The organism is Rhodococcus sp. NPDC056743 (assembly GCF_042790355.1).
GTDB lineage: Bacteria > Actinomycetota > Actinomycetes > Mycobacteriales > Mycobacteriaceae > Rhodococcus_F.
The window spans coordinates 859,480-963,894 of the sequence record NZ_JBHTZI010000001.1 but is presented as its reverse complement, the minus strand read 5'-3'; the positions used below and the strand labels follow the sequence as shown (position 1 = coordinate 963,894).

At 62.4% G+C, this 104,415-nt stretch carries 93 protein-coding genes (1 of these 93 only partly in view); 28 read left to right on the top strand and 65 right to left on the bottom strand.

Going from position 1 to position 104,415, the window contains the following annotated elements:
* Positions 1–121: 121 nt before the first annotated feature.
* From ACFRFQ_RS04370 to ACFRFQ_RS04345, 6 genes are all read right to left on the bottom strand, one after another.
* Positions 122–1,234: an NDMA-dependent alcohol dehydrogenase gene (locus ACFRFQ_RS04370; RefSeq protein WP_097387619.1), complete on the bottom strand. Its 1,113-nt coding sequence runs from the start codon at positions 1,232–1,234 to the stop codon at positions 122–124.
* A gap of 47 nt (positions 1,235–1,281) precedes the next feature.
* The gene (locus tag ACFRFQ_RS04365) at positions 1,282–2,781 is read right to left on the bottom strand and encodes an aldehyde dehydrogenase family protein (protein WP_378653432.1); all 1,500 of its coding nucleotides are present in this window, start codon (positions 2,779–2,781) and stop codon (positions 1,282–1,284) included.
* Between the two features lie 108 nt (positions 2,782–2,889).
* Positions 2,890–4,557: a sigma-54-dependent Fis family transcriptional regulator gene (locus tag ACFRFQ_RS04360; protein ID WP_378653430.1), complete on the bottom strand. Its 1,668-nt coding sequence runs from the start codon at positions 4,555–4,557 to the stop codon at positions 2,890–2,892.
* Between the two features lie 3 nt (positions 4,558–4,560).
* A complete protein-coding gene (locus ACFRFQ_RS04355) occupies positions 4,561–6,198 on the bottom strand; it encodes an AMP-binding protein (protein ID WP_378653428.1) in 1,638 nt (545 codons plus the stop codon).
* A 159-nt stretch (positions 6,199–6,357) separates the two neighbouring features.
* Positions 6,358–7,707, bottom strand: a complete 1,350-nt coding sequence (locus ACFRFQ_RS04350; protein WP_378653426.1) for an MFS transporter — start codon at positions 7,705–7,707, stop codon at positions 6,358–6,360.
* Between the two features lie 219 nt (positions 7,708–7,926).
* The gene (locus tag ACFRFQ_RS04345; protein WP_378653424.1) at positions 7,927–8,472 is read right to left on the bottom strand and encodes a hypothetical protein; all 546 of its coding nucleotides are present in this window, start codon (positions 8,470–8,472) and stop codon (positions 7,927–7,929) included.
* A 187-nt stretch (positions 8,473–8,659) separates the two neighbouring features.
* Between ACFRFQ_RS04345 and ACFRFQ_RS04340 the strand changes: the two genes are divergently transcribed.
* Positions 8,660–9,535 (top strand): glycosyltransferase, encoded by an 876-nt coding sequence (locus ACFRFQ_RS04340; protein WP_378653421.1) that lies wholly within the window; start codon positions 8,660–8,662, stop codon positions 9,533–9,535.
* Positions 9,536–9,538: 3 nt separating this feature from the next.
* On the opposite strand, the gene eutC is transcribed toward ACFRFQ_RS04340, so the two are convergent.
* The 9 genes from eutC to mftE all read right to left on the bottom strand — a co-directional run bounded on the left by eutC (position 9,539) and on the right by mftE (position 20,639).
* On the bottom strand, positions 9,539–10,312 hold the full coding sequence (gene eutC / locus ACFRFQ_RS04335) for an ethanolamine ammonia-lyase subunit EutC (protein ID WP_378653419.1): 774 nt from the start codon (positions 10,310–10,312) through the stop codon (positions 9,539–9,541).
* Positions 10,309–11,721 carry an ethanolamine ammonia-lyase subunit EutB gene (locus tag ACFRFQ_RS04330; RefSeq protein WP_378653417.1) on the bottom strand — a complete coding sequence of 471 codons (1,413 nt, stop codon included), beginning with the start codon at positions 11,719–11,721 and terminating at the stop codon, positions 10,309–10,311. The genes eutC and ACFRFQ_RS04330 overlap by 4 nt, the downstream gene beginning before the upstream one ends.
* Positions 11,718–13,181, bottom strand: coding sequence for an ethanolamine permease (eat, locus tag ACFRFQ_RS04325; protein WP_378653416.1), 1,464 nt, complete (start codon positions 13,179–13,181; stop codon positions 11,718–11,720). The genes ACFRFQ_RS04330 and eat overlap by 4 nt, the downstream gene beginning before the upstream one ends.
* A 112-nt stretch (positions 13,182–13,293) precedes the next feature.
* A complete protein-coding gene (locus tag ACFRFQ_RS04320) occupies positions 13,294–13,866 on the bottom strand; it encodes a DUF779 domain-containing protein (RefSeq protein ID WP_378653415.1) in 573 nt (190 codons plus the stop codon).
* A gap of 58 nt (positions 13,867–13,924) precedes the next feature.
* Positions 13,925–15,448, bottom strand: a complete 1,524-nt coding sequence (adh, locus tag ACFRFQ_RS04315; protein ID WP_033236961.1) for an aldehyde dehydrogenase — start codon at positions 15,446–15,448, stop codon at positions 13,925–13,927.
* Positions 15,449–15,613: 165 nt separating this feature from the next.
* Positions 15,614–16,918, bottom strand: coding sequence for a transcriptional regulator (locus ACFRFQ_RS04310; RefSeq protein ID WP_378653413.1), 1,305 nt, complete (start codon positions 16,916–16,918; stop codon positions 15,614–15,616).
* 73 nt (positions 16,919–16,991) lie between these two features.
* Complete coding sequence (gene mftG, locus ACFRFQ_RS04305) at positions 16,992–18,482, bottom strand: mycofactocin system GMC family oxidoreductase MftG (RefSeq protein ID WP_378653412.1); 1,491 nt, start codon at positions 18,480–18,482, stop codon at positions 16,992–16,994.
* The gene (gene mftF, locus ACFRFQ_RS04300; RefSeq protein WP_378653410.1) at positions 18,479–19,876 is read right to left on the bottom strand and encodes a mycofactocin biosynthesis glycosyltransferase MftF; all 1,398 of its coding nucleotides are present in this window, start codon (positions 19,874–19,876) and stop codon (positions 18,479–18,481) included. The genes mftG and mftF overlap by 4 nt, the downstream gene beginning before the upstream one ends.
* A gap of 70 nt (positions 19,877–19,946) precedes the next feature.
* Positions 19,947–20,639 carry a mycofactocin biosynthesis peptidyl-dipeptidase MftE gene (mftE, locus tag ACFRFQ_RS04295; protein WP_378653405.1) on the bottom strand — a complete coding sequence of 231 codons (693 nt, stop codon included), beginning with the start codon at positions 20,637–20,639 and terminating at the stop codon, positions 19,947–19,949.
* 165 nt (positions 20,640–20,804) lie between these two features.
* Between mftE and ACFRFQ_RS04290 the strand changes: the two genes are divergently transcribed.
* Positions 20,805–22,043, top strand: a complete 1,239-nt coding sequence (locus ACFRFQ_RS04290; protein ID WP_378653403.1) for a DUF222 domain-containing protein — start codon at positions 20,805–20,807, stop codon at positions 22,041–22,043.
* A gap of 74 nt (positions 22,044–22,117) precedes the next feature.
* Here the strand turns inward: ACFRFQ_RS04290 and ACFRFQ_RS04285 are convergent, their stop codons facing one another.
* The 7 genes from ACFRFQ_RS04285 to mftA all read right to left on the bottom strand — a co-directional run bounded on the left by ACFRFQ_RS04285 (position 22,118) and on the right by mftA (position 29,717).
* Positions 22,118–24,067: a mycofactocin system FadH/OYE family oxidoreductase 2 gene (locus ACFRFQ_RS04285; RefSeq protein WP_378653400.1), complete on the bottom strand. Its 1,950-nt coding sequence runs from the start codon at positions 24,065–24,067 to the stop codon at positions 22,118–22,120.
* Complete coding sequence (locus ACFRFQ_RS04280; protein WP_045070887.1) at positions 24,067–24,888, bottom strand: mycofactocin-coupled SDR family oxidoreductase; 822 nt, start codon at positions 24,886–24,888, stop codon at positions 24,067–24,069. The genes ACFRFQ_RS04285 and ACFRFQ_RS04280 overlap by 1 nt, the downstream gene beginning before the upstream one ends.
* A complete protein-coding gene (locus ACFRFQ_RS04275) occupies positions 24,885–26,813 on the bottom strand; it encodes a mycofactocin system FadH/OYE family oxidoreductase 1 (protein WP_378653397.1) in 1,929 nt (642 codons plus the stop codon). The genes ACFRFQ_RS04280 and ACFRFQ_RS04275 overlap by 4 nt, the downstream gene beginning before the upstream one ends.
* Positions 26,814–26,839: 26 nt before the next feature.
* Positions 26,840–28,018, bottom strand: coding sequence for a pre-mycofactocin synthase MftD (gene mftD, locus ACFRFQ_RS04270; protein ID WP_378447238.1), 1,179 nt, complete (start codon positions 28,016–28,018; stop codon positions 26,840–26,842).
* A gap of 40 nt (positions 28,019–28,058) precedes the next feature.
* A complete protein-coding gene (mftC, locus tag ACFRFQ_RS04265) occupies positions 28,059–29,273 on the bottom strand; it encodes a mycofactocin radical SAM maturase (protein ID WP_138869577.1) in 1,215 nt (404 codons plus the stop codon).
* Between the two features lie 76 nt (positions 29,274–29,349).
* Positions 29,350–29,637 (bottom strand): mycofactocin biosynthesis chaperone MftB, encoded by a 288-nt coding sequence (gene mftB / locus ACFRFQ_RS04260; RefSeq protein ID WP_033236400.1) that lies wholly within the window; start codon positions 29,635–29,637, stop codon positions 29,350–29,352.
* Positions 29,622–29,717, bottom strand: a complete 96-nt coding sequence (gene mftA / locus ACFRFQ_RS04255; RefSeq protein ID WP_072782308.1) for a mycofactocin precursor MftA — start codon at positions 29,715–29,717, stop codon at positions 29,622–29,624. The genes mftB and mftA overlap by 16 nt, the downstream gene beginning before the upstream one ends.
* Positions 29,718–29,820: 103 nt before the next feature.
* On the opposite strand from mftA, the gene mftR reads away from it, so the two are divergent.
* On the top strand, positions 29,821–30,420 hold the full coding sequence (mftR, locus tag ACFRFQ_RS04250) for a mycofactocin system transcriptional regulator (RefSeq protein ID WP_378653393.1): 600 nt from the start codon (positions 29,821–29,823) through the stop codon (positions 30,418–30,420).
* A 12-nt stretch (positions 30,421–30,432) separates the two neighbouring features.
* A complete protein-coding gene (mftM, locus tag ACFRFQ_RS04245) occupies positions 30,433–31,257 on the top strand; it encodes a mycofactocin oligosaccharide methyltransferase MftM (RefSeq protein ID WP_378653390.1) in 825 nt (274 codons plus the stop codon).
* A gap of 7 nt (positions 31,258–31,264) precedes the next feature.
* Here mftM and ACFRFQ_RS04240 read toward each other — a convergent pair whose 3' ends face one another.
* Together ACFRFQ_RS04240 and ACFRFQ_RS04235 are read right to left on the bottom strand one after the other, a co-directional pair.
* The gene (locus ACFRFQ_RS04240) at positions 31,265–31,474 is read right to left on the bottom strand and encodes a DUF4287 domain-containing protein (RefSeq protein ID WP_378653388.1); all 210 of its coding nucleotides are present in this window, start codon (positions 31,472–31,474) and stop codon (positions 31,265–31,267) included.
* A 41-nt stretch (positions 31,475–31,515) separates the two neighbouring features.
* The gene (locus ACFRFQ_RS04235; protein WP_378653385.1) at positions 31,516–31,965 is read right to left on the bottom strand and encodes a DUF6314 family protein; all 450 of its coding nucleotides are present in this window, start codon (positions 31,963–31,965) and stop codon (positions 31,516–31,518) included.
* Positions 31,966–32,037: 72 nt separating this feature from the next.
* Between ACFRFQ_RS04235 and ACFRFQ_RS04230 the strand changes: the two genes are divergently transcribed.
* Positions 32,038–32,505, top strand: a complete 468-nt coding sequence (locus tag ACFRFQ_RS04230) for a MaoC/PaaZ C-terminal domain-containing protein (protein WP_378653383.1) — start codon at positions 32,038–32,040, stop codon at positions 32,503–32,505.
* Positions 32,506–32,516: 11 nt separating this feature from the next.
* On the opposite strand, the gene ACFRFQ_RS04225 is transcribed toward ACFRFQ_RS04230, so the two are convergent.
* Both ACFRFQ_RS04225 and ACFRFQ_RS04220 read right to left on the bottom strand, forming a co-directional pair.
* Positions 32,517–34,181 carry an ABC transporter permease gene (locus ACFRFQ_RS04225; protein ID WP_378653381.1) on the bottom strand — a complete coding sequence of 555 codons (1,665 nt, stop codon included), beginning with the start codon at positions 34,179–34,181 and terminating at the stop codon, positions 32,517–32,519.
* Complete coding sequence (locus tag ACFRFQ_RS04220; RefSeq protein WP_378653378.1) at positions 34,178–35,113, bottom strand: ATP-binding cassette domain-containing protein; 936 nt, start codon at positions 35,111–35,113, stop codon at positions 34,178–34,180. Before ACFRFQ_RS04220 ends, ACFRFQ_RS04225 begins: the two co-directional genes overlap by 4 nt.
* Before the next feature lie 77 nt (positions 35,114–35,190).
* Between ACFRFQ_RS04220 and ACFRFQ_RS04215 the strand changes: the two genes are divergently transcribed.
* Positions 35,191–35,673, top strand: a complete 483-nt coding sequence (locus tag ACFRFQ_RS04215) for a GbsR/MarR family transcriptional regulator (RefSeq protein ID WP_378653376.1) — start codon at positions 35,191–35,193, stop codon at positions 35,671–35,673.
* On the opposite strand, the gene ACFRFQ_RS04210 is transcribed toward ACFRFQ_RS04215, so the two are convergent.
* From ACFRFQ_RS04210 to mdo, 6 genes are all read right to left on the bottom strand, one after another.
* Positions 35,670–36,374: a response regulator gene (locus ACFRFQ_RS04210; protein ID WP_378653373.1), complete on the bottom strand. Its 705-nt coding sequence runs from the start codon at positions 36,372–36,374 to the stop codon at positions 35,670–35,672. The two genes, ACFRFQ_RS04215 and ACFRFQ_RS04210, sit on opposite strands and share 4 nt — an antisense overlap.
* The gene (locus ACFRFQ_RS04205) at positions 36,371–37,774 is read right to left on the bottom strand and encodes a histidine kinase (RefSeq protein WP_378653371.1); all 1,404 of its coding nucleotides are present in this window, start codon (positions 37,772–37,774) and stop codon (positions 36,371–36,373) included. Before ACFRFQ_RS04205 ends, ACFRFQ_RS04210 begins: the two co-directional genes overlap by 4 nt.
* Before the next feature lie 13 nt (positions 37,775–37,787).
* Positions 37,788–38,930, bottom strand: a complete 1,143-nt coding sequence (locus tag ACFRFQ_RS04200; RefSeq protein WP_378653541.1) for an iron-containing alcohol dehydrogenase — start codon at positions 38,928–38,930, stop codon at positions 37,788–37,790.
* Positions 38,931–39,326: 396 nt separating this feature from the next.
* Positions 39,327–40,844: a VWA domain-containing protein gene (locus tag ACFRFQ_RS04195; RefSeq protein ID WP_378653368.1), complete on the bottom strand. Its 1,518-nt coding sequence runs from the start codon at positions 40,842–40,844 to the stop codon at positions 39,327–39,329.
* Positions 40,841–41,920, bottom strand: a complete 1,080-nt coding sequence (locus ACFRFQ_RS04190) for an AAA family ATPase (RefSeq protein ID WP_378653365.1) — start codon at positions 41,918–41,920, stop codon at positions 40,841–40,843. The genes ACFRFQ_RS04195 and ACFRFQ_RS04190 overlap by 4 nt, the downstream gene beginning before the upstream one ends.
* Before the next feature lie 79 nt (positions 41,921–41,999).
* On the bottom strand, positions 42,000–43,274 hold the full coding sequence (mdo, locus tag ACFRFQ_RS04185; RefSeq protein WP_138869591.1) for an NDMA-dependent methanol dehydrogenase: 1,275 nt from the start codon (positions 43,272–43,274) through the stop codon (positions 42,000–42,002).
* Positions 43,275–43,635: 361 nt separating this feature from the next.
* On the opposite strand from mdo, the gene ACFRFQ_RS04180 reads away from it, so the two are divergent.
* Entirely contained in the window at positions 43,636–44,691 is a 1,056-nt protein-coding gene (locus ACFRFQ_RS04180; protein ID WP_378653362.1) for a 2Fe-2S iron-sulfur cluster-binding protein, read from the top strand.
* On the opposite strand, the gene ACFRFQ_RS04175 is transcribed toward ACFRFQ_RS04180, so the two are convergent.
* Positions 44,675–45,949, bottom strand: a complete 1,275-nt coding sequence (locus ACFRFQ_RS04175) for a glycosyltransferase family 87 protein (RefSeq protein WP_378653360.1) — start codon at positions 45,947–45,949, stop codon at positions 44,675–44,677. The two genes, ACFRFQ_RS04180 and ACFRFQ_RS04175, sit on opposite strands and share 17 nt — an antisense overlap.
* A gap of 35 nt (positions 45,950–45,984) precedes the next feature.
* Entirely contained in the window at positions 45,985–46,731 is a 747-nt protein-coding gene (locus tag ACFRFQ_RS04170) for a DNA alkylation repair protein (protein WP_378653357.1), read from the bottom strand.
* A 335-nt stretch (positions 46,732–47,066) separates the two neighbouring features.
* Here ACFRFQ_RS04170 and ACFRFQ_RS04165 point away from each other — a divergent pair, with 335 nt between their 5' ends.
* A complete protein-coding gene (locus ACFRFQ_RS04165; protein ID WP_378653354.1) occupies positions 47,067–47,432 on the top strand; it encodes an SPW repeat protein in 366 nt (121 codons plus the stop codon).
* Between the two features lie 79 nt (positions 47,433–47,511).
* Here the strand turns inward: ACFRFQ_RS04165 and ACFRFQ_RS04160 are convergent, their stop codons facing one another.
* On the bottom strand, positions 47,512–48,279 hold the full coding sequence (locus tag ACFRFQ_RS04160; protein ID WP_378653352.1) for a glutamate racemase: 768 nt from the start codon (positions 48,277–48,279) through the stop codon (positions 47,512–47,514).
* Positions 48,280–48,342: 63 nt separating this feature from the next.
* Positions 48,343–49,521: an NAD(P)/FAD-dependent oxidoreductase gene (locus ACFRFQ_RS04155; protein WP_378653350.1), complete on the bottom strand. Its 1,179-nt coding sequence runs from the start codon at positions 49,519–49,521 to the stop codon at positions 48,343–48,345.
* A 188-nt stretch (positions 49,522–49,709) separates the two neighbouring features.
* Here ACFRFQ_RS04155 and ACFRFQ_RS04150 point away from each other — a divergent pair, with 188 nt between their 5' ends.
* Genes ACFRFQ_RS04150 through ACFRFQ_RS04130 form a run of 5 tightly spaced genes read left to right on the top strand, consistent with a single transcriptional unit; the run spans position 49,710 to position 52,241 of the window.
* On the top strand, positions 49,710–50,174 hold the full coding sequence (locus ACFRFQ_RS04150) for an Asp23/Gls24 family envelope stress response protein (RefSeq protein ID WP_378653348.1): 465 nt from the start codon (positions 49,710–49,712) through the stop codon (positions 50,172–50,174).
* On the top strand, positions 50,171–50,500 hold the full coding sequence (locus ACFRFQ_RS04145) for a hypothetical protein (RefSeq protein WP_378653346.1): 330 nt from the start codon (positions 50,171–50,173) through the stop codon (positions 50,498–50,500). The genes ACFRFQ_RS04150 and ACFRFQ_RS04145 overlap by 4 nt, the downstream gene beginning before the upstream one ends.
* Position 50,501: 1 nt before the next feature.
* Positions 50,502–50,681 carry a hypothetical protein gene (locus ACFRFQ_RS04140; RefSeq protein ID WP_033236416.1) on the top strand — a complete coding sequence of 60 codons (180 nt, stop codon included), beginning with the start codon at positions 50,502–50,504 and terminating at the stop codon, positions 50,679–50,681.
* A complete protein-coding gene (locus tag ACFRFQ_RS04135) occupies positions 50,668–51,681 on the top strand; it encodes a DUF6286 domain-containing protein (RefSeq protein WP_378653344.1) in 1,014 nt (337 codons plus the stop codon). The genes ACFRFQ_RS04140 and ACFRFQ_RS04135 overlap by 14 nt, the downstream gene beginning before the upstream one ends.
* Positions 51,678–52,241, top strand: coding sequence for a hypothetical protein (locus tag ACFRFQ_RS04130; protein WP_378653342.1), 564 nt, complete (start codon positions 51,678–51,680; stop codon positions 52,239–52,241). Before ACFRFQ_RS04135 ends, ACFRFQ_RS04130 begins: the two co-directional genes overlap by 4 nt.
* 283 nt (positions 52,242–52,524) lie before the next feature.
* On the opposite strand, the gene tuf is transcribed toward ACFRFQ_RS04130, so the two are convergent.
* The 14 genes from tuf to ACFRFQ_RS04060 all read right to left on the bottom strand — a co-directional run bounded on the left by tuf (position 52,525) and on the right by ACFRFQ_RS04060 (position 68,385).
* Positions 52,525–53,715, bottom strand: coding sequence for an elongation factor Tu (tuf, locus tag ACFRFQ_RS04125; RefSeq protein WP_378653340.1), 1,191 nt, complete (start codon positions 53,713–53,715; stop codon positions 52,525–52,527).
* A 151-nt stretch (positions 53,716–53,866) separates the two neighbouring features.
* Positions 53,867–55,969, bottom strand: a complete 2,103-nt coding sequence (fusA, locus tag ACFRFQ_RS04120) for an elongation factor G (protein ID WP_378653338.1) — start codon at positions 55,967–55,969, stop codon at positions 53,867–53,869.
* A 203-nt stretch (positions 55,970–56,172) separates the two neighbouring features.
* Positions 56,173–56,643, bottom strand: coding sequence for a 30S ribosomal protein S7 (gene rpsG / locus ACFRFQ_RS04115; protein WP_003941856.1), 471 nt, complete (start codon positions 56,641–56,643; stop codon positions 56,173–56,175).
* The gene (gene rpsL / locus ACFRFQ_RS04110) at positions 56,643–57,017 is read right to left on the bottom strand and encodes a 30S ribosomal protein S12 (RefSeq protein WP_003941908.1); all 375 of its coding nucleotides are present in this window, start codon (positions 57,015–57,017) and stop codon (positions 56,643–56,645) included. Before rpsL ends, rpsG begins: the two co-directional genes overlap by 1 nt.
* A 363-nt stretch (positions 57,018–57,380) precedes the next feature.
* Entirely contained in the window at positions 57,381–57,905 is a 525-nt protein-coding gene (locus ACFRFQ_RS04105) for a DUF3558 domain-containing protein (RefSeq protein ID WP_378653335.1), read from the bottom strand.
* Positions 57,902–58,459, bottom strand: a complete 558-nt coding sequence (locus ACFRFQ_RS04100; RefSeq protein WP_378653333.1) for a DUF3558 domain-containing protein — start codon at positions 58,457–58,459, stop codon at positions 57,902–57,904. The genes ACFRFQ_RS04105 and ACFRFQ_RS04100 overlap by 4 nt, the downstream gene beginning before the upstream one ends.
* A gap of 22 nt (positions 58,460–58,481) precedes the next feature.
* Positions 58,482–59,108 (bottom strand): TetR/AcrR family transcriptional regulator, encoded by a 627-nt coding sequence (locus tag ACFRFQ_RS04095; protein ID WP_378653331.1) that lies wholly within the window; start codon positions 59,106–59,108, stop codon positions 58,482–58,484.
* A 44-nt stretch (positions 59,109–59,152) separates the two neighbouring features.
* Complete coding sequence (locus ACFRFQ_RS04090; protein WP_378653329.1) at positions 59,153–59,938, bottom strand: enoyl-CoA hydratase family protein; 786 nt, start codon at positions 59,936–59,938, stop codon at positions 59,153–59,155.
* Positions 59,939–59,951: 13 nt separating this feature from the next.
* Positions 59,952–61,112 carry an acyl-CoA dehydrogenase family protein gene (locus ACFRFQ_RS04085; RefSeq protein ID WP_378653326.1) on the bottom strand — a complete coding sequence of 387 codons (1,161 nt, stop codon included), beginning with the start codon at positions 61,110–61,112 and terminating at the stop codon, positions 59,952–59,954.
* Positions 61,112–63,097: an acetyl/propionyl/methylcrotonyl-CoA carboxylase subunit alpha gene (locus ACFRFQ_RS04080; RefSeq protein ID WP_378653324.1), complete on the bottom strand. Its 1,986-nt coding sequence runs from the start codon at positions 63,095–63,097 to the stop codon at positions 61,112–61,114. The genes ACFRFQ_RS04085 and ACFRFQ_RS04080 overlap by 1 nt, the downstream gene beginning before the upstream one ends.
* Positions 63,098–63,105: 8 nt before the next feature.
* Positions 63,106–64,704 carry an acyl-CoA carboxylase subunit beta gene (locus tag ACFRFQ_RS04075; RefSeq protein ID WP_378653322.1) on the bottom strand — a complete coding sequence of 533 codons (1,599 nt, stop codon included), beginning with the start codon at positions 64,702–64,704 and terminating at the stop codon, positions 63,106–63,108.
* Positions 64,701–65,849, bottom strand: a complete 1,149-nt coding sequence (locus ACFRFQ_RS04070; protein ID WP_378653320.1) for an acyl-CoA dehydrogenase family protein — start codon at positions 65,847–65,849, stop codon at positions 64,701–64,703. The genes ACFRFQ_RS04075 and ACFRFQ_RS04070 overlap by 4 nt, the downstream gene beginning before the upstream one ends.
* Positions 65,846–67,567 carry an acyclic terpene utilization AtuA family protein gene (locus ACFRFQ_RS04065; protein ID WP_378653317.1) on the bottom strand — a complete coding sequence of 574 codons (1,722 nt, stop codon included), beginning with the start codon at positions 67,565–67,567 and terminating at the stop codon, positions 65,846–65,848. Before ACFRFQ_RS04065 ends, ACFRFQ_RS04070 begins: the two co-directional genes overlap by 4 nt.
* Positions 67,564–68,385: a TIGR03084 family metal-binding protein gene (locus ACFRFQ_RS04060; protein ID WP_378653315.1), complete on the bottom strand. Its 822-nt coding sequence runs from the start codon at positions 68,383–68,385 to the stop codon at positions 67,564–67,566. The genes ACFRFQ_RS04065 and ACFRFQ_RS04060 overlap by 4 nt, the downstream gene beginning before the upstream one ends.
* Positions 68,386–68,494: 109 nt before the next feature.
* On the opposite strand from ACFRFQ_RS04060, the gene ACFRFQ_RS04055 reads away from it, so the two are divergent.
* Genes ACFRFQ_RS04055 through ACFRFQ_RS04045 form a run of 3 tightly spaced genes read left to right on the top strand, consistent with a single transcriptional unit; the run spans position 68,495 to position 70,716 of the window.
* The gene (locus ACFRFQ_RS04055) at positions 68,495–69,295 is read left to right on the top strand and encodes a crotonase/enoyl-CoA hydratase family protein (protein ID WP_378653312.1); all 801 of its coding nucleotides are present in this window, start codon (positions 68,495–68,497) and stop codon (positions 69,293–69,295) included.
* A complete protein-coding gene (locus ACFRFQ_RS04050; RefSeq protein WP_378653310.1) occupies positions 69,292–70,152 on the top strand; it encodes a DMT family transporter in 861 nt (286 codons plus the stop codon). The genes ACFRFQ_RS04055 and ACFRFQ_RS04050 overlap by 4 nt, the downstream gene beginning before the upstream one ends.
* Positions 70,153–70,197: 45 nt before the next feature.
* Positions 70,198–70,716 (top strand): gamma carbonic anhydrase family protein, encoded by a 519-nt coding sequence (locus ACFRFQ_RS04045; RefSeq protein WP_378653308.1) that lies wholly within the window; start codon positions 70,198–70,200, stop codon positions 70,714–70,716.
* Between the two features lie 49 nt (positions 70,717–70,765).
* Here ACFRFQ_RS04045 and ACFRFQ_RS04040 read toward each other — a convergent pair whose 3' ends face one another.
* The 5 genes from ACFRFQ_RS04040 to ACFRFQ_RS04020 all read right to left on the bottom strand — a co-directional run bounded on the left by ACFRFQ_RS04040 (position 70,766) and on the right by ACFRFQ_RS04020 (position 76,083).
* Positions 70,766–71,752, bottom strand: coding sequence for a pirin family protein (locus ACFRFQ_RS04040; protein ID WP_378653305.1), 987 nt, complete (start codon positions 71,750–71,752; stop codon positions 70,766–70,768).
* A 40-nt stretch (positions 71,753–71,792) separates the two neighbouring features.
* A complete protein-coding gene (locus ACFRFQ_RS04035; protein WP_378653303.1) occupies positions 71,793–72,887 on the bottom strand; it encodes an LLM class flavin-dependent oxidoreductase in 1,095 nt (364 codons plus the stop codon).
* 148 nt (positions 72,888–73,035) lie between these two features.
* Complete coding sequence (locus tag ACFRFQ_RS04030) at positions 73,036–74,562, bottom strand: DHA2 family efflux MFS transporter permease subunit (protein WP_378653301.1); 1,527 nt, start codon at positions 74,560–74,562, stop codon at positions 73,036–73,038.
* The gene (locus tag ACFRFQ_RS04025; protein ID WP_378653299.1) at positions 74,559–75,029 is read right to left on the bottom strand and encodes a MarR family winged helix-turn-helix transcriptional regulator; all 471 of its coding nucleotides are present in this window, start codon (positions 75,027–75,029) and stop codon (positions 74,559–74,561) included. Before ACFRFQ_RS04025 ends, ACFRFQ_RS04030 begins: the two co-directional genes overlap by 4 nt.
* 88 nt (positions 75,030–75,117) lie before the next feature.
* The gene (locus tag ACFRFQ_RS04020; protein ID WP_378653296.1) at positions 75,118–76,083 is read right to left on the bottom strand and encodes an NADPH:quinone oxidoreductase family protein; all 966 of its coding nucleotides are present in this window, start codon (positions 76,081–76,083) and stop codon (positions 75,118–75,120) included.
* Positions 76,084–76,404: 321 nt separating this feature from the next.
* On the opposite strand from ACFRFQ_RS04020, the gene ACFRFQ_RS04015 reads away from it, so the two are divergent.
* The 8 genes from ACFRFQ_RS04015 (at position 76,405) to ACFRFQ_RS03980 (ending at position 85,819) form a co-directional block, all read left to right on the top strand.
* Positions 76,405–77,148, top strand: coding sequence for an ANTAR domain-containing response regulator (locus ACFRFQ_RS04015; RefSeq protein ID WP_378653294.1), 744 nt, complete (start codon positions 76,405–76,407; stop codon positions 77,146–77,148).
* Between the two features lie 3 nt (positions 77,149–77,151).
* Positions 77,152–78,279 carry a glycosyltransferase family 4 protein gene (locus ACFRFQ_RS04010; protein ID WP_378653291.1) on the top strand — a complete coding sequence of 376 codons (1,128 nt, stop codon included), beginning with the start codon at positions 77,152–77,154 and terminating at the stop codon, positions 78,277–78,279.
* Between the two features lie 106 nt (positions 78,280–78,385).
* Positions 78,386–79,246: a glycosyltransferase family 2 protein gene (locus ACFRFQ_RS04005; RefSeq protein WP_378653289.1), complete on the top strand. Its 861-nt coding sequence runs from the start codon at positions 78,386–78,388 to the stop codon at positions 79,244–79,246.
* 5 nt (positions 79,247–79,251) lie between these two features.
* The gene (locus tag ACFRFQ_RS04000; protein ID WP_378653287.1) at positions 79,252–80,412 is read left to right on the top strand and encodes a glycosyltransferase; all 1,161 of its coding nucleotides are present in this window, start codon (positions 79,252–79,254) and stop codon (positions 80,410–80,412) included.
* A complete protein-coding gene (locus ACFRFQ_RS03995; RefSeq protein WP_378653285.1) occupies positions 80,409–82,304 on the top strand; it encodes a hypothetical protein in 1,896 nt (631 codons plus the stop codon). Before ACFRFQ_RS04000 ends, ACFRFQ_RS03995 begins: the two co-directional genes overlap by 4 nt.
* Positions 82,301–83,257 (top strand): hypothetical protein, encoded by a 957-nt coding sequence (locus tag ACFRFQ_RS03990; RefSeq protein ID WP_378653282.1) that lies wholly within the window; start codon positions 82,301–82,303, stop codon positions 83,255–83,257. The genes ACFRFQ_RS03995 and ACFRFQ_RS03990 overlap by 4 nt, the downstream gene beginning before the upstream one ends.
* A gap of 77 nt (positions 83,258–83,334) precedes the next feature.
* Positions 83,335–84,564 carry a lipopolysaccharide biosynthesis protein gene (locus ACFRFQ_RS03985; protein ID WP_378653281.1) on the top strand — a complete coding sequence of 410 codons (1,230 nt, stop codon included), beginning with the start codon at positions 83,335–83,337 and terminating at the stop codon, positions 84,562–84,564.
* A 13-nt stretch (positions 84,565–84,577) separates the two neighbouring features.
* The gene (locus ACFRFQ_RS03980) at positions 84,578–85,819 is read left to right on the top strand and encodes a glycosyltransferase family 4 protein (RefSeq protein WP_378653278.1); all 1,242 of its coding nucleotides are present in this window, start codon (positions 84,578–84,580) and stop codon (positions 85,817–85,819) included.
* Here the strand turns inward: ACFRFQ_RS03980 and ACFRFQ_RS03975 are convergent.
* From ACFRFQ_RS03975 to ACFRFQ_RS03960, 4 genes are read right to left on the bottom strand one after another with little or no spacing between them, the layout of a single operon-like run.
* Positions 85,786–86,805, bottom strand: coding sequence for a glycoside hydrolase family 6 protein (locus ACFRFQ_RS03975; protein WP_378653276.1), 1,020 nt, complete (start codon positions 86,803–86,805; stop codon positions 85,786–85,788). The two genes, ACFRFQ_RS03980 and ACFRFQ_RS03975, sit on opposite strands and share 34 nt — an antisense overlap.
* Complete coding sequence (locus tag ACFRFQ_RS03970; RefSeq protein WP_378653273.1) at positions 86,802–90,902, bottom strand: amino acid adenylation domain-containing protein; 4,101 nt, start codon at positions 90,900–90,902, stop codon at positions 86,802–86,804. The genes ACFRFQ_RS03975 and ACFRFQ_RS03970 overlap by 4 nt, the downstream gene beginning before the upstream one ends.
* Entirely contained in the window at positions 90,899–92,122 is a 1,224-nt protein-coding gene (locus tag ACFRFQ_RS03965) for a cytochrome P450 (RefSeq protein ID WP_378653271.1), read from the bottom strand. The genes ACFRFQ_RS03970 and ACFRFQ_RS03965 overlap by 4 nt, the downstream gene beginning before the upstream one ends.
* Entirely contained in the window at positions 92,122–93,966 is a 1,845-nt protein-coding gene (locus tag ACFRFQ_RS03960; protein WP_378653268.1) for an amino acid adenylation domain-containing protein, read from the bottom strand. The genes ACFRFQ_RS03965 and ACFRFQ_RS03960 overlap by 1 nt, the downstream gene beginning before the upstream one ends.
* A gap of 310 nt (positions 93,967–94,276) precedes the next feature.
* Here ACFRFQ_RS03960 and ACFRFQ_RS03955 point away from each other — a divergent pair, with 310 nt between their 5' ends.
* Positions 94,277–94,972, top strand: coding sequence for a GAF domain-containing protein (locus ACFRFQ_RS03955; protein ID WP_378653266.1), 696 nt, complete (start codon positions 94,277–94,279; stop codon positions 94,970–94,972).
* Positions 94,973–94,979: 7 nt separating this feature from the next.
* On the opposite strand, the gene ACFRFQ_RS03950 is transcribed toward ACFRFQ_RS03955, so the two are convergent.
* The 3 genes from ACFRFQ_RS03950 to ACFRFQ_RS03940 are packed head-to-tail and all read right to left on the bottom strand — an operon-like array spanning position 94,980 to position 99,750.
* Positions 94,980–96,815 (bottom strand): putative bifunctional diguanylate cyclase/phosphodiesterase, encoded by a 1,836-nt coding sequence (locus ACFRFQ_RS03950; RefSeq protein WP_378653263.1) that lies wholly within the window; start codon positions 96,813–96,815, stop codon positions 94,980–94,982.
* A 27-nt stretch (positions 96,816–96,842) separates the two neighbouring features.
* The gene (locus ACFRFQ_RS03945; RefSeq protein WP_378653261.1) at positions 96,843–99,002 is read right to left on the bottom strand and encodes an Rv1355c family protein; all 2,160 of its coding nucleotides are present in this window, start codon (positions 99,000–99,002) and stop codon (positions 96,843–96,845) included.
* Positions 98,971–99,750, bottom strand: coding sequence for a hypothetical protein (locus ACFRFQ_RS03940; RefSeq protein WP_378653258.1), 780 nt, complete (start codon positions 99,748–99,750; stop codon positions 98,971–98,973). Before ACFRFQ_RS03940 ends, ACFRFQ_RS03945 begins: the two co-directional genes overlap by 32 nt.
* A gap of 148 nt (positions 99,751–99,898) precedes the next feature.
* Here ACFRFQ_RS03940 and ACFRFQ_RS03935 point away from each other — a divergent pair, with 148 nt between their 5' ends.
* Positions 99,899–100,657 carry an acyl-[acyl-carrier-protein] thioesterase gene (locus tag ACFRFQ_RS03935; RefSeq protein ID WP_378653256.1) on the top strand — a complete coding sequence of 253 codons (759 nt, stop codon included), beginning with the start codon at positions 99,899–99,901 and terminating at the stop codon, positions 100,655–100,657.
* On the opposite strand, the gene ACFRFQ_RS03930 is transcribed toward ACFRFQ_RS03935, so the two are convergent.
* Positions 100,654–100,854, bottom strand: coding sequence for a hypothetical protein (locus ACFRFQ_RS03930; RefSeq protein ID WP_378653253.1), 201 nt, complete (start codon positions 100,852–100,854; stop codon positions 100,654–100,656). The two genes, ACFRFQ_RS03935 and ACFRFQ_RS03930, sit on opposite strands and share 4 nt — an antisense overlap.
* 73 nt (positions 100,855–100,927) lie before the next feature.
* Between ACFRFQ_RS03930 and ACFRFQ_RS03925 the strand changes: the two genes are divergently transcribed.
* Positions 100,928–101,425: a SixA phosphatase family protein gene (locus ACFRFQ_RS03925; protein WP_378653251.1), complete on the top strand. Its 498-nt coding sequence runs from the start codon at positions 100,928–100,930 to the stop codon at positions 101,423–101,425.
* Here the strand turns inward: ACFRFQ_RS03925 and ACFRFQ_RS03920 are convergent.
* The gene (locus ACFRFQ_RS03920) at positions 101,422–102,429 is read right to left on the bottom strand and encodes an MsnO8 family LLM class oxidoreductase (RefSeq protein ID WP_378653248.1); all 1,008 of its coding nucleotides are present in this window, start codon (positions 102,427–102,429) and stop codon (positions 101,422–101,424) included. The two genes, ACFRFQ_RS03925 and ACFRFQ_RS03920, sit on opposite strands and share 4 nt — an antisense overlap.
* Positions 102,430–102,517: 88 nt before the next feature.
* Here ACFRFQ_RS03920 and ACFRFQ_RS03915 point away from each other — a divergent pair, with 88 nt between their 5' ends.
* Positions 102,518–102,904 (top strand): glyoxalase superfamily protein, encoded by a 387-nt coding sequence (locus ACFRFQ_RS03915; protein ID WP_378653246.1) that lies wholly within the window; start codon positions 102,518–102,520, stop codon positions 102,902–102,904.
* A 54-nt stretch (positions 102,905–102,958) separates the two neighbouring features.
* On the opposite strand, the gene ACFRFQ_RS03910 is transcribed toward ACFRFQ_RS03915, so the two are convergent.
* On the bottom strand, positions 102,959–104,415 hold the final stretch of the coding sequence (locus ACFRFQ_RS03910; RefSeq protein WP_378653243.1) for a DNA-directed RNA polymerase subunit beta'. It continues 2,500 nt past the right edge of the window; only the last 1,457 of its 3,957 coding nucleotides appear in the window; the start codon falls outside the window, past its right edge — the gene reads right to left on this strand; it ends in the stop codon at positions 102,959–102,961.

The following is a 104,415-nucleotide window of genomic DNA, read 5'->3' as shown; positions in this document are numbered from 1 at the left end:
CTCTTTGGTTTTTCGATTTTTTCTGGTTTTTGTTTTTGCTTTTCATTAACATAAAACGACAAAAATTTGCTGTGCGCTTTTGTTAACCGCGGGCGGTTAACAAAGGCGCACAGCACAGGTCCTACTTGTCGTGAATGATCACGCCACGGATGTTCTTGCCGTCACGCAGATCCTGGTAGCCCTGGTTGACGTCCTCGAGGCTGTAGGTCTTGGTGATCAGTTCGTCGAGCTTGAGTTGGCCGGCATCGTAGAGACGCAGCAGTCGCACGATGTCGTACTGCGGATTCATGGATCCGAACAGCGTGCCCTTGATCGTCTTCTGATTCAGCGTGAGGTCGGTACCCGACACGTGAACGGTCAGCTTGGCCGGATCGGCGAGACCCGTGATCACCACGGTTCCGCCCTTACCGATGACTGCTGTCGCTGCGCTGACCACATCCTCGTCGACGGTGCCGACAAGGATGAGCGCAGCGTCGGCGCCCTGTCCCCAGGTCAGCTCGTTGACCTTGGCAGCCGCGCTCTCTGCATCCGCAAAGGCATGCGTGGCACCGAACTTCAGTGCGGTCTCACGCTTGAGAGCAACCGGATCGACCACCACGACGTACTTGCAGCCCGCCGAAACCGCGCCCTGGACTGCGTTGATGCCGAGACCACCGATGCCGTAGATCACCGCAGTGTCGCCGGCGCGCAGGTTACCGGCGTTGACTGCCGTTCCCCAACCCGACGGTACGCCGCAGCCGACAACTACCGCCGTCTCCAAGGGAAGCCAGTCGTCGATCTTGACTACCGAGTGCTGAGAAATTGTTGCGCGCTCGGAGAACGTTCCGAGCATGCACATTCCGCCGAAATCCATTCCGTTGCCGTGGAATCGGAAGGAACCGTCCGTCATCGAACCTTCGAGGATGGTGGCACCCATGTCGCACAGGTTCTGACGCCCGGTCGAGCAGTAGCGACACGTGCCGCAGTTGGGAATGAAGCTACACACGACGTGGTCGCCTGGCTTGACCTTCGTGACGCCGGGCCCGACCTCTTCGATGATGCCCGAACCTTCGTGTCCGCCGACAATCGGGTAACGCGGTGGGAGGTCACCGTCGGTGAGGTGCAGATCCGAATGGCACAGTCCGGCAGCGGTGTACTTGATCAGTACCTCGCCCACACCCGGGCCGTCGAGGTCGAGTTCCATGATCTCGAAAGGCTTTCCGGGCTCGAGCAGTACAGCAGCTTTGGTCTTCACTGGTGATCTCCTTGATTGTCGGACGAGAGAATGTGCGATGGGGTCGGTCAGAGGGCGATGTTGACGGCCTTGGTCTGGGTGTAGAGGTCGATTGCCGAAGCGCCGAGTTCGCGGCCCCAGCCGGACTGCTTGTATCCACCGAAGGGCATCGCGGTGTCGAATCCGTTGTACTGGTTGATCCACACCGAGCCGGCCTTCAGGCGCTTGGCCGTGCGGTGGGCTTTGGAGATGTCGCGGGTCCAGATGCCCGCAGCGAGGCCGTAGATGGAATCGTTTGCGGCAGTGATGGGTCCGTCGTCCGCGTTGAACGGCAACGCCGCCACGACCGGTCCGAAGATCTCCTCCTGCACGATCGAGAATTCGGGCTTGACGTCGACGAAGACGGTCGGCTCGACGAAGTAGCCCTGATCGCCCCAGCGGTTGCCGCCGGTGAGTGCACGTGCGCCGTCGGCGATTCCCTCACGCAAGTAGCCGGTGACCTTGTCGAACTGCTCCTGCGACACGAGCGGTCCGAGCTGGGTGGTGGGATCGAGTCCTGGTCCGATCTTGACCTGGCTCGCAGCGTGCGCGACGGCCTCGGTGAACTTCTCGAAGATGGTGTCCTCGACGTACAGGCGAGTGCCCGCAACGCAGCACTGCCCGTGGTTGAACAGCCAGGCGTTGAGCGAACCCTCCACTGCGGAATCGAAATCCGCGTCGGCGAACACGATGTTGGGGCTCTTGCCACCGAGCTCGAGGGTGACCTTCTTCAGGTTTCCCTTGGCTGCGTCGACGATCTTCTTGCCCACTTCGGTCGAACCGGTGAACGCGACCTTGTCGACGTCGTCGTGACCGGACAGTGCCGCGCCGGCGTCACCGAAGCCGGGAACGATGTTGACGACGCCGGGCGGGAAGCCGGCTTCTTCGAAGACCTCTGCGAGAAGCAGTGCGGTGAGCGGGGTTTGCTCGGCGGGCTTGAGGATCACGGTGTTGCCGGCCGCGAGCGCGGGGGCAAGCTTCCACGACGACATGAGGAGCGGGAAGTTCCACGGCACGATCAGACCGCAGACGCCGATGGCCTCACGCAGCGTGTATGCGTGGAACTCGCCGCCGGGAGAGAAGGGCATGGACACGTTGACCGTGCTGCCTTCGATCTTGGTGGCCCAGCCCGCGTAGTAGCGGAAAACGTCTGCGGCCCAGGCCACGTCGACTGCGGTGGCGATGGCAACGGACTTGCCGTTGTCGAGAGCTTCGAGCTGGCCGAATTCTTCGGCGCGGGCACTGAGAATGTCGCCGACGCGCCAGATCATGCGCTCGCGCTCGTTTGCCTTCATCCGTGACCAGGGTCCGTCTTCGAAGGCAGTGCGAGCGGCACGCACCGCGCGGTCGATGTCTTCGGCCTGTCCGTGCGCCACGTCTGCGAGCTTCTGTCCGTCAGCCGGGTTGTACGTCGCGAAGGTCTGACCCGAAGCGGCGTCGACGAATTCGCCGCCGATGTAGAGCTTCTTCGGTCCGTTCAGGAAACCCTGTACCGCGGAACTGATGGTGGGTTCGGCTACTGCCGTCATCGGAAACTCCCCTGAAGTAGTGAGGTGCGAATGTGATGCACGCCATACTTCCGCGCTTTCGGGGGCGCTAACTGTCCGAACTTTGTACAACTCGATTCGGACAGTCAACTACACAGTGATGTCCAGCGCCCGCATCCGTGTGTAGAGAGTGCTTCGGCTGATTCCGAGTTGCGCCGACGCGTGAACCTTGTTGCCGCCGCAGTCTTTCAACGCTCCGATGATCGCCTGACGCTCGGCCTTCTCCCGCCCTGCCAACCGCGACACCTTGGTGGTGGTGCGGTAGTCCTCGGGCAGATCGGCGACGTCGATGCGATTGCTCGAGCGTCCGTCCGAGGCGCGGTGCAGCACGACGCGCAATTCGGCCAGATTGCCCGGCCAACTGGCCGCCGCGAGTGCTTCGGCAGCGCTGGCAGTCAACCTCAACTCGGGTGATATCCCTTCCAGCATCGCCTGCGCCAACTCGGCGATCTCGGCTTGTCGCTCACGCAGCGGGGTGATGGCAACTCTGGAAGCACAACGCGAGATCAGCGATGCGATGGCCGGCGGTAGATCCGCTACCGCGCCGCTCGTCAGCACGATCCTCGGACCATCCGCACTGGCGTCGATCAGATCTGCGACCAGCGGCAACACCGAATCGGGAAGAAGTTGCACCTGTTCGATCACGACGACTCCCGAATGCTTGCGAGCAGCGCGGACGAGGTCCGTGACCCATTGCTCACGGCCGTCGAATGCGATTCGCGTGGCATCGAGCCAACTCGCGTCGACACTGCCCACGACGTCTGATGCCGCCGACGTTCGACCGGAGCCCGCCTCACCCGAGATCGCCACGGCGGCAGCACTGGCCCGGGCTCGCATCAGGTCCCGACGCAGTCGTTCACCTGGAGACGGTGCCCGCTCGTGTGTTCTGCGGATCGGCGCCCGCTCACGTTGAAGTGGTTCGACCAGGAAGAGCGCACCACCGTCGGCCCCGGAAATCCGGTCGGCTTGAACTCGCGCGAGCGCACCGGACGCCAATTCGACTGTTACCAACCTTGATTGGTCCGGGTTGAGGTCGGCGATCAAGGAACGGAGCGATACGTGGTCGGCGGTGTCGAGCAGATCCAAGGCGGTTCGGTTGCTCAGCAGGATGTCGTCGCCGATGGCCGCGACGGCAATGTTGCGTTGATGGGAAACTCGCTGGAACGCGTCGACCAATCGCTGCTCCGACGCTTTCGAGCCCTCGAGCAGCCGCTTCTCGATGTCCGCTGCCGCACGCGCCAGGAAGGGCGCGAACAGCGGGTTGGCCTGCGAGACAACACCGGTCATGTCGAGAATTCCCTCGACGCGCCGCGTGACGGGATGCAGGATCGGCTGACCGTAACAGCTCAATCCCTTGAGACTGTCGAGGAAATGCTCGTCACCGTGGATCACCACACTTCGGCCCACTTCGAGAGGCGTCCCGAGCGCGTTGGTGCCCGCGTGCTCTTCGCCGAATCGCGAACCGTTGACGACGCCCAATCGCTCTATCGTCCGCTCGACTCGACTGTCGGAGTACACCGAGGCGACCACTCGGCACTCTCGATCAGCCAACAGGACGCAGAACCCGGTGCCCGCGATCTGGCGGGCGACTTCGTCGAGAACCGGAGACGCAGCGCGCAGCAGCCTACTCTCTGCGTCCTGGTCGGCAGTATCGACTGCGATCGCCGCAGACGGGTCGACTCCACTGAGCCGCGAGCGTTTCCAGGAGAGTGCGATCTCCGGGCGAACCGGATCATGATCTCCTGAAGAATCGAACACGACTCAGCCCTGCCCGATCAGTTCCATTGCCTGTTCGCGCATCGCTATCTTGCGCACCTTGCCGGTGACGGTCATCGGGAATTCGTCGACAACGTGTACGTAGCGCGGAATCTTGTAGTGGGCCAATTTACCGGTGCAGTAAGCGCGTACGGCGTCGGCATCCAGTTCGGGTGCCCCCTCTCGCATCTGAATCCACACCATCAACTCCTCGCCGTACTTTGCGTCCGGCACACCGATCACCTGTGCGTCGAGGATGTCGGGGTGGGTGTACAGGAACTCCTCGATCTCACGCGGATAGACATTCTCGCCGCCCCGGATGACCATGTCCTTGATGCGCCCGGTGATCGCGACGTACCCGGCCTCGTCCATGACTCCGATATCGCCGGTGTGCATCCACCGGGCAGCGTCGATCGCTTCGGCGGTCTTTTCCGGGTTCTCCCAGTAACCGAGCATGACCGAGTACCCGCGGGTGCACAGTTCGCCCGGTTCTCCGCGCGGTACCGTCAATCCCGTTGCCGGGTCAACGATTTTGATCTCGAGATGCGGCCCGACGCGTCCGACCGTTTCGGTGCGTTGCGCAATCGAATCGTCCGAGCGGGTCTGCAGCGACACCGGCGACGTCTCCGTCATGCCGTAGCAGATGGACACCTCAGCCATTCCCATGCGATCGATGACCTGCTTCATCACCTCGACCGGGCAGGGCGAGCCCGCCATGATGCCGGTGCGCAGGCTCGACAGATCGAAGCTCTCGAAGTCCGGCAACGCCAACTCGGCGATGAACATCGTCGGTACGCCGTAGAGAGACGTGCACTTTTCGGCTTGCACGGCTTCGAGTGCAGCACGCGGATCGAACGCCGGGCCCGGAATAACCATGGCAGCACCGTGACTGGTACACGCAAGGTTGCCCATCACCATGCCGAAGCAGTGGTAGAACGGCACCGGGATGCACACCCGATCGACCTCGCTGTAGTGGCACAACTCGCCGACGAAGTAGCCGTTGTTGAGGATGTTGTGGTGGCTCAGCGTCGCACCCTTCGGGAAACCGGTAGTGCCCGAGGTGTATTGGATGTTGATCGCATCGTCGGCCGACAACGAGGCTTGAGCAGCGGCGAGCGGAGCCGGATCGTTTGCCTGCGCCGCCAACCCGTCTGCAAGCACTGAGTCCCACTCGGGTGAACCGAGCAGGATCACCGACGTCAGATCGGGGCACTGCGGCCGCACCGTCTCGATCATCGACGCGTAATCCGAAGTCTTGAAGCTCGCCGCCGCCACCAGTGTCGAGATCCCGGCCTGCTCGAGCACGTACTGCAACTCGTGAGAGCGGTACGCCGGGTTGATGTTGACCAGGATCGCGCCGATCTTTGCCGTCGCATATTGCGTGAACGTCCATTCCGGACAGTTGGGAGCCCACATCCCTACCCGATCGCCCTTCCCCACACCACGGGACAGGAGTCCGGCAGCGAGTCCGTTCACCTGCTCGGCGAACTCCCGGTACGTCCATCGTCGACCGCTGGCATGGTCGATCAGTGCATCGCGGTCCCCGTGCGCGGCAACCGTGCGATCCAGGTTGTCACCGATGGTGTCGCCCAGCATCGGACCGTCCCATACTCCGGACGTATAGCTGGGCAGCGGCGTACTCATGTGTTCTGTCCTCTCCGGTTGCCTCTTCAGGCACCTATGAGAGGGGCCGCCGCAGCGGACCCTCTCATCTACGAATTTACTCGATTCGGTGTGATGCACGACATACTTCCCGGTGCGGGGTGTCCGTAACTGTCTGAAGTCCGGACACCCCTGCTGTGGTTACAGCGCGTGATCCTTGGTCTCGACGAGCGCCCAGGTGCAGACGAGGCTCACCACACCGAGGACGGCCAGCATGATGCCGATTGCCATGCTTCCGTACGCCGAGGCCAGCGGGGCTGCGATCAGCGGCGGCACTGCACCACCGAGCACTCCGGCGAGGTTGTAGCCGAGGCCGGCACCGGTGTAGCGGTAGCGGGTCTGGAACATTTCCGGAAGTAGCGCACCACACGGGCCGTAGGCGATTCCGAAGATCATCAGAGTGCCGAACATTCCGAGAATGAAGGCGAGGGGCGTTCCCGTGTCGAGGAGCGGGAACAGAATGAGCGCCCACACCACTGCCAGACCACACGAGATCATGATGACCTTGCGACGCCCGATGCGGTCCGAGTACAGAGCGGACACGATGATCGCCGCGCCGAAGACGACGGCGGAAGCGATACCGACAGACAGGACGAACGGGCGAGAGAAGCCGAGAGTCTTGGTTCCGTAGCTCGTCAGGAATGCCGTGCCCATGTAGAAGAACGCGAACAGGCAGGCCAGCGCACCGGCCGAGAGGAGAATTTCCTTGGTCTGGAAACGCCAGGCGTCCAGGAACGGGAGGGTGCGAGGGGCTTCGTTCTTCTCTGCTGCGACGCGATCAGCTTGCTCCGCCTTGAAGACCGGAGTTTCTTCGATAGCAAGGCGCATGTAGAGGCCGATACCGACGAGCACGATGGAGAACAGGAACGGGATTCGCCAGCCGTAATCGAGGAACGCCTGGTTGGTGTCGCCGAGAACTGCGCCGGTGATGAGGAACGTGCTGCTCGAGAGTACAAAAGCGATGGCGGGGCCGAGCTGGGGGAACATCGCGTAGAGACCACGTTTGCCGGGCGGGGCATATTCCGCGGTGAGGAGGGTTGCGCCCGCCCATTCACCACCGACCGCAAATCCTTGGCCGAATCGCAAGAGCACCAAGATGATCGGAGCGGCGACACCGATAGTTGCCGCACCGGGCAGCAGACCGATGAGCAGCGTCGAGATACCCATCAGCAACAGCGTGGAGATCAGCGTCTTCTTGCGGCCGATGCGATCTCCGAAGTGCCCGAACAACATTGCGCCGACCGGCCGTGCAATGAATGCAACGGCAAATGTCGCGAACGACGCCACAGTGCCGGCTGTGGCCCCGAGCGCCGGAAAGAAGACCGTCGGAAAAACAAGCGCCGCAGCGGTTCCGTAGATGAAGAAGTCGTAGAACTCAATGGTCGTGCCGATACAACTTGCGACGGCGACTCGCCGCACACTCGTTGTCTTTGCGGGGGCTGCCGCAGTGCCTGCGGCACTCGATCCCCCTGCTGGAGAGACTGTGGTCACTCGATTCCTCCGTGGTCCGGTGGTGTTGCCCTGTGGGCATCACCGTCGATAGGAGGAAAGGTAGTGATCCGGCTCACCCCCGCACTACCCCCGAAAGGGGGTAGGCGTGATGCGCATCACGATTCATGTCCTTGAGTAACGAGTTTCACGTCACTGCGACACGGCAAAGGCCGTCCGACTCCCCGGGAGTCGGACGGCCTCGGCAGCGAGAAGATCCGCTCAGGTTTCCGACTTACCGGCCGCCTCGCACAGTTCCTGGCGAATCTCCACCCACACTGTGGCGTACGAGTCGATGCCCGGTTCGGCAATCCACTTCGACTCCCCTGCTTGAACTTTCGCAAGCGCGTCAGAGAACAAGTCCTGATAGCGCGACAGGCGCGGAACAAACGCGGACAGATCATCGAACACGTTGGACGCGCGGCGATCCAAGTCGGCCAGCGACGCGACGTCAGCACTGGCGACGAGAGCAGAAAATTCCTCGTCCAACGGCAGGAAGGCTTCGAGGACCTCGAGAATCGAATCCTCGTCGATGGAAACCCGCTCGGCATCGAGCTGATCGTTCAGCTCGGCAAGGCCCTTGTCCGTCAGACTGATCTGGCCCTCACTCTCCACCGCCTTACCCTGTTCGACCAGGGCGTCGTACGCAGCCTGTCCGGATGCCGCACTCACTCCCAGGTGCTCGGCAAGAACACCCGATCCGACGCGTTCCTTGAGCCGCACCGACTGAAGCAGCGCCAATTCGTCCACGTTGCCGGCAAAGGCCATCGTTCTCTCCTCATCACGTGCCGCCTGGGCGGCTCTCACACTGGTGCGAACTTGCCGAAACAGAATCCGCAGCCCCGACGGGCTCGACAGCAATCACATCACAGCGACGGCCACATCAGCGTTGCTACCTGCGATCAGCGACAAATCCGACGCAGCGGCTTTACCAGGCATACGGTATCTTTGGCGCGTGAAACCGCACCTTGTGTCCGTGGTGATCCCCGCGTACAACGCCATGGACCACATCAGCGAACAGCTGAATGCCCTGTCCTCTCAGGACTACGACGGAGCGTTCGAAGTCATCGTTGCCGACAACGGCTCCACCGACGGTCTCGCGCACTTCATCACCAACTATCCGTCGACCGATGCCCTCTCGCTCCGCCTCGTGGATGCGTCGGCCGGACGAGGCGGCGGCTACGCACGCAACGTCGGAGTTGCCGCATCCAATGGCGATTTCATCGCATTCTGCGACGCAGACGATCGTGTCCACCCGTCGTGGCTCAGTGCGATCGTCCGCGCAGCCGAAAACTCGGATGCCGTTGGCGGAGTGGTGGAAACCGCGTCTATCAACTCGAGCGAGGTTGCCACGTGGCGCACCTTCAACGGAACGCAGTTCGGCAGTGAAGATTTTCTCCCCTACGGCATTACGTGCACCTTCGGCATCTGGCGCGCAGCATTCGACAAGGTCGACGGATTTGATCTCCGATACGTGAACTCCGGTGAGGACATCGACCTCTGCTGGCGCCTGCAGTTGGCCGGCATGACGTTGGCCCACGCACCCGATGCCGTGGTTGCGTACCGTCTCCGCGACACGTATCGCGGAACGTGGAATCAAACCCGCGCCTACGGGATCGCCACAGCACAGTTGTACTCACGGTTCCGTGACCACGGTCAACGACGAACTGCTCCCCGGATCGTCGCCGCGACCCTGCTGGCATTGCTTCTCTTCAACCCGCTTGTGCCCCGCCGGATCTCCCCGATGCCTCGCGGGCGATGGTTCGTCCACGCCGGCAACCTGGTCGGGAAACTTCAGGGCAGCATCAAATACCGGGTGCTCTACCTCTGATCGCTACTCGAGGGTCAGCACCTCACCCGACGCCAACTGATCTGCCCGCGACGTGTCTTTGAGGTCGACGCCGGAACGCCCCAGCATTCGGGCGCCGGCCACCAAACCCGCAACGACGCGGGCTGCCTGCTCGTAGCCCAGCCCTTCAGGCGGATGAATGTTGGAGATGCAGTTTCTATCCGCGTCCGTGCGTCCGACTCGTGGAAGATGGGTCAGATAGATCCCGACGCTGTCTGCCACCGAGAGCCCCGGACGTTCGCCGATCAGGACCACAGCAGTCTGCACACCCATGGCCGCCGCGATGTGATCACCCAACGCGACCCGCGCATTGGTCGCGATGACCGGCGGCGCAATCGAGTACGTCGTTCCCAGCACGGCGACTAGTGCTGCGAGCAACTGCTCACCGTGATCCATGAGGGCACGTGGCGAAAGCCCGTCCGCGAGAATGAATCCGATCTCGTTGTCCGACGGGTCGATCGCGCTGAGATCTGCCGGTCGGCGCCCCAGATCGGGTCGGCGTAAGTACTCGCTCCGGGTGGACGCGCCGCTGGTGACCACCACCGGAGCACCGATTCCGACGGCTTCGACCCGCCGAGCGAGAATCTCCGAATCGAGCGGTACGTGAACAGCATCCCGCGCGGCAGCATGAGCGGCCTTGAACTCGAGCACTCGTGTGGTGGGTAACGAATCTCCGGTGCGGCCCAGTCCGATTCGCGACTGTGTTGTCGCCCGAAGCGGACTCCAGAAATCGACGACCGGCGTCGCGTCGTCGCTCATCGGTTCACCGTCAGTGCTCGCAGCGGCGAGAGAGAAGCGTCTACCGGCAGCACTCGTCCGTCTCCGTCCGTCATCCCCAAACTGTGAAGCCAGGCCTCGAACTCCGGGGCAGGTTGCAGGCCCAACACCCGCCGCACGTACAACGCGTCGTGGAAGGCCAGACTCTGATAGCCGAGCATCACGTCGTCCGCCCCGGGAACCGCGATCACAAATGCCGCCCCCGCCACTCCGAGCAGCGTCAACAGGTTGTCCATGTCGTCCTGGTCGGCTTCGGCGTGGTTGGTGTAGCACACGTCCACGCCCATCGGCAGTCCCAGCAGTTTGCCGCAGAAGTGATCTTCGAGGCCCGCTCGGATGATCTGCTTGCCGTCGTACAGGTACTCGGGCCCGATGAATCCGACGACGGTGTTGACCAGGAGCGGCTCGAGGTCGCGCGCCACCGCGTACGCGCGGGTTTCGAGGGTTTGTTGATCGACGGGCGCGCCGCCGGTACCCAGGTGAGCGCCGGCACTGAGCGCAGACCCCTGTCCGGTCTCGAGGTACATGACGTTGTTCCCGACAGTCCCCCGGTTCAAGGATCGGCCGGCGTCGTTACCTTCCCGGAGCAGCGGAATATTCACTCCGAAGCCGGAATTGGCGCCTTCGGTGCCGGCGATCGACTGGAAGACCAGATCGACCGGCACACCGGATTCGATAAGTCCGATCGTCGTGGTCACGTGCGAGAGCACGCAGGATTGTGTCGGGATCTCGAATCGCTGCCGGATGTCGTCGAGAAGGTGCAGTAGATCCGATGTGGCCTGCGGAGAGTCCGTCGCCGGGTTGATTCCGATAACGGCGTCGCCACAGCCCAGAAGAAGACCGTCCAGCGTGGCCGCGGCGATTCCCCGTGGGTCGTCGGTGGGGTGGTTGGGTTGTAGCCGCGTGCTCAGTCGCCCCGGCAGACCGATGGTGGTCCGGAAGCCGGCGGTGACGGTGATCGCCTTGGCGACGGCGATCAGATCCTGATTGCGCATGATCTTGCTGACCGCCGCCACCATCTCCGGAGTCAAGCCAGGACTGACCGCCGCAAGTTGCGCCGCGGCACCTGGCGCCGACGCCGTTTCGAGGAGCCAGTCCCGCAAGCCGCCGACGGTCAGATGCGCAACCGGTTGGAACGCCAGACGGTTGTGACTGTCGATGATGAGCCGGGTGACTTCGTCGTCCTCGTACGGAACCAGAAGATCTTCCAGGAAGACCTTTAACGGAAGATCTGCCAGAACCCATTGGGCAGCAGCACGTTCCGCGTCGGAGTGCGCAGCGCAGCCGGCAAGTTCGTCACCCGAGCGCAGTGGTGTCGCCTTGGCCATGACGTCGACGAGACTCTCGAACGAGTACGTAGTGCCCGAAACCTGTTGGTGATACATGGTCATTCCAGTTCTTCTTCCGCCTGTGCAAGTACAGCAAACTCCTCGTCGGGCGAGTTGGCAACAAGATGATGTCGACTGTAGAGACCAAAGTAAGCCATGAGAACACCGAAGGCTGCGAGCGTGAGAAGGGCCGCAATCGGATCGACCAGGAATGTGGCGACCACGGATATCGCTGCGACGACAAGAGCAAACGAGGTGGTGGCAATTCCGCCGGGAGTCCGATAGGGGCGGGGCATGTTCGGCTCGCGCTTGCGAAGCACGATGTGGCTCACCATCATCAGCACATAGCTGACAGCGGCGCCGAACACCGCCATGTTCAGTAGCATCGCGCCTTCTCCGGTGAGTGACAGGGCAAACCCGATGACTCCGGGAACAACGAGTGCCAGTGTCGGGGCCTTGCGCTTGTTTGTCACCGACAGGTTCTTCGGCAGGTATCCGGCGCGCGACAGCGCAAAGGTCTGGCGGGAGTACGCGTACATGATCGAGAAGAAACTTGCCACCAGACCGGCGAGCCCGATGTAGTTGACAACCTTGGCACTGCCACTGTCACCGAGTGCTTCGACCAGCGGGTTTCCGGAGGTGGACAACGCGTCGGCGCCCAATGCGCCCGTAGCCAGGAAGAGAACGGTTGCGCCGGTGACGATCAGGATCAGCATGCTGATGATGATGCCGCGGGGGACGTTCTTCTCCGGCTCTCGTGCCTCCTCGGCTGCGAGCGGAACACCTTCCACCGCAAGGAAGAACCAGATCGCGAAGGGAACTGCCGCCCAGATACCGATCAATCCGAAGGGCAGGAACGACGACGACCCCGCGGCGGACGTATCGACGGCGATGTCGGTGAGATTCGACGAATCGAACAGTCCCACAGCGGAAATCGCAAAGACGACAAGACCGACGAGAGCAATGGCGGTGATCACGAACATCGCCTTGAGTGCTTCACCCGCACCGGTGAGGTGAATACCGATGAAGATCGCGTACACCGCGAGGTAGACCCACCAACCATCGGTGATTCCGAACAGATTGAGCGACTCGACGTAGGCACCGATGAAGGTCGCGATGGCGGCCGGTGCGATGGAATACTCGATGAGAATTGCAGTGCCGGTGGCAAATCCACCCCACGGCCCCAACGCGCGACGGGCAAATGTATATCCGCCGCCGGCAGCGGGTAGCGCCGACGACATCTCAGCCATGCCCAGCACCATCGCCAGGTACATTCCGGCGATGACGACGGCTGCGATCAGCAGACCGCCGAATCCACCCTCGGCCAGGCCGTTGTTCCAGCCGGCATAGTCGCCCGAAATGACGTAGCTGACCCCCAATCCGGCCAGCAGCACCCATCCTGCGGTGCCTTTGCGGAGTGTTCGTTTTTCCAAATACGAATTGTCTTCTGCATGAAAATCTGCGCCGTCGTGGTGCGCACCCGTCGACTTGTCCGGCACGTGCTCGGAAAGAGACATGTCCATCCTCTGAATCGGTCAAGAAATCAACGGCGCCAGTGCCCGGCGCCGCGTGGCTCAACAGTATGGGTGAGAAGTAACTAACGATCGCCGCGGCGATGACCGGGCTGTAAAACGATCAGGCTCGTCCGGCCAAGCCCGGAACCGGGCAGGCGTCCACCGCTTCGGCGACAACCTGCGGAACTGTCGGTGGCAGGGGACGCACCCCAGCCTCCCACTCGGCGCCGACCAGAATCGCGGACGAGTTGAGCGCGTCGTTCTCCTGCTGCGTGAAAGCCCTTGCTCGACTGAGGAATCGGAATCCTTCAGGAGACTCCAGACTGAACCCGCTGCCCCGGCCGGGCACCACGTCCAGAACCAACTGGGTATGCTTCCACGCTTCGAATTGGGATCCGGAAATCCAGACCTGGACGGCGTCCGTACCCGTGGGCAGGTCGACGGGAACTTCACCGACGCCTAGCCGCAGATCGATGACGCCGAGCAGTACATCACGGTCACCGACGATGAATTCGCCTGCGGGATAACACATCGGCGCGCTGCCATCGCAGCAACCACCGGATTGGTGCATCATCAGTTCGCCGTGGTTTCCGCTGAGGCGGCGCAGAAGATCAGCCGCCCCAGCGGTGGTCACGAGACGGGGTGGAACGACGCCTGCAGTGTCATCAGGTGCGGTGACATCGGTAGCGTCCATTCCAACCTCCGTGTGTTCGTATTCTCGTGTTGTCTTTACCTGCTGCGCGAAGCGAGGATCAGAAGAAGCCCTGAGCCTTCTGCGCGTAGCTGACCAGGAGGTTCTTGGTCTGCTGGTAGTGCGAGAGCATCATCAGGTGGTTCTCGCGGCCGATACCGGACTGCTTGTATCCACCGAAGGCGGCGTGTGCCGGGTACTGGTGATACGTGTTGGTCCACACTCGGCCGGCCTGGATATCGCGGCCCGCACGGTAAGCAACTCCACCATCACGTGACCAGACGCCCGCGCCGAGACCGTAGAGGGTGTCGTTGGCAAGTTCGATGGCCTCGTCGTAATCCTTGAAGGACGTGACGGACACGACCGGTCCGAAGATCTCTTCCTGGAAGATGCGCATCTTGTTGTTGCCGGTGAAGACCGTCGGCTGCACGTAGTAGCCGCCGGAGAGGTCGCCGCCCAACTGCGCCCGTTCGCCACCGGTGATGACCTTGGCGCCTTCTGCCTTGCCGATCTCGATGTAGGACAGGATCTTCTCGAGCTGGTCGTTGCTGGCCTGCGCACCGATCATGGTGTCTGTGTCGAGCGGATCGCCCTGGCGAACAGCCTTGGTGCGGATGGCGGCCATTGCGAGGAAGTCGTCGAAGATGTCTTCCTGAATCAGCGAACGCGACGGGCACGTGCATACCTCGCCCTGGTTGAGCGCGAACATCGTGAAGCCTTCGAGGGCCTTGTCCTGGTAGTCGTCGTTGGCGGCAAGCACGTCGGAGAAGAAGATGTTGGGGCTCTTGCCACCGAGTTCGAGGGTGACCGGGATCAGGTTCTGCGACGCGTACTGCATGATCAGGCGACCGGTGGTGGTCTCACCGGTGAACGCGATCTTCTTGATGCGTGGGCTCGACGCCAGCGGCTTGCCGGCCTCCACGCCGAAGCCGTTGACGATGTTCAGAACACCGGCAGGCAGCAGGTCACCGATGATGCCGATGAGGTGCAGGATCGAGACGGGAGTCTGCTCGGCAGGCTTGAGCACGATGGCATTGCCGGCGGCGAGCGCGGGAGCAAGCTTCCACACTGCCATGAGGATCGGGAAGTTCCACGGAATGATCTGGCCGACTACACCGAGCGGCTCGTGGAAGTGGTAGGCAACGGTGTCGGAGTTGATCTCCGAGAGCGAACCTTCTTGTGCGCGAATAGCTCCCGCAAAGTAACGGAAGTGATCGATGGCGAGCGGAATGTCGGCGTTGAGGGTCTCGCGAATCGGCTTGCCGTTGTCCCACGACTCGGCAAGTGCGATCGATTCGAGGTTCTCCTCCATACGATCAGCGATCTTGTTCAAGATGATCGCGCGCTCGGCGACCGAGGTCTTGCCCCAGGCCGGAGCTGCTGCGTGCGCTGCGTCGAGAGCGAGCTCGATGTCTTCTGCGGTGGAACGAGCCACATCGCAGAAGTTCTGTCCGGTCACCGGCGTCGGGTTCTCGAAGTACTGACCCTTGACCGGAGCAACCCATTCGTTGCCGATCCAGTTGTCGTATCGAGACTGGAAGGACATGATCGCGTCGGCGGTACCTGGGCGGGCGTACACGGTCATTGCAAGCTCCTATGTAAACGTGATCTTCCTGGGCACAGTCCCGAAATCGGTGACTGCAGTCCCACCCCCCGGCGGGGTGTGATTCACAACACTAGGAGTTGCAACGTTGCAACTACGTTGCGTCGGTGCAACGTGCCCGTTCCGTCAGTGCAACGTGCCCGCTTCTCAGAGTCCGAGCTGCCGGTCCAGCAGATCAATTTTGGCCTTGACCTGCGAATACAGTGCAGATTGCGGGTCCAATGTCGACAGGTACGCCTCCCAGACGACGGAATCCTCCCGGCCATGGACGGAGGTGGTCCACTTGGCAAGAAGGGTGGCATCGTCGCCGCGCAGCAGTGCAGCCTGAACCCGAGTGCGCAATTCGTCCCGGATTGCGTCGATTCCCGGAGCGGTGGATCCGCTCAGGACCGGGCCGGAATACAAGCGCATGGCTGTCGCCGCATCCCCACGGTCCAGGGCCTTGCGGACGTCGCCGACGTCCGTGGCGAACTCGGTGATGATGCGGTAGGGCCTCGACGCCAACCGATCGGCGCCGAAAACCTTGCGAAGACGAGACATCTCGGCGCGAATGGTGACGCCGTCCAACTCACCTTCATCGAGGAGAACGGCAAGGTGATCCGCACTGAGCCCTTCTGGATGTTCGGAAAGCAGAAGCAAGATTTCGGCGTGGCGTTGCGAGATCGGAATCCGCTCACCGCCGCGAACGAGAGTCGGCCGCCCGCCGCCGAACGTCTCCAGCCGCGGAGCGGAGGCAGTGAGCGGGATCGGCGAATTGAGCAGGTGGAACCGCAATTCCGATTCGGCGGCGGCCACCGTTGCACGAATCAACGACAACACTTCGGGGACGGCAACCCGCGGGCCACCGGTGATGTCGATAGCGCCGAGAATCTGTCCGGTGGTGGGATCGTGGACGGGCGCCGCCGAACAACTCCAGTCATGCACGGTCCGATTGAAATGCTCCGAACCGAAGATCTGCACCGAGTGGTCGAGCGCCAGTGCCGTCCCCGGAGCATTGGTGCCGACGCGATCTTCACTCCAGTCCGCGCCTTCGACAAAATTCATCGACAGTGCGCGGTCCTTGGCGGCACTGTCGCCCTCCACCCACAGCAACCGTCCGTGCGCATCGCTGATCGCGATCAACAGGCCGGTCTCGGCTGCGTCCTCCACCAGCAGTTTTCGAACAACAGGACGAATGAGAGACATGGGATGCGACGAGCGATAGCTCTCGAGATCGAGCCCTTCGAGCATCGCCGGAGCGCCGACGACGTCAGGATCGACGCCGTTGTTTCTGCTACGCATCCAGGATTCGAGCACAACAGACCGCACACGTGAATCGTCCGTTCCGGACCCGTCGTGGGCGTCGATGAAGGACTGATGGGCACTCGACAGACGACGTGCCAGCACCGCTACGTCGTCTCCGGGCCGCACCGCTACCCACGGGTTGCCGTACACAGCCTGTTCACGTGCCATATTCTGTGTTCCTCCGCTCCCCTGCCACTGTAGTGCCGATCACATCACAATGGTGAAGATGGTCGGTTGGTTCTTACGATCGCGCAGCGTCACGCACCAATTCACTGGCTCGCTCGGCGAGCATCACCGCAGTTGCATGGGGCCCACGAGTGGGAATCACCGGCATGATCGACGTGTCGACGATACTGAGTGCGTCGACGCCGAGAACGCTGCATCGATCGTCGACAACCGTTCCCGGATCGAACTCCGAACCCATGACGCAACTACCCGACATGTGCAGCGACGTGCCCAACCGCGATTCGATCCACTCGTCCGAATACTCGATCTCGGGCCGGCGGATCATCCCGGTCCGGGCAATAGTTTCGAGCAGGTCCTCGGCGATCTGCATCCCCCTCCGGACGACTTGTCGATCGTGCGCGGACTCGACGTAGTTGTATCGGATCCTCGGCGAACCACCCGGAGCCTTCGGATCGAGTTCGACGGTTCCGCGGCTGTGCGGTGCCATCAGCACCACTCCGATCCCGTGGTCCATTTGTGGAATCCCGGGTACCAGATCGGTGAACGACGCTGTATAAGGCCGGATTTCGAGGTCCGCGTCGTTGAGAGTCGTCTCCAGCACCGGGGTCTGCGGTCGCAAGGTCTCCGGAATCGAATATTGATAAGGCAGCAGCACTTCCGGATGATCGACAAAACCCTGCCCCACTCCCGGAAGGTCGACAACCACCGGAACATCATGAGCCACAAGCTGATCAGCCGATCCGACGCCGGAACTCAGGAGCAGGAGCGGAGTGGCAACCGCGCCGGAGCACACCACGATGCGACGCCCGTGGATACGACGCAACGACCCGGTGTCGTCGAGGACATCGACTCCCACTGCCCGCGTCCCCGAGAATACGATTCGCAGGACGGTGACACCGACGTCGACGGTGAGGTTGCGGCGCTTCATCGCCGGTAGTAGGTAACCGACCGCAGTACTGATACGACGATGGTCGAAGATATTCAGTGGAACTGGCCCGACGCCGTCCGATTCCGGCGCGTTCTTGTCTGCGTCCTCGGGGAAACCAGCCGACAGGGCCGCGTCGTGGAACCGACTGCTGAGTGGATGCATCTCGTCGCGGCGTCGCCGACGTACCGGAATTGGACCACTGTCGCCGTGGTATGGCCCGCCGAAATCGTGATCTGTCTCCGACTTCCGAAAATACGGCAGCACTTTCTCGTAGCTCCAGGAATCGGGCCAGAGGTCAAAATCTGCGCGCGTCGCCCTCGCGAAGTACGCACCATTTACCGCGCCGCTGCCACCGAGAGTTCGCCCGCGCGAGACGGTGGCACGTCGACTCGGCGTCAGCTCGACCGGATACGTCCAGGTGTGTTCACTCTTCGGCCCTACCGGTAGCAGGTACGGATCATCGAGAACACCCGGAAGATCAACCGTGGAACGATATCCACTTCCCGCCTCGAGAAGAATCACCTGCGCGGCTGGATCTTCGCTGAGCCTGGCCGCGATCACACACCCCGTGGTGCCGCCACCGACAACTACGAAGTCTGCGTGATCCGTAACGCTCACTTGGTGATTCGAGGCTTCAAAGCCGCAGGGTCGTGAGCCTCGATCGCGCCGCGCCACAGGCCGAACCCGTACGCCACGTCATCGGCTCGTTTGAACAACACGTAGCGAACCGGCCCCAAACCACCCTCTTCACGGTGGCGATACCAATCCACCAGCCCCTCACTGATTGCCGCGGCAAGAGCCAATCGCCGGATCTTGCGTGACGTGATCACCGCCAACAACGTCACCGGCCAGTAATGACGGCACATCGCCGACGCCAATTGCCAGAACCCGCCCACAAAACCTTGGGCCGTGAGAATCGCCGCGATACGCGTCGGTTGCTTGAGACCGGTGAACATCTTCCGCAATCGGAATACGGTGAACAGTAGAGCCCCGAGCGCTCCAGCCAACCCCGACTTGGTGAGCGTTGCTGCCGCAACACACGCGAACAGCGTCGAGAACGACATGGCCATCGGCGGCACCGAACCCGGATGTCGGGCAGCCAGCGGAGCAGCGCCGGTACCGTAGAAAGCGCGTCGGCTGAACCACTTCCCGAACTGAACCCGATGATCATGGGCGACATTGGCAACCGGTTCGTAGCGCAGTCGCCAGCCGGCAGACTGGAGACGCCAACAGAAATCGACGTCCTCTGCCACCTCGAGGTTTTCATCGAATCCCTCGCAGTCGAGAGCCACATCGCGCCGGACGATCATGGCCGCGCTGGGCACGTACGACACCGGGCTGCCAGACTTGACGGCTGCTTCCTTCCGTCCCAGATCCAGCGAGGAACGCATGCTCTCGTACCGAGCCAATGCCGTCCCGTACGGATCGAGGGCCACAATTCGGGGAGCCACCAGCGCCACACCCGGATCACTGAAGTGACCGAGCATCAGTTCGAGCCAGCCCGCTCGCGGAATGACATCCGAGTCGAGGAACGCCACGAAACGTGTTTGTGCCGAACGTAATCCAGTATTGCGGGCCGACGAGGGGCCACGCGCGTGCTCATGCCGGACCACAGTGACCGTTCCCGTACCGGGGTAGTCCCGACGCGGATCAAGAGGAACCTCGGACCCGTCGTCGACCACGATCACTGCCAGATCCTTGAGAACCGGCAACAACCGCTCAATCCCGGCAACGTTGTCCTTCACCGGAATCACGACGGTGACGTCGGAAGCCGACGGAGTCGACATCGGCCGAGGATTCGCGACACCGGAATCGAGTAGATGGCGCGCCACCGCGGCGCTCTGCTGATCGACAACCTCGAGGTAGCCGTCGCCGATCATCGCGGCTGCAGTCGGAGCCAGCTTGAGCATGCGCGTCGGCGAACCACCGATGAGCACGCGGCCACCCGAGTACGTGCGAACTTTGGGATCCAACCGAATGCCGAAGCCGTCGGGGAGTCGTGCGGGTCGCATCAGGCGATCGTCAGGGAAAACACCGCGAATCGGTTCGGGTAGATCGCCCGCCCCCCATCGGTAACAACCATCACCGAAGCCTCCCATCCGGGCCCGGATTCCACCGGGCCAGTCCATCCGTCACGCGTTGCACCAACTCGTCGAAAATGTGCGCGCCGTCCACGGCACTTGCCTGAACTGGATCGCCCAGAACACCGTTATCCGACACAGCGACCATACCGCCCGAACGCAATCCTGGCATCAGGTCTGCGATAGGAGAAATATTTCCTACCTCCGCCAGGTTCATGTCCACACATTCCGGCGAAAGGTGCAGTAAGAGGCTGGTTTCTGTCTTGCCTGCATGAGCGTCCGCCCCGGGAATCGCGCAGGGCACCCAGGCTGCATCCCGGCCCTCGTATCGCAAGAGCGCCACAGCCTTTGCCAACGCCGGACCGTTTCCGCCATGACCGCTGACAAACAACACCCGCTCGGCCCACCGACAGGCAGACCGTCCGTACTCGACAACCACCATTTCCATGACCTCGGCGCCGATGGAAATCGTCCCGGCAAAACCCTCGTGCTCCCCGCTCGCGCCATACTCGAGGGCCGGTGCAACCACGACGCCAGGGAGCTCGTTCGACACCGCTCTCGCAATCCGGGTATCTGTGTCCAGCGGCAAGTGCGGGCCATGCTGCTCGAAAGAACCGACCGGAACCACCACAGTGTGCGCAGACCCCTCGAGCCGGGGGCTCGGGATAGCGGACAGATCACGGGTTTCGGTCATGCAGTGATCATATTCGTCGGCAGTTCGTACCTGAGCAGCGCACGTGGACAACATGCGTCATGATTTCGAATATCACTGCACATCAACAAGTCTCGAGCTTGGATTCATGAAAACCTGTCCGGTATGTCCCTAGGAATCGAAATCCTGTTCGACTAAAATCAGTGCATGGACAGTCGGGAAGCGTGGCAATACGACGGCGAGGGCCTCAAGACAGAGGTTCTCGACCTCGCCCGCACCCGGCACGAGATGACGTCCCGCACGGTTGTGATGATCACCGAGATGTTCACCCGCGACACACTCGGCGGCCGAGGATTCCGCGCCATCGCGCAGTGGCTGCACCAGTCTACGAACCTCGAGATCGGCGAATGCAGCCGGCTGGTCGGCCTGGCGCGGTTGTTCATGCTCGAACCTGTTGTCGGGCAGTCTTTTCACGACGGCGATATCGATGCGTCGAAGGCGCGTCAGGTTGCGCAGTTCTGCCAGCACCCGCCCAAGAACATGAACCTCGTCGACGTCGAGAAGGCCCGCGGCATCCTCCTGACCCTCGCCTCCAAGAACGTCGCCGACTGCGATTCCGTCCGCGCGGCGATCCGGCGGATCCAGAAGCAGTACGGCAACCGCACCGACGGCGTACCCGCCGGTGAGGACTCCGAACTCAACGAGTTCTACGCTTCCCGCGGCCTGTACGGGCGAGTCAGCGTCAAAGGTGACCTCGACGCCGTCAACGGTGCCCGCCTCATCGCGCTACTGTCCGCCCTGTCGGCGCCCACACCGGAGAAGGACGGCGTGAAAGACGAACGCACCCCGGCGCTTCGACGCGCCGACGGATTTTGTGAACTGCTGCGCCGCTACGAAGCCGCCGGCCTCGGCCCCGTCGAAGGTGGAGTGAAACCGCACCTGACGATCACCGCCACCGCAAAAGACCTCACCGATCTTCAGGCACTGAAAGACCTGCTGCCCTCCACCGAAGAACTCGGCTACGCGATCACCAACTGGGCCGGCCCCATCAGCCTCGACACCGCCCGCATGCTCGCCTGCGACTGCGAAGTCACCCGAATCCTTCTCGATAGCAACGGTGTTCCCCTCAACCACGGAATGAAGGCGCGACTCGCGACCGTCCCGCAGCGGCGAGCCCTCACCGTACGAGACGGCGGCTGCGCCTTCCCCGGTTGTGGAACCCCACCAGGCTGGTGCGATGCCCACCATCTGATTCACTGGCTCGACGACGGCCCGACGGATCTCGATAATCTGGTCTTGCTGTGCGGTCATCACCATCGGATAATGCATCACACGGAGTGGAGAGTCGATATCGGAGACGACCGGAAAACCCGTTTCTATCCACCGATGTCGGTGGACCCGTATCAAGTTCCCGTTCCCGGGAACACGCCACCAACAGCCGCCTGAAAAACCTAGCGTGTGCACCGGGGATCAAACATGCCCCGGTGCACAAGGCTGATCTCACCAGGAGAGGGCTGCGGCTAGATGTTCAGCGCAACCCTGTGACCTTCAATGACGGCACTGTGCGAACGCCTCGGAGACAAGGCATCACCAATACGGTGCACCTCGAAGGAACTGCCACGCAGCGCCTTCCACAGTTCATCCACCGGTTCCTGCTGCGTCGCAAACACAACCCAGTCCACAATCACAGACTCGGGGACTCCAGTGGGATGGTGCACCAGTTCGACGGTCACAGGCCCTTCGCCGTGCACCGCGGTGACCATCAGGTCCGTACGCTGAACTATCGACTTTTCGTGCGCCCGGCGGTTCCAGCCTTCGAAATCCAGAGTGATACTCAAATCCTGGGCCACCACCATCCCGTTGGTGGCGACCGTGACGGTGCACCCTCGATCTGCCAGGAACTCCGCAACCGATGCACTCTGATGGAACCCCAGTTCGTCGAATACCAATACCGAACCGGTCGGCAGCATCTTCCCGTCGAGCACATCGCGGACCCCGACCACTCTGCTTAGGCCTCCCGCCCACACCGGACGCAGTGGTCGTGCTCCCGTAGCCACAACCACCACATCCGGGTCCAGTTCGATCAATCTCTCCGCTGTCACTGCCGCATCGAGTTCGACGGTGACACCACTTCTGCGGCATTCGGATTCGAGATTGCGGATCAGATCGCCCAACTCCCGGCGAGCCGGCATCACACAGGCAGTTCGGATCTGCCCACCAAGCACGGTGTCGCGTTCGAACAGCGTCACCCGATGCCCACACTGCGCGGCGGTAGCTGCGGCCTGCAGGCCGGCTGGGCCGCCGCCGACAACAACGACGCTGCGCCCCTGCAACTGTGGCAGGGGCAAGGCAACAGACTCTCGTCCTGCTCGCGGGTTCTCGGTACAGCCCAACCAACGGTTGAGTCCCATCCGCCCGACGCATTCCTGATTACAGGACAGGCAGGTTCGCACCTGTGACGACTGGCCTGCGCGTGCCTTGTTCACAAAATCCGGGTCCGCGATCTGACCGCGCACCACTCCCACAAGATCACACAGACCCTCGTCCAACGCCTGCTCAGCCTGCTGCGGTGTCTTGAATCGGCCGACACCGATCACGGGGAGCGAAACGACTTCCTTGATCGCCGATGGAATGAAGTTCGCGTAACCACTCGGTACCGCCATCGATGCCTCGATCAAATGCAAAGTCTCTGTGGCCATTCCGATAGCGGTGTTGATGTAGTCGACCTGACCGTCGGCTTCCACCAACTGTGCAGTCAACACCGCGTCCGGCAACTCGATACCACCTCGGGTTCCTTCGTAACCGCTCAGCCGAACTCCGAGAATCCGATCAGGGCCGATGGCGCGGCGAAGAACTCGCAAAACTTCCAGGAGGAACTGGGCACGGTTCTCGGCGGGACCGCCATATCGATCTGTGCGGCGATTTGTCGACGGCGCCAAGAACGCTCGGACAATCGACGACTGCGACGCCTGCAACTCGACACCGTCGAATCCACCGGAGATGCAGTTACGCGCAACTGAAGAGAAACCGTCGAGAATCTCCGCGATATCGCTCTCGTCAACAGCTTTGGGGACTTCCCGGAACAGTGGATCGGCAATAGCACTGGGCGCCCAGAGTGGGAGCCTCGAATACGTGCCGGCGCCCTGCCCGCCGTTGTGATTGATCTGCGCGAGGATCACCGATCCGTGCGCGTGCACGGCATCGGTGATCCGTCGATAGCCCACGACCACCTCGGGCCGGTACCCGGCAATCATCTTTTCGTACGGTCGATCCGACGGGTGCGTCGAATGCTCCTCGCTGATGATCAACCCGGCGCCGCCCCGTGCCCTCGCCTCGTAGTAGGCGGCATGCTGCGCTGTCGGCAACCCGTTCTCGGCGTAGTTGGTCAGGTGCGCAGAGAACACCACGCGGTTACGCAGTGTGAGATCGCGCAGGCGCAGCGGCTCGAAGAGGCGAGGATACGGCGTCATCAGACCTTGGAGTTACCTTGATCAAGAGCAATATGACTTGCCGTCACGGTGCGTGACCCGTCACCGGCCAACCACACGACAGTATCGGAGATCTCGTCGGGTTCGGCAAAAGCGGTCTCGGTGAGAATGGGGGTGAAGTTCGGGAGGTATTGCGGGTAGTTCTGGAAGACGGCGAGTGCGCCCTGATCAACACCCATCGGAGTATTGACCCCGTACGGATGGATGGAGTTGACGCGGATCCTGTACTCCCCCAGTTCCTTTGCCGCCGCCTGGGTGAGCCCGACCAAACCGAACTTTGCACTGCCGTAGTGCGCCTGCCCAGGCATGGCCTTGAGTCCCGCGACCGAGCTGATCACGACGATCGATCCTCCGCGGCCGCCCTCGATGATGGACGGCACCGCAGCCTTGAGTGTTTTCCACACACCGGTGAGATTGATGTCGATGAGGGTTTCCCACTGCTCGTCCGACATCTCCCAAAATCGGTTCCAGTTGCAGACGCCCGCATTTGCCACCACGATGTCGAGCCGGCCGAACTGCTCGACTCCGTCCTTCACCACTGCAGCGAGCGCAGCACTGTCCCGGACGTCAGCCTCCCGCGCGAGGATCTTGCCACCCTCGGCTTCGACAAGACGGACGGTTTCGGTGAAGTCTTCCGGCGTGGCCGCGTCGTACGTGTTGTGCTCGGCGACAGCGCTGCAGACGTCGATCGCAATGATCGACGCGCCTTCTCTGGCCAAGCGAATCGCGTGCGAGCGGCCCTGGCCACGCGCCGCGCCGGTAATGAATGCAACACGGCCTTCGAGTGAACGTACCTGGGTCATGAATCGATCCTCTCCACGGAATTGAAACCTGTTCCAGTAGTAAACCCTGCGCGGCGCCCTTCGCGGATCGATTCGAGAACAGTTCTCGGAGCAATCGTGTCGCCGACGCCGACGCACCCCGAATAATGCAGCGAGGTGTCAGGCAGTCGAGGCGAGCAGTCGATGACAGTCGCACACAGGATGTGTGCCGCAACATCCGTGTAGACGTTCTCGATCTGCACGCCACCATCGACAACCGCCCGTACCTGCGAGGAACACACCCGGTTCACCCCAACCTGCTGAAGTCTCGTGTTCGCGCCCACAAGGTCGCCGCTCATACCCAACCGCGAACCGACGATCGTGTCCGGTGTGACGATCGAGACCTCGAGTCCGCACTCTGCCAACACCTCCGCAAGCGCAACAGCCATCGGTCCACCCAACGGATCCACGAGAATAACCGGACCTTCGATCGAATCACCGCCACGCTCGAGCGCCTGTACCGCATCCATCCAGAGAACGGACGTGTCCACGGGATAGGTCGACGGCCTCGGAACGCTGCCCGACGCAACTACAACATCACCACGGCTGCGGGCGTCGTCGATCTCCGATGAACTGATCGTGTGCTCGGTCAGCATGGTCACACCGCTTCTACGGCATTCGTCCTCGAGCCACTGCGCAAGCACAGCAAATCGGCTGCGGCCCTTCCCTTGCGCAAAAGTTCGGACCATCCCGCCGAACCGCGACGACCGTTCCGTCACCGTCACCGCAGCGCCGCGCCCGGCCAGGATTCGCGCAGCTTCCAATCCGGCCGGACCACCCCCGACCACCAGCACAGGACCCGAGATCAATTCCTGCATGCGCTCATCAGGATCTATCGTCTCGAATCCCGCACTCGGATTTCCGACGCACGTCACCACCGGATTACGCGGATCGCGCACAAGGCACGTTTGATTGCACAGGACGCACGGCCGTGGCTGATCGCCGCGAGCTGACTTCACCACCAGATCCGGGTCGGCGATCTGTGCTCTGGTCATTTCCACGAAATCGACGTGCTCGAGCGCCTCGTGGGCGTCTGCGATGTCGACGACGCTCCCCTGCAACGCAACGGGAACCGAGACTGCGGCCTTGACGATTCGGCATAGTTCACGGTTGAAGTTCGGTTCTTCGTGGAAGTCCGGGCGATACCCCGCAGCCGAGTAGAGGCCGCCGCGCACCACAACCAACAGATCGAGATACCGCTCCAGTTCGCTCGCATACCCAACCGCCAGTTCCGGCGTCACGCCCGCCCATGGCGCCTGCTCGTCGCACGACAACCGCAGGGAAACAACATGGTTCGCACCGACAGCCTCGCGAACTGCCTGGAGGACTTCTCGCAGCAGCGTCAGTCGATCAATTCCGTACCTGTCCGCGCGCGTGTTGGTCAACCCCGAAAGGAACTGCCGCAGAATGCTCCGTGGGCCGCCGTCGATCTCGACCCCGTCCATCCCGGAGCCCACGGCAAGCTCTGCCGAGGCACGGAAACCCTCGACCACACGATCGACGTCACCCTGCTCCATCATCATCGGCAACTCACGCGTCACCGGATCAGCGACCCTCGACGGCCCCCACAGAACCGACTGTGAGTAGGCGCTCGATCCCTGCATCCCGGTGTGCCCCAGACCCGCAAGAACCAGAGCGCCGTGCGGGACGCAGGCCGCAGAGATCGATTGCCAACCCGGCCCACACAAAGATGCCAACGGTGCCCGCTCGTAGGGCCAGTCATTCGCCAGAACCGACGCCGTTTCGGTGACGACGATCCCGGCACCGCCCTCGGCCCGTCGCTGGTAGTACGCGCGGTGCCCATCGGAAAGCGTTCGTCCCACAGCAAGATTGGTCTCGTGTGGACCGAAAACAACCCTGGACCGGACACGGTGTCCGGCCAGGGTTGTGTGTTCGTGAAGGCTCAACTCACAGCTCGATCAGAGCCAGAGGTTCAGCTCGCGCCCAGCGTGCGGGTGAAGCCTTCCGGAATGACCAGGTCCGCCGGGCTCAGTTCGGTGATGGACGAGTGACCGAGACCCATGAGTCCCGAGTCGATGCCCATACGCATGAGGTCGAGAACGTTCTCGACGCCGGCCTGGCCGTTTGCCGAGAGGCCCCACAGGTACGCGCGGCCGAGCATGACTGCCTTGGCTCCGAGCGCAAGTGCCTTGACGACGTCGCCGCCGCGCCGGATGCCGCCGTCGAGAACAACTTCCACCTGATCGCCCACAGCTTCGGCGATACCCGGGAGCACGCGGATCGGCGCGGGGGTGCCGTCGAGGTTGTTGCCACCGTGGTTGGAGACGGAAATAGCGGAGACACCGGCGTCGACTGCGCGCTTGGCGTCGTCGATACGCATGATGCCCTTGAGCATGAAGGGGCCACCCCACTGCTCACGCAGCCAGGCGATGTCTTCCCACGTCGGAAGCGGGGTCTGCATCCACTCGCCGTACGCGCCGAAGAACGTCGGTGCCGGCTGACCGGGAGCCGCGAGGTTGGGTGTTGTCAGGTCCGGGATCTTGCCGGTCTTGGCGAACTCCAACAACCACTTCGGGCGCATGATGCCTTCGGGCGCGAACTGGAACATCGCCTTGAGGTCCATCTTCTCGGGGATGGACGGGCTGCCCCAGTCACGACCGTACGAGAAGGACCAGTCGGTGGTGATGATCAGGCCCTTGGCACCGGCAGCGCGAGCGCGCTCCATACGCTGCAGGAGCACGTCGCGGCTGCCGACCCAGTACATCTGGAAGAACACCTGCGGGTTCGCCGCAGCAACCTCTTCGATGGACTTGCTGGCAAAAGAACTCAGGCCGATGGCCGTCCCCCGCGCCGCGGCCGCACGTGCAACCGCTACCTCGCCGTCGGGGTGCACTGCCTGCACACCGGTCGGCGAGATCATCACCGGAAGCGAAATGTCCTGCCCCATAATGGTGGTGGCCATGTTCCGCTCGTTCGGCAATCCGGCCGCATGCGGAGCGAAACCCAGTTCGCTGTACGCCGCGACATTGTCGTCGACGGTCAGACCCTTTTCGGATCCGGCCACCAGCGCCGCATACACGGACTTGGGCAACCTCTTCTGCGCACGTCGCTGTGCTTCGGCGACGGTCTCGAAGAATGCGTTCTTTGCCATCAATCAAACCTCTCGTATCGCAAGTAGCCAGGAAAGCTACTTACATTCCCGCTAGCGGGTTTTCGTCACAAATCTTGGCGGGGGGACGCATCATCAGTGTCAGAGGCACCGATGCACGCGGGGTCTTACGCTGACCGGACCGGGAGTGGTCGACGCTGGACTTGGGGATCTCTCCCGCGCCGGCCAACGCCATTTCACCGTTTCCGATGACGCACTCGGGATCAGGTCCGTCCATGGGCAGTCCGGTGAAGAACTTGGCTGCCATGCAACCGCCGCGGCAGGAGTCGTAGTGGTTGCACTTGCTGCACGCGCCACCGGTCTGCGGCGAACGCAACTCCTGGAACAGATCCGAGTGCTGCCAGACGTGCTGGAAGCCACCGTCTTTCACGATGTTTCCGGCGAGGAACTGGTCGTGAATCGCGAACGGGCACGCGTACACGTCACCGACCGGGTCGATGAGGCACACCACGCGACCCGCGCCGCACAGGTTCAAGCCGGGCAGTGCATCGCCGAACGCGGACAGGTGGAAGAAGGAGTCGCCCGTCAGGACGCCCTCACCGTTGGCGACCAGCCAGTTGTAGAGCTCACGCTGCTGCTCGGGACGCGGATGCAAATCGTCCCACACGTCGGCGCCACGGCCCGACGGACGTAGGCGGGTGATGCGCAGGGTCGCGTCGTACTTGTCCGCGAGAGCCTTGAACTCGTCGAGCTGACTGACGTTGTGCCGCGTGACGACCACCGAAATCTTGGCGTCCTTGAAGCCGGCTTCCTTCAGGTTGGCAAGCGCACGCTCGGCCATCGCGAACGAACCCGGCCCACGCACAGCATCATTGACCTCAGCGGTGGCGCCGTCGATGGAAATCTGCACGTCGACGTAGTCGCTGGCGGCAAGGCGCGCAGCAACCTTCTTGTCGATCTTCACGCCGTTGGTGGAAAACTTCACACCAACCTGGTGGTCCGTCGCGTAGTCGACGAGCTCCCAGAAGTCGGAGCGCACGGTCGGCTCGCCGCCACCGATGTTGACGTAGAAAACCTGCATACGCTGCAGCTCGTCGATGATGGCCTTGCACTGCTCGGTGCTCAACTCGTTGGGGTCACGACGACCAGACGACGAGAGGCAGTGCACGCAGGACAGGTTGCAGGCGTAGGTGAGTTCCCACGTCAGGCAGATCGGTGCGTCGAGTCCGAGTTCGAACTGGTCGACGAGGCGACCCACCTGGGCGGGCGGGGAGGGCTGTTCAAGAACTGAGGTCATGGCTGTGTCCTCGCAAAGAAATGAAGCGGGCGAACGTGCAGAAGGGCTGTTCCACACGTGGGAGCGAGCGTCTGACTCAGACCGGCACGATCATGTGCGAGTCGGCGAGAGTGCTCAGCGCGCGGGCATATTGGGGAGCCGCGTCATCTTCGATGCCTTGCGCACGCAGTGCGGATCGGACATCAGGATGGTCTGGCAACGCCTTGACCACCGCAACGATGGTCGTGTTCTTCAGGAACGAGAGCTTGCGCGTTCCGAAGTGGTAGAGCAACGCCCCGAAAGGTTCGGGGCGAAGCGCTACCTGCGGGTGGAGTTTCCACCCCGCATCGAGATTCAAAGCAGGCACGGTCAGTACACGCCGCACATGCCGTCGATCGAAACCTCTTCGACCAGCGATTCTTCGATGAGGTCGTTGTCGAGTGCCTTATTGTCACGATCGGACATGGATTCCTCCTGAATCTGTGGTCACGAGTGGGACTTCACTGTGACTCGGTTCACCACTGTAATGGCATCGAGTGCAGAATGACAGACTGGGAGCATAAAAAGTATGCGAAGCCGCAAAAACCCGTCCGCTCGGATAGGTCGTCGCCCCTCCACGACCAGGGAGGGGATCTCTACGATCGGCATCGAACTCTTTTCCACACTCGGCTTCAACGAGGTCAGTGTCGACCAGATTGCCGACGCCGCCGGGATCGCTCGTCGGACGTTCTTCCGCTACTTTCCGTCGAAGAACGCCGTGCCGTGGGGCGACTTCGACGGGCACCTGGCTCAGATGCGTGAACACTTCAATTCCCTGCCCGAAGACATGCCATTGGTCGACGCCCTCGAGTCCGCACTCCTGACGTTCAACACGTTTCCCCCGGAAGAGACTGCCGTACACCGCAAACGGATGGAGCTCATCCTCACCGTGCCCACACTTCAGGCATACTCGTCGGTGATGTACGAAGGCTGGCGCCAGGTTGTCGCCGAGTACGCTGCCAAGCGAATGAACCTCGAAACGACCGATCACGGTCCCCGGACCGTGGGCTACCTTCTGCTCGGCGTCGCGATGGCCGCCTACGAACAGTGGCTCACCGACGATGCACTGGAACTACCCGAACTTCTGCGAACCGGAACGCAGTCCTTGCGTACCGGGATCAGCATCTGAGGAAGGCCCACCATGTCAGCACCCGCCGCACCGGTCATGGATTCACTTGCGCCCTCGACGCCTGGGCGATGGTCGTTCGGCCACGTCACGGTCGAGCGGGTGGCATCGGGTCCGCTCACTCTCGACCGCAGTGACGGCACACTTCTGGTGCGGCATTCCCTGACCGCGGACGACCTCAGCGAACGCCTCGTCGCGGGCGTGACCGCCTCGATCGAGGACGCCGACTTCGGACAGGACGAATTCGAACTCACGATGGTCGGACTGGTTCGCTCCACAGTTGACGGAGCCCTCGAATCCTGGACCACCTACTACCGGAATTCGCTACGCGAGCTACTGGACGGCAGTGCCGATTTCGCGCCCATCCACGAGAAGGCACACGAACTCGTGCGCGGCTCCGTCCTGGACCTCGGGTCGTGCTTCGGATTCCTGCCGTTGCGCCTTGCCGGCGCCGGAATGGACGTCACTGCGACGGATATCCTGCCGGGAACCATGATCCTGCTCGACGCGGTCGCCCCCGAACTGGGCATCACGATCAACACACTGATCTGCGACGCCGGTGAGGTACCCGCACCCGACAAGAGCGCGGACACCGTCACGGCGATTCACCTCCTCGAACACGTCGACAATGCCGTCGGCGAGAAGGTGATCGCGCAGGCTCTGCGGATCGCTCGCGAACGCGTTGTCATCGCGGTCCCGTTCGAGGACGAAGCAACTGCCTGCCACGGGCATATCCGGACCTTCGACCTCGAATCACTGCGTGCCGTCGGCGAGAAAACCGGCGTGCCCTTCGAGGTGTTCGAGCATCATGGTGGGTGGTTGGTGCTCGACGCACGCTAAGCGCGCTCTACCCGGCATCTTCCTTCAGGGTGTGCGCCACCAGAGCATTGGCATGACCGTGCCCCAGCCCGTGCTCGGACTTCAGCCAGTTGACCAGTTCCATGTGCTTGGTCAACTCGGAACTGCGGATCAACTTTTGCCACTCGCTGATCGGGCGGCCGTACTTCTTCTCGATCGACGGGAAGTACGACGCCGGGCCTTTCACAGGTTCAGTCATGACCCGAAATCTACAACGGCCATGGGCACGTCGTGTGTCATCTACGACGCTCTCGTGAGGTGCGTCGTCATCGTGTAGTCCTTGCTCGGCCCGGTCACCGTCCACTCGACCGACCACGCAGCCTGCGAATCTGCTGCAGCTTCCTCGACAGCAATGTCGATGTCGATGCGGCCCCGGTAGGTATCCGCGCCGCACAGATGCTCGACGTCGTCTCCGGGCGCCCAGTCGTGAAACTCTCGGCCGTCCTCGAAGGTGACTGCCCAATCGCCGTCGTGCCGCTCGATGAACAGAGTTCGGTAAACGGGCAACTCCAGGTCACCGTCGAACAATGTTCCACTCTCGTACCAGCGAAGTCGGCCGCCGTCGGCACCTTCGATTGTGGTGGTTCCCGCGACACGCTTTGTTACGTCTGCACGGCGGTCGACGATCCTTCGCTCGAAGTTCCACTCCCCTACCAGGGCATGTGGATCGAGGTGCATGTCGTTGACCATCTGCCGATTCTAGTTGCCCGTCCGTGGCGTATGTTCCGGGTACAGACCTACCCGCAGGAGATCCAGAAGAACATGAACGATTCTGCCGCGCCCCGTCATCGCTCCGTCTACGCCGAAGATCTCCGGATCGGCCAGACCATGGAGCTGGATTCGTACACGGTGTCCGAGGACGAAATTCTCGACTTTGCATCGCAGTGGGATCCGCAGTGGTTCCACACCGACAAACAGGCTGCCGAATCCGGCGTGTTCGGCGGGTTGATCGGCAGCGGAGTGCACACTTTGGCCATCTGCCAGAAACTTGTGGTCGCGAGCATCTACGACCGCTGGAACGTCATCGCCGGCAAGTCCATGCGCGACATACGGTTTCTCCGCCCCCTGCGTCCCGGCGACACATTGAGTGGCACGCTCACCGTGGACAACGTGGTGCTCGACGGCCGCGCTCGCGGGTTGGTGACGACAACCGCCGAATTGGTTGACGCGCAGGGCAATCGCATGTTCGAGGTTGTCACCGACGCGTACCTCCACTGCCGACCGAAGTAGTGACCGACTCCCTACAGACGGACGTCACGGCGCGCGAACGCCGCAATCGCGGCCACACCGAGAACCAGAGCCAGAGCGGTCAACACGACTAGCGGCAGAGCCGTCACCACTTCGGCGGGTGCTGTCGGTACGTGAGTGAACGGTGACAGGTCCAGGACTACTTGGGGAAGCTTGAACAGCACGCCGAATTGCCCGAGAACGATGCAGGCCGCAAAAATGCCCCAGGACAGCGACGACGCAATCGCCGGAAACAGTCCGAAAACCAAAGCCACGACTGCAAGAACGACCAGCACCGCCGGTAGATACGCCAGCGCCGCGCCGGTCATCCTTGCAGTGTTGCCGGCGATGTCGTCGGTAACCAAGCCGAAAGCGAACCCGGTGAACGCGCCGGCCAGAATGTGCGCGAGCACCACCCCGCCGACAACAATGCTCACGTGCGAGAGCAACCACTTCCAGCGCGGAAGTGCCGTAGCCAGCAACGGTTCCAACCTCCCCGAGGACTCTTCCCCGTGCATGCGGAGAATGCTCTGAACCGCATATGCCGCAATGACTATCGACAGGAAACCCAACGCGGTCGCGAGGTACGCGTCGACCAAGGCGGCCGATCCCCCACCAAGTTGCTCGAAAAGATCAGCGGTCTGCTGGGACGAACCCACCAACTGGTCGATCTCGTTTCCGACTGCCCCGTAAGCGAATCCGAGAACGACCACCGAGAACAGCCACCAGAACATCGTCACTCTCTGCATGCGCCACGCCAGACCCCACGCCGACGGCAACCACCGCGCAGCAACCGGCGGTCCCGGCCTCGGCTGGACCAGCCCAGCCCCTTGGTCGCGATGGCCGATGAGCACGTCGGCAATCGCGATGTGGACTGCGGCAAAACCGAAGAGCAACAGCAGTATCCACCAGGCGTTGTCGTCGAACGGTCGTATCTGTTGTGCCCATCCGATCGGCGACAGCCACGACATCCACCCACTGACCACGCGAGTACCGTCGTCCACCACGGTACTGTCGACGTCGCCGACGGCCCGCAGCATGAACGCAATTCCGATAGCCGCGCCCGCAATCCCGTTTGCCGCGCGCGCACCGTCGGTGATTTGAGCCGCCACGGCGGCGACGCCGGCAAACGCGATACCGGTGCCGCCGATCGACGCTCCCAGCGCCAGCGAACCGCCTGCCGGAAATCCGATGGCCACCAGACCGACTGCACTGGCAAGAGCCAGAACGATATTCGCACCGATCGTGACAACAAGCGCAGAGGTCAGGAGCGCACGCCTGCCGACAACCGCCGCGCCGATCATCTCGGCGCGTCCGGTCTCCTCGTTCTGCCGAGTGTGACGCACCACCGCCAGCGTGCTCATCAATGCCGCAGCCAAGGCAAACACCAGAACGCTCTGGCTCGCGACAATCGCCCCCTCGGAGTACCCCGACACTATGCCGTTGGTGGCAAGCGCCACGGGCGAGACTGCGGACCCGACTGCAACGGAACGTAATTCCTCCGGCGTGCTGTAGAGGCCGCCCACACTGGCAGCGACGAAGACCAGGAACACGGTCAGCGATATCAGCCACACCGGGAGCTGAATTCGATCGCGTCGCAACGCAAGCCGAACCAACCGTGACGTACCGGTGAACTGAGTTCCCTCTGATGCGTCGACCGGCCTGGTCAGAACGGTCACGGCCGCGCCCCAGACTCCGCGCGCAGATGCTCCGAACTCTCCTTCGCTCGTTCGTCCCCGTAATGACGCAGAAACAGTTCCTCGAGAGTTGGGGGCGTCGACGTCAGCGCCACGATCCCGAAGCCGACAAGATGTTCCATCAGTGCGCCGAGCCGAACACTGTCGACCTCGCACTTCACGTGGTCACCGTCCACGAGCACGTCGTACGTGCCCTCGAACGCGTCGAGTCCGGTGACCGGCGTGCGCGTCGTGACCGACACCGACGTGCGGGTCAGATGCCGCAGTTCCGACAGCGTTCCGGACTCCACTGTTCGCCCGTCACGAATGATGCTGACACGATCACACAGCGCTTCCACCTCTGCCAGAATGTGACTCGACAGCAGAACCGTCTTCCCGGCATGGGCCAACTCGCGCACACAGTCCTGGAAAACCGCCTCCATCAACGGGTCGAGGCCGGACGTCGGTTCGTCGAGAACGTACAGATCGACATCCGAAGCGAAGGCGGCGACGAGCGCCACTTTCTGCCGGTTCCCTTTCGAGTACGTTCTCGCCTTCTTCGTCGGATCGAGCTCGAAACGATCGAGTAACTCTGCACGCGTGGACACATCGATCCCGCCGCGCAAACCGGCAAGCAGGTCGATCGACTCACCACCGGTCAAGTTCGGCCACAAATTCACCTCACCCGGCACGTACGCCAGCCGCCGATGCAGGGCTACGGAATCACGCCACGGATCCCCACCGAGGACCGTCGCCTCACCGGAATCCGAACGTAGTAGGCCGAGCAGTACCCGAATGGTGGTCGACTTACCTGAACCATTCGGCCCGAGAAATCCGTGAATCTCGCCTTCGGAAACCTCGAGATCCAAGCCGTCCAACGCTCGGGTCGGGCCGAACGTCTTGACCAGGTCATTCACCGAAACTGCGGCACCCATGAATTCGACCGTACGCTGATTTCACAAATGTGTGAAGATAGAAAAACGTAAAGATCGGACACTCCCCGATGATCGATATGAACCAGACCGAATTGAACCAGACCGACCATCCCGATGAGAGCAGACAGTTGGTCGAGCGCCTCTCGCTGGTCCTGATCAACATGGGCTTCCCGCCCATGCCGGCGCGCGTCTGGGCCGCACTGATGACCAGCAATAAGCCGTCGTCGACTCCCGGCGATCTCGGTGAGGTACTCGGCGTGAGCCCCGCCGCCATTTCCGGCGCGGTGCGATATCTACAGCAGGTCAGCCTGATCGAACGCGTCGCCGTTCCGGGATCACGGCGTCAGCACTACCGCGTGAGCGTCGACCTGTGGGCCGACGCGTTTGTCACCAAACAGTCTGCGCTGTACCAGGTATCGGAGGTAGCAGCAGAAGGAATTCGTGTTCTTGGGGAAGGCACACGCGGCAGCGAACGTATGGCCGACCTTCGCGACTTCTTCGACTTCATGGCCGCGGAGATGCCGAGGATGCTGGCCGACTGGCGAGCAAAGCGAGCCTAGATCAATCCTTGCTTGCTGGCCGCGTACACGGCCTCGGCACGCCGACTCACCTCGAGTTTGCGCATGATGTTGCTGACGTGGAACTTCACCGTCGTCGGTGAGATGAACAACCTCTCACCGATCCTGATGTTGGACAACCCGTTTGCGAGCAACCGCAGTACTTCGAGTTCACGATCCGTCAGACGGTCCTTGGTCGTCGACTGTCCGTTCAGCGAGCGCACCACCGCGGAAGCACTGCGCGAATCGAATGCGCTCTCACCACGAGATACCGCCCGAATCGCACGGACCAACTCCGTGGTGTCGACGTCTTTGACAACGTATCCACGCGCTCCCGCATGGACAGCTCGTACAACCAGTTGGTCGTCGAGAAATGTTGTGAGTACCAGCAATCCGAGTTTCGGATGCGCCGCGGACAACTGCGAGCACAGCGTCAATCCCTCGTAGTCCGAACTTGCCGAGAGTTTGAGGTCCATGAGCACGATGTCGGGGCTGACCCGATCGACAACCGACAATGCCTCCGGTAGCGACGATGCCTCACCGACGATGCGCAAATCGTTCTCTCGCTCGAGCACCGACCGCAGTCCTTGCCGCAGTATCGCGTGATCGTCGACAAGCACAATGCGGACAACACGGCTCTCGGTTGGCCTGGCAGGGTCTCTGGGCCCGACATGGTCGGCCGCGACGGGGCGTGCTGTAGTCATCGTTCCTCGATCTCGGTTGTGGGACACGTATCTTCGCTGTCAGTCTCGGCAGCGCTGTCAGACTCAGTTGCACTGTCAGGCCCGGTAGCAAGTGGCACCCGAACCAGCACTTGCACTCCCCCGATTCTCGCCCGGCGAACGTCGAGCGTGCCTCCCAATTCGCGAGCCCGGGACTGCATGTTGGCCAAGCCCCGGTGCCGCCCGTCGAGATCGTTGCTTGCCGCGAGCTTGAGGATCAGTCGCATCCGCGCGGGATCTCCGTCACCGTCGTCCGAAATGGACAAGATGACGGTCTCGGCGCGATACGTCAACCGGAGAACCGCCCGGGTGGCGTGGGCGTGAACAGCCGCGTTGAAGAGCGCTTCGCCCGCAATCCGCAACAATGCGTGCTCGGTTCCACCGGGAAGCTCGGCCGGTGTGCCCCCGACTCGCAGGCTCACCGCCAACTCGTCGGGCATGTGGACCACACTGAGCTGCTCGAGCATCTCCGGCAACGAGGTCCGGCCTTCGTCCGACGAGTGGTTGAGCGCGTAAATTGCCGAGCGCAGTTGCTCTACGGCTCTCCTGGTCAGATCCTTTGCCAGGTCCAGTCTTTCGCTTCGCTCGGCGTCGGGAATGTCGCTGCGGCACACTTCGATCTGCATGCCCGCCGAAAGCACCGCCTGGGTCACACTGTCATGCAGTTCACGGGCGATGCGGTGACGTTCGTCGTCGACCACCTGGTGCCGGTGCGCCACCCCGAGTTGACGTTGCGTCGATTCCAGCTCACTGTTTCGCACCGCCAAATCGGCAGCAGTTCGATTGGCCTCGGCAAATGCCTCTTCGGCACGCGCCAACAGCAGTTGCCCGCGCTGGTACAAAGCCGAATTCTGCAGCGCAACAGCCGTTTGACTGGCCAAGATGCTGAGCACTGCACCGTCGGTGGAATCGAGAGTGCGATTCTGCGGAGTCCAGGCCGCAAAGGCGCCGACCACACCGCCTCCGAGCACGATCGGCACAAACGCATAGTGGGGATCGACCACGGAATTCGATTCGATACTGCCGCAACGAATGTCGTTGAGACAATCCACCACATCGTCCGGCAACGGCGGGCCCTCCACGTTGTCGACCAGGAACGGAGTGGCGTCCGGCCCGAGAACCAACCGCCGCGGCCCCGCGTCGGGCAGAGTACCGTCGGCAAGCGCAAAAACCACCCACTGCGCACTCAAATGAGCACGGGCGGCCTCGGCAACAGCACAGACCAGCGTCTCCGGGCCGTCGACGGTTCGAACCAGCGCCCGCGAAATCAACTCCAACGCGTGCACGACGCGCTCGAGCCGTTCGGCCGCGCCTCGGTACTGCGGATAGAAGGTGCTCTTTCCCGAACGTAATCCGGTGAGCCTCGACAGGTCTGCGGTCATGACCTCACTCGCTTCACAGTGCACTCCGGAACAACGCCACCATCTGTTCCTGTGTGGCTTCACGCGGATTAGTGGACATGCACGCATCACGCAGTGCAAAACTTGCCAACCGGCTCAAGTCCTCTTCCCGAACACCCAACTCGGCCAATCCCTTCGGTACCCCAACCTCACGGGCAAGCCGTTCGACCCGATCCGCCACCGCCAACGCGGCTTCTTCGGCACTGCCTCGTTGCTCCGGTAGGTTCAGCGCCGCAGCAATTGCCACGAACGGTGCCGCGTCGGTTGTGGAGTTGAAGCGAATAACGTGGGGAAGCAAAATCCCGTTGATGACGCCGTGCGGGAGATCCAGCATGCCGCCCACCTGATGACTCATCGCGTGGGCCGCGCCGAGAATTGCGTTGGTGAAGGCAAGCCCGGCCTCGAGGCTCGCCTGAGCCATGACGGATCGGGCCTCCATTTCCATCGGCTCATGAATTGTGCGCACCAGATTCTCGGTAACCAAGCCGACCGCGCGCAGTGCGTGATGATCCGTGAGCGGATTATGGGCGAGCGATACAAAAGCCTCGATGCCGTGCGTCAACGCGTCCAATCCGGTTGCGGCATTGAGCCACTCGGGCATGGTTGTGAGCAAACGCGGATCGATGACCGTGACATCGGGAACCAATGCTCGTCCGATGATCGTGATCTTCGTGCCCCTGGCAGTGTCCGTGACAATGCAGAACTGGGATACATCCGCTCCGGTACCCGATGTGGTCGGCACCATCACCAGAGGAGGAATCGGCTTCGTCGCTTGATCGACCCCCTCGTAATCGAGGATGTGTCCACCGTTTGCAGCCAGAACCGCGACGCCCTTGGCCGCATCGATGACAGACCCACCACCGAGCGCGATGATGACATCACACTCACCCTCCTGGTACACCTCGAAACCGGCTGCAATCTCGTAATCCTTCGGATTGGGAGTCAGCCCCGCCCAGACCGTCGACCGCAACCCCTGCTCGGCCAGGTGCGCCTCGAGTTCACTGACCCATCCCGACTCGACCAGGCCTGGGTCGGTGACGAGAAAGGGACGAAAACCGCCGAATCGGAGAGTTGCGTGAGCGGCTTCGACCAACGAGCCGATTCCGAACACAATTTCCGGGGCATGGAACTTCACCAATCGCGCAGCAGCGTCTCGGGGGCGCGCAGCTCCGTCATGACGGTGTCCACCTGCGTCATGACGCTGCTCACCTGCGTCAACGGCATCCGGAACATCCACCGACACGGCTCCCACTCTCCTCTCGCAGGGCGCCGAGACTGTGATCCACTTAACAAGCGCCGGTTCCGAGACTACGCGGGCATCGACAGACGCACACCCGCCCAAGGAGAGGTGAATACCTACCCGATCGGGTAGGTGCGAGGTTCCTTAACGGTGATCCCGTCTGACGAACACCACGAACGCGATGCCTGCGAGGAAGCCGACCGAGGTCGGCCCGAGGAGCAACCCCGAATACAACCACGGGCAGGTTCTGCAGGGAACAGGTCCAGGTAACCCGGTCCGGATTGCTTTCCCACCTCAGCGAAGCGCGTGACCCAGTTCAGCCGCCTTGGTCATCAACTGCGCGGCATCACGTGCCACCACAACCTCGTCGCAGATCTTCGAGTACTCCGGCATCGCACACGACGCCTGGTTCCAGTAGCGCTGTGATTCCGGAGTGATCCAGGCCAAGCGATGAACCTTGCGTCGCAGTTCTTCGAGCTTCTCCACCTGTGGTGGCAATCCGTTGCACCGCCCGTCTCCGACGATGATGACCGACGTTCGCGCGTTCAATGCGTTGCCGTGCTCGTCCAGCAATTCGGTGAGCACCCGCCCGTAATCGCTACTGGCTTCCAGATCCAGGCCAGGATGCGCCAAGACCGCCGCCAGAGCGCCGTCACCACTGCTGGCGAGCAGCGTGTCCGTGACATCGACGGGTCGATCGACGAACGCGAGCACTTCACAACGATCGGCCCGGCGATGCATCGCTTGCGCCAGTCGCAACGTGAATGCGGTGATCGGCCTGACCGACAGTGAGACGTCGGCGATCAACAACAACCGAACCCGCTCGGGGCGCGGCGCTTTCACCACAAGGTGAAAAGGAATGCCATCGGTCCGCAAACTCGACCGTACCGTCCGGCGCATGTCGAGACGCCCACGAGAGCGTTCGCGCGGGCGCGGCCTCGACGGGCCTCGCATCCGCCGCAGCACTTCGTGGCACGCCAGTTCGATGTCGTTGTGTGAAGGGCCGGCAGCCGATTCACTGTCCGGCGCATCAGGAGCGGACTCCGCGAGAGCAGCGGCGGAGAGTGCCTGGACAAACGCTTCGACAGCTTCGACCAAGCGGTTCAACTGTGCCGGCGTCAGCGGTCCGTCGTCGGAGACGTCCGCGTAGGCCTTGCTCGGATCGTATGCGTCGAGCCACGCGAGAATAGACGTCGGATCGTCCCAGGACAACGAACCCACCACTGCAGCAGCAACACTGGTGCTGAGGTCCCCGACTACTGCCGACGATGCTCGGTCCACGTCCACGGTGTAGCTGACTCCCCGGCGACCGGTCTCGGAACCGGTGTCCACCGACAGTTCGGCATCACTCGACGTCATCGACACGTCGTCGTCGTCCTTGTGCGGGTTGAATCCCTTTTCTGCCTCCGGAGTATCGAAATAGTCGCCCACCTCGGCGGCACGCTCGTTGTACTCCGCGTATCGGCCGACTTCCTGATCCTCGTCGATACCGAGCGCGGTAGGCAGGCCGTCGGCAACTTCCGCTCTGGACGCGATACGTTCGGCATTCTTCGCGTCTCGCTTCGGACGGAACAGCGCGTCGAATGCCCGATCGAAGCCCGGTTGCTCGTGAGAATACTTGGCGCACACCGACCGTAGGCAGGCACGCAAGACGTCGCGATCCGACGCCCCGACCATCGCCAGCACTCGCCGAACCTCGATGACTTCGGCCGGCGACGCCGACACTCCGGCCGCCCTCAGCAATCGGCCGAAGCTCGCCGACACCACGTCGAGGACGAACGACGGCTTTTCGGTAGCGCTGAGCATTGTCATCGCGACGAGCGGAGTCCGCTGCCGCCACGGACTCCCTGTTGATTCGAGTCCCGCCCGCCGGTCCCCCGGAACACGGCCGTCGTCGTGTTCGCAGGCCTGCTTGCGACAGTGGCACGTTCGACTGGCGCGTCACTGCTACCCAATGTCGGCTCCAGCACTTTCCCGTCAAATCGCTCCTGTGCGAGCGTCACATCCGACGAGTACTTGAGTAGCGCTGCCAGCAGGATATCGCGCACCTTGGCGTCCGACGACGCACCCAATCCGCTGGCCGCGAGAACCGTTGCCGCTCTTGACGCATCGATCACCTCGGAGATGGACGGACTCTTGCGCAATGGAAGATCGCGCAGAATCCGAGCCAATTCGACTACCTCGGACGCGGTGGCCTGATCGACCTCCGGTGCACGGGCAGTGACGATCTCACGCTCACGCTCCGACGTCGGGTAACCGAGATGGTAGTGCAGACAGCGGCGCTTGAGCGCCGGCGACAGTTCACGAGTGTCGTTGGAGGTCAGGATGACCCAGGGTTGCGACCGAGCCACGAAGGTACCGACCTCGGGAATGGTGATCTGCTGCTCCGCGAGAATTTCCAGGAGAAGCGCCTCCATGGATTCCTCGGTGCGGTCCACTTCGTCAACCAGGAGCACCACCGGTTCCGGTGACAGGATCGCTTCGAGTAGCGGCCGCACGGACAGGAAGTTCTCGGAGTACAACCCGAAATCTTGATCTGCCAGAAACTTCGACGCTTCGGCAACGCTGTCGAACTCCGAGACCTGGTCGCTGATCCGGTCGCGAAGCATCTGCACGTGCAGCAGTTGCTTGGCGTAGTCCCATTCGTACAGCGCCCGGTTGTCGTCCAGCCCTTCGTAGCACTGCAGACGCACAAGCTTGCGGCCGCCGACCGCAGCCAGAGACTTCGCGAGCTCGGTCTTGCCTACCCCGGCCGGCCCTTCCAGCAGGAGCGGACGCCCCAATGCCGTCGCAAGATGAACTACCACCGCAAACTCGTCGTCGGCGATGTAGTCCTGCTCTCGCAGAGCATCTTTCAGGTCTACTCCGGAGGAGAAGGCTCGGGACATGGGGGCGTTCCTTTCATAGCGATACGCGCTGTGCGCCTTTATCAACCGCCCGCGGTTGACAAAGGCGCACAGCAGGCGGTCAGAAGTACGACTTGTTGATCGCGTGATCGACAACCGGGATCATCGACTCCACAGTGACCTCACGGGGATTGCCCGGGGTGCACCAGTCGTCCTGAATGTGCTCGGAGATGGCGCGCACAGTCTTCTCGTCACCCGTGATGACATCACCACGACCCTCGTACTTCTTGGTGTTCATCTGGTTCTTCGCGTACGAATCGGTGCGCACCTGACTGAAGTTGTCGGGGATACCGACGTCCTTGGCCAGACGGATCGCAGCCTCGACGGCCGCGTCGGCAGCCTGCACCGTCGTGAGGTTGCGGGTGTCGACACCGAGGGCGCCGGCCAACTGGGCGTAACGCTCGTAGCGCGACGGCAGGTTGTACTCCCACACCCGCGGCAGCGCGATGGCGTTGTTCAGACCGTGGTGGCTGTCGAAGAAGGCGCTCACCGCGTGGGAGATCGAGTGAACGATCCCCAGTCCGCCGGAGTTGAAGGCCTGGCCGGCAATGTACTGCGCGTTCATCATTCCCTCGCGGGCTTTGAGGTTCCGCGGCTCGAAGACGGCCTCGCGCAGATTCTTGGCAACCAACTCCACCGAGTAGATCGCGTTACCGAGCGACGGCGCAAAATCGAGACGAGACACGAACGGCTCACTGCCGTGTGCGAGTACGTCGAAGCCGCAGTACGCCGTGAAGTGCTGAGGGCAGGTGTAGTAGAGCAGCGGGTCGTCGACCGCGAGAGTCACAATGGTCGCCTCGTCGAAGCCCACCCACTTGTGCGGGTTGTTCATGTCCGACGTGTCGGTGATGACGTACGCCCACGACGTCTCGGAACCGGTACCGGCCGTGGTGGATACGGCAATGTGCGGTGGGTTCTCCTTGTTCGTGGACTTGGCAAATCCCTCGAACTCGTTGATGTTGCGACCGTCGTGCGCGATCACGACGCGGGCACCTTTGGCGGCGTCGTGGCTCGAACCGCCACCGATCGAGATGATCGAGTCGCACTTCTCCTTCTGGTAGAGAGCCGCGGCCTCCATGACGTTGTAGTCCTTGGGGTTGGACTCCACCTTGTCGTAGAGAACCACCTCGACGCCCTGGTACTCGATCTTGCCGATCAGTTCTTCGATGATTCCCGAGCCGCGCAGACCCGTCGTCATCAACAGGGTGCGCTTGAATCCGAGGTTCTTGGCTTCGACGCCGATGATGTCGTGAGCGCCCACACCCATCAGCGCACGGGGGAATGGATGAAATTCCTTGATCGGGAAATCCCAGATCTGGTTGAGCTCGATTGCCATCTTCTTTGCTCCTCGCGAATGCGTGAATGTGACGGTGGGAGTGATTCGAGCCGCTTGTTTGTGATCGGCGTCTCATCTGCACTCCACTGTGGACCGGCCGACAGCCCGAACCCAGAGTTCTCGGCGTTTACCGCCCGGACGCCGCCCCCGAACCGCCCTTTCGGGCAGGTTGTGACCACCCCGGCGCGCCAGGCCTCACCGTCGCGGACGGTCTGATTCCCGCTGATCGGGAACGTATTGCCGCGCGACTAGGATCCCCAGTAGCTTTTCATCACTGCTAGCATTGAACTAGAACATGTTCTAGCTCTAGCATTTCACTGACCTGCGCTTTACCCAGCTTCACGAGAGGACTTGCTTCGCGATGACGACAGTCGAGGTACCGCACAGTTCGCGATCGGCGGTACTCACCGTGTCCGGAGTCGTGGAAGAGACTTCGGACGCCCGGTCGCTGGTATTCGAGATCCCCGAAGATCTGAAGGGCAAGTTCGACTACAAGCCCGGACAGTTCCTCACCCTGCGCATCCCCAGCGACCAGACCGGTTCCGTTGCACGGTGCTACTCCCTGGCCAGTTCACCATTCACCGACGACGCCCCCAAGGTGACCGTCAAGCGAACCGTCGACGGCTACGGCTCCAACTGGTTGTGCGACAAGGTCCAGGTCGGCGACACCATCGAAGTGCTGCCGCCGTCCGGTGTGTTCACCCCCAAGTCGCTCGATCACGACTTCCTGCTTTTCGGCGCCGGCAGCGGTATCACCCCGGTGATCTCGATCCTCAAGTCCGCTCTGACTCAGGGCAGCGGCAACGTTGTCCTCGTGTACGCCAACCGTGACGAGAAATCCGTCATCTTCGGCGCAGAGCTCCGCGAACTCGCAACCAAGTACGCCGGCCGCCTGACCGTCATTCACTGGATCGAATCGGTCCAGGGACTCCCGGTCATTTCGCAGCTGGCAACGCTGGCCAAGCCGTTTGTCGCGTACGAAGCCTTCATGTGCGGCCCCGGGCCCTTCATGGACGCCGTGCACAGCGCACTCGCCGAAGCCGGTATGCCTCGCACACAGGTCCACGCCGAGGTCTTCAACTCCCTCGCCGGTGATCCGTTCAAGGACGTCGAGCTTGCCGAGGTCACCGACGAAGAAGCAGCTGACGCCGCTACAGTCGAGGTCGAGTTGGACGGCGAAACGCACACACTCGTCTGGCCACGCAAACAGACCCTTGTCGACATCATGCTCGCCAAGGGACTCGACGTGCCGTACTCCTGCCAGGAAGGTGAATGCGGATCCTGCGCCTGCACCGTCACCGAAGGTGAAGTGCAGATGGATAATTCCGAGATCCTCGACGCCGAGGACATCGCAAACGGATACATTCTCGGCTGCCAGGCAAAGCCTGTCACCGACAGGCTCAAGATCGAGTTCTGACACCGGATTCTTCGATACGGTTCGGCCCCTGATTCCCTTCGGTTTCGGGGGCCGAACCGTTTTCCCCCAACCCGGCAGCCTGACGTGGCCGTATCTGCCACAACGCAACAATCGCCGCGGCGCTGACCAGGATGAAGCCCTCGCGCAAAATCACACCGACCGGCACGAGCAGCGTCGACGAGGCCATCAGCTGCTGTCCCATACTCGGTCCGCAATAGACGACCGCCAAAGCCGCAACGAACACCGCAAAGCCTCGACGCGAACGCAGTCGGAACAGTATCGTGACCGCCGCCGGAATCAGATACACCCAGTGATGGATCCAGCTGATCGGGGACAGAATCGGCGCACTCAACCCGACCACAAGTGCCGCGTCGACGCCGCGTCCGTCGAGATAAATCCGCCGTGAGATCCACAGCGCCACCGCACCGACCAGAACGATCAACGGCATCACCACGGCATCCGTCCAGGTACCCATTGCCGCCAGGGTGCCCTGCAATGAGCCGTTCCCCGAACTCGCAATAGCCTCGCCTGTCAGATCCACTCGGCCGCTGAGGCTCCACACCACGTCAGTCCAGAAGGTCCTACTCAGGGCCGGATCGACCAGTGCGGCAGCAATTGTGGCTGCAGCAGCACCCATCGAACTCCAGATCGCCAGCCGCCATTGCCGTGTCACCAGGAAGTAGACGATGAACAACGCCGGGGTCAGCTTGACTGCTGTCGCAATGCCGATCAACAGTCCGCGCGGGAAGCATCGGCCGAGAATCGAGTTGTCGCGACGGGTGATGTCGAACAGCACCAAACCCATCAACAGCAGATTTACCTGACCGAACGAGATGTGTGCGCTGACCGTCGGTGTCACCGACACTCCGATCAGAATTGCGGCCATGACCAACGGGCGCAATCGAACCCACCTCGGAGTGAATCGCGCAACCGTCCACGCCACCACGAGAATGCACAACAGCGACCACAGAAGGTACGCGGTCCACCAGTCGAAAATCGCTGTCGGCCACAACAACAACACCGCAAACGGCGTATAGGTGAACGGCATCCCCTCGGGCTCGATCAGCGGGCCGAACAGGTTCCCGGCATAGATGTCGCCGCCACTGGCAAACATCTCTACGGCGTACCGGTAGACAAGAAAATCGACAGGTTCGACGGCTCGTACGACGAACACCAGATATGCCAACACCACGCAGGCTGCCGTGAGCATCGACGCGATCGTTGTCGCAGTGACTAGTCGAGCTGAGGTGGCCGGCACCCCTCGATCGTGTCACAGACCGTTACGACGCCGGCTCACACCGGCGCACGAAGCGATCGAAAGTGCGCACGCTCCTCCGCACTCAGGTGCTCACACGCATAGCTCAACGCGGTTCGACCCATATCGTGCGCGTGCAACTCCAGAAACCCGGTCAACAGACGCCGGTCGACACGTTTGCCCACCTCGCGCAGCATCCAACCCATCGCCTTCTGAGTCAGATCACGACGATCACCACAGACGGATGCTGCGAGATCGAGGGTTGTCGACGCGTCACCTCGCGTGATGAAGCCGTACGTGGTCAACAGCGCCACGCGCCGACGCCACAGGTCGCCCGAAGCCGACAGCTCGAACACCAGACGTCGATCCCGATCGAACAGCCAGCCACCGAGGATCTGACCAGCGGACGAATCGACCAGGTCCCAGTTGTTCACTCGCCCACGCTCCACCGCATCGAGGTAGAACTCGGCGATCGTGCGTCGGGCCTCGTCGTCGAAAGACCGCTGCCTGCTTGCCTTCTCGAACTGCGTCACGAGAATCAGCAGGGCGGCGAGGCGATGTTCGTGGACGTCACTGTCGAGCAGAACACGCACGTGGGTCAGGTCGAGATCGCCGAACCGTTTGACCACGGTCCGCGTTTTGGGCACCCGAACCCCGATGAAGACATCACCCTCGCCGTACTCCCCCGGCCCGGTTTTGAAGAACCGCTGAAGGTGAACAGCATCCTCCGGATCGGACAGCTCCGCCAACGCATCGCACACCGCACGAGCACTCAGATCACCCATGCCGACACGATCTCACAATTCCACGATCTCACAATTCACAGCGTCCTCACATTGAACGCCCCAGGTAAGCACAGCCCAGGCGACAACACTGAAACCATGCTCACAACCGCACTGGCGTTCACGACGCTCACACTGATGGCACTCTCCGGGCACATCGCAGCCACCGCCCCGCGCGGGTTGGTCGCAGCCCGCACCTATGATCACAAATCTTGATACAAACCTCCGCCGCGGACAGGTAACTGCAACCCGAATGCAATTGTCGGAGAGTTGAACTCGACCTCAGGAAGGCGTCTACTCGAGAGTGAGGAAGTCCATTCGCTCGAGGAGGTTTCGCCATGAAGTCGTGGAATCGAATGCAGGATGCCGTAGCCGTGGTTCTCGGTGTCTTTGCCGCACTGTCACCGATCTGGTTGACCACCAACGACCGAGCTATGTGGTCACTGATCGTCCTGGGTGTCCTCGTGGCACTCGCCGGCCTGGCTCACATGGCGCGACCAGACATGGCCGTCGCCGACTACGCGATGGGTGTCTTCGGTGTTCTGATGTTCATCTCCCCCTGGGTCATGAACTTCCACGCCTTCGAAGGCGCAGCCTGGACAGCCTGGGTTGTCGGAGTCCTCACCGTAGTGGTGGCAGTCAGTGCGATGCCGATGATGAGCGCGAGAATGCATCACGGCGATCACGGAGTGGCCGCCCATTAGAGCAGCGATCACGGAGTGGCCGCCCATTAGAGCAGCGATCACGGAGTGGCCGCCCATTAGAGCAGCATCACTGAGCCGCTCAGGCCCTGACTGCTCCCAACAACCGCCCGGCGTCGAATGCTTCGGCGCTGGGCGGAAGGCTGCCGGGACGTCCGCTGACAAACACCTCGACAGTCCCGGAACCGGCAGAAGTGTCCATCGCGGCTGCGTCGATCCGGCGCAGGGTCTGCCTGGCGACGGCCTCGGCGCTGTCGAAGAGCAGGACCCCTTCGGGTAGTGCAGCAACAATTTCGTCCCGCAGCAACGGGTAGTGGGTGCAGCCCAGAACAACGCCTTGCACACCTTCTGGCGTCCGGGCGGCGGCATCGCCGATCGCAGCCAAGGCGCCCGCTCGGTCGCCCCGGTCGATGGCGTCGGCCAAGCCGTGGCACGCAACGCCGACCACCTCGGATCCGTCAGCGAATTCCGCGATCAGATCTGCCTGATAGCGGCTGGCCGTGGTGGCCGCCGTAGCCCAGATCGCCACCGACTCACAGGCAGCGGCCGCGGGTTTGATCGCCGGTACGGTTCCGATTACCGGGATATCAGGCCCGACCAGTTCACGGACATGCTCGAGCGCCGTCACACTCGCCGTGTTGCACGGCAGCACGATGACCTGCGCGCCCCGGTCGAGACTTCGCTGCGCGGCGCCAAGCACCCGATCGATCACCCACGGCACCGGCTTCGGTCCCCATGGTGCGCCGTCAGGATCCAAGGACAGCACCAGATCCAGTTCGGGACGCAGGCGACGAAGCCAGGCGGAAGTCGGGAGCAAACCTAGTCCCGAGTCGATGAGCGCAACGATCACCGAACAAATCTAGCGTCCCGAACCCGCCCTGGCCGCATCAGCTCACGCGCGGCGTTCATCAACTCACACTGCTGCGGCTTCCAGCACCTCGGCGATCGGAGTTCCCGCAGCGATCTTCGCGCGCATTTTCATGACCGCCGCAGGGCTGCCGCAGCCGACCACAGCTGCCAGCACTCCGTCACGCTCGTAGTACGCGACGAATTTGCGGCCGTCGTCCTTGACGATATGCACCTGATCCGTAGGCGACACTGTTCCCAGTGCCTGAATCTTCACGTCGAATTGATCGCTCCAGAAATACGGAACCTGCGCGGGCGCATTCGGGTCGCCTGTCCCGGTCAACGCTCCGGCAAGAACCTTCGCCTGGTCCCCCGCGTTGCTCCAATGTTCGACGCGCTTGCGGTTTTCCCCGATCGTCCACGCGGCGACGTCACCGATCGCCCACACGTTCTCGACGCTTGTCCGGCCCACCGCGTCGCACAGCACGCCGTTGCCGAGTTCGATTCCGGAATCTGCGAGCCAGTCCGTCACCGGCAAGGACCCGACACCGATGGCAACCACGTCGACTGCAATTTCGGAACCGTCACCGAGTACAGCGGTGTCGACGACGCCGTCGCCGGACAGAGTCTCGAGCCCGACACCAACCCGGACGTCGATGCCGGCGTCGCGGTGCAGTCGCTCCACCAGGGCACCCACCGTCGTGCCGAGTACCGATGCAAGCGGTGTCGCCTGCGGCTCGAGCAGGACGACGTCGACTCCGTGCGACTTCATGCTCGACGCCAGCTCGCAGCCGATGAAGCCGGCGCCGACGATCAGCGCTCGCTTGCCCGGCGCAAGATCCGCGCGCAAGGCAAGTGCTTCTTCGATGGAGCGCAGGACATGCACACCCGACAGTTCAGGCAGACCGCCGATGCGCCGAGGGGTCAGTCCCGTGGCGATAATCAGATCGTCGTACGTCAGCTCCGAACCGTCGGCGAACGAGACGGTCTTGGACGCGGTATCCACCGACTGTGCTGGGGAACCGAGCTTCAAGTCGATCGCGTTCTCGGTGAAGAACTCCGCCGGACGAAGAGTCGTCTCGTCCTTGTCTCCGCGGATGACTTCCTTGGACAGCGGCGGACGGTCGTACGGCAGATGCGCCTCACCACCGGCGAGCACAATCTCGCCCTCGAAACTGGCACGCCGCAGCTCCTCCGCGGCTCGTAGCCCCGACAAACCTGCGCCCACGATCACAATCCGTGTCACCACACACCCACCCGTCTGTTCTTGCGTCACTATCGGCGCTCACTATGAGAGCCGTCACGTAATTCACGTCAGACTCTGTCATACCAAATTCGGACGTAGGTGTGGTGCATCCGCTGACAAGCAGCGGTTGTCACTAGAGTTGAGGGCAGGTGAGACGCACACACTGAAACTCGAGCAGGGAGCACCGTATGACCAGCGATTCCAGTGGAACCAGTAGCGTCCAGTTCGGCGCGGACGGTGGCGCCGCGCTCCACAGCACACAGGGCAAAACGATCATCGCCGACGCTGTGGTCGCCAAGATCGCCGGCATAGCCACCCGCGAGATCAACGGCGTCTACGACGTCGGCGGGGGTACCGCCCGCGCTGTCGGCGCACTCCGCGACCGCATCCCCGGCGCGCGCGTCAATCACGCCCAGGGCGTGGCCGTCGAGGTCGGAGAGAAGCAGGCCGCGATCGACATCGGAATCGTCGCCGAATACGGCGTCGCACTCCACGAGTTGGCACTCGGGATCAGGCGCAACGTCATAGCGGCAGTCGAAAGAATGACCGGCCTCGAAGTCACCGAAGTCAACATCACCGTCTTCGACGTGATGCTCTTCGGCGAATCCGAGAACCCGGGCACCGAACCGGAAGTGAAGCCGAGAGTTCAGTGAACGGTTCCGCCCCGATCGATCTCGGCAAGACTGCCGAAACCGTCGCCGACGCTGCGCTGTCGGTCGAGGGTGTCGCCGCACTGCACGGCGGCGAGTTCGGCGAAGTCGGAACCTATCTCCCGGGCAAACGCCTCACCGGAGTTGTCATCGACGAGACCGGTTGCAACGTACACATATCCGTCGCTTACCCGGCAAACGTCGTGACTGTCGCGCAGCAAGTCCGCGACGCGGTCGCGAAGGTCATCGACGTACCGATCACCGTCACCGTCGGCGACGTCAGCCACCCTGACGATCAAGGCGCACCCCTCATCGAAGAAAGGAACTGATGTGAACAGCACGACAGTCGGCCTGCTGGTCGGTCTGCTCCTCGCCCTCGCCGGGATTCTGGGCGGATTCAGCGGATTCCTCTTCGCGGTCCTCCTCGGCGCAGCCGGTATGGCGATCGGCGCCCACCGCGACGGCCACCTCGACCTCGGCGCCATCCTCCGAAGCCGTGGCCGTGGCTGAGTCCACCACACCCACCTCGTCGACGCCGGGCACGTCGAAACCCGGTCCCGTCGAACCCGAGGTCGATCCCGGCCTTCGCGGCGTTCTGGTCATCAAAGACCGCGCAATGTCGAAAATCGCCACAGCCGCCGCGATCGCAGTCCCCGGAGTTGTCCGGCAAACCGGCGGACTCAGCAAGTTGACCGGACGAGAACTACCCCGGGCAGACATCGCGACGGGCGCCGACGCCGTATCCGTCAATCTCTTCCTCGCCGTCAACTGGCCATGCTCCGTTGTCGAACTGACGGGCCGCGTGCACCACGAGGTCGCCACGAGCGTCGAATCCCTCACCGGTTACCCGCTGCACGAAATGAATGTCCTGATCGCCGCAACCGCCGCTCCCGAGGACGGGGACGTCTCGGGGATCACCACCCCCGAAGACACTGCCGAGCAACCGGTTTCGCAGTGGACTCCCCCTCGCGCGCCTGCCGCCGCACCCGCCGCAGCGGTATCGGCAGTGGTGATCGCATTCGGGTTACTCGCGCTTGCTTTTGTGGTCTCGCGTGAGTGGTTCATCAATCGTGGCACCTTCGAATCCGCGCCGTGGATCGCGAACTCGGTTGAATGGGCATCACGATTGCACTGGCAGACATGGCTACTGCCGACGGCGATCGCTGCAGTCGCCGCCGGAGTGGTCCTGATCATGACGGCCATCAAGCGGCGCGCCAAAACACATGTGCCGCTAGGTAACCCGAACGCCGGCACAGTCTGGATGCGCCCAACGGACATCGCCCGCATGTGTAGCGGGCAAGCCGCCACGGTGCCTGGCGTCGAACGCGCCCACACCACGGTCGACCGCAAACATGCCAAGGTCCATATCGATACCGTCGGCGGGGATCGGGACACGCTGATCGCGGCAGTCGAAACAGCGGTTCAACCGCACCTCGACGTCCTGCAGCGACCCGTACGTCTGACCGTTCTCGCCCGGGAAATCGCAGCAAGACAGAAGGTCGAATCGTGAACCGCTACATAGCCGGGCTCGACCGAGTTGTTGTGCTGATCATCGGCATTGCGCTCGTCGTGGCCGGCGCATACATCATTGCCTGGGATGCCGGTGTCCGCCTGATCCGAACGTGGGTATCACGGCTGGATCGACCGACGCTCCTCGGAATTCCCGAGCAACCCTGGTGGCATTGGGTTCTCACCGGAACTTTTGTCTTCTGCGTTCTTGCCGGATTCGGCTTGCTGTACCTCAATCTACGACTGCGCCGCGCCCGAGCAGTGACACTGCGCCATGCCGAATCCGGAACCGACATCAGTGTTGATCTCGGTCCGATCGCCGATGGTGTTGCAGCGGAACTCGCACAATTGCCCGGCGTCCGCACCACCAAGGGACGAGCCACCGTAGACCGCGGACTGCCGACACTCTCCGTCGTGGTCAACGCCGATCCAGGAATCAACGTCGTCGACTTCACCACCCGCGCCGAGGAAATCGCGTCGACTACGCGCAGAAATCTCGACGGTTCGGATGTTGCAGTACAGGTTCTGCTCCATCTCGACCGGGTGGACGCGGCAAGCTGATCCGGCCGTCACATACCTGAGCCACCGGAGAGCATACCGATCGTCAGGAGGATGCCTCCGACAATTCCTACCAGTGGACTGTTGCTGTTGAGCAGCCAATCGTTCAGGGATCCCATGGAGTACCTCTTTCCGGTATTGAATGGTTGACGGGCCGAGCCTATCGACAGATAGAGCCCGATATGTCACTTTTGCAAAAGCCGGAAACACAGAAAAGGCGCCCACTCCCGTAAGGGAATGAGCGCCTTTTCTTACGTGCTATGAATCAGCTAGCAAGACAAGAGTCTCACTTGATGATCTTGGCAACCTTGCCGGCGCCGACCGTACGGCCGCCTTCGCGAATTGCGAAGCGCAGGCCCTCGTCCATGGCGACAGGCTGGATGAGCTTGACGGACATCTCGGTGTTGTCACCGGGCATGACCATCTCGGTGCCCTCAGGCAGCGTCACGACGCCCGTAACGTCCGTGGTACGGAAGTAGAACTGCGGGCGGTAGTTGTTGAAGAACGGGGTGTGGCGGCCGCCCTCGTCCTTCGACAGGATGTATGCCTGGCCCTCGAACTCCGTGTGGGGAGTCGTGGTGCCCGGCTTGACGACAACCTGTCCACGCTCGACATCTTCGCGCTTGATGCCACGAACGAGCAGTCCGACGTTGTCGCCGGCCTGGCCCGAGTCGAGCAGCTTGCGGAACATTTCGATGCCCGTGACGGTGGTCTTGGTGGAGGTGTCCTTGATGCCGACGATCTCCACCTCCTCGTTCACGTTGACAACGCCACGCTCGATACGACCGGTGACAACGGTGCCACGGCCGGTGATCGTGAAGACATCCTCGACAGGCATGAGGAAGGGCTTCTCGGTCTCACGAACCGGAGTCGGGATGGACTCGTCGACAGCAGCCATGAGGTCGAGGATGGACTGGGTCCACTTCGGGTCGCCCTCGAGTGCCTTGAGTGCCGAGATCGGGATGACCGGGGCGTCCTCGTCGAATTCCTGGCCGGCCAGCAGTTCGCGGACCTCCATCTCGACGAGCTCGAGGATCTCTTCGTCGTCAACCATGTCGGCCTTGTTCAGGGCGACGAGGATGTAAGGAACGCCAACCTGGCGAGCGAGCAGGACATGCTCGCGCGTCTGGGGCATCGGGCCATCGGTGGCTGCAACGACGAGGATAGCGCCGTCCATCTGAGCCGCGCCGGTGATCATGTTCTTGATGTAGTCGGCGTGACCCGGTGCATCGACGTGCGCGTAGTGGCGCTTGTCCGTCTGGTACTCAACATGCGAGATGTTGATCGTGATGCCGCGAGCCTTTTCCTCGGGAGCCTTGTCGATCTGATCGAAAGCCGAAGCCTCGTTCAGGTCGGGGTAAGCATCCGCAAGCACCTTGGTGATGGCCGCCGTCGTCGTGGTCTTGCCGTGGTCGACGTGACCGATGGTGCCGATGTTCACGTGCGGCTTCGTCCGCTCGAACTTCGCCTTCGCCACTTTGTGTCCTCCTGGACTGATAATTGCTTGCCGTATGCAGCAGTGCGGTTGGTTATTACTTGGTCGTGCTTCGTGCCGGAAGCAACCGAAGTTACTTACCGGCGCGGGCTGGGAAGCTCGCAGTAATTACTACTGACGTAGTAATTACTACTTACTCGCCCGTCGCCTTGGCGATGATTTCCTTCGAGACGTTCGCGGGAACCTCTGCGTAGGAATCGAACACCATGGAGAAGTTCGCACGGCCCTGAGTCTTCGACCGCAGGTCACCGATGTAACCGAACATCTCCGAGAGCGGAACCAGCGCCTTCACGACACGGGCACCACTGCGTTCCTCCATGGCCTGGATCTGGCCACGGCGGGAGTTGAGGTCGCCGATCACGTCGCCCATGTATTCCTCGGGCGTTGTGACCTCGACAGCCATGAGCGGCTCGAGAATGACGGGGCCGGCCTTACGGGCGGCTTCCTTCAGTGCCTGCGAACCGGCAACCTTGAACGCCATTTCCGAGGAGTCGACGTCGTGGTAAGCACCATCGAGCAGCGACAGCTTCAGGTTCACGAGCGGGTAGCCGGCGAGAACACCGTACTGCATCGCGTCCTGTGCGCCTGCATCCACGGAGGGGATGTACTCGCGCGGGATGCGTCCGCCGGAAACCTTGTTCTCGAATGCGTAGGTAGCACCGTCTTCGCCCACGAAAGGCTCCAGAGCGATGATGACCTTTGCGAACTGGCCCGAACCACCCGTCTGCTTCTTGTGGGTGTAGTCGTGCTTCTCGACCGTCTTGGTGATGGTCTCGCGGTACGCAACCTGCGGCTTGCCGACGTTGGCCTCGACCTTGAACTCGCGACGCATACGGTCGACGAGGATGTCGAGGTGCAGCTCGCCCATACCGCCGATGACGGTCTGGCCAGTCTCTTCGTCGAGTTCGACCGAGAAGGTCGGATCCTCTTCGGCGAGCTTCTGGATTGCGACGCCCAGCTTTTCCTGGTCCGACTTGGTCTTGGGCTCGATGGAGACCTGGATGACCGGTGCGGGGAACGACATCGACTCGAGGACGATGGGGTTCGCCTGATCGCACAAGGTGTCACCGGTGGTGGTGTCCTTGAGACCGATCATCGCGTAGATGTGGCCGGCTACGGCCTCGTCTACCGGGTTCTCCTTGTTGGCGTGCATCTGGAAGAGCTTTCCGATGCGCTCCTTCTTGCCCTTGGTGGCGTTGAGCACCTGTGCGCCCGGATCGATACGACCGGAGTACACGCGGACGAAGGTCAGCTTGCCGAAGAACGGGTGAGCAGCGATCTTGAAGGCGAGAGCCGAGAACGGCTCTTCCTTGCTCGGCTTGCGAGTGATCTCTACTTCTTCGTCACCGAGCTTGTGGCCGACGACCTCGCCGATGTCCAGCGGGTTCGGCAGGTAATCGATGACTGCGTCGAGCATGGGCTGAACGCCCTTGTTCTTGAACGCGGAGCCACAGATAACCGGGTACAGCTCGGAAGCGACCGTCATCTTGCGGATGGCGCCCTTGATTTCCTCGACCGTGAGCTCTTCGCCGCCGAAGTACTTCTCCATGAGAGCTTCGTCGGACTCGGCAACGGTTTCGAGCAGCTTCTCGCGGTACTCTGCAGCCTTCTCGACCAGATCCGCGGGGATCTCTTCGATGGTCGGCAGTGCACCGGTCGGGACCACGCCGCGCCAGGTGATTGCCTTCATCTCGACCAGGTCGACGACGCCGTCGAAGTCGTCCTCAGCGCCGATGGGCAGCTGGAGAACGAGCGGCTTCGCGCCGAGACGGTCGATGATGGTCTGCACGGTGAAGTAGAAATCCGCGCCCATCTTGTCCATCTTGTTGACGAAGCAAATACGCGGAACGTCGTACTTCGCAGCCTGACGCCACACCTGCTCGGACTGCGGCTCGACACCCTCTTTACCGTCGAACACAGCAACTGCGCCGTCGAGCACGCGCAGCGACCGCTCAACCTCGACCGTGAAGTCGACGTGGCCGGGGGTATCGATGATGTTGATCTGGTTGTTGTTCCAGAAGCAAGTCACGGCGGCAGACGTGATCGTGATGCCGCGTTCCTTCTCCTGCTCCATCCAGTCCGTCGTCGACGCACCGTCGTGCGTCTCACCGATCTTGTAATTGACACCGGTGTAGAACAGGATGCGCTCGGTGGTGGTGGTTTTGCCGGCATCGATGTGCGCCATGATGCCGATGTTGCGGACCTTGTTCAGGTCAGTCAGCACTTCCTGTGCCACAGGTTTCTTCCCCGCTCGTTGCTTGGTTTTCGGGTGTCGGCCGTATCCGGTGTGTTCCACCGTCAAGGCCATGGTCTTTCAATTATGTCTCTGCCGTGGCAACCCGACCACCTCTGCCCGGAATTAACCGGCCGATGTGATCAGGTCGCCAACGGCGACAGCGTCGGAGCACCCACCCGATGGCAGTTGCTCCGACGCTTACATCACCAGCGGTAGTGGGCGAATGCCTTGTTGGCTTCGGCCATCTTGTGAGTGTCTTCGCGACGCTTCACAGCTGCACCGAGGCCATTGCTGGCATCGAGGAGCTCGTTGGCGAGACGCTCGACCATGGTCTTCTCACGACGTGCACGCGAGAAGGTGACCAGCCAGCGCAGTGCCAGCGTGGTGGAACGACCGGGGCGAACCTCGACCGGCACCTGGTAGGTAGCGCCACCGACGCGGCGGCTACGAACCTCGAGTGCAGGCTTGACGTTGTCCAGGGCGCGCTTGAGGGTGACGACCGGATCGGTGCCGGTCTTCTCGCGCGCCTGCTCGAGAGCCTGGTACACGATCCGCTCTGCGGTGGACTTCTTGCCGTCCAGCAGGATCTTGTTGACGAGCTGCGTCACCAACGGGGAACCGTAAACCGGGTCGTTGATGAGCGGGCGCTTCGGAGCGGGGCCCTTACGTGGCATTAGCTCTTCTCCTTCTTGGCGCCGTAGCGGCTGCGTGCCTGCTTGCGACCCTTGACACCCTGGGTGTCGAGGGAGCCGCGGATGATCTTGTAACGGACACCCGGGAGGTCCTTCACACGACCGCCACGGACGAGCACCATGGAGTGCTCCTGAAGGTTGTGGCCTTCACCGGGGATGTACGCGGTGACCTCGACCGAAGTCGTCAGGCGAACGCGAGCGACCTTACGGAGCGCGGAGTTCGGCTTCTTGGGAGTGGTGGTGTACACGCGAGTGCACACGCCACGACGCTGCGGGCTGCCCTTGAGGGCTGCCGTCTTGACCTTGGCGGTCTTGTCGCGGCGACCCTTGCGGACCAGCTGGTTGATGGTTGGCATTTACCGGCTTTCTACGTCGGAACAGACTGCTCGAAGCAACCTTGGCTGTTCTGAAATTAGGGATCTAGCAGTTGGAGCAAGAGAGCTGCTGCTCCTCACCCACCTCTGATACTGCTGCGCTGCGCAAATGCGCCTCGCTCCGCACCCGAGGTCGGGCGTGTCGCATACCCCCACACAGGCAGCCGGATGCTCGTTCTGAAGCAATAACTGCTCGAACGTGCGCACGGCAATACCTAGCTAGGCACACAGGTCGGCCCGGGCATGCCGGACACGACCCATAACGATACCTGCCAGCGTGCTATGTGGTCAAAATGAGCACCAAGTGATAGGGAACTCACAGCAACGGCAGGGTTCGACAGCATTTCAAATACTGACGTTGAGGGTCAATTCTCCCAGTTTGGTGACTCCTGCACAGGCATCCATCCCACCGACCGGCTGGCGAACCCACCAACCGAACACACCTCCCGCCGGAGCGCCGGCGGTGATTCCACAGCTCTGCGGATCCGCCGGTTGCCGTACGAGGTAGGCGTCGCTGCCCTTGACGGTGATCTTCTCGACCACATATCCGAGATGCTCGAACGCGGCGACCTCGTGATCGGTGGTGCCGGTCTCGAACCAGTTGAACGTGACATGGACCGGACCTGCGGCACCAACCCCGTCCCATCGACAGATTGCACCGTAGAAACCACGCTCGACGCCGTCGGCCCCGATCGCCGCCGCGATCTGTGGGTCGGACACCGCCTCACATTCCTGCAGAACGTTGGCGAACTTCTCGCTCCCACTGCCCTGATAGCCACCCTCGGCCAGCGGCGTTCCCGTCACCGTCGAACCGCACCCCGTCAACAGGATCAACGACGCACCCAGCGCCGCCGCCCGTGCGCGACTCACTGTGCCCTCGAGACGGTGAGTTCCATGAGACTCTTCCCGACAACGCACGGATCGGCAGGTGGAGCGACAAGCCCGGAGTTCACGGAGCCGTAGTTCACCGACCAATGGACAAAATCACCGCCGAAGGAAATACCCAACTCGCACAACACGCTTTCTCTCGACGCGATGAAGCCGGAGTAGCCGCCGATCGTGATGTCGGCGGCAGGTCGACCGAGGAGATCGGAGCCGGCGCGTTCACGCCCGATGGGGCTGCCTCGATACCAGGAGAACGCGACGCTGGGCCCCAACGATCCGGCAACCGTCCACTCACACCCCACACCGTTCCTGGTGACATCGGTGAACGCGAGCCCGAAAGCGGCGACCACCTCGTCATCGGTCACCGATCCGCATTCTGCGACCATCGGACCTGGATCGGTTGCTACCTGGGCGGTCGATGCTGAACTTGCGGACTGATCCGCCGTGCTGTTTTCGGAACCGCAACCGGTGACCAACGCCAGCACTGCAGCCGCGACCACCAACGAGGTACTGACAGACGAGGCTCTGCGGTGCGGCATGCAGGTGACTGTACTTCCGGGATCAGAACTGTGCGATCGCCGACGTCGGCGCTGACACCCGCACGAGTGTCGAGTCGAGTTGCGCCGCCCACGTTCTGACCACTTCGGACCGTCGGCGCGAGTCGTCGGTGAGCACGTCGGCGAGCCCCAACCCGCGGGCGAGGTCCAATGTCGCCTGCACCAGACGATGCGTCGTCGGATCTGCGTCGTCTGCGCCAAGACTCTGGACGGCCATGCGGTGCGCGATGCGGCCGAACCGTTCTTCGAGCGGCAACACTCGTGCTCGCAGGTCCGGGTCGGAGGCTGCCGCCGTCCACACCTGAAGCGCGGCCTTGAACAGGGTGCCGGTGTAGTACTCGACCAATCGGGAGATGATCGCCTCGGTTCTACCGGCGCCTGCGGGAAGGTCACTGGACTCTTTGCGGGCCTGGTCCATCCGGGCGTCGAACATCACCTCGAGCGCAGCGGTGATCAGATCCTCACGGGTCGGGAAATGGTGTTGCATGGCCCCTCGCGACATCCCGGCCCGCTGCGCGACGACGCTCATCGTCGTTGCGCTCCATCCGAGTTCGGCGAGACATTCCACCGTCACTTCGAGCAGGTGGGAGCGCGTGACTCGACTTCGGTCCTGCTTGGGTTCTCGAGTCACCGCGCTGCCATCCCTTCAGCTTCTGTTTTCTGTTGCGTCTTTGTCTATCGAGCCCAGGCCGCTGGACGCTTCTGCAAGAAGGACATCATGCCCTCACGGGCCTCTTCGGAGGAAAACAGTCGAGCCGACTGCGCGATCATCTCCTCGCCGTCTCGATCGAATCCCGCCAGGACCTCCCTGGTCATGAGCCATTTCGATTCGGCCAAGCCCTGAGGCGAGCACTCCCGCAGTGTGACCAACAGGTCAGTGACCGACGCACCCGTGTCCTGCGACGCCGCGGTGACGAGACCGATGGCTTCGGCCTCGTGCTGCCCGAACTTCTCTCCCGTGAGCAGGTAGCGACTCGCAGATCGCTGATCGAGCCTCGGCAGGACGGTGAGCGAAATGATGGACGCGGCCAAACCCAATCGTGATTCCGTCACCGCGAAGGTGCTCGCCGGACCGGCGACGACGATGTCGCACGCCCCGACAAGACCCATGCCTCCGGCCCGGACGTGACCGTCGATGCGCCCGATCACCGGCTTGGGCAACTCGAGAATGCTGCGCAAGAGCGTCAACATTCCCCGCCCTCGCTCCTTGACGGCGTCCTCCGGCGATGCGGACGACCCGGATGCCTCACTGAGATCGGCTCCCGCACAGAATGTTCCACCGGTGTGGGTGAGTACCACCGCTCGAACTGCCGGATCGGCCGCCGCCGAGGTCAGCCCCGCCTGCAACTCCGTGACCAACCGCGCCGAGATCGCGTTGCGGTTGTGAGGCGAGTCGAGGGTGATCGTGGCGGCACCGCCCGATACTTCGTACCGTACGTATGGCTTGTCCTGATCCGTCATAAGTCGCCTCTTCCTAGTACGAACGCGGCAGACCGAGGGAATGCTGCGAGACGAAGTTGAGGATCATCTCGCGACTGACCGGTGCAACGCGGGCGATACGTGCCGCGCCGAGCATGGCAGCCAGTCCGTATTCCTTCGTCAGACCGGCGCCGCCGTGCGTCTGAATCGCCTGATCGAGTGCCTTGATGCTGGCCTCGGCAGCCGCGTACTTCGCCATGTTCGCGGCTTCGGCAGCACCGAAATCGTCGCCACTGTCGTAGAGCACGGCAGCCTTCTGCATCATCAGCTTGGCGAGCTCGAGTTCGATCTTCACCTGCGCGAGAGGATGCGAAATACCCTGGTGCGCACCGATCGGTGTCTTCCACACCGTGCGCTCGTTGGCGAACTTCACCGCAGCGTTGAGGGCGTAACGGCCCATTCCGATGGCCATCGACGCACCCAGGATGCGCTCGGGGTTCAGACCTGCGAACAACTGCATCAGGGCGGCATCAGCTTCGCCGACCAGAGCGTCTGCCGGCAGGCGCACGTCGTCGAGGAACAAGATGAACTGGTGGTCCGGTTCGATGATGTCCATCTCCATCTGCGTCTTCACGAATCCAGGAGAATCCGTGGGGACGATGAACAGAGCGGGCTTGAGCTTGCCGGTCTTGGAGTCCTCGGTGCGCGCAACGATGAGCACTGCGTCAGCTTGATCGACGCCCGAGATGTAGATCTTGTTGCCGCTCAGAATCCAGTCTTCGCCGTCGCGACGAGCAGTCGTCGTGATCTGGTGTGAGTTGGAACCCGCGTCGGCCTCGGTGATTCCGAACGCCATGATCTTGGAGCCGTCGGCGAGGCTTGGCAGCCACTGCTGCTTCTGCTCCGCCGTGCCGTACTTGCCGATGATGGTGCCGCAGATAGCCGGCGAGACGACAACCAGGAGCAGACCGGCACCCTGCGCCGCCAACTCCTCCTGCACCAGCGCGAGTTCGTAGATACCTGCACCGCCGCCGCCGTATTCCTCCGGTAGGTTGACGCCCAGGAATCCGAGTTTGCCCGCCTCGTTCCACAATTCGGTGAGCGGCTCACCCTTGCGCGACTTGGGTAGTACGTAGTCGACGTAGTTGAAGCGCTCACCCAGTTTGGAAACGGATGCCCGCAGTTCCTTCTGCTCTTCGGTTTCGATGAAACTCATCATGCTTCCTCTTCTGTAGCGGGTTCTTCCACACGTGCGAGTACCGACCCGACCTCGACCTGCTGGCCGACGGCGACCGGAAGTTCTACCAGGACACCGGCAGTCGGCGCGGTGACGGTGTGTTCCATCTTCATGGCCTCGAGCCACAGAATCGGCTGGCCGGCAGTGACGGTGTCACCGAGTGCGGCGCCGAGGCGGATAACCGATCCCGGCATCGGAGCGAGCAACGAACCGGCGGCGACTTCCGCCGACGGATCCACGAAGCGCGGTGTTGCCGTCAACGCGACGGGTCCGAGCGAGGAGTCGACAAAAATCTCACTCCCGTAGGCAGCCACGTCGAACGAACGCCGAACTCCGCTCTGCTCGAGCACTACCCGGGTCGCAGTTGCCGATACCAAGCTCACGTCGTCGAAGCCGTCTGCGCTCAGCACACCACTTCGACTCAGGCAGTAGCGGACGTCGTAGTCGCCCGACGCAGTGGAATAGCTCTTGCTCTGCGGCTGCGACGGGAGGTTGCGCCACCCGCTGGGCAAGCGGCCGATGACGCGGGCCGACGCCCGGTTGTGCGCGGCATCGGCAAGTGCCGCCGCCAGCGCCGACAGCCTTTCGGCGTCGGTGCCGGCCAGAGGTGTTGACAGCTTCTCCAGGTCGTGGGTCTCGAAGAACGCCGTGTCGGTATCTCCGGCAATGAAGGCCGGGTGGGCCAGGACGTTGACCAGCAGGTCGCGGTTGGTACGCAAGCCGTGAATCCTGGTGCGCGCCAGCGTCGACGCGAGTAGCCGGGCAGCTGCCGTTCGCGTCGGCGCATACGAGATGACCTTGGCCAGCATCGGGTCGTAGTGCACGCCGACAACACTGCCGTCGACGACGCCGGAGTCGAGGCGAACGCCCTGCTCACGCAGAACACTGAATTCTTGCGGGTCACCGGGCAACTCGATGTGGTGAACGGTTCCGCTCTGTGGCTGCCAGTTCTTGGCGGGATCCTCGGCGTACAGACGCACCTCGATGGAATGCCCGCGGATCTCCGGCTGATCGTCCGGCAGCGTGTCCCCCGAAGCCACCTGCAATTGCAGCTCCACCAGATCGAGCCCGGTGGTGCACTCGGTGACCGGGTGCTCAACCTGCAAACGGGTGTTCATCTCGAGGAAGAAGAAGTCGCCCTTTTCGTCGGCGAGGAACTCGACGGTTCCAGCGCCTTCGTAACCGATGGCGTTGGCGGCGAGCCGCGAGGCGTCGAAGAGCTTGTCGCGCATGGCGGGAATGCGTTGCACGAGCGGCGACGGAGCTTCTTCGACGACCTTCTGGTGCCGACGCTGGATCGAGCACTCGCGCTCCCCCACCGCCCACACGCCGCCGTGCCGGTCGGCCATCACCTGAACCTCGATGTGCCGACCGGTCTCGAGGTAGCGCTCACAGAAGACCGTCGGGTCGCCGAAAGCAGACTGCGCCTCACGCCGCGCCGCTTCCAGTTCGCCGTCCAGCGCCGACAATTCACGAACGACACGCATTCCGCGTCCGCCGCCGCCCGCCGACGCCTTGATCAGCACCGGCAGATGAGCCTCGGTCACCGCGGCGGGATCGAGTTCGGAGAGCACCGGCACTCCGGCGGCGTCCATGATCTTCTTGGACTCGACCTTCGACCCCATGAGCTCGATGGATTCGACGGGCGGGCCGATCCACGTCAGCCCGGCATCGATGACGCTGCGCGCGAACTCCGCGTTCTCGGAGAGGAAGCCGTATCCGGGGTGAATCGCGTCGGCGCCCGAAGCCTTGGCGGCGGCGATGACGAGCTCACCCCGCAGGTAGGTCTCGGCAGGCGTGTTACCCGGCAGGCGAACCGAAGCATCGGCTTCGGTGACGTGCGGGCTGTCGGCATCTGCGTCGGAAAATACCGCGACCGTGCCGATTCCGTTCTTGCGGCAGGTTGCAAAGACACGGCGGGCGATTTCGCCGCGATTGGCGACCAGTACTGAAGTGATTGTCACGGCGTGCCTCACATACGGAAGACGCCGAAGTTCTCGGCGCCTTCGATCGGGGCGGTGGCAATGGCCGACAGGCACATTCCCACCACGGTGCGGGTGTCTCGGGGGTCGATGACGCCGTCGTCGTAGAGACGCCCGGACAAGAACATCGGAAGTGACTCGGCCTCGATCTGGTTTTCGATCATCGCGCGCATGCCGGCATCGGCCTGCTCGTCGAAGACCTGGCCGCGCGCCTCGGCGGCAGCGCGTCCCACGATGGAGATGACGCCGGCGAGTTGCGCACCGCCCATGACGGCGGACTTGGAACTGGGCCAGGCGAAGAGGAATCGCGGATCGAACGCGCGCCCGCACATGCCGTAGTGACCAGCGCCGTACGACGCTCCGAGCAGGATGGAGATGTGCGGAACCTTGGAGTTGGCAACCGCATTGATCATCATCGATCCGTGCTTGATCATGCCGCCCTCCTCGTATTCCTTGCCCACCATGTATCCGGTGGTGTTGTGCAGGAACAGCAACGGCGTGTTGGAGCGGTTGGCCAGCTGGATGAACTGTGTGGCCTTCTGGGATTCCTCACTGAAGAGAACTCCACGGGCGTTCGCCAGGATGCCGATCGGGTAGCCGTTCAGCTCCGCCCAGCCGGTCACGAGAGACGACCCGTAGAGCGGCTTGAACTCGTCGAAGTCGGAACCGTCGACGATACGGGCGATGACCTCACGTGGGTCGAAAGGAATCTTCAGATCGGCAGGAACGATGCCGAGCAGCTCTTCCGGATCCTCGAGCGGTTCGATGATCTCGGCGCGAGGCGCCGGTCCCTTCTTGGTCCAGTTGAGTCGCTTGACGATCGAGCGCCCGATGCGGATCGCGTCCTGCTCGTCGGCGGCGAAGTAGTCGGCCAGCCCGGACTTGCGAGCGTGCATTTCGGCGCCGCCGAGTGCCTCGTCGTCGGACTCCTCACCGGTGGCCATCTTGACCAGCGGCGGACCTGCGAGGAACACCTTGGAGCGTTCCTTGATCATCACTACGTGGTCGGACATGCCCGGGATGTACGCGCCGCCGGCCGTCGAGTTACCGAAGACCAGTGCAATGGTGGGGATTCCGGCGGCAGAGAGCTGCGTGAGGTCACGGAACATGCGCCCGCCCGGGATGAACACCTCCTTCTGCGTCGGCAAGTCTGCGCCACCGGACTCGACCAGGGAGATCACCGGAAGACGGTTCTGCATCGCGATGTCGTTGGCGCGGAAACCCTTACGCAGCGTCCACGGGTTGCTGGTGCCGCCGCGCACGGTCGGATCGTTGGCAACAATCAGGCATTCGACACCTTCGACGACGCCGATACCGACCACGGTGCTGGCGCCGACCGGGAAATCGCTGCCCCAGGCTGCGAGGGGGCACAGTTCGAGGAACGGTGAATCCTGATCGAGGAGAAGCTCGATCCGCTCACGCGCCAGGAGCTTTCCCCGCTTGTGGTGCCGCTCGGTGTACTTCTCGCCGCCACCCGCCAGCGCCTTGGCGTGCTCGACCTCGATCTCGGCGAGCTTGGTGTTCATGGTCGATGTTGCGGTCTGGTACACCTCGGAATTGGTGTCCAGTGTGGAACGGATGACACTCATGACTGATACCCCAATCGCTTGGCCGCGAGGCCGGTGAGGATTTCGGTGGTACCGCCACCGATTCCCAGAATTCGCATGTCCCGGTACTGCCTCTCCACTTCACTTTCCTGCATGTACCCGAGGCCACCGAACAGCTGAACGGCTTGGTTGGCAACCCATTCACCCGTTTCGACGGCCGTGTTCTTCGCAAAGCACACCTCGGCGATCAGATCTCCGTCACCGACCATGTACCGCTCGATCACCGAGTGTGTGTACACCTTGGCCACATCGATCTTGCGGGCCATCTCGGTGACGGTGTTCTGCACTGCCTGGCGGCTGATCAGGGGGCGACCGAAAGTCTCGCGGGCGCGGCACCATTCGAGGGTCAACTCCAGGCACCGCTCTGCGCTGGCATACGCCTGCGCGGCGAGGGCGACACGCTCGGAGACGAATGCCTGCGCGATCTGCGCGAAGCCGCTGTTCTCGGCCCCGACCAGATTCTCCACGGGAACCCGGGCGTCGACAAAGGACAGCTCCGCGGTATCGGACGCGCGCCACCCCATCTTCTCGAGCTTGCGTGACACCGTGAATCCCGGTGTGCCCTTCTCGATCACGAGTAGTGAGACACCACCAGCGCCGGTGCCACCGGTGCGCACCGCGGTGACGACGAAGTCTGCTCGAACGCCTGAGGTGATGAACGTCTTGGCGCCGTTGACGACGTAATGGTCGCCGTCACGCTTGGCTGTGGTTGTCAGGTGTCCGACGTCGCTGCCGCCGCCCGGTTCGGTGATGGCGAGCGAGCCGATCTTGTCTCCGCGCAGCGTCGGCTTGACCCACTTCTCGATCTGCGCCTCGTCGCCGGCCGCGATCAGGTGCGGCACCGCGATGCCGCAGGTGAACAGCGAGGCGAACAATCCGCCAGACGCACCGGCCTGGTGCATCTCCTCACAGATCACGATGGAGTCGACGGCGTCGCCGCCCTCACCGCCCGCCGATTCGGGAGCACTGGCGCCGAGGAGACCCAGAGCGCCTGCCTTGCGGTGCAATTCGCGCGGGATCTCACCGTCACGCTCCCACTGCGTCAGGTGCGGCAGAATCTCCTGGTTCACGAATCCGCGTACGGTCTCGCGAAGCGCAAGCCTCTCCGGTGTGGTCCACACGGTCACCGTGAATCCTCTTTCTCGTCAGTTGCGGGAAGTAGCGAAATCGGGATGTCGATGTGGCGTGAGCGCAGCCATTCACCAATTCCCTTGGCCTGCGGATCGAACCGCGCCTGCGAGGCCACACCCTGACCGAGGATTCCCTCGATCACGAAGTTGACGGCACGAAGGTGCGGCAACTGGTAACGAGCGACGGTCAACTCTGCCGCTTCGGGCAGTAGTTCCTTGAGCTTCTCGACGGTGAGTGTGTGCGCCAACCACTTCCACTGATCGTCCGTACGAACCCAGACGCCGACGTTGGCGTTTCCGCCCTTGTCGCCGCTGCGTGCACCGGCGATCGTGCCGAGCGGCACCGAGAGCGACGACTGCGGCGGCAAAGGTTCCGGACGCTCCGGTTCGTCGACAGGTTCGAGGTCCTGCTTCAGCGTCGATGGAGCGATGTCCACCCGAGTGCCGTCTGGCAGCACGGCGACGTGAGGCACCGATTCCGCGTCGACGTAGCCGGGGGTGAACACTCCGTACGGTTGGCCGTTGCTCGGCGGCGCCGTCAGCGAGAAGCCAGGGTAGCTGGCAAGTGCCATTTCCACCGCAACCGCGGAGAAGGGGCGACCGATCACCGTGGGATCGGAATCGCGAACCACGCAGCGCAGCAACGCACTTGCAGTTTCTTCGCTATCGGAATCCGGATGATCCGTGCGGGCGAGGGTCCAGACCAGCTCGGCAGGCTTCTTCGTCAGCCAGGATTCGAGTTGACCCTTTGCCAGATCCGCTTTGGCCTCGATATCGAGACCGGTGAGGATGAACGTGGCCTCGTTGCGGAACCCGGCCAGTGTGTTCAGCGAGACCTTGCACTGCGGCGGCGGCGCCTCGCCCGTGACGCCGCTGATCAGCACCCGATCCGGACCTTCCTGGGTGAGCACCGCGTTGTCGATGCGGGTGGTCACGTCCGGGCCCGCATAGCGTCCGCCGGTGATCTCGTACAACAGCTGCGCCGTCACGGTGCCGACGCTCACCTCGCCGTCCGTTCCGGCGTGCTTGGTGATGACCGACGATCCGTCCGCGTTGATCTCGGCGATCGGGAATCCGGGCCTACCCAGATTGGGAATCTCGGTGAAGAACGCGTAGTTGCCGCCGGTGGCCTGGGTTCCGCACTCGATGACGTGGCCCGCCGCGACAGCACCGGCCAACTGATCGAAATCATCTCGCTTCCAACCGAAGTGATGCGCGGCCGGACCGACGATCACCGACGCGTCGGTGACACGTCCTGTGACCACGACATCGGCGTCGGCCGACAATGCTTCGACGATGCCCCAGGCGCCGAGGTACGCATTGGCCGTCAGCGGGGAGCCGAGTCCGAGTTCGTCTGCTCGAGAGATCAAATCGTCGCCCTCGACGTGGGCGATTTTCGCGTTCAACCCCAGCTTGGTGTTGACCTCGCGCAGCGCGTCGGCCAGCCCGGCGGGATTGAGACCGCCGGCATTAGCGACGACCTTCACGCCCTTGTCGAGCGCGAGGCCGAGGGTGTCTTCCACCTGTCGCAGGAACGTCTTCGCGTAGCCGAGAGACGGGTCCTTCATCCGATCCCGGCCGAGGATCAACATCGTCAGTTCGGCCAGGTAGTCGCCGGTGAGGTAGTCGAGTTCGCCGCCCTCGAGCATCTCGCGCATCGCCGAGACGCGGTCGCCGTAGAACCCGGAGCAGTTACCGATCCGTACCGAACTCATTTGCCCACCTTCGATTCTCGTCCCTCACCGCTGGATCCGACGGCGGCTCGTCCTTCGCCGCTGGGCCCCGCAAATGCCTGTGCGAACCCGAGCCACTCGTCCGCGTCGGCACCCACGGCGACCAGATCGAGATCGGCGCGATTGGCGCGCTGAGTGACCAGCAGGCAAAAGTCCAGCGCGGGCCCGGTCACCTTCTGCGTCGCGTCCTCCGGCCCCCAGGTCCAGATCGAACCGTCGGGCGCCGTCAACTCCACCCGGAAGTCCTCGGCGGGCGGGGTCTTCTCGTTGACCGAGTACGCAAAGTTTCGCGTGCGGACACCCAGGTGAGCGATGTTCTTGATGCGCGACGTCGGAACTCGTTCGGCGCCAAGAGCGTCGGCGACGTCCTGTCCGTGTGCCCACGTCTCCATCAACCGGGCAGTTGCCATCGAGACACCGCCCATGGGCGGGCCGTACCAGGGGAACTTGGTGCCGGCCGGGGCAGCAGTGAGCGCCTCGACGAGAGCAGCGCGCCCCGCTCGCCAATCGGCGAGCAACTCTGCGGGCGGCCGGGCGGCCTGCTCGGCAGCACCGTCGTCGACGAATCCCGCCGGATTCACGAACGCCGCCTTCAACTGCTCCGCGAACCCGTCCGGGTCGGTGATCGCCAGGATTGCTGCACTGTCCGTCCAGTGCAGGTGCCCGATCTGATGGGCGATGGTCCACCCTTCCGCAGGCGTCAATGTCGCCCACTTCTCCTCGGGCAGATCTGCAACCAGGGCGTCGAGGCTGTCGCCCTCGGCCCGCAAGTCATCGATGAACGTCTGAAGTTCGGCCATGCGACCAGCATCACACCAGTGCAGATAAAAATCAAGCATGAATGATTGTTATTGAGAAATCATGTGGTGAGAGACTGGGCGCAACTGCCATCTACCACCAGGAGCACCCATGAGCGACGCCGTACTCATCTCCCGAACCGGCGACGTGGTCACGTGGACCCTCAATCGCCCGGACACCCGCAACGCCATCTCCGAGATCGACATGATCGAAGCTCTCGAAGACGCGGTCACTGCGGTCAACCGTGATCAGAGCGTGCGCGCGGTCATCCTCACCGGAGCCGGATCAGCCTTCTCCTCCGGCGGCAACGTCAAACACATGCGAGACAAGGAGGGCATGTTCGGTGGCGCTCCCGGCGATATCCGCCAGGGTTACCGGCACGGGATCCAGCGCATTCCTCTCGCTCTGTACACGTGCGAAGTCCCGACCATCGCGGCCGTCAACGGCCCGGCCATCGGAGCGGGCTGCGATCTCTCCCTCATGTGCGACCTTCGCATCGGGTCCACAGCCGCAGTCTTCGCCGAGAGCTTCGTCAAAGTAGGACTCATCCCCGGCGACGGCGGAGCATGGTTGCTCCCCCGCGCGATCGGCAACGCCCGCGCCGCCGAGATGGCGTTCACCGGCGAACCCATCGACGCCGCCAAGGCACTCGACTGGGGACTCATCTCCCAGATAACCGAGCCCGGCGAATTGCTCGCCGCAGCACAGTCTTTGGCAGCGCGCGTAGCCGCCAACCCCCCGCAGGTGCTCCGCATGACCAAAAAGCTCCTCCGCGAGGGCCAGCATCAAAGCCTCGAGAGCCTGCTCGAACTCTCGGCCGCCATGCAGTCGATCGCCCATCACACTCGCGATCACCACGAAGCCGTCGCCGCGATGCTCGAGCGTCGTAGTCCTGAGTTCACCGGAGAATGAAGGCCGGCAATCAGTTACTGCCGGTCGGCGCAGTCCTCACCTCGATACTTTCGCTCCAGTTCGGAGCGGCATTCGCGACGACACTGTTCTCGGAGATCGGACCAGCCGGAGCCACGACGCTGCGGCTGACGATCGCCGCGATCATCCTGGGCGTCATCGTCCGGCCGAGGTGGAGCAGGTGGTCGAACCGGCAGCGCAAAGGCATCTTCGCGTTGGGAATCGCGCTGGCCGTCATGAACGGTGCCTTCTACCTCGCCCTCGACACGGTGCCGATCGGTACTGCCGTCACCATCGAGTTCCTCGGACCGTTGACGCTGGCCGCAGTTCTGTCGCGTCGGTGGGCCGACGGAGCGTGGGTACTGCTCGCCTTCGGCGGAGTGTTGCTGCTCGGGTTGGGAGATCACGGGGAATCCGGGTTGGATCCGGTCGGGGTGATCTTCGCGTTGATCGCGGCAGCCGCCTGGGCGGGATACATCATCGCCGGTTCGCACCTCGCCGCGACGCTACCGAGCGCCGACGGATTGGCCGGCGCAAGCATCGTTGCGGCGGTATTGACGCTGCCCTTCGGCGTCGTCTCCGGCGGCAGCGAGCTGCTGGATCCGAAGATGCTCGCGGCAGGCGCGGCCGTCGCCATCCTCTCGTCCGTCATCCCCTACAGCCTGGAGATGTGGGCGCTGCGGTCCTTGGCCAAGAAGGTCTTTGCCGTCCTCATCGCCCTCGAACCGGCAGCGGCGGCATTGGCCGGCGTGGTCGTCATCGGTCAGGCCCTCGATTCCATGACCCTCGTTGCCATCGGACTGGTTGTCGTGGCCGGCATCGGCACCGTTGTGATGAATCGAAAGCCCACTTCGAAATAGGTCCAGGTACGGTCGAAGCACTTTCATCCCACGCTCAGGAGAACCATGACCAACCCGATCATCGCCACCGTCAACGGACGCACTCCGGCAATCGACGACAGCGCCTTCATCGCACCCAACGCCACAGTGGTCGGTGACGTCACCATCGCCGCGGGCGCCAGCATCTGGTACGGCGCAGTCCTGCGTGGCGACGCCGAATCGATCTCCATCGGCGCGGACACCAACATTCAGGACAACTGCACGGTGCATGCCGACCCGACGTTCCCCGCGGTACTGGGCGAGCGAATCTCGATCGGCCACAACGCGGTGCTGCACGGGTGCACCGTCGAAGACGACGTGCTTGTCGGCATGGGCGCTGTAGTGCTCAACGGCGCGCACATCGGATCCGGTTCACTGATCGCTGCCGGCGCCGTCGTGTCGCAGGGGATCCAGATCCCGCCCGGATCGTTGGTCGCCGGTGTGCCGGCCAAGGTCAAACGTGAACTCTCCGAAGGTGAAAAAGCCGGTATCAGCGCCAACGGCGCCGGATACCTGCTCCTCGCGAAGGCTCACCGGGACATCTGATTGTGAAGGATTTCGCTCGCTGAGCGAGCGAAATCCTTCACAATCAGAGCTAGCCCCGCGGCCGCAGCGTACTGTTCGGCAACTCGGGCGCGGGCAGCGCTGGACCGTCGTATCCCGGCACGACACCAAATCGCTGATCCGGGACGCTGCCGTCGAATCCGGAGGCCAGTTCGGCTTGCCACTTGCGTCGATACTCGACGATCTCTTCATGGGTGCGGCCCATGAAGTTCCACCACATGATGACCTGCTCCCCCAAGGGCTTACCCCCGAGCAGCAGGACCCGAGCCGGTTCGGAACCCGGATTCCGCACTGTCAGCTTCCCGAAACCCGGTGCTTGATAACCCAACTCGGCCCAGCCAACAGTGGTGCCGCGTAGCACAACCGATCCTTGATCGACGATCACGCCGTGTTCGTGGGAACGATCGACATCGAGGGCGATTTCCGCGCCCGGATCGAGAATCACCTCGGCACCGAGCAATTCGGTGAAAGTAGATACCGGCGACGTCTCACCGGCAAGCGAACCGAGGAACACGCTGAGCCTGGCGCCCCCGATGGTCACCGGCTCCGGTCGATAGTGAACAAACGCGGGCGCGGTATCGCGCGACGCATCCGGAAGCGCCACCCACAACTGCATGCCGTGCAGAACCTTCGTGTTCGGCGTCGAGACCTCCGAATGCGCGATCCCACGCCCGGCCGTCATCAAGTTCAGTTCACCCGGGCGCACCATGGCGTGTGAGCCGATGCTGTCGCGGTGCTCGATCTCCCCGGTGAACAGCCAACTGACCGTCTGCAAGCCAGTATGCGGATGCGGTGGCACAAGCATGCCGGGTCCACTGCCGACATCGTCAGGTCCGTAGTGATCGGCAAAACACCACGCACCGATCAGCGAACGATCACGCTGCGGCAGAGTGCGTCGTACCCGCATTGCCCGTGGGCCGCCGAGCGGAACGTCCCGCGGGGTGAGGATCTGGATCTCGGTGTTGTCGGGTTTGCCTTCACACTCTTGCTCTACGGGGTGCACGTCAAGGTTGCTCATCTCTTCATCCTGCCTCGGGTTGCGCCGGGGTGCCTGAGAACTATGCCGAGACCGCGCTGTTGTCACGGGCAGCCTTCATCGACGCGTGGGTGGGCGGGTTGTCCGGGACATGCGCCGGACGACGGGCCGCGAACTCACGACGCAGAACCGGCACAACTTCCTCGCCGAGAAGGTCGAGTTGCTCGAGAACAGTCTTGAGCGGAAGGCCCGCGTGGTCCATGAGGAACAGCTGACGCTGGTAGTCGCCGAAGAAGTCCGCGAACGCCAGGGTCTTCTCGATGACCTGCTCCGGCGAACCGACTGTCAGCGGAGTCTGCTCGGTGAACTCCTCGAGTGACGGTCCGTGGCCGTATACCGGCGCATTGTCGAAATACGGACGGAATTCCTTGACGGCGTCCTGACTGTTCTTGCGCATGAAGACCTGACCGCCCAGCCCGACAATCGCCTGATCGGCGGTGCCGTGCCCATAGTGCTCGTAGCGCTGACGGTAAAGGTTGATGAGCTCGATGTAGTGCTCCTTGGGCCAGAAGATGTTGTTCGCGAAGAACCCGTCACCGTGATACGCAGCAATTTCCGCGATCTCGGGACTACGAATCGAGCCGTGCCATACGAAGGGCGCAATGCCGTCGAGGGGGCGCGGTGTGGACGTGAAACCTTGCAGCGGAGTGCGGTACTCCCCTTGCCAGTTCACCACTTCCTCGTCCCAGAGCCGGCGCAAGAGTTGATAGTTCTCGAGGGCTAACGGAATACCGGCGCGAATGTCCTTGCCGAACCACGGGTACACGGGCGCAGTGTTGCCCCGACCCATCATGAGGTCGACGCGTCCTTCCGCGAGATGCTGGAGCATCGCGTAGTCTTCGGCGATCTTCACCGGATCATTGGTGGTGATCAGCGTCGTCGACGTGGACAGCGTGATCTTCTCGGCCTGGGCGGCAATGTAGCCGAGCATCGTGGTGGGTGACGACGGCACAAACGGCTTGTTGTGATGCTCGCCGGTTGCGAAGACGTCGAGGCCTACTTCTTCGGCATGCTTGGCAATGGTGGTCATCGCCTTGATGCGCTCGTGCTCGGTGGGTGCAATCCCCGTCGTGGGGTCGGTAGTGACGTCACCGACCGTGAAGATTCCGAACTGCATGGTTACTCCTATTCAAAGGGCGTTGATCCCTACGACAGCATGTAGATAATTTAACATTCAACCATCTAGCGCTATTCCCACCCTTCACGACGCCGAGGGCGGTAAGCACAATGTGTGCTTACCGCCCTCGGCGTTCTGGAGAATTAGATCAGTGCATCATGATCGGCGCGGACGAATCGCCCTCGGCCACAACCCGCGTCGTCTTGCTACGCGGCAGGAAGAATGCCGGGATGAAAGTCAGGACGATCAGTACGGTTGCCACGAGGAACGTGTTGCCGAATGCGTCGGCGGCAGAACTCAGAATCGAATCGACCATCGACGGATCCGGACCCACCGGCGGCGGAAGATGTGCCATACCGACCTCGACGCTTGTCAGATCGCGATTGAGCAGCTGGTTGGTGAGAACCACGGACATCACGGCGGTACCGATAGAACCTGCGGTCTGCTGAACAATATTCATGAGTGTCGAACCGCGAGCGATCTGCTCGTTGGACAGCGTCACGATCGCGGCCGTCATCAGCGGCATCATCGTGCAACCCATACCCATACCCATGACGAACAGGGCAGCCATCAGCATCCACGTCGGGGAATCGGACGCGACCTGGGTGAAGACGCCCATGCCGATCAGGATCAACGGAAGACCCGTCAACACGATCTTGCCTGCGCCCATCTTGTCGACGAGTCGGCCGGCGATCGGCATCGTCAACATTGCACCGAGGCCCTGCGGAGCCATGAGCAGACCTGCTGCCAGCGTCGTGTGCCCACCCACCTGGATGAAGAAGCTCGGGAACAACAAACCGGCACCCATGAACGCGACGATGAACAGCGACGTCGTGATGACGGCGACCGACAGCTGCCGGTTCTTGAACAGGCGCAGGTCGATCAGCGGATGATCCTTGCGCAGCGCATGGAACACGAACGCGATGATCAGCACCAAACCGATACCGGCGGAGACCAAGACCCTTGCGGACGCGACCGTCCCGACCTCGGGGATCGAGGACACGCCGAAGAGGAACAGCGCCAGACCCGGTGACAGCAGCACCATGCCGAGGAAGTCGAACGACTCCGAAGGCTGGGGCTTGTCCGAAGGGAGAATCTTGAATGCCGCAACTAGGGCAATGGCACCGATCGGCAGGTTGATCAGGAAGATCCAGTGCCAGCTTGCGACCTCGATCAGCCAACCACCGAGAATCGGTCCACCGATGGGGCCGAGCAGCATCGGAATGCCGAGCACGGCCATGACGCGACCGACTCGCTCCGGACCGGCAGCCTTGGTCATGATCGTCATACCGAGCGGCATCAGCATGCCGCCGCCCAGGCCCTGCAGAACTCGGAAACCGATCAATGACGTGATGTCCCACGCCATCGCGCAGGCAACCGAACCCAGCACGAACAGCACAAGGGCCGTCATATACAGGCGTTTGGTGCCGAATCGGTCAGCGGCCCATCCCGTCACCGGGATTACTGTTGCGAGCGCAAGCGTGTAGGCAGTCATGGTCCACGCAACCGTCGCGTAGGACGTCTGGAAGTCCTCGGCAAAAGTAGTAAGCGCAACGCTCACCACGGTCACGTCGAGAATCGACATGATGGCACCGAGCACCACCACGGATGCGATTTTGAGTACCGCACCGTCTAACTTGTCGGACGCCGGTGCCGGCGCGTTCGGCGATGTCATCGCGAAGTCTCCTGGGTAGATGCTCGCAGGTAGTCACCCGCGAGAATGGGCTCGAGCGCCTCGACAAGTCGAAGCCGTTCCGGCGCGGGCACGCGCGACGCAAAATCACGAAGCTGTCCACGCTTGCATTCGATGTGATTGGACGTGACCTTAACGCCGGCCTCCGACAGGGAAACCCGTTTGACACGCCGGTCACGTTCGTCCTCACGCCGCACGACCAACCCCATGTGTACGAGTTGGTCGATATTGCGTCCCGTCGCCGCCACCGAGAGCCGAAGCTCGTCGGCGACCTCGTTGATCGGGACGGGCGCATCGCACTGCCCGAGAACAAACAGCACACGCACCTGACTGAACGAGAGATCCAACTCGATCAATGCGTCGATCGACTCCGAATCACCGGCGCTCATCAGACGAGTGAACAACTCGTCGAGTGCTCCGAACAGGTCATCAGAATCCGAGGCGATCACCTGGCGAATAGTAGTGCGGATGCAACTATTGCCCAAACGTAACTAACGCGCAACCCGATTTTCGGTGAGCAACGTCACCTCCGATGACTCATTCCTGCACCAAAATCGCCTTTCCGAGAACTTTGCCCGTTTCCAGATCAGTGAGCGCCAAGGCCGCATCCTCCAGAAGGTATCGAGCTTTGACGAGGGGTCGCAACCCATTTTCGACATGACGCACCAACGACGCATGCACCTGGGCAACTGCCTCGCGATCAGTACGTGTGAACTCGCCCCACGCCGCCCCGACGATGCTGATGTTGCGGAAAAGCACCCGATTCACCTTCACTTCGGGAATCCCGCCGCCGGCGAACCCGATCACGACAAGGCGGCCTTCCGGCGCCAAGACACGGACCGCCTCGTCGAACGCGTCACCACCGACAGGATCAACAACTATCTGCGCTCCCTTACCGTCGGTCAGCTCACGAACCCGCTCCCCCCAACCCGGCGCCAGTGCCACCACCTCGTCGGCTCCCAACTCACGGAGGAATTCCTCGACACCGGGGCGCCGAACCACAGCGATCACCCGCGCACCGTGCGCCTTGGCCAACTGGATGGTCGCGGTGCCCACGCCGCCCGCCGCGCCGAGCACAACCACGGTTTCGCCGGCCACGATCTTGGCGCGACGAGCCAGCGCGAACTCCATCGTCTGATAATTGATGATCAACGACGCGGCTTCGTCGAAATCCAAAGAGTCCGGAATTCGCAGCACCTGCGACGGGTCGACTGCTATTCGTTCCGCATATCCCCCGAGATACGTCGCCGCGAGCACCCGATCACCCGGAGCGAAGCCCGACTCCTCCGGAGCCGAGATCACGACGCCCGAGATTTCCGCACCCGGGACAAACGGAGGCTCCGGACGGAGCTGATACTTGCCGTAGGTGATCAACAAGTCCGGAAAGCAAACCCCACTTGCCTTGACGTCGATGAGAACCTTGCCAGACGCATCAGGTTCGGGGATCTCCTCGAGGTCGAGCCCTTGCGGGCCGGACAACTCGGTAACAACCATCGCGCGCACAGCAACTCCTCGTCGGGAAAGTAGTCGGACATCGTGTATTCCCGACCTTAGCCTCCCGTCCGACCATCGCAGCAAGGGAACCGAACGCAAGGTATGAAAACGCGCACCACAAGGGTCGCAAGGATATTCGTCGCCAACCGAACGTCTTGCGGGTTCACATCAATTCCCCCGGTATGTAAGCTTGGGTGATATCGGGGTTTCAGTTTGTTTCCGAGAATTTGCGCACAGCCTAGCGAACTACGGCCACAGACCTCGGCTCGCGAACTTCCGAACCTTGTGTGCGGGAACAAGATTTGCGTGCCGGAACAAATAGTGGCACCGATGACGACCAAGGGCGGGATAACCATGCATGATGACGCTCTATACCTTTGTGCCCTGACCCATTTCGCGTCGCCGCCGCTCGAATGCAAATCGGCAACACACACCCTTCACGACCTGGCGTGCTACATCGCCGACATATTCGGTACCGCAGCGGCAAGCGTTACCGTGACCCTTCCCGATCAACCGGACATCACGTCGATCAGCGACGCCGAGTTCGACCGGTGCGAACAAGAGTTTCGAACAGGTCCGGGCGGGTTACCCCGACTCCACAGCCTGCAGATCACCGATGTTCCAGGAGCGGCACACGCCTGGCCGGCCTTTGCGGCTCAAGCAAGCCACCTGGGTGTCAAAGCCGTGGCGACACTTCCGCTTTACCGTGAAACGAGAAACGTCGGCGGGTCGGCATCCCCCACGCACATAGGTATCGGGACCCTGACCGTGTTCTCACACGAGATGATCGCCTGGGACGACGACGACGTGACTGCTGCCCGAGCACTGACCGCCGTTGCAATGGGGTTCATACTCATGTCACTCGAATTGCAAGAGCACGAACGAGTATCCCTGCAGCTGCAACATGCCCTCGAGACCCGGATCGTTGTCGAACAGGCCAAAGGCATCATCTCCAAGGACCACAACACCACCATCGACTCTGCCTACCAACTCATCCGCCGGCGCGCACGAAGCCACAACGCGACAGTACTGTCCGTCGCGCGGGCGATTGTCGAACTCGGATTGAAGGTGTGATCGATGCGCGTTGCATTGGTGACACCGGCATTCCCCCCGTCGATCGGCGGGGTCGAAGACCACGTCGCTCAGTTGGCCACTCATCTGAGCGCCACCGGGATCGACGTCGAAGTCTTCAGCGGCAGCCGCAGAGCGGAAATACCGCAGACTCCGCACGCACGCGATCCGCTTGTCCATCGCTACCGCGCCTGGAGAACCACCGCTGTGTCTGTCTCGCCCCGGCTCTTGATCCGAACCATGCACCTCGACAAGACGTTTGACATCGTCCATGTACACAGTTATCACGCGTCCTCCGCCCTGGCGGCACTGACAGGGTTACGTCGCCCGGTGGTCTTCACTCCACATTTTCACGGCAGCGGACACACTCGATCCACCAGTATGCTGCATACGCTCTACCGGAAATTCTCCCGAGCGCTCTTCACATCGAGTGCGGCAGTGATCTGCGTGTCAGACGCGGAACTCGAATTGGTACACGCATACTTCCCAGACCTCGACACGGATACGACGGTCATTCCCAACGGCGTCGACGCAACCACAGTGCGCGCTGCCGTACCGTATCCCGACGAGAGTGCCACGCTGTTGTTTCACGGCCGCTTGGAACCCTACAAGCGCGTGGATCGCATCATCGAGGCCATGGTCGAATTGCCCGACACCATCCAACTTGTTGTCGTCGGCGACGGTTCAGCTCGAAATGCACTGGCTGCCAATTCCGCCCGCCTCGGACTCGGCGACCGGGTGCGGTTTCCAGGACGGCTGGATACTCCCGGGGTGCATCGCTGGCTCAAGACGGCGGATGTGTCCATCTCGTTGTCGGAGCATGAAGCATTTGGTATCGCCCCCCTCGAATCCGCCGCAGCGGGATCACGAATCATCCTCAGCGACATACCTGCTCATCGTGAGATCGTCCGCCGATTCCTCGGCGCCGAGGCAGTTCTGATCCCTCCGACTGCCGGTGCCACATCCATTGCCCGCGCGATTGTACGACAGTTGAGTGCCGGACTCGCGGACGAAGTGTTCTTGCCGGAGTGGACCAGCGTGGCAGCCGCAACGGCCGATGTGTACCGACGCGTACTGGAGCGGGCCGTAGCGGGCCGTAGCGGCGAGAGTCGTCGAGGAGTAAGTTCAGATTAGTCGGCATGCCCTTGTTCCCTGGTACTTCCGCACTCACTATTCGGAGCTGCCCCTGATTCCCGGTAGCTCGTCCATCCCCGTACGGACGAGTCAGGTGGCACCCGCGATGAATCAGCCTTCGTTTCCGCACAACCGGGCACAGATCGGATCAGCAACCCGCCGCGGGGTGAGCCTCTCGATACTGATGCCGGTATTCAACGAGGAACGCACACTGAAGTCTGCGATAGAGCGCGTATTCGCCGTTCACTACCCGTGCCGAATGGAACTGATCGTCGTCGACGACGGCAGCACCGATCGCACCGCTGAAATTCTCGACGCTCAGCGATCAGATGCCCGAACATCGAAAGACATTGTTGTGGTGACTCATCCGTCCAACCGCGGCAAGGGCGCGGCTATTCGAACCGGATTGGACTACGCCGCGGGAAGTCACCTCGTCATCCTCGATGCGGATCTCGAATATCTGCCGAGCGATATTCCGTCGCTGATCGCACCGGTGCTGGCCGGGTACTCCGATCACGTGTTCGGCGCGAGGGTCCGCGGAGTCAACGCCTGCTTTCCGTCATTTCGGTTTGCCATCGGCGGACGCGCAACCACACTTTTTGCCAATGTGTTGTACGACGCCTGCCTGACGGACATGCATACCTGCCTCAAACTCATTCCGACCGAGCAACTTCGCTCCCTGACATTGACCGAAGGAGGATTCGGCCTCGACACGGAAGTGACAGCACGATTACTGCGGTGCGGTATCCGGCCGCTCGAAGTGCCGGTGTCCTACCACGGACGATCCGTGTCGGAAGGCAAGAAGATCACCTGGCGAGATGGTGTTGCCTGCCTTGCCGTCATGGCCCGTGTTCGGGTGCAGCACCGACCGGAGATCACACCGGTTGCAGGCCGGATCGCGATAGTCGGAGCAGCACAGGGCGATCCGCCGCGCAGGGTGTTGCATCTACCGAGGGCTGTGGGGTGAGCCGTATGACTGCCGAAAGCAGAATCAAAGTAGTCGTCGTGGGCCCGAGCTTTCACTTCCTCAGCGGGTTGTCGGCCTACACCTGCACACTCGCCAACGAATTGAGCCTCGAACACGATGTAGCGGTACTCCTGCTGCGGCGGGTCATCCCGCGGCGGTTGTATCCGACTACTCGCCGCTCGACGAGTGCCGGAACAGCACTTCGATACGGCAACAACGTCACTCGCATCGGCGAACTCGACTGGTATTGGTTCCCCGGCTTGCTGGGAACCTTGGTTCGACTGCGCTCGGCAAAGCCGGATCTTCTTGTACTGCAATGGTGGACGGCAGCAACTCTGCACACCTATATCGCCCTGGCACTGGCTGCTCGGGCACTCGGCATTCGTGTCGCCGTCGAGTTTCACGAGACCCAGGACAGTAGTGAGGCGTCGATCTTCGGCGCCGACGTGTACTGCCGACGCGGCGTGCCCCTTCTACTCTCGCTCGCCCACGGCGCGGTGGTCCACAACAACCACGATTTGCAGCTGTTGAGAACGACATTCGGCTCGGGTACGTTCGATCGGCTCGAGATCGAAACAGCACCCCACGGACCGTACACACACCTCGCCGACGGCCGCGCCGATCCCCCGGCATCTCGCGATTCCCGGGGTGGGCCGACCCGACTGCTGTTCTTCGGACTCATCAGGCCGTACAAGGGGCTCGACGATCTCCTGGTTGCCTTCAACCAATTCAGCCCAAAGCAGGCAGCACAGTTTCACCTTACGATCGTCGGTGAAACCTGGGAGAACTGGCAGATCCCGGCAGCACTGATAGCCGCCAGTCCACACCGTCGTCACATCACTTTCGTCAATCGCTACGTCAGCGACTCCGAGGCAGCCCAATTCTTCCGTGACGCAGACGTAGTGGTGCTTCCCTATCGAAGGGCGTCGGCCAGCGGTCCGCTGCAGATCGCCATGCACTCCGGGCTACACGTCGTGCTCTACGCGGTTGGCGGACTCGTCGAAGCAACACGCACTTACGAAGGCGCCCATCTGGTCGAGCCCGACAACGTCGACGCACTCCGTCGTGCGTTGATGTCGATTCCGCCGGACCGCCGCCGCCGATTCACCGACCACACCTCGTGGTCGACCATGCTCGGTGCGATCGAGCGGTTGGCGCGATCATGATTGCACTCGCACCGAGCGATACCGAACAGAGTCCGCGTCACCGGTTCTCCGGCAGTTCACGCTCGATACTGGTGTCGTGGACAGTAATTGGAGTATCGGTTGCGCTCGGAACACTCCTGATCGGGATGTCGTACCGGATGTCGAGCGAAGGCACACCGCCGAACGTCTACTACGCAACCTTCTGGGTCGGGATGTTGCTCGGACTGGTACCACTCGCAGCAAAATTGGCGACTGCCGGGACAACAGTCAATCAGCGCATCGGCGCGATAACCTTGCTCGGACTCTTCACGGCCGTGCCGAAGTATCTCCGAAACCCATTCGGTCCGTCGTATCACGACGAGTATGCGCACTGGCGTGAATCCGTCGATGTCATGACCGGCGGCCAATTGTTCCCACCCAACTCGATCATTCCGATCGTCGAATATTTTCCCGGCACGTCGGCCCTGTCCGCTTCCCTGTCCCAACTGACCGGCCTCTCGGCCTGGTCCGCGGGGGAAGTGTTGATGGTGATCGCCCACGTCATGACAATTCTCGGCGCGTATGTGCTCGGAACATCACTACTGCGCTCGGCCCGGGCCGGTGCCGTGGCAGCACTGATCTACGCACTCAATCCGTCGGCCATCTATTTCGACACTCAATTCGCGTACGAAGGTGTAGCCATCACATTCTTGATGTGGGCGTTGGCATTGACCTCGCTCGCGGCCCGCTCGGACGATCGTCGCCGGCGAATCTCGTATCTGTCGATCGCGGTCACGTGCGGTGCCGTGTGCGTCGTCACCCACCATCTGACCACCATCGCACTGCTCCTGATCTCGGCGGCAATCGCCGTCACCGTCACCGCATTCGGATTCGTACGCGCGCACCAAAGGCCATACGTCTGGTGGATTCTGCTGGGCGGCACCGGAACTGTCGGCGCCGCCTGGCTTGTCTTCGTGGCATCACCGACCGTGGGCTACCTCTCCCCGTATCTCGCCAACTCGTTGACTCAGCTGAGTAGCATCGCCACGTCGCAATCGAGTGGCCGCGAACTCCTCGCCGCCAACGTTCAGCCACTCTGGGAACGCGCCTTCACCGCGGCAGCACCGGCAACGGTGGCAGCGATCTTCGCGTTGGCGCTGTTGGTGATCGCGCGTGTGCGGAGCAAGGTCACGTCCGCGACACTCGCGTTCGTCGCTATCGGAGCGGTCTACTTCCCTTCCGTCCTGTTCGTTCTGGCACCGTCGGGCGCAGAGGGCGCTCGGCGCTCATGGGCGTTCAGCTACGTCGGGGTGGCGGTCACATGCGCCCTCGTCGTGGCGTTCCAGGATCGATTGCCACGAATGGTGATTCGGTTCCGGACGCCGATCTCGCTGAGCGTACTGATGGTCGTGCTCATCGGAAATGTCGGCGCCGGCCTCAATGACCCCTACCGATTTCCCGGCCCGTTCCTCTGGGGATCGGACACCAGATCCGCGAGCGCCGAAGCCCGGACGGTCGCCGAACACATTCGCCTGAGAGAAGGTCGCGTCCGCGTCGTGACCGATCGTTACACGACGCTGGCACTGGCAGCATACGGCGAACTCTACGTCTCCGAACCATCATCCGATTTTCCGGTGTGGGAGCTGACCCAGACCGACTCCGACCCCGATGCGAAACTGGCTTCCGACCTCGCCGGGGCCACGTACGGCTATCTTGTCGTCGATACCAGGATGGCGGACGCCCCACCCTTCAACGGTGACAACTACGGCAGCGATGATCCCCTGGCCGGTCTGCCGACACCTGCCTCGTATCTCGACCGACTCGATCACGTGCCATGGGCGTCACTGATCATGTCGACCGAACATCTCCGGGTGTACCGACTCGATACGGCGAGCGTCGGCACCGAACTGATCACTCCGACGGGAACGCCATGAAACGCAACGACATCGCCAATCGAAGTGGCCGACTCCTAGTCGCGGTACTGACGTGCGATCTACGTACCGGAGTGAGGGTTTCCGCCATGGTCGCCGCAGCGTCTCTCGCCGCGATACTGCTCCGGGCTCCAGTGGAAGTTCGGATCCTTGCCGTGGCCGCGCTCCTGGTCATACCAGCCTGGGCGACGTCGACGTTAGTTCTGGGTGACTTACCGGATGGAACTGACCCACACCATCTCGACGCGCGAGAAGACGGACTCGAAAGACCACTACGCGTGCTCCTTCCGTCCCTGTTCACCCTCGCTATCTTGCTCGGCGCCGTTCTCGCTCTTGGCCCCTTGGGCTTTCAACTGACTACATCTACCATCGCGCTCGCCCTCTTCGCTGTGGCAGCAACACTGCTGTCCCTGATGGCAATTCGCGTTCGGCAGACCCCGCGTAATGCCGAGGCGCCTCCAGTCCGCGACATAGCGTGGCTCAGTGTCGGGAAAACCGCACTCGTCTCACTCGCCTTGACGGCGCTGTGCATCGGAGCGTTGATCAGCGCGCTCGCGATGCAGACAACGCAACCCGCGCGGTACGTCAACACGATTCTCACCGGCCCCGACACTGCCATCGCCGGCCAACTCGAGGTGCCGCCCAATTCTCCGGTCGACATCGAATGGACTTCGTACAGTTACGGTTTCCTCTTCCCCACCCTGCCTCCATACGTCACGGCCACCATCGGCGGCGAGTCACCGACAGATCCACGGTTCGTCACGACACCACCGACCGCACCCTTCGACACCAACACCAACGCCCGCAGTGCCCAGGTCGGAACGGTGTCGTTCCTCGCACCGAACGAACCGGGCCGGTACCGAGTTGCGATCGACGTCGCGATCGCCCAAACTCCCGACACCGCCGGTATCGGACCGACATCCCTCGTGCTCTATCTGTCTGTGACGCCCCGATGAAGGTGACACTCGGCTCGCTCCCCCGGATCGTACGGACCCGAATAGCCGAAGACTCTATGTTGCGCAACAGTTCTTTCATGATGGCAAGCACCATTTTCACCTCCCTCATGGGCTACGTGTTCTGGCTTGTTGTCGCCCACACGACATCTACCGAGGACATCGGCGTCGCAGCGGCGACCACCAGCGCTATGCAGGCAACGGCACTGATCGCCAGCGTCGGCGCCGCCACCGCGATGGTCGAGTGGCTACCGCGCACTCTGACAGTTGAACGTTGGCGGCGAATACTCACCGCCGCAGTGACAGTCGTGACGGTGACCGCGTCACTCGGGTCTGCGATCGTGGTGCTCACTCTGGGATTTGTTCTGCACACGCTCCCGTCACTGACCACTGCACTCGCTGCAACGGCATTCACGATCGGAGCTACATTCTTCGCTCTGGGAACACTGGCCGACTGTGTGGCAGTTGCTCTGCGCCGCAGCGAACTACTCCTCGCACGCAACGTATTGTTCACCGGCCTGCGCATTCCGTTGCTGTTCCTCCCAGTACTCATCCGAGGCACACACAACCACATACTCACGGCCTGGAGCGCGTCGGCGGTGATTTCGGTAGTGTTCTCGACGTTCTGGTGCAGACGAATACGCGGCGAGCACAGTATGCGGCCGCTACTAGGGCACCTCGTCGCCGACGTCCGGGACTTGAGCGCATCACTGGTGGGACAACACGTGGTGACGGTGGCGTCGAACGTCACGTCCTTCGTACTGCCCATCATCGTGCTGGCCAGGCTGTCGGAATCCGACGGCGCCTACTTCTACGCGACGTGGATGCTCGGAGCGGTGTTCTTCATGATCAGTCCGTGCATTGCCATGGCGCTGTTCGCCGAGACCGCAACGGATCCCGAAGACATCCCGGCTCTCGCCCGGCGTTGCAGCCGGATCATCGCCGCGTTGCTCGGCCCGCTGATACTCGTCTACCTCGTCGGCGGCGGGTGGGTGCTGCGAGTGTTCGGCGAGTCGTACAGTGCCCACGGGCAACTGCTGCTGATCGTACTGACTCTCTCTGCCATCCCGGACGCCGTCACCAACATCGCGGTGGCGGTTCTGCGTGCAGTCGGCAGACTGCGCGAGGCCATGACACTCAATGTGTCGATGCTGCTCGCCTGCCTGGCACTCTCCTGGATCCTATTGCCGTCCATGGGAATTGTTGCAATCGGAATCAGCTGGATCGCCGCGCAGGCCGTCGGCGCGGTATGGGCCTTGGCGCGGTGGCGCTACATAGTCGTGCCTGCGCGACCGAGAGTGCTTCGATGAAAGGGATCACCCGGTGAAGGTCCTACTGGTCTCCGACAGCTACCCACCGGCCGCCGGCGGACTCGAACGCGCCGTGCATGCTCTCGCCACGGGGTTAGCCTGCGACGGAACCGAAGTCACGGTCGCCACACTCAGCCGAGGCGGCACTGCGTCGAAGTCACTCGACGGCCTGGTCACAGTGCACCACCTGCCCGGCTGGACGCGATTCCTGCGGCCGTTCACCTCCGATACCGCCCACCAATTCCATCCCACCGCACCCGATCCCGCGCTGATCCGGCACCTTCAGCGCCTTGTCGACGAACTACAACCCGATGTCGTGCATGCCCACGGATGGATCCTGCACTCGTGCCTGCGATTGTGTTTACCCCGGCGAACCGCACTGGTAGTCACCCTCCACGACTACGGACTGAACTGCGCAAAGAAGACTCTGGTACCCAAGAGTGCCCTCGATACCGTGTGCCGGGGACCAGGAATCACGCGGTGCCTGCGGTGTGCCGGCGATTTCTACGGGACACCGAAAGCTGTGCCGCTGGTCCTCGGACTCGCCGAGAGCCGGCACCTCCTCAATCGCGTCACTCTGTTCCTGCCGATCAGCACGGCAGTGGCGGAATCATGCCTGGCGAAAGTCGACCCGGATCGGGTAGCCGTAATACCGTCGTTTGTACCCGACAACGTGAAGGACGAAGGACGTAGGAATGGCACAGCAGACTTCCTGCCGTCCACCGACTACCTCCTCTTCATCGGCGCCATCGGCCCGCACAAGGGAATCACAACGCTCCTGGACGCTCGCCAGCTGATGCACACACCGGTGCCACTGGTGGTGATCGGAATGCAACGCCCCGATACTCCTCCGATGATCGGCGACTCCGAGCGTCCGGTCATCGTACGCACCAATGTCGGACACGATCAGGTCATGGCCGCCATGCGGGGAGCTCGCGTAGTCTGCGTTCCCTCGAGATGGGCGGAACCACAAGGTCTTGTCGCTATTGAAGCGATGAGCGTGGGAACCCCGGTGATCGCGTCCGACATCGGCGGTCTACGAGACGTGATCGAGCACGAACACTCCGGACTACTTGTTCCCCCCGGCAATGCCTACGAACTCGCACGAGCGCTCGAACGCATACTCGAGGATCAGACACTGCACACCAGAGTGGCCGAGGGTGGCCGAATCAGAGCGCGCGCCTACACCGAATCGGCTGTCTTGCCACAGGTTCGACGCGCCTACGCTAGAGCCATCTCACAGCGGGCCATCTGAGAGCCCCTGCGCCGTCCCGAATTCTGCACTATCGCAACAGCATACGCATTCCACCACACACTCGACGGTGGATCACCCCGATTGCAGGTGCCGTCAGACTCGCCGGGATGTTTGACCCACAAGTACGCGGCCGCGTGCGCGGCCTGGGTTTGTGTCGTCGGCGCCGAACCCAGCGCGCGATCAGGCGGATTACACCAGTTCAGCGGCCCTTCGGGGGGCGGTCCGGCACCGTTGCGTGACGTGTCGACAACGTACGTCTTTCCGCCGGTCAGCGCCGATACGGACTCGCCGTACGCTTCCTGCTCCACCGTCGTGTAGAAGTTGGCGACATTCAGGCTGAATCCCCGGGCGCGTTCCACCCCGGCAGATTCGAGCCGGCTCGCCAGCTCGGGGGCATCGAGCCACCGCGAATGACCACCGTCGATGTACACCGCTGTATTCGGATCCGAGGCAAGTGCATTCACCGAATAGCGGAGAAGATCGATTCGCTCTGTTGCCTGTTCGGATGACAGACAGGACCAGTCGGTGAGCGCGTCCGGCTCCACGATCACAACCGCTTCACGGTTACCGATTCCCGCCGCAACATTGTCCGACCACGTTCGGTAGTCCGCACCGTTGCTGTACCCGCCGGCCGAGAAAGACCCACAGTCACGTTGGGGAATCGCGTACGTGACCAACACCGGAACCGCGTTCGCACGAACTGCTGCATCAACGTACCGGCCAACCTCGTTGGAAACCGCTGTCGGCGGCGAGGTTGCACTGAGCCAGAACGCCTGCGGTGTATCGGCCAATCTGGCGACGATCGATGCAGTGTCCGGGTAGTCCACCAACGCACGTGCCGCACTCGAATTCGGATCGACATAGAAACCTCCGGACGCGACACGTTGCGCGGTGTCCACGTCGTCACGCGCCCCCGCCGCACAACAACTCGAACCTGTCATGAGTACAACCGCGCAGGCACACGCGATGATCCGATTCCATCTCATGGCAAATCCACCCTCGCGTCGTGAAGACCGGCCAGCATGATCGCTGCCAGTTCTTCGATTTGTGGACTGTCGAGAATCGAGTCGTGACTTCCGCACAGAAAGTGCGTGCGCAACCGACCTTCGTGGAACGTATCCCACCCTAGAACCGGTGTTCGCACTTCCGCCGCTGTCGACGACGTGACAAACAGTTCGAGTGGCACGCTGTGCCCACGCTGTTCGTAGCGCGCCATGATGTCCCAGACGCCCCGCAAATCGAAATCCTCAGTCGCCGAACGTCGAACGAGCCCCGCGGCGATCAATTTCTCTCGACCGGCCCATCCGAGATTGCGAGCATAATCGGCCACAAGCTTGATCCTGCCGGGCTGGCGCAGTCTCTCGAGTCGTCCCGACGACGACTTCCATCGCTTCATCACTCGCCCCGCAGTTTCCGGCGTCGGAGTGTCGAGTATCCCCAGCCACGTGACCTGTTGCCCATCCCGATCCAACTGCCGGGCAAGCTCGTACGCCACAAGCCCCCCGAACGAGAACCCGGCCAGCGCATACGGCCCTTCCGGTTGAACGGCGCGCAAAGCCGACATCGTGGGCTCCACGAGTTCCTCGACTGTTTCCCAGCGCTGCGGGCGCATCGAGGCGGCAAGCGGGAGCAGTGGATGCACACTCTGCTCGTCGCCCCAGAGCGCACGTAGATGCCGCAGACTCATGGCGCTCGGGAGATCGGGGAACACGAAGAAGGCGGGCCGCCGATCCGTTACGAGTTCGGGTGCTGGTTGCAACTCGGCCGGCGAGGAAGCATCGTCCACGAGCCGCGCCAGCCCTGCGACGGTAGTTCCCTTGTCGAGGAAGTCGACCAACGACACCTGCGCGCCCATCCGATGTTCGATCTGCGCAACAAGATTCGCGGCCAGGATCGAATGCCCGCCGAGATCGAAGAAGTTCCGATCCAGATCCGACACCTCGATGGCAAGTAGCATCGACCACAGCGAAGCCACCTTCTGTTCCGTCGGTGTGAGCACTCTTTCGAAAGTGATTGCCGCGCTGCGATGTTCACCGGCGTCGCTGAGCGCCCGAGCAGCCAGGTCGCGTAACGCCCGACGATCGAGTTTCCCACTCGCCGACGTGGGAAGCGTCGGCACTCGAATGATCTCGGCCGGCACCATGTACTCCGGCAGTCGTTGCCGAGTCCACGCCCGTAGATTCGCGTCGCCGTCCGGTCCAGGCTGGTTGTTGTAGCGCGCGGCCGGGACGATGTAGGCAACCAACTGCGGTTGCCCGCGGTGGTCGGTGCCGACGTCCACGGACACCGTGGCCACGCCGGGGTGTTCTCGTAGAGTCGCTTCGATCTCGCCCAGTTCGATCCTGAACCCGCGGATCTTGACCTGATCGTCCAGCCTCCCGAGGTGTCGGAGCCTTCCGTCCGCGATGTACCGCCCGCGGTCACCGCTACGGTAGACGCGCTCGCCGGGCACATACGGGTCCGGACCGAACCGTTGCGCCGTCTCACTCGTGCGGTGCAGATATCCTCTCGATACCCCTGGTCCGCCGATGACGATCTCACCCGGCACGCCCATCGGAAGGATCCGCCCCCTCGAATCCGTCACGTACAGGCGTGTTCCCGGCATCGGCCTGCCTACCGTCACGGGTTCATCCGGTGAGACTGCTCCACCGCCGGCAAACACCGTGGTCTCGGTTGGGCCCCACCCGTTCCACACACCTGCGCAGAGACTGGACAGAGACGTTGCGACCGACTGCGGCAGCGGCTCGCCCACGGCACCAGCGATCAACCCGGAACGTCCCGGCCAACCTGATTCGATCAGTGCAGCCCAACTGGTGGGTGTTGCGCTCATCCGAGTGGCGCCACACTGCTCGATTACGTACGCAAGCCGACGCGGGTCATGCATCTCCTCGGTGGTTGCAACCACAAGGCCGGCCCCGGCCCCGAGTGTCACGAAGTAGTCTCCGACGGACATGTCGAAGGTGTACGAGGCCACCGAGAGCACAACGTCGTCGGAAGCCAGATCTACGGCCGCCGGCAACGACTCCATCAGGTCCAGTACGTTGCGGTGTTCCACCTGAACACCTTTGGGTGACCCGGTCGAACCCGATGTGTAGATGATGTAGGCCAAGTCCTCAGGCCGAACTGCACAGTGAGCGTCTGCCACCCGTTCGGCGCTTCGATCGGAAAGTTCCTTACCGTCCACCGTTACGACGGGGCAGTCGACCCACGTCAATTCCTGTGCCAGCGATTCGGCAGTCAGCACCACCGCCGCATCGGCGTCGTCAAGCATGAACCGGGCCCGTCGCACCGGTTGCCTCGGCTCGATCGGCAGATAGGCGGCACCCACCATCAGGACGGCCAGGATCGCCGGCACGAGATCGATCGTGCGCGGCATCAACACCGCCACAACAGTTCCCGGACCGATACCCACCCAGGTGAGATGCTCCGCAATCGAACGGGCCCGGTTCACCAGTTCGGCGTACGTCAGGCAATTCTCACCCACCGTCACTGCCGGTGCATTCGGTGTCTTGGTCGCCCGATTAACGATTGCCTCGTGGATCGTGTCCGGAGGGTTCAGCCCGATCGGTCTCGACTCGACTGCGGCAGGATTCAGATTCAGCTGCCGCGCCACGTCTTCGAAATCCGCGAGGGACAACTCACTCAGGACGGCGGTCGGGTCTTCCGCGCATCGACGCAGCAACAGGTTCAGATGGCGCCCCATCAACGCGATCGTGCCCGATTCGAAAAGGTCTGTGTTGTAACTGATTCTGCCCACCAGGCGACCATCGGCGCGCTCGTCCAGCTCGAGGCTCAGATCGAACTTCACCTGCCCTACTCCAGCCCCGACTGCGTTCTCCATCAGCTGCATCGACCACTCGTCGTCAACCGGAACCGTCGGGGGCTCGAGAACCAGGACTGATTGGAAGAGCGGGTTCATTCGCGGATCTCGCGGTACGTCCAGTCCCCGAACCAGCCGTTCGAAGGGCACTACCCGACCGAGCGCATCCAGCACTTCGGTGCGCATGGCTCCGACAGCCTCGGCAAAAGTCCACTCCGTACATAGGCGGGCACGTAACACGGTCGGGGTGAGGCAGTACCCCACCATGGACTCGAGTTCGGACCGCTGACGCAGGTCGGTCGGAGTTGCGAACGTGACATCACTACTGCCCGTGTAACAATGGAGCCAGTACGCGTACACTGCGGCCAAGGCATGGAACAACGTTGCTCCTTGTTGCCCCGCCGAGGTGCGCAACCTCGCCACCGTATCGGCATCAACGGAGATCGGCTCCACCGACCCGGCAAATCGTGGACGCGGTGGACGCGGCCGGTCGAGCGGAAGATCCAAGGCCGGCGCTCCCTCGAAGTGCCGTCGGTAGCATTCGACCCGGTTCGCTACCTCGTCACCTTCCACCCACTTCCGCTCCCACGAGGAATAGTCGCCGTGTTGAACGGGCGGCTCAGTAAGCGCCGGTAGGGCTCCCGCGATTCGAGAGTTGTACAACGACACCAGCTCCGGCAGAAAGATGCGGTACAGCGTGACGCCGTCGAAGATCAGATGATGCAGTCCGAGGTACAGCCGATGACACGAGGGGGACACTCGTACCAACTGCGGGCGGATCAATGGGCCCGCGCTCATGTCGTACGGTTGACGTGTCTGCTCGACGGCAAGATCCGTTGCCACACCGACCGCTTCGTCGAACGGTAGGTGGCTCACGTCCAGGACTGGAAGATCGATCACGGTCGGCGGATGGATCACTTGCCGCGGCTCGTCGCCCACCACCGCAAACGTGGTACGCCACGCTTCATGCCGACGGATGAACTCGTTGAAGGCCCAGCCGAGGGCTGCCACGTCGAAAGCTCCGTCCTTGGTCACGATGGCAAGTTCGTTGTACGCAAGCGCTTTCGGGGCCAACCGATTGAGGTACCACAGTTGCAACTGTGCCGCCGACAGCGGCGCGTAGTGTACACCGGCCTCGCTCCCCCGTCTCCGCTGCACGGAAGGCGGAACCGCCGGTACGCCGTTTGCCTGCGCTCCCCGCAATCGATTCTCGAGCAAGGCCTTCCGCGCCGCGATGCGACGCTCGTTGTCGAGGGTGGTCATAGCGACCACCGCACATTCATCGACGCCAAGCCACGTAATCCCAGATTGGGGCGCCACCGGATCGGTCCAGGTTCCAGTTCCAGTCCGGGCAACCGGGCGAGTAGCGTCCTGAAAGCCGCCTGCGCCTCCATGCGGGCCAATGGTGCACCGAAGCAGAAGTGCCCAGCCCAACCGAATGCGAGGTGGCGATTGGGTGCGCGATGTAAGTCCAGCCGACCAGGATCGGCGAACTTCGACGGATCCCGATTCGCGGACCCCATCACGGCGATCACCGCTTGGCCTGCCGGAATCTCTTGTCCGGCAATCTCCACCGCGTCCGGAGCAATCCGTGCTGTGTGCTGGCTCGGACTCTCGAACCGCAGCAGTTCCTCGATAGCAGCGCTCAGACCTGAGGGATCGTCGATCAATTCCTCGAACTGATCGCGGTGACGGAGCAACGTGAGCAATCCGTTGCCGATCAGATTAGTGGTTGTCTCCTGACCACCGACCATGGTCACCACGACGTTGGCCACTATCTCGTCTTCGCTGAGACTGTCGCCGTCGATCTCGGCCGCGTACAGCGCACCGATCAAACCGTCAGTAGGGTGCGTGGCCTCATTGCGCACCGCAGCCTGGAAGTATTCCGTCATCTGCTCCACGCTGCGCAGGACGCCGGCAACACGGCCGGGGTTGTGCTGGAAATTGCCGAGCATCTCGGCAAAGTCACTTGACCAGTTCTTCAGCAGTTCATGGTCTTCGGTAGGCACTCCCAACATCTCCGCGGTCACGATGGCGGGTAGCGGGTTGGCCAGGGTGTCCATCACCTCCATGCCGCCGTCGTCGATGACCGCGTCGATCAGTGAATCGGTGATCTCCTGGATGTGACCGCGCAGGGCCGCAATGCGACGCGGGGTGAAGGCCGCGGCAGCCAATCCGCGGACCCGACCGTGTTGCGGTGGATCGAGGAACAGCATCTGACGGACCATCACCTGCGCCACTGGAGCCAGCTGCTCCATCCCCAACTCTGCCAACTTTGCCGGAGTGGGCGTGCGATCGGCCTTGAACCGCGTGAGTACGTCGGCGACATCCGCGTAGCGCGTCACCACCCACGCATGTAAGTACGGATCCCACATCACCGGCGCCTCGTCTCGCAAGGAGTGGTAGAGCGGGTAGGGATCGGCCAGCACTTCGGGGTCGAGTAGTCGAATCAGACTGGGGGCCTTGGTCGGTGCCGTGGTCATCATTCACTCCGTCCTGCGTCGAGAAGCTCCTGGTCACTCATCCCGGATATCTGTTCCACGACCAGTTGTTCCACCTTGGCTGCCATGTCACGAACCGTGGGATTGTCGAAAAGCTCGAGCAATGTCATTTCGACGCCGTACATCTCCGCTATGCGAATGATCAATTGAGCACCCAACATCGAATGGCCGCCGAGGACGAAGAAGTTTTCGTCGATCCCCACTGCCGGCAGATCCAGTCGAGTGGCGACGATCTCGGCGAGCGCGGCCTCGACCTCGTTGCGCGGCGCGACCAACGACCCGCGGTCGACACGGATCCTCGAGTGCGCCTCGCGCTCCAACTCCGCACGATCGATTTTTCCGTGTGCGGTGGTGGGGAACGCGTCGAGTTCGATGACGGAACGAGGCAACATGTGATCCGGAAGATGGGCCGAGAGGTACGTCTGTAGCCCCGACATGTCCGCCGACTTGTCACTCCGAACGACAAACGCGGTCAGTGCGGGATTCGCCCGTTCACCGTGAACGATCACCACGCTGGCCTGCACCGCTGGGTGTCGATCGAGTACCCCGGCGATCTCGCCGACTTCGACCCGATTACCTCGTATCTGCACTTGATCGTCGAGTCGGCTGGAGAACTCGATATCACCGAACCTGTTGACCCGAACCAGATCACCGGTACGGTACTCGCGCCGCGCAGGGTCGTCTCCGCAGTGCGAGAACTTCTGCGCAGTCAGTTCCGGTTGGCCGAGATATCCGCGGGCTACGGATACGCCACGCACCACCAGTTCTCCGACCTCACCGGCGCGTACCGGCGAACCGTCCTCACCGACTACCTCGAGGTCGACACCGTCGATCGCGCGACCGAGGGCAGGTAGCGCAACCGCAGAGGTGTCGCCGGCGAGCGGTTCGACAGCGCCCGACACGGAGACGACACTCGCCTCGGACAGTCCGTAATTGTTCACGAGGGTGAACGGCAAGCCTGGCGGCGGACGGTGATACAACACGTCGCCGCCGGTCAACAGAATCCGCAGACACGTGTGATCCGGCCAGGTCATCGCAATCAATGACTCTGCGAGAGGAGTGGGCATGAAGCACACGCTCACGCGCTCGGAGACCAGCCAATCACGCAGTCGCACCGGGTCGTTTTCCAATCCCACCGGAACTACGTGCAACGACGCTCCCGTGGTCAGAGCCGGCCACAGTTCCCACACTGCTGCGTCGAACCCCGGGCTCGCGATCAAGGTGCATCGATCGTCCGAGGTGAGTTCGAATGCTCTTTGGTGCCAGTCGATCAGGTTGAGCAATCCACCGTGCAGGGCGACAACACCTTTCGGCTCACCGGTCGAACCCGACGTGTAGACGACGTATGCGGCATCATCCGGTTCGGCGCCGACAGTCTGGGCGCCGACGGTTTCGCCGTCCACCGATGCGCCCACAGTGCGGGCAGGAACGACCGGGTCGACCCAATCGAGCCTGGCAGCAACATCGGGAAATGCAACCAGGGCACGAACCGAACTGTCCTGCAGGGCAAACCGAAGTCGCGCATCAGGTGCTCGAGGGTCGAGTGCTACGTAGGCCGCGCCCGCTGAGAGTATCCCCACCGCACCGACTGCCCAGTCCGTCGAACGTGGCACACAGAGAGCCACAAGATCACCCGGAACTACACCGGCAGATCGCAACTCTCTGGCGAGTACGACTGCGCGAGAATGTAGTTCGCTGTAGTCGAGCTCTTCTTCCGCCGAGGAGACGGCTACGCTGCGGGGCGCGGATTCCACCACTCGCGCAATCCGCCGCACCACGGAATCGCCAGGTACATGAGAGGGAATGTGACGCTGAATGTGATTCATGAGTGCCTGCCTACTCGTCCAGCCGATCGGACGAGCCACCAGGCATCAGGGGTAGCTCCACGCACCGCGCCACCAGGAATCAGGGGCGGAACGGCTCTGAATTGAAAGTTACTCCACTGCCGGGTCGATGGCTAGTTGGCGCTGCCGGGTCGATGGCTAGTTGGCGTGATGGCGCACCGGCATAGATCGGTGTAACTTTCGACTAGGCGGCAAATTGCCCTTCCACATCCGGCAGCGCTGCGGTCCTCTCCAGAGCTACCCCTGATGCCCGGCAGCTCGTCCTCGCTGCGCGCACGAGTAGGTAGCCACGATGAATCTCGAATTCGCCGATCTTCTTTCACATTTTGTGCAGCTACTCCCGACGGTCTACGTCGTAGACGACGTGATGACGGAATTGCTGGAAAACGGTGTCGACGTGCTCGGGGTCTCGGGTGGCAGCATCAGCCTGGTCAGCGATGGCGAGCTGAGATGCATCACGTCGGTCGCCGATTCCACTGCCGACATCGAACGGTGTCAGGAAGGACTGCAGGCCGGACCGGGGCGGACGGCATACGAGAAGGGCGAGCGGATCGCCGTCACCGATATCCGTCAACGGCCCGATCTCTGGCCGGAATTCGCCGAGAACGCCAAACGGTTGAACATCGCAGCTACTGCGAGCGTCCCGATGTCGATCAATGGCGAAACGATCGGTGTGGTAAGTCTGTACGCGCACGTACCACGCACGTGGTCCGCGGACGACATCATGTTCACATACCTGGTGGCGAACATGGCAACGGGGTACTGCGTCAACGCGTCGAAACGTCATCAACTGCAGCAGATTCGTTCCCAGCTACAGGAATCGTTGAAGGTGCGCATCATTCTCGAACAGGCCAAAGGCATCACCGCCGATGCGCGGCGCACCGGAGTCGACGAAGCGTACGCACTGATCCAAGCTCACGCACAATTGTGCAACGCCTCGGTGTCTGCGGTCGCGCGGGCAATAGTCGATGTCGGGCTGCGAGTGTGACGGCGCCTCAGGGCTGCAGCACGTAGGTCGGCGTCCTACGGCCGGCTTCCAGCATCGCCGCGATATGGTCAGGCTGCACCGGAGGGCTGAAGAGAAATCCTTGCGCAAATCGGCAACCGAGATCGAGCAGAATTCGTGCTGCTCTAGCGGACTCCACGCCTTCGGCGACCACGTACAGACCGAAAGATTCCGCGAGACCGACAATCGACTGGACGATCGCCAGATCGTCGTGATCGATTCCCAATTCGTGAACGAAACCCCGATCGATCTTGACCGTGTCGACCGGCAGGATCTTCAACTGAGCCAACGAACTGTACCCGGTTCCGAAATCGTCGAGCGCTATGTGAACACCAAGTTCCGACAGTCCGCGCAGCGTCACCAACACATGAGCAAGATCGTGCATCACGGCCCGCTCGGTGATCTCGATGCACAAACAACCGGGATCGAGACCGTAGGTTGCCAACTCGTGTGCAACGGACCCCACGAAGTCGCTGGTAATCAACTGCGCCGGTGACACATTCACACACACGTACAGCCGGCGGCCGGAAATTGCCGCATTCCACTGTGCAAGTTGACGGCAGGCCTCGTGCAGCACCTGTCGACCGAGTTCTCCCGACAAATTTGCCGCCTCGGCAAGGTCGATGAACGAATCCGGTTGAAGCACACCGTGAACCGGATGATTCCACCGAACCAGCGCTTCGACTCCTGATATCACACCCGACTCCAGATCGACGACAGGTTGGTAGTACACCTCCAACTGACCGTCGCGGATCGCTGCCCGCAAGTGCATCTCCATTTCCGCATGATCGTCGTTCGCTGCTCGCATTTCGTCACTGCAGACGACTACCGCATTTCCGCCGTCGGATTTTGCAGCAAGAACGGCCTCGTCGGCGCACCTGAGCAGTTCATTGACACTGCACTCTCCCGGTTTCGCCACCGCGATACCGATACTCACGCTTCTGCCCACCTCTTCGGTCCCCAGCGCGATGGGCGTCGATGCAACCGACTGTGCCGCTCGGGCAATCACTTCGGCCTGCGCCGCGTCCATCGGTTCCGAGAGCACTACGACAAACTCGTCGCCGCCGAGACGGACGACGACGTCGCCGGGAAATCTGCTTTCGAGGCGGTTTCCGAGTTCGTGAATAAACGCATCGCCGGCATTGTGTCCCAGTAGATCGTTGACCACCTTCAGCCTGTCGACGTCCAGAAACAGAAGCGCGACGGGCCCAGGCTCCCCCGGCTGCAAACGTCGTTCGAGTTCACCCAAGAGCATCCTCCGATTGGACAGCCCGGTCAGCTCGTCGTGATCCGCCAAGTAACGTAGGCGGCCCTCCGCAGCCACCCGCGCTTGTAGTTGGGCAAACAGAGTCGCAATGGCGTTGAGCGCATTGATCTCTCTGCTCGACCACTCCCGGTCACCGAACTTCACGAATCCCAGGACGCCCGTAGTGACGGGACCGGACAGCAAGGGCACCGCGGCCATCGACGTCTCGACGACACCTGCGCCGCTTCGGATTCTGTCCTGATACCCACTCGGTTCCGGGCGGATGATCAGAGTTTCTCGCGCGTTCTCCGCAGCCGCAAAAACGGGATCCGCATCCCGAAAGTACACCACTCCCAGTGGGTCCGGATCGGGAATATCCTGGCGCTGCGGCCACTCCGCCACCAGCACCGTCGCACCGATCGTATGATCGTTGCGACGCAGGAAGCTGACGTCGACGCCGAAGTACTCGACCAGATCACGCAGGACATCGGTAGCCGCTGCAACCGATGTCGTCGAGTCGGCCGGCATCAGCCGACCCGCAACGTCGGTCACCAATTGTTCGAGGCTACGGCCGTCCATGATTTCTCCTGCAACTCGTTCTTCGTCTCAGCGCCGAATACTGTTCGCGGGCAGTCGCGCACTGCGCACTGTTTCCGGTGGACAGTGACTCAGACGCAGCACCAGCGCAATGGACTCCTCGCCACTCAGATCGAGTAGCCCACGCATGCGCACCCGCAACGCATCGAGTTCGCCCGCGAACGGGTCGGACAGTCGCACGCAGTCATAGCCGTCTCGGGCATAGAGAAAGACCGGCGACATGGGTTGCACACCCAATCCGTGCTCCTGCGCGCATACCCACACCGCTTCAGCGGCCGAACCGCCGCGCACGTAGTCATCGAGACGGGAACCATCCACGGTCACCACACCGAGAGCCGAACTCGACGTGATGCGATCACGCGCACCGGTCCCCAGCGCTTCGCCCGCGCCCCATCGCGCCAACCGGGTCACCACATCGCTGCGCCGGACGACATCGAGGAATGCCACTTCGCTATTGCCGAGCCCCAATGTGCGGATGTCGATACCGGTGTGTGCTGCTTCCGATCCAGGCCAACGTAATTCGCCGATCATCTGCTCGTGCAGCATCGGCGTCAGGTATCGGATGCGGTCAGCGGCGCCCACAACATCTCCGAACGCGGCAAGCTCACGCGGATCCGTATACAGATGAAGACGACCGCCCTCGTCACTCGCAGCGCCACCGAGAGCATCCTCGAGCCCACGGTCGATCGGGGCTCGTACACCCACTCCGCGATTGGTACTTCGCTCCATCACCGACGGGTAGCGCTGCGCCAGAGGTTGATTCATGTGGTCCCCGAGCGTGACAGTCGCCACCAGATCCACTGAATCAGGATCGGGCAGAAGAACGGTGCCACCCAGAATTCCGTACGCCGCCGCCGCGACCTTGGCGTTGTAGACAGCAGCACCGATCGCCACATGGGTTGCGCGGCCGTCTACATCCATCAACGACGTCCGATCACGATCCGCATGAATATGGATCAGCGGCCCATCGACCCGAATGGACCACGGCTGGGCATTTCCGCCCGACGGCGCCCACCTGATCGCCTCGAGCACAGCCTCGATGCCATCGGCCGGCCTCGTCGGCGTCCCAGCCGATTCCACCTTCGATTCGGAAATGTCGCTCAGCGAACCACCTTCGTCGACCAGCGGATCTCGCAGGCTGTTCAGCAGGGTTCCCGAATCGATCCGGACGCGGCCGGACGGCAGTGATTCCCCTAAACCGAACCTACGTACCGCAGTCGCCACTGCGGATGCTCCGGCAAGCACCTCACTTCCGAGCTGCGGCCACGTCGAAAGCGTGGACCCCACTTCCACCAGTGACGCAGCCATCTTGACCGATAGATCTGCTGCCGACAGGAGCGCCAACGCGTAGGGAATCTTCTCCTGAGCCGTCAATCCGACCAACGACGCTTCGTCGAGATCGCCGAGGAGCCCGTGGAACAACGGTCGCTGTGGTTCGAGATCAAACCGCTCGATGTCCAGGAGCCCCCGATCGGTCGTTTCCATGATCACCGGGACGCCGCGGGCACGCGCCGCCCGTCGTACCGCCATCTTTGCGTCGAGCGAATCGCATTCCTCGACAACCAAATCCAGACCGTCGACAATCGAGTCGATGTTCTCGTCCGTCACACCGTTCGTATACACCGACACGGAAAGATACGGATCGAGTTCGGCAACACGGCGCGCCGCGGCCACCGCCTTGTTGACGCCCACATCCATGATCCCCACCGTGATCCGGTTCAGATTTGAAAGGTCGATGCTGTCGAAATCAGCCAATCTCAGCTCGCCGCATAACCCTTCGAGTGCCAGAGCCTGCGCGATGGCATTCCCGACGCTCAACCCGACGATACCTACTCGCACTCGTCGCAGTCGCGCCTGTTCGTCACGGGTGATCTTGTTCCGGTTCCGATCCAACCGGACAAGTGAGAATGACTGCGGACCAAGAATTCCCACCAGTTCTCGCCGCCACGGGTAGTGCACCCACCGGCACGGCTCGTCGACAATCCTGTGATCAGGAAGGTCGCGAAGTCCGGACAACTCGTCACGCAACCGAGCCCGATGGTCGATCGTCACCGTATCGGGTTGTCGCCTAATCTCTTCCAGAGCGGCAACATCGGCGGCACGACGCTCGTCGAAGACTCTCGCTCGCCAGAGCGCCTCATTTCCGGCCGACACCATTGCCGAGTCCATTGCCGAGTCCATCGGCCGCGAAACCGGCAGACGGCACTCGTGCCCCCTCGAGTTGAGCCGCTTCGGCCAGAAGCGCCGGCAACTGAAGGTGGTGCGTCTTGTCGACGTAGGTGCACTTGTCCCACCACATCATGCGAGTGGAATACCGCTCGTCCGGATACGGCACCCCGGGAATCGACTCCTCCATGACACCGCCACAGGTTGCCCAGCGGTCGAGCACGTAGCCTGCGGCCGTCGCGAATGCGAACCTGACGCCGAGCAGCGACAACGCGTGCGGTGCAATGCGTGACAACGCCGACGTCAGCTCACCACGTCTCTCCGCGTGCGCGCCACACCACGCCGTCTTGAGTTCGATCACACCACTTGGGATACGCCCGTCGATCATCGCGTAAACCTGAGTGGCACCAGGATGGTCGGTCCATTCCTGGACAGCGTGTGCCTGGTCCGCACACATGTACGGTCCCTGTACACGCACGCCGCCGACAACACCCCCCACATTGTCGAGGGCCACGAAAAACAGCGTCGTCGAGAACCCGTCCACTATCTCGTCGTATTCGACAACGCTCTCGACTCCGTGATGGCGATAGTTCTCCAATGCGCCATCTAGATACTCGCGCCATAATCGCGGATGCGTCGACGGAGTTGCAACAAGGAACCGGCAATTGGACGTAGCGTCGAAATAGCCACATTCCGACGCTGTAGTCGTGGGTGCCGCAGTAACAGAGGATGCGCTCGCCGCTCGAGTCATGACAGTCCCGTCCACACCATCGGTGCGTAGTCGAAGCGCGAGGAGCGAATCTCATTGTCGCAAGAAATCGGCACCGGTGCTCGAATCCCCGCCTCAACCGGTCACCTGGCAGAATTCAAGCAATCCCTCGGCGAACAGGAATCACTCGGTGAACCCAGATCTCACACTCGCGCCGCAACCCGGCCACGGACCGATTTTCGTGAAAACACGCCCGGTGCGCACCGGCGATGTCAACGCGGCAAAAGCGCTCCGACTGGACGGCGTAGCCCGATACCTGCAAGACATCGCCACCGACAACATCGAGGCCATCGATGCACTCGACACCCACCCGCTCTGGATCGTACGCCGTACCGTCATCGACGTCATACGTCCGGCGATCTGGCCCGAGAATCTGACCATGACGCGGTGGTGCTCCGCATTCTCGACGCGGTGGGCAAACATGCGTGTCCGCGTCGACGGCAGCAACGGTGCGCTGATCGAAACGGAAGGGTTCTGGATCCACATCAGTGCAGAGTCCGGTATGCCCACCCGGATGAGCGACGACTTCATGAAACCACTCGAGGAATCGACCGACGAACATCGCCTCAAATGGAAGCGTGTGATCGCCGACAATGCACCGGATGCCGAAACACCGGGCGTCGTCGACGCACCGTTCACCCTGCGTGCCACTGATATCGACCCGTTCGACCACGTCAACAACGCCGTTTACTGGCAAGCCGTCGAACAGGTGATCAGTTCGCATTCCGAACTGAGAAGCACGCCGCATCGGGCGGTGATCGAGTACCTCTCGCCCCTTGTTGCCGGCGACGACGTGGTTCTACGGAGCCGCGTGGAGGATTCGCGCCTCTCCGTGTGGTTCCTGGTGGGCGATGCGCTGCGCGCAGTTGCGCAGGTGAGCGCGCTCTAACGCAGTTTCTGGGTCGCGACAGCCGCAACACCGAAAACCAACGCAAGAAGTATCGCGGCCCAGAAACCGAACAGCCACCACACGACCCCGAAGACGACAACAGCCGGCGCCACCGTGATGAGTGCGATGGTAGGACTTTCCCGTACCACCTCGAGTGCAGTTCGGGCATGCGTTCGATCGAGTTTCTTGCCTGCCATGGAATCCTCCTTCAAGGTCCTGACCATCCAGAGTAACCGTCACCGGTAGCCACAAAGCAGATAACGTGAACGCATGGCAGACCACCGCACCCTCGTTCTCATGAGACACGGAAAGTCCAGCTATCCCGAAGGCATTCGGGATCACGAGCGCCCTCTCGCCGAACGTGGACTCCGCGAAGCCCGCCTCGGCGGCGAGTGGATCCGCGAGAACGTCCCGCCCATCGACGCCGTATTGTGCTCGACATCGCGGCGCACCGTCGACACCCTGGCCGCCACCGCTGTCGACGCTCCAACCGGCTTCGACAAGTCCATCTACGGCGGATCCCAGGCCGACGTCATCAACGCGGTGCGGACAACGTCCGCCAATGTCAGCACGCTCCTGGTCATCGGCCACGAACCGGGAATACCCTGGACGGCACTGGATCTGGCATCGAACGAGAATTCCGAAGCAGCCCAACGGATTCGGGACAAGTTTCCGACGTCGGCAATCGCCGTCCTGGCCGTGCCCGTGCCGTGGTCCGAACTCGACGACGCCGCAGCAACATTGCTGGAGTTCCACGTTCCCCGCTAGATCACCTCGCGCAGTAGGCGATCCGAGAGTTCCAGGGCGGCGCGGTCGAAGGTTGACGTCGAGGCCAGCAGTTCGTCGGCGCCGGTCCGCTCGGCCAGGTCGTTCAGATGCTGCTTCACCTCGATCGCGTTCCCGTACAGCGCCGACGCCAGGAACCCCTCGATGCGCCTGACGGTCCGATCACCGAGCGGTGCGCCCCCGATCTCTTCCGGAGAGGTGAGCGGCGGAAACTCCCCTGTCCGTGACGATTCCACGAGCGCGAACGCCTCCGGAATCAACAGATCACGGGCCGCCTCAGCGGTATCGGCGACCATGACTTCGAGTGACACCACAACGTAGGGATCGGGATGTGCGTCCGTGGCCTGGAAAGTCCGACGGTACTCGTCCAGCGCCTCCACGCGGCCGGCGGTGCCGATTCCGAGCACCGGCCCACCCACGACTACCGGAAGTCCCAGCTGCGCTGCCACTTTCAGCCCGGTGCGCGTGGCAAGCACAAAGATCGGCACCCGGCCTGGCGACGCCGGCCGAGCGGTGACAACGGCAGTTCCCTCCAGATACCGGCGCACGTCCAGGGCATCAGCGGCAAACGTGTCCGGCGCGTCCTTGCTGCGTCGTAGCGCCTGACGAACCGGTTCTGTGAAGCCCAACGACCGCCCGAGACCCAGATCGATCCGACCCGGGTACAGGGCCTCCAACATCAGAAACTGTTCGGCCACAACCAACGGTTGATGATTCGGCAGCATGACACCGCCGCTACCGAGGCGAATGTTTCGCGTGTGCGCACCGATAGCCGCGAGCAGCACAGCCGGCGATCCACTCGCAATACCGGGAACCGCGTGATGCTCGGCGACCCAGAACCGGTGGTAGCCGAGAGCGTCCGCATGGATGGCGCGTTCGAGCGAATGCGTCAGAGCGGCGGAGTCGGGGTATCCGCTCCTGGTTCGGGATCGGTCGAGGAGTGAGAGAAGCACTCTCGGAGTAACAAGCAATTCGGAAAGTTTCATCCGACTGCGAATCGAGGACCGTTTCTGACCGCAATACGCGCAACACTGGACCTGTCGCCGGAACTCACCACCACATGAAGGGCACGTCATGGACATCAAGCTCGAACTGGTCGCCATTCCCGTCACCGACATCGACCGCGCCAAAGACTTCTACGTTCGACTCGGATTCAACGCCGACCACGATCACACCGTCAACGAGAACCTGCGTTTCGTTCAGTTGACCCCACCCGGTTCCGCCTGCTCCATCTGCATCGGCAAAGGCATCACCGACGCTCAGCCTGGTTCCGTCGTCGGCATGCAGGTGGTGGTCAAGGACATCGAAGAAGCCGAAGGCGAATTCAAGAGCCGCGGAATCGACATCAGCCCGATCGACGACCAGGCCTGGGGACGATTCATCTACTTCGCCGATCCCGACGGCAACAAGTGGGCCGTGCAGGAAATCGTGATCCCGGACCTCAGTGGCAGCAACTCCTGACAAGAAAAAATCCCCCGCCTCATCAGAGGCGGGGGATTTTTCACGAACTAACCGCTAGCGGTAGTCGTTGCTGAAGCCGTAGTCGTCCAGCGGAACTGCAGCACCGGTGTTCTGGCCGAAGCCGTCCGGGCTGTAGTACTGGTCGTCGTACGCGGGCACTGCGTAAGCAGCGGCGCGGGCCTCTTCGGTGGGCTGAACCTGGATGTTGCGGTAACGGTTGATACCGGTACCGGCAGGGATCAGCTTGCCGATGATGACATTTTCCTTCAGACCGATCAGCTTGTCCGAGCGGCAGTTGATTGCAGCGTCGGTCAAGACACGAGTGGTCTCCTGGAACGATGCCGCGGACAGCCACGAATCCGTCGCGAGCGACGCCTTCGTGATACCCATGAGCACCGGACGGCCTGCTGCGGGCTCGCGGCCCTCAGCGACAACGCGGCGGTTGGCCGACTCGAACTCGGCACGCTCAGTGAGCGAACCGGGCAGGAACTCGGTGGCACCGGAATCGATGATCGTCACGCGACGAAGCATCTGGCGCACGATGACCTCGATGTGCTTGTCGTGGATCGACACACCCTGGCTCCGGTACACCTCCTGGACCTCGTTGACCAAGTGGATCTGAACCTGACGCGGACCCATGACTCGCAGAACCTCGTGGGGATCGGCAGCACCTTCCATGAGCTGCTGTCCGACCTCGACGTGGTCACCGTCTGCCAGAAGGCGGTCTTCGCCGTCGCTGTGCTTGAAGCTACGCAGACGCTGACGCTTGGAGAGCTTGTCGTAGACAACCTCTTCACCGCCGTCGTCCGGCACGATCGTGATCTTGTAGAAACGATCGCCGTCTTCGAGCTGTACCCGACCGGTGACGTCCGCGATAGGAGCCTTGCCCTTCGGCACACGTGCCTCGAACAGTTCCTGGACACGCGGCAGACCACCGGTGATGTCGGCACCGGCCACACCACCCTGGTGGAAGGTACGCATGGTCAGCTGGGTACCGGGCTCACCGATCGACTGTGCGGCGACAATACCGACAGCCTCACCGATGTCGACCAGCTTGCCGGTGGCCATGGAGCGGCCGTAGCAAGTGGCGCAGACGCCGGTGCCGGTGGTGCAGGTCAGGACCGAACGGACCTTGACCTGCGTGATGCCGGCCTCGAGCAGGGCGTCGATCGCGGGGTCACCGAGATCGTGTCCACGCTCGACGATGACCTTGCCGTTCTCGTCGATTGCGTCGGCAGCCAGCGTGCGGGCGTACGTGCTGGTCTCCACATGAGCATCGCGGATGATCGAGCCGTTGGCCTGCTTCTCCGAGATCGTGGTGACGATGCCGCGCTCGGTGCCACAGTCGGTCTCGCGAACGATGACGTCCTGCGACACGTCCACCAGACGACGGGTCAGGTAACCCGAGTCGGCGGTACGCAGAGCGGTATCGGCCAGACCCTTACGAGCACCGTGCGTGTTGATGAAGTACTCGAGAACGGTCAGGCCTTCCTTGAAGGAAGACTTGATCG

Coding starts and splice junctions, on each gene's coding strand:
- ACFRFQ_RS04365 (WP_378653432.1), bottom strand. CDS start 2,781: ATGACGGCAGTAGCCGAACCCACCATCAGTTCCGCGGTACAGGGTTTC.
- ACFRFQ_RS04355 (WP_378653428.1), bottom strand. CDS start 6,198: ATGAGTACGCCGCTGCCCAGCTATACGTCCGGAGTATGGGACGGTCCG.
- ACFRFQ_RS04345 (WP_378653424.1), bottom strand. CDS start 8,472: ATGGCCTTTGCCGGCAACGTGGACGAATTGGCGCTGCTTCAGTCGGTG.
- eutC (WP_378653419.1), bottom strand. CDS start 10,312: ATGAGCGACGACGCGACGCCGGTCGTCGATTTCTGGAGTCCGCTTCGG.
- ACFRFQ_RS04330 (WP_378653417.1), bottom strand. CDS start 11,721: ATGACCATGTATCACCAACAGGTTTCGGGCACTACGTACTCGTTCGAG.
- eat (WP_378653416.1), bottom strand. CDS start 13,181: ATGGACATGTCTCTTTCCGAGCACGTGCCGGACAAGTCGACGGGTGCG.
- ACFRFQ_RS04320 (WP_378653415.1), bottom strand. CDS start 13,866: ATGGACGCTACCGATGTCACCGCACCTGATGACACTGCAGGCGTCGTT.
- adh (WP_033236961.1), bottom strand. CDS start 15,448: ATGACCGTGTACGCCCGCCCAGGTACCGCCGACGCGATCATGTCCTTC.
- ACFRFQ_RS04310 (WP_378653413.1), bottom strand. CDS start 16,918: ATGGCACGTGAACAGGCTGTGTACGGCAACCCGTGGGTAGCGGTGCGG.
- mftF (WP_378653410.1), bottom strand. CDS start 19,876: ATGCGACCCGCACGACTCCCCGACGGCTTCGGCATTCGGTTGGATCCC.
- mftE (WP_378653405.1), bottom strand. CDS start 20,639: ATGACCGAAACCCGTGATCTGTCCGCTATCCCGAGCCCCCGGCTCGAG.
- ACFRFQ_RS04290 (WP_378653403.1), top strand. CDS start 20,805: ATGGACAGTCGGGAAGCGTGGCAATACGACGGCGAGGGCCTCAAGACA.
- ACFRFQ_RS04285 (WP_378653400.1), bottom strand. CDS start 24,067: ATGACGCCGTATCCTCGCCTCTTCGAGCCGCTGCGCCTGCGCGATCTC.
- ACFRFQ_RS04280 (WP_045070887.1), bottom strand. CDS start 24,888: ATGACCCAGGTACGTTCACTCGAAGGCCGTGTTGCATTCATTACCGGC.
- mftD (WP_378447238.1), bottom strand. CDS start 28,018: ATGGCAAAGAACGCATTCTTCGAGACCGTCGCCGAAGCACAGCGACGT.
- mftC (WP_138869577.1), bottom strand. CDS start 29,273: ATGACCTCAGTTCTTGAACAGCCCTCCCCGCCCGCCCAGGTGGGTCGC.
- mftA (WP_072782308.1), bottom strand. CDS start 29,717: ATGTCCGATCGTGACAATAAGGCACTCGACAACGACCTCATCGAAGAA.
- mftR (WP_378653393.1), top strand. CDS start 29,821: ATGCGAAGCCGCAAAAACCCGTCCGCTCGGATAGGTCGTCGCCCCTCC.
- mftM (WP_378653390.1), top strand. CDS start 30,433: ATGTCAGCACCCGCCGCACCGGTCATGGATTCACTTGCGCCCTCGACG.
- ACFRFQ_RS04240 (WP_378653388.1), bottom strand. CDS start 31,474: ATGACTGAACCTGTGAAAGGCCCGGCGTCGTACTTCCCGTCGATCGAG.
- ACFRFQ_RS04235 (WP_378653385.1), bottom strand. CDS start 31,965: ATGGTCAACGACATGCACCTCGATCCACATGCCCTGGTAGGGGAGTGG.
- ACFRFQ_RS04230 (WP_378653383.1), top strand. CDS start 32,038: ATGAACGATTCTGCCGCGCCCCGTCATCGCTCCGTCTACGCCGAAGAT.
- ACFRFQ_RS04220 (WP_378653378.1), bottom strand. CDS start 35,113: ATGGGTGCCGCAGTTTCGGTGAATGACCTGGTCAAGACGTTCGGCCCG.
- ACFRFQ_RS04215 (WP_378653376.1), top strand. CDS start 35,191: ATGAACCAGACCGAATTGAACCAGACCGACCATCCCGATGAGAGCAGA.
- ACFRFQ_RS04210 (WP_378653373.1), bottom strand. CDS start 36,374: ATGACTACAGCACGCCCCGTCGCGGCCGACCATGTCGGGCCCAGAGAC.
- ACFRFQ_RS04205 (WP_378653371.1), bottom strand. CDS start 37,774: ATGACCGCAGACCTGTCGAGGCTCACCGGATTACGTTCGGGAAAGAGC.
- ACFRFQ_RS04195 (WP_378653368.1), bottom strand. CDS start 40,844: ATGACAATGCTCAGCGCTACCGAAAAGCCGTCGTTCGTCCTCGACGTG.
- ACFRFQ_RS04190 (WP_378653365.1), bottom strand. CDS start 41,920: ATGTCCCGAGCCTTCTCCTCCGGAGTAGACCTGAAAGATGCTCTGCGA.
- mdo (WP_138869591.1), bottom strand. CDS start 43,274: ATGGCAATCGAGCTCAACCAGATCTGGGATTTCCCGATCAAGGAATTT.
- ACFRFQ_RS04180 (WP_378653362.1), top strand. CDS start 43,636: ATGACGACAGTCGAGGTACCGCACAGTTCGCGATCGGCGGTACTCACC.
- ACFRFQ_RS04170 (WP_378653357.1), bottom strand. CDS start 46,731: ATGGGTGATCTGAGTGCTCGTGCGGTGTGCGATGCGTTGGCGGAGCTG.
- ACFRFQ_RS04165 (WP_378653354.1), top strand. CDS start 47,067: ATGAAGTCGTGGAATCGAATGCAGGATGCCGTAGCCGTGGTTCTCGGT.
- ACFRFQ_RS04150 (WP_378653348.1), top strand. CDS start 49,710: ATGACCAGCGATTCCAGTGGAACCAGTAGCGTCCAGTTCGGCGCGGAC.
- rpsG (WP_003941856.1), bottom strand. CDS start 56,643: ATGCCACGTAAGGGCCCCGCTCCGAAGCGCCCGCTCATCAACGACCCG.
- rpsL (WP_003941908.1), bottom strand. CDS start 57,017: ATGCCAACCATCAACCAGCTGGTCCGCAAGGGTCGCCGCGACAAGACC.
- ACFRFQ_RS04100 (WP_378653333.1), bottom strand. CDS start 58,459: ATGCCGCACCGCAGAGCCTCGTCTGTCAGTACCTCGTTGGTGGTCGCG.
- ACFRFQ_RS04090 (WP_378653329.1), bottom strand. CDS start 59,938: ATGACGGATCAGGACAAGCCATACGTACGGTACGAAGTATCGGGCGGT.
- ACFRFQ_RS04085 (WP_378653326.1), bottom strand. CDS start 61,112: ATGAGTTTCATCGAAACCGAAGAGCAGAAGGAACTGCGGGCATCCGTT.
- ACFRFQ_RS04075 (WP_378653322.1), bottom strand. CDS start 64,704: ATGAGTGTCATCCGTTCCACACTGGACACCAATTCCGAGGTGTACCAG.
- ACFRFQ_RS04065 (WP_378653317.1), bottom strand. CDS start 67,567: ATGAGTTCGGTACGGATCGGTAACTGCTCCGGGTTCTACGGCGACCGC.
- ACFRFQ_RS04060 (WP_378653315.1), bottom strand. CDS start 68,385: ATGGCCGAACTTCAGACGTTCATCGATGACTTGCGGGCCGAGGGCGAC.
- ACFRFQ_RS04055 (WP_378653312.1), top strand. CDS start 68,495: ATGAGCGACGCCGTACTCATCTCCCGAACCGGCGACGTGGTCACGTGG.
- ACFRFQ_RS04050 (WP_378653310.1), top strand. CDS start 69,292: ATGAAGGCCGGCAATCAGTTACTGCCGGTCGGCGCAGTCCTCACCTCG.
- ACFRFQ_RS04045 (WP_378653308.1), top strand. CDS start 70,198: ATGACCAACCCGATCATCGCCACCGTCAACGGACGCACTCCGGCAATC.
- ACFRFQ_RS04040 (WP_378653305.1), bottom strand. CDS start 71,752: ATGAGCAACCTTGACGTGCACCCCGTAGAGCAAGAGTGTGAAGGCAAA.
- ACFRFQ_RS04035 (WP_378653303.1), bottom strand. CDS start 72,887: ATGCAGTTCGGAATCTTCACGGTCGGTGACGTCACTACCGACCCCACG.
- ACFRFQ_RS04030 (WP_378653301.1), bottom strand. CDS start 74,562: ATGACATCGCCGAACGCGCCGGCACCGGCGTCCGACAAGTTAGACGGT.
- ACFRFQ_RS04015 (WP_378653294.1), top strand. CDS start 76,405: ATGACGACCAAGGGCGGGATAACCATGCATGATGACGCTCTATACCTT.
- ACFRFQ_RS04010 (WP_378653291.1), top strand. CDS start 77,152: ATGCGCGTTGCATTGGTGACACCGGCATTCCCCCCGTCGATCGGCGGG.
- ACFRFQ_RS04005 (WP_378653289.1), top strand. CDS start 78,386: ATGAATCAGCCTTCGTTTCCGCACAACCGGGCACAGATCGGATCAGCA.
- ACFRFQ_RS04000 (WP_378653287.1), top strand. CDS start 79,252: ATGACTGCCGAAAGCAGAATCAAAGTAGTCGTCGTGGGCCCGAGCTTT.
- ACFRFQ_RS03995 (WP_378653285.1), top strand. CDS start 80,409: ATGATTGCACTCGCACCGAGCGATACCGAACAGAGTCCGCGTCACCGG.
- ACFRFQ_RS03990 (WP_378653282.1), top strand. CDS start 82,301: ATGAAACGCAACGACATCGCCAATCGAAGTGGCCGACTCCTAGTCGCG.
- ACFRFQ_RS03985 (WP_378653281.1), top strand. CDS start 83,335: ATGATGGCAAGCACCATTTTCACCTCCCTCATGGGCTACGTGTTCTGG.
- ACFRFQ_RS03975 (WP_378653276.1), bottom strand. CDS start 86,805: ATGAGATGGAATCGGATCATCGCGTGTGCCTGCGCGGTTGTACTCATG.
- ACFRFQ_RS03970 (WP_378653273.1), bottom strand. CDS start 90,902: ATGACCACCCTCGACAACGAGCGTCGCATCGCGGCGCGGAAGGCCTTG.
- ACFRFQ_RS03965 (WP_378653271.1), bottom strand. CDS start 92,122: ATGACCACGGCACCGACCAAGGCCCCCAGTCTGATTCGACTACTCGAC.
- ACFRFQ_RS03960 (WP_378653268.1), bottom strand. CDS start 93,966: ATGAATCACATTCAGCGTCACATTCCCTCTCATGTACCTGGCGATTCC.
- ACFRFQ_RS03955 (WP_378653266.1), top strand. CDS start 94,277: ATGAATCTCGAATTCGCCGATCTTCTTTCACATTTTGTGCAGCTACTC.
- ACFRFQ_RS03950 (WP_378653263.1), bottom strand. CDS start 96,815: ATGGACGGCCGTAGCCTCGAACAATTGGTGACCGACGTTGCGGGTCGG.
- ACFRFQ_RS03945 (WP_378653261.1), bottom strand. CDS start 99,002: ATGGACTCGGCAATGGTGTCGGCCGGAAATGAGGCGCTCTGGCGAGCG.
- ACFRFQ_RS03940 (WP_378653258.1), bottom strand. CDS start 99,750: ATGACTCGAGCGGCGAGCGCATCCTCTGTTACTGCGGCACCCACGACT.
- ACFRFQ_RS03930 (WP_378653253.1), bottom strand. CDS start 100,854: ATGGCAGGCAAGAAACTCGATCGAACGCATGCCCGAACTGCACTCGAG.
- ACFRFQ_RS03925 (WP_378653251.1), top strand. CDS start 100,928: ATGGCAGACCACCGCACCCTCGTTCTCATGAGACACGGAAAGTCCAGC.
- ACFRFQ_RS03920 (WP_378653248.1), bottom strand. CDS start 102,429: ATGAAACTTTCCGAATTGCTTGTTACTCCGAGAGTGCTTCTCTCACTC.
- ACFRFQ_RS03915 (WP_378653246.1), top strand. CDS start 102,518: ATGGACATCAAGCTCGAACTGGTCGCCATTCCCGTCACCGACATCGAC.